Below are 94,312 nucleotides of genomic sequence, written 5' to 3' on the forward strand. Positions count from 1 at the left end.
GCGGCGGGTTGGACGCCTACACCGTCGACGAATTCGTCGAGGGACTGCAAATCGTCGTCGAGGAATGCGATTCCCTGGATATCAAACTGCTCGTGCGGGAAACGGCCCGCCGCCGGCGGCTACCGCTGATCATGGAGACCAGCGACCGCGGCCTGCTCGATGTGGAACGCTTCGACCTCGAACCGGACCGCCCGCCTTTCCACGGCCTGCTCGGTGATGTCGCGGCCGACCAGCTGCGCGACCTGTCCACCCGGGACAAGGCTCCCTACGTCGTGGGTTTGCTCGGCGCACACGACCTGTCCGCCCGGATGGCGGGGAGTCTGGTCGAGGTGGGCGAGACCTTGAACAGCTGGCCGCAACTGGGCGGCGATGTAGTACTCGGCGCGGCCAGTGTCGCGACTGCGGTGCGCCGGATCGGGCTGGGCAGGCCGCTACGGTCGGGCCGCGTCCGGCTCGATATCGACCAGGCCCTCGACACCCTCTCCGATCCGGACCTCGATATCGACGGCCCCAGCGCCGATACCGAGGTGGACCCGGTGCCCGCCACACCGCTGGAGCGGATCCTCGATTGCGCGCAGCGGGCACCGTCGGGCGGAAATATCCAGCCGTGGACACTGCATACCGTGGGGCGTGAAATCCACATCACGCTCGACCCGAGGCATACCACTGCCCTGGACATCGGGTACCGCGGCAGCGCCGTCGCGGTGGGCGCAGCGCTGTACAACGCTCGGGTCGCAGCGGCCGCCTGCGATCGGCTCGGCCCCTACGAGCTCATCGAAGCCGTGGATCCCCCGCTCACCGCGATTCTCCATCCGGAAACCGGCACCGACCCGGTGCTGGCCGCGGATTACCCGGAGGCGCTGACCCGGGAGACCAACCGCCGGATCGGCCACGGCGGCCGGATCCCGGAGTCCGTCCTGGCCGGGCTCACCGCCGCGGCCGCCGCCGAGGGCGCACAGCTGCGGACCGCCGTCGATTCTGCGGCCCTGCGCGCAATGGCCGAGGTGCTGGCCGAATCGGACCGGGTCCGCTACCTGACCCCGCAGCTGCACACCGAAATGTTCGCCGAGATGCGCCGGCCCGGGGACGACCTCACCGACGGTATCGACACCCGGTCGCTGGAGCTGGCACCCGACGAACGAGCCGCTTTGCAGATCGGGCGGCGCGCCGATGTGATGGCCCAATTGCACAGCTGGTCGGCCGGTGCCGCACTCGGTGATTATGCCCGCGACCGGGTACGTTCCAGCTCTGCCGTCGTCGCGGTCACCTTCCGCCCGGAACCGGGCGTCCGGGGCGGCGGATTGGCCGGTTACGCCGGCGCCGGAGCGGCGGTCCAGCGTGTCTGGATCCAGGCGCAGCGGTCGGGCCTGGCGGTGCAGCCGATGTCACCGGTGTTCTTGTTTTCGCAAACCCGTACCGAACTGGATGCACTTTCTCCGGCGTACGCGGATAGACTGTCCACACTTCAGGGTCGTTTCCTGGAAATACTGGAAGTGCCGGAACAAGAAAGCGTGGCGCTGGTACTACGCCTGAGTTATGCGGCAGCTGCCAGCGTGCGGAGCAAGCGTCGCCCGGTACCGGGCGACGAGCTCCGCGGTTAGTGTGATCGGAGATCAGGTGCCTCGGCGGACACTCGACTCGCTGGTGACAGAAGTCGCCGCGGAGCTGATGGGCGTCGATTCGGCGACCATGGTGTCGGCGACCGAACAGGTGCTGGCCATGCTGATCGACTACTTCGATGTGGACTTCAGCTATCTGCGCCACAACGATCCCAAGACCCGGTCCACGGTGCTGGTCGCCGAATGGCCGCCGCGTCAGGACGTACCCGACCCCGATCCACTCAAGGTCGTCTATTTCGACCAGGCCGATTCGGTGTTCCGGTCGCTCGAGCACGCCACCGAACCCTTCCTGGTCCCGGCCAGTGCCGCCGACTATCAGCAGACCATCCACTCCGCGTCCGGGCTCGGCGATATCAGCTCCGCGGCCGTCCCGCTGGTTTCCCGGGGGAAATCCACCGGGCCTGCTCGGTTTCGTCAAGGTCGGCGACCGGGACTGGAGCAACCGCGAACTCAATGTGCTCAAGGCGATCGCCACCCTGTTCGCCCAGCTGCAGGCGCGGGTGGAGGCCGAGGAACAGCTCCGGTTCATCGCCCTGCACGACGATCTGACCGGGCTGTCGAACCGGCGTGCGCTACTCGAGCATATGGAACAACGGTTGCGGGCCGGAAGTCCCGGGCCCGTCGCGGCCTTCTTCCTCGACCTGGACCGGCTCAAGGCTCTCAACGATTTCCTCGGCCACACCGCCGGTGACAAGTTCATCCGCACCCTGTCGGAGCGGCTCCAGGACAATCTCGACCCCAACGATATGATCGCCCGCCTCGGCGGCGACGAATTCGTCATCGTGCCCGCCAAACCCATGGACACCGTCGCCGCCGAACACGAGGCGACCCGGATCCGGGAACTCATCAGCCGCCGGGTGACCGTCGGCGGTGAATCGGTGAGCCGCGGCGCCAGCGTCGGCGTAGCCGTCGGTATCCCGGGCGAGACCACCGTCGCCGATGTCCTGCGACGCGCCGATCACGCGCTGCTGTCCGCCAAATCCGGCGGCGGCAACGGGGTCGCCCTGTTCACCGACGCGATGCGCGCCCAGTTCGAGCTCCAGGACGATGTGGAACTCAATCTGCGCAGCGCCGTCTCCGACGGATCGCTGATCCTGCACTACCAGCCCGAAGTCGATCTGCGCACCGGCCGCATCGTCGCGATGGAGGCGCTGGTCCGCTGGCTGCATCCCACCCGCGGCCTGCTGCCGCCCGGTGCGTTCGTCACCGTCGCCGAGGCCACCAACCTGGCCGGTGAGCTCGGCCGCTGGGTTATCCGCACGGCCTGCGCGCAGTTCGCGCGCTGGCGCCGCCAGGGATTGGCGACCAATATGGTCATGCGGATCAACGTGTCCCCCGTACAGCTGGTGAGCTTGGACTTCGTCGAACGTATCGAGGACATCCTGCGTCATTTCGGGATCGACGGCAGCTCCATCTGCCTGGAGATCACCGAGCACGTGGTGGTGCAGGATCTGGCCCGCACCCAGGTGACGCTGCGCGGGCTCAAACGGATGGGTGTACAGATCGCCATCGACGATTTCGGCACCGGTTACTCCTCGCTCTCCCATCTGAAAGCGCTCCCTGTGGACGCGGTGAAAATCGACCGCGGATTCGTCCAGCGGCTCGGCGCCAGCACCGACGACCTCGCCATCGTGAAGTCGATCATCGGCCTGGCCGGGTCGTTCGGGCTCGGCGTGGTGGGCGAGGGTGTGGAAACGCCGGTCGCCGCCCGCACCCTGGTCGGCCTGGGCTGTTACCGGGCCCAGGGCTTCCTCATCGCCCGGCCGCTGCCCGCCGACGAGGTCGGTGAACATCTCAGCGTGGGCCGGATCCCGCTCAACCTCGATCTCCCGCGCTCCGGCCGCGGCCAGCCCGACCGCTAGCCTGCCCGGAGCAAATAACACCGGGTGTTAACCGGCTGTTCGACGGCCCGGTTCCGGCGGGCACCCGTGCCCGGCCACGATCGGCGGCGTGCGCATCGTGCAACTGGCCAACTTCTACGGACCACGTTCCGGAGGTTTGCGTACCGCACTGCACCACCTGGGCGACGGGTATGTAGCCGCCGGACACGAAGTAATACTGATCGTCCCCGGACCATGCCGCGCCGAGGAGATCCTGCCGGGCGGGGTCCTGCGCGTCACGCTGCCCGCACTACCCATCCCGTGGACCGGTGGCTACCGCGCCGCCGACCCGCGACGGGTGGCCGATACCCTCACCGGCCTGCGCCCCGACGCCCTGGAGGTTTCCGACCGGCTGACATTGCGCGGGTTCGGACGCTGGGCTCGGCGCCGCGGGGTGGCGGGAGTGATGATTTCGCATGAACGGCTCGACCGGTTGCTGGGCCAGATCATGCCGCAGCGGTATGCCCGCCGCCTCGCCGATATCGCCAACCGGCAGACGGCCGATCAGTACGACATGGTTGTCTGCACCACCGAGTTCGCCCGCGCCGAATTCCGGCGGATCGGCGCACCCAATGTCGAAATGGTGCCGCTGGGAGTCGATCTGGACCTGTTCAATCCGCACCGTCACGATCACGGCCTGCGGGCCGACCTCGCCGTGCCCGGTCATCCCCTGCTGGTGCACTGCGGGCGGCTGTCGGTGGAGAAACGGGTGGACCGCAGTATCGAGGCAGTGGCCGAATTGCACCGCCACGGAGTGGAAGCACGCCTGGTGGTCGCCGGTGACGGGCCACGGCGGGAAGCGCTGGAACGCCGGGCCCGCTCGATGCCGGTGCCGGCCGGAGGCGTACCCGCGGTTCATTTCACCGGTTTCATCACCGATCGCGCCGAAGTCGCCAGATTGCTGGCCACCGCGGATATCTCGCTCGCCCCCGGACCGCACGAAACCTTCGGGCTCGCCGCACTGGAGGCGCTCGCCGCGGGCACCCCGGTGGTGGCCAGCCGGTCCTCCGCTCTCGCCGATATCGTGACCGCCGATTGCGGCGCCGTGGCCGCCGACGAGCCGGCCGCATTCGCCCGGGCGGTCACCGATGTGCTCGCGCGACCGGCCGCCCAGCGGCGGGACGCGGCCCGGCAGCGGGCCGAACAGTTCACCTGGCCGGCAGCCGTATCGGGAATGCTGTCGGTACTGGACCGCTGACCGGCCGATTCATCGGTCGGCCGAGTGACTCGGCGCGGCACCCGTATTCCGTATCGCGGCGCCCGGTGCGCACAGGCCGGGCGCCGCGATAGATCACACCCGCGCAGGCAACCGCCGGCGGCCGCCGACGATATCGCCGATCAATTCGGTGTAGCCGTCGATCAATTCGGCCAGGCGGTGCCAGCGTTTACGCGCGTGCTGATCGCGCGCCCCGTCGGTTTCGATCACCTCGTTGGCAGATACCCAGCCCCAGGCCAAGCGGTCGATCACGGCGCCCAGGGTCTCGATGTGGATCATCCCCTCGCGCGGTAGTGATCCGCGTTCGCGAATCCAGTCGTCGATATCCTCCACCAGCTCGCGGCGGCGGTTGTCCACCTCGGCCACCAGCAGCGAGTCCCGCATGGTGGCCCGGCGCGCATGCAACGCCGCCAGCGCATGCGCCGAGCTCAGTAGATCGTGATCTGCGAATTCGGTCCCCTGGAAGCTGCACAACAGCTGTGTCGCCGTGGGCAGTCCGCCCCTCGGGGGGATTACCTGCCGCCCCGTTCGAACGTCACCCGGCACCATCACACTCTGTTCAAACATGATCGGCTCTCGATTCGGTCGTACCGCACATCGGATAGGTTTTGTTCAGTCGGTGACAATAGTTGATACACATCACTGCGCGCCGGAGAAACGCACTATTGCATTCGCTCTTTTGAGCAGAAGGCGCTCCCGACCGCACCCCGGCCGTCGAATGTCCTGCGCGCACAATTCGTTCAGGCGGTATAAACAGCTCGGCGACAACTGCAGATCGCGACCCCTTGCCATGACTGGCAAGAGAGGTTGGTTGCGCCAGCGCCCGAACTGCGAAAATGTACGACCCGAGTGTGATCCTGACGGCCCTACGACTCTTTCCGGATCGAGGTTCGCATACCGGCCGGCAGGACAGAGGTCCGCTGATGTGGGAGTGTGCCGTGATCGGGTCCGGGAGTCTGGAACTTGCGGAGCTGGCCGATCGGATCGTCGCGGGGCTGCGTGAGCTGGTGCCGGACGGGCGGCGCCGACTACAGGCCGCGTTCGCGCTGACCGTTGTCGCCGAATCGGCGCTGTTTCTCGCTGATGACGGGGACCCCCCGGTCCGCTATCAGGTGTCGGACGCGGTGTGGGAGTTGGTGCGTCGTCATCGGGCCCTGTCTGCTGCCGTAGAGGACGGGCCGTGGTGGCGGTTGCTGGTGCATGTCGATGACCGTGGGGCCGAGGTCGTCACCGATCGGGGCGCGGAGCCGTTTCCCGGTGAGCAATTGTTCGCGCCGCAGGCGTATCTGGCGGATCTGGAACGGTATCCGCGTAGGCGGCTACCTCTGTGGCTGGCTGCCTATATCGGACGCGGTGTACCCCAATCGAGATCACCACGCGCGGCCGCGGAGGGTATGCGCGCGGATCGGAGGGCGGGCGTACAGGCGGTGCCGGTAACCGGCGAGTTGCCGGATCTGGCGGTGGTGTGGGCACGGTGGGCGGTGCTGGCCGCGGTCTTCGTGGCGGCCGGGTCGGCACGAGGTCCACGGATCGGCCCGTCGGTGGCCATCTTCGAAAGTTCGGGACACAGCGGTTCGACCTTGACGCTGCTACCCGGCGACCGGGCCGTGCTGTCGGGAGGTGTCCGGGATGCGCCGGTCTTGGAAGCCGCCTACAACGGGCACGGCGCGATGCCGCGATTATTTGCCGGAGCACCCGATTGGGTGACCGACCCGGTACTCAACCCACGCGTGATGACCGGCATGCTGTCGTTTTGTTACTGGTGGGATCAAGGACAGTGGTACCGCGGCGAATCCGCTCCGATGGCGGAATGCGCGCCTGCCTTGCCCGCCGTGTGGACAGCCGATGCAGTGACGAAAGTGGTGGCGGGCGTGCTGGACGGCCCCTCGCCGGATGCCGCTGAACCGCTGGTGTCGGCCGCGCAGGCCGCGGCGGTGACCCGAGCGGCGATAGTGCAGGTTGTCGGTGAGGACGCCGAGGTCGATATCGACGGCGCCCTGTTCCAGTTCGTGCTCGCCGATCTGGTCGCCGGTGACATCGTGGGGCTCCGGGAGAAGGAGGCACTGAACCTCGTCCGTGATTACGTCCGCAGCCGGGGTTACGACACGACCGGGTTCCCGCTCTCGACATTGCGAGCCGAGCGGATCAGCGTGGGCTGGATGGTGCGATCACCGGTGCCGGACGGTGAGATCGCCCTCGACCGGGCGGTCTTCTATATCGCAGACGATGGTGTCGTGGAACGGTCGAGTTCGTCGGTACCGCTGTCGGCGTTCATCACCGATTTCGAACACCGATTCCGGCTGCGGACCAGCGGACCGATGTCCGCTACCCGAGGTGGCAGATGAGCGGCGAACTGCGACTGGACCTGGATGCCCTGCGTGAGCGTGGCGCACGGCTGGCCGATATCGCCGACCGGGTACAGCAGACACACGCCGCGCTGCAGTACAGCTTGCAGCAGGCGGAAGGCAGCTTCGGCGACGACTATATGGGGCGTACCTTCGCCGAGCAGTTCACGCCGCGCGCCGAACAAGTAGTTTCCACCGTGCAGGCCATGGCGGAAGGAATGCGCAGCAACGCGGCCGGAATCATGAGCACTGCGAACGAATTCGGTGCGCAGGATAACGACGCCGCCGCGCGAGTGGCCGGGGCGGCGCCGGGCCCGGGCCCGGCCGCCCCAGCCTGGGCGCCCCCGCAGGATGCGGCCGGTCGGCAATCGCCGGTCGACGGACCCCGGCCGACCCCATCCGATCCGGCCGCGGTGGCGCCGGAGCAGAATTCACCGGTGTATCCGGCCGGCGGGCCACAGAGCACCGGCCAACTCCCGGCCGGTGGAAACAACCGGCCCGCTAGCGCACCGGCATCTGACGGATCCTCGGGGCGAGCCGCTGCGGATAACGGCCCACGGTCCCAGTCGCCGTGGAGTCGTTCCCCGAACGGATCCGGTCCGGCGAGCAACGATGCGCCCGGTGCCCCCGGCCGCCGGCGGCCCGGGCCGCCGGTGCCGCAGCCGTCCTCCCCGGTCTCGCCCCCGCCGGTATCAGCACCGTCGCGTAATACGCCCCCTACGCCGGGAGCACCGGCACGCAGCCCGGTCGCGGGACCCGCGGGACGGGCCGGGGCACCGTGGACCGAGACGCCGCCCCGCACGCCCGGCCAACCCGGGATGCCGGGCTCCCCCGGAAACGCTGGAAGGCCCGCAAACACCGGGCCGGGTCCGCAGCAAGGTCCGCCGCCACGACCGAACACACCGGCCGGTGACAACGGCCGCGACCGTGATCGGCAGGGCGGCCGCGGGCGGTCGGCAGCCGATCCGGAAATCCAACGACTGGCACGCGCATTGGCCGAGCGGCACGGCGTCGAGGTGACAGGTTTCGATGACCCCGATCTCCAGCTCGCGCCGGTACAGGAGTTCGTGATCGCGGTGGACCGGGTCCTCACCGACTATCCGATGATCGCGCTGGAGATCGTCGCGGTGGCCGAGCTCGAGGACGAGTTCGCAACGGTGCGGTGGGCCGGGGCGCCGCCGGACAGCGAGGGCGGGGCCCGGTCGATAACGCTCGACCGGCACGCCGCACAACAGCTGCCGGAACCGGCCCCACCATCCCAGTCCCCCGCACTCCCGGAGGACACCGCCGCCGATACCGAGGAATCAGGTGACACGGCACAGCCGGGTATCTACGCGGCCACCTTGCGAGCATTCGGCCGGGCTTTCGACGCTGCCGGTGGTGGTGTCGCAGCCCGGCAGGCGCAACGAGTTCTGATATCGGAATACCTGAACGCCCAGCCGCGCCCCCGCCCTGCGCTGTCCGAACTCGTGCGCGGTTACCGGGAGTGGCGCGAGGACCTGTCCGGCAATGCCGCGAAACCAGGCGGATTCGATGTGGAGGAGGCGCTCGGCATCGCGTTCGCCGAAGTGGTTCAGCACGGCGAGCAGGCAGGTATGCAGGCACGACTGCTGTATGCGGTACTGGTCGCCGCGGCAATCCGGCAGGAGTAGGTCGAGGCGATGGACGGCTCGCTGCTCAGCCCGGTCGTACAGCTGCGCAATGCCTTCGAAGTTCTGCCCGGGTTCCTGCGTACTCCGATCGAGATGGTGGTGTTCGGCGGGGAGCTTCCCGGCGCCGATATATCCGGGATGCGGCGCATGGCGGCCGAGCTTCGTGCCCACAGCCTGGAAATGGAGGACCATTCGGCCGATATCGACAGCTTGCTGACGCACGAGGATTCGCTGGGCGAGACGGCCGAACAACTGCGTGAAACGTTGGGGTCCTACCGGGAGGGCGCGGCCAAGCTCGGCAACGATGTGAACGCCTTGGCCGATCAGGCACAGGCGGCGGCCAACGACGCGGAGAAGTGGCTGTGCGTGATGTTCACGTTCGGCATCCACCTGGCGTGGAAGGTCTACGGTTTGGTGGCCGCCGCCACGGCGGCGGGGCCGGCCGGTCAGGTCGCGGCCGCGCCGGCGGTCGAATCCACGCTGATCCAGGGACGCGCCGAGGTCGCCGTGATGCGCGCGAACCTACAGCGGGCCATTCAGGCGGGTGGCGCCAGGGCGGCCGCCCAGCTGAGCGGTATGGGGCCGGCACAGTTCGCCAAGTGGATGGGCACGGCGATCGCGCTGCCCGTGGGCGTCGAAGTGGGTGTGCAGGCGCTACAGGTCGCCACCGGGGACAGAACGTCCGAGATCATCGGGGAGGACGGTTCCAACCCCACGGGTATCGATCTGAAGTCGATCGAGGTCGCCGCCGTGTCCGGCCTCGGCGGTGCGGTCGGCGGCATGCTCGGGGGCCGGTTCGCTTCGACGATGTTCCCCCAGATCGCGACCAGTCGTGTGGCCATGGGTTTGGTGCATGGTACGGCGGGGGCGATCGGGGGCATGGGTGCGGCGTTCTCGGTTGCTGGTTGGCCGCAGCATTACACGGAGGTGCTGGGACCACTTCTCAACGGCGCATTCTCGGGGGGCGTATATGCCCAAAACGCCGGTCCGCCGGCGATCGACGGCGGCGCACCGTTCACCCCGCCGGATGCGATCCCGGCAGGGCACGACGCGAATGCCGCGGCGCCTCGGCAACCGATCGAAGTGTCGGCGGAATCGAAACGGGCGTGGGCGTCCGCACAGCAGACATGGAAACCGGCTGCGGAGCCCGCAGGTGAGCGTGGCGGGACTCCCGCCGAGGTCGCAGGGACGGCAGCGGCCGCGCCACCACAATCGCGGAGCGGGCAACAGGCATCGGCTCCGGCCGACGCCGCCGGTGGTCGAACACCTGCAGCGACCGGTGGTCGAGCGACCGAGGGAGCCGCTGGTAGAGCGCCCGAGGGAACAGGCGGTCGGGCGTCGGGGTCGCAGGCCGCCGCCGGTGCCGTCTCGCCCGACGCCGCCGCGGCTCGGCCGCGTTCGGAGGCACCCGCTCCGGTCGATCGGCCGCAGGCGGACAAGCCGGGCGCTGCGGGGAGAGAGCCCGCGCCGCGGCCGGTCGTGGCGGCGGGCGAAACCTCGCCGCCGCCGAAGATCCCGGCGGATGCACGACCGGACGGCGGGGTTCCCCAAGGGGCAGGTGCTCTGGCCGGAGAACACGCCGCGGTCCGGGATGGCCCCGGCAACGAGGCATCAGCACGGCCCCATCCGGCCGGAGAACACGCCGCGGTCCCGGATGGCCCCGGCAACGAGGCATCGGCACGCCCTCATCCGGCCGACGAGGGCGATGCGGGGTCGCCGGACGCCCGCGCCGAACGCGGAGCGTCGGGTGGCGAGGAGAATGCGACCGCGCAGCGGGATACGACCGCCGAACAGTCCGGCCAGGAAAGACCTGAGAGCTCGACCCGGACCGAGACGGATGGCACCGACACAACTACTGCGGGCGAACACTCGTTGTCCGTGCGCGGCGAGCAGAGTCTTCGCGACGCCGATCATGACAGTCTCGCCGAAGCCGCCGGTCTGCCACGCAGCGACCGCGATCGGGCGGTCGATCTGCTGATCGACTTCAACCAGGCATCGGCCGAGCACGTCCCGGAAAGTCAACGCCTGTCCAATCTTCCGGACGACGTACTGAAGGCCGGACTACACAGTGGCGATGAACACCAGTCGATGCTGGCGACAGTGGAGCTCATCCGGCGCGGCACGATCAGTGACGCGGTGCCGGGCGGCATGGTGCTGCGGGTCGAGCAGGCGGAAGCCGTCTACGCGATGAAATCGCGTCCGGTGGAAATGAAACCCGGCGAGGGCAAATCGCTGGTATTCATGGCCACCGCAATACAACGTGCGGTGCACGAGGGCTCGGTTCTGCTCGTGACCACGACCGACGGGCTGGCCAATCGCGAAGTCGTCACGTATGAGAAGTTGCTGACCGACTTCACGAACAAGAAGGTGATGTCCGACTTCGGGATCGACGTGTTCCGAGCCGATCAAGAGAACGGCTTCGGACCGATCAAGGAGGGCCGGCCGGCGATCGTGGTCGCCACCGGCGAAACGGTCGGGCACTTGTGCAATGCCGGCGTCAAGCCACCGCGGCATGTGCTGATCGACGAGATGGACGGCATCATCGACCGCGGCGAACGGCAGTTCCTCCGGTCCGAAGGTCCCGAGCAGGCGGCTCCGGAGGAAACGGCCCGGCAGGTGTTCGGCGCGGACGAATTCCTCAGCAAGGCGCTGGCGGACGGGACGCTGTCGCACGAAGATTTCGGTCTCCGGCGAATCGCCGAAGAAATCGGCGTGCAGGCCGACGGCACACCGGAGCTCATGTACTGGTACGACGGTCAGCCCGAGCTCACGGCCGCAGGACGGGCAAAGGTCGAGGCGCTGCCGGACGGCCAGAACTGGCTGGAGGGAATGGGCGCCTCCCGGCTGGAGACGGCGGCCAACGCCGAATTCCTCGTCCGTAGAGGCGTCCATTACGAAATGGACGCGGGCAAGATCGTCATCATCGATCAGGCCGAGCACGGGCTGCAACGGAACCCGAAGACCTCGAGCGAATCCCGGTGGAGCGCGGAACCGGGTAAAGCGAGCCTCGCGCAGGCAATCGAGGCGAAAGAGATCCGCGCGGCCGTCGCCCGAGGGGAGAACGCCGAGGAGCATCGGATCGTTGTGCGCGCGGATGCGGATTCCGCCAAACGCATCGATTCGGTCGAGATCTACCGTGTCGGAGAAGGATCCTTTTTCGATGAAGTGACCGGTGCGTCCGGCACGCTCACCGACCTGAACCCGGTGCTGCAGAAGATCTACGGCCTGGAGCCGGCGCACGAGGTCGGACGGTCACAGACGCATCGGCTGGTGGAGGGCCAACACGATGTGGCCGAAAGTACCCATGCCAAGCTGCGCACGATCGCCGAATATGCGAACGAGATGCGCGATGGGGGTGCGGGACGATTCCAGGAGATCCTGTGTCACCGCAACGACCTGGTTCAGCGGCAGGTGGAGGCGCTGGTGCGGGCGGGGGTGCCGCGCGAGGCGATCGAGGCGGTCGACGCCAAGCGGATCGCAGGCTGGGGTGCGGACTGGGAATCCCAGTTACAGCGAGTTTTCGACGAGGCCGGTGAGCAGGGCAAGATCCTGGTGATCAACCGGCAGGGCCAGCGCGGTGTCGATATCTCGGTATCGGATGACGTGAAAGCCATGGGCGGCATGCATGTCTGGATGACCGAGGCGCCGGAGCAGTCCTACATCCACGAGCAGGCCAAGAACCGCACGGCACGTAACGGCCAGCTCGGCAGCGCGCAGGTGGTGATGTCGCCCCAGGACGCGCTGATTCGCAATGCCATGCATCTGAGCGGGGTGCGTGAGGCGGTGATCCAATACGACCAGGCCGTATCCGCGCACGCCGCCGATCCCACCCCCCGGACCCACGACGCGATGGTCGATGCACGCCAGTCCGTCCGCGAGCTGGTGCCCGAATTGCAAGAGCGGGCGCTCCGGCACTCCACCGCGGATTTCATCCGGCACCATGCCTTCTCGACCGCCATGCCCACCGTGACCCTCGCCGAGGCCGACACCGGGCAGTATCGCCGTGATGACGAGGTCGACTTCGTACGACCGGATGGGCCGGCGGACCGGACCGCACGCCTGGCCGGGTTGCTGGGTATCCCGGCTCCCGCCGTGGCGGACCAGATCACCGCACTGGAACGCGCCGGTGTCGACGACCCGATGCGCGAGTTGCTCCACCGGGCCGGTCTCACGCCGGCAGCGGCCGAGGCAATAAAACAGCATGTCGACGAGACCGCCCCCGCGGCGGCGCGGGACCGGGCAACGTCCAACGACGAAGACGCATTCATCCATCTGGGCCAGTTACGCGGCCGGCTCGCCGAACAACTCGGCATACCGATCGCGAATATCGACGGCGCCGAAGGTATGCGCACACTCGATCCCTTGCTCACCGAGGCGCGGGACGCTCTCGCCGCAACTCTGGGATATCCCCCCGCCGGAATCACGCCCTCCATCGCACGCGATATCCTCGGCGAAGCGCTAGGCGATCACCTGCCCGCCGCGAACACCGCAGAACCCGATACACGTCACGATACTGATTCGGGCGCAACGGATTCCGGGCCGGTGGGACACGATCGCCAGGATGCCGCTGCTCCGAAGTCCGACACGCAGAACAACGACGTCGACCACGGGACGGCCGACGATATCGTTGCTGCCGCGTCACAATATTTGGCCCTCTCGGCCCTGCTCGATTCGGTCGTGCAGTTCCATCGCCGCAGTCCCAACAGTTGTGTCAACAATGCCGTGACGGGAATGCGAGTTCTGTGTCCCGACAACATCGGCCGCTTCCCGTTGCCGCCGACCCGCCTCGAGGGATACGGCCGCAAAGCGGTGCGCGATATATTCGGCGCCGGGTTGGAGAAGACCGGATCGCTGGACGAAGTAGCCGAATCGCTGAAGTCCCGGCCCGGCGGAATCTCCGTCTTGGTCTACAAATGGAAAGACACCAGGACCAACGGCACCAGCACCGAGGCCGACGACCATATGGTGCTGCTGGTCAACGACAGCACCTCGGTCGACGAACCGAACCTGGTCGTTGTCGATCTGGCGGCGTCGCGCGATGGCAACACCGAAAACGACTACGGTCCTAAGGATCTGCGCAACCGCCGCACCTTGCTGAACAGGGCCGTCGGATTCGACGATTGGCGCCGCGAGCAGGAAGCATTCATCAACCGGATACCCGCGGACAAGCGTCGGTTCGAGACCATCGAGTTCGATCGGGACGGCAACCTCGTCTCCGGATCGCGCGCGGAAGCCCCCGAGACCGAGACGCTGCCACCGCCCCAGCAAACCCACCTCCCCTCCGACACGGTGGACGATAACGATCGGGACGGCAACCACGCCCCCCGCTCGCCCGCGGAAGCCCCCGACGCCGAGACGCTGCCACGGCAACAGCGACCCCACGTCTCCACAGACCAGGTGGACGATGTCGAATCGGCGTTCGTGGGGCTGCCGGGCTTCGGCGAAGCGGTACCGATTCGACCGGGTGCCGCCGGGGAGGTACCGAACGATACGCGCCGTGACGAACACAGTCCGGTCGGCAGTCGACCCCACGACGGCCCCGACCACATCGCGAACACCCTTGGGCCCACCGGCAATACCCTCCCTACGGTGATCCAGCTGGTCCAGGATCGCGCCCGGCTGAACCACTTGCGTACGCGCCGGGACGACCTGCAAGCACAGCTGCGCCGGCTTGCGGGTGCGGATGTCGAACCGTTCGGCAGACGGCCGGTGGAAGTGCTCTACCTGAAACTGCGCGAAGAGCTGCGGGCAGGTGCGGGGCCGGTGGCGGACAAGCAGCGCGTCGTCGAGCTGATCGAGCAGTACCGGGAGCTCGACGGGCTGGTCGTGGCCGCCGACGAAAGCCTTCGGGTGGCAGGAGTTCGGACCTACAGCGGCGACTCGACCGAGGCGATGCCGTTCTATCGGCCCTGGCAGGGAACCACCGAGGAATTCGACGCGCTCTCCGATGCAGAAAAACATGCTGTCGCCAAGGCCGAACTATCCGAGGGAACCCTGGATTTCGGCGATTCCGCCACGGGCGCGGAATACGCTCGGACCCACCTCGCAACCATCGCAGCCGAGCATGCCGAGTCGATCGAGTGGGCGAAGCAGGACGCCAACGGCACCTCGTTGTTCGGATACTCGGCGGTCAACCGATATGTGGCGACGCCCTATGAAGAGAAGACGACCGACGATCCGGCCCGGCCGCATGTGCCCCACCTGGATGCCGCCATCCTGAGCAACCGGACAACCGCCGATTCCTGGGTCGTCGCCGAGACCGTACTGGACTCGGCCGACAACGCGGATCCGGCGTCCATGCGCGGCCAACTGTGTGATGCTCCGGGCTACCTGTGCGGCGAAATGGGCAGCGCACCATCGGCCCGATTGCAGGATTCCGATGTCGTACACCTGCGGGTACCCGCCGGCACTCCCCTGCTCGGCACCGAATCCGTCACCCGGACGTCGGAAGTCGTACTCATGCGGGGGACTCGATACGTCATCACGCGATCATTCGCCGATGAGGACGGCTTGGTCCATGCGTACGGGTACGTCCTGGCCGACGAGTGGGGCCCGATCCCGGGATCTGCGGAAGACCGAACCCGTGCCGCGCCGTACAGCATCGGCAGTAGGCCGTCGCACAGCGCAGCCGATCCGTCGTCGCCGAACGGCGCGAATGCGTTGAACCGTGCGCGGGGCGAGTGGATCACCGCGCGACGTGACGACAAAGGCCGGCGCGACAGCAGGACTATGACCGCGGCCGACCTGGCCAGAGCTGTGGGTGTCAATCGCAGCACCATGAGCCGGATCGAACAGGGAAGCACACGGCCGCGGCCCGGACTCTTCGTGAAGATCGGCCGGGCGCTGGGTGTGCCCAGATCAGAATTCCTGGTTGCGGCGCGCAATTTGTACCCGGACGCCGACTTCGACCTGACACCGACCGCATACCCTCTCGACGCGCCGGGGCGTTGGCTCTCGGCGATGCTCAACGACCGGGATATGTCGTGGGAGGAGCTGGCGGAGGCCAGCGGGATCAGCGCGAAATATCTGAGCTCGATCGGTAAGGGCGAGACTGTTCCGGGGGCCGCTGTTTTCCGGACACTGGGTGAGGCATTGCACCTCGGAAGCGAAGCCATCGGTCCGGCAGCCGACCACTTCTTCCCGGGAACGACAGCCGATCTCGCCCCAACTGCATACGCTCCAGAGGAACGCGGGCTTTGGCTCCGAGCGCACCGCGCCGACCGTGGTATATCGGTCGAAGATCTGGCACAGGACGCAGGGATCGACACCGAATATCTACGATCGGTCGAACGGGCGGAGCGCCACCTCGGGGTAGTCGATTTCCTGTCGTTGTGTAAGGCGCTGGGCCTCGGCCGCCAAGCCATCGACGCGGCCGCCGACCGGTTCTTCCCCGGGGTGCGGGTCGGCCTCGACCCGACTGCGTACACGCGCGAGGAGCGCGGCCGTTGGCTCCGAGCAGTCCGTTACGACCTCGGCATGTCACCCGAGGCGGTGGCGGCGGCCGCGGGGATCAGCACCATCCACCTTCGCTCGATCGAACTAGGCGAGCGAGCGCCCGGAGTAGTTGTCTTCCTTCGGATATGCGATGCACTGGGTATCGAGCCCGGCGTGACAGGTCGCGCTGCCGGACAGTTCTACCCGGAGGCGAGGTTCGAACAGGACTGGGCCGCCTACACTTCCGCGGAGCAAGGACTCTGGCTCAGGGCGCTGAGGTATCACCATCGTCTGCAACGGTCCGATGTGGCAGGCCGTGCGGGCCTGACGGAGAAATATATTGGCCAGATCGAACGCGGGGAACGCATACCGAGCCGACACACTTTCCGACTCCTCGGCCAGGAACTCGGAATCAGCCCGATCGACCTGGCTGCCGCCGAGGACCACTTCTTCGCTTCGGCGCTCACGGATGTTCCGGGCCTGCGGTTCGATGACCTCACCGCCGGTAACGAGGCGCAGGCCGACCTGGTGGAACGACAGATCGTCGAGTTGCTGGAGGGTTGGTCGGATCCGGCATACGTGCGGGAGATCGCTGCGGCCGTCGGTGCGTCGATTCGGTGGGGGCAGGGGCATCTATCTCTCCGGGCCGAGTTCGATGCCGATGCGGTGCACGTTGATCTCGTCGACATCACCGCGGATAACAGCTATGTGCGGGTCGAGTGGCGGCTGGGGCGCACTCCGGGTCCGGTGGAGCGGGCCGCCGAGCCACCGGTCGAAAGGTCTTCGGAGGAGCTCGATCTCGACCGTCTGATGGAGATGTTCGGCGACTCCGGTTCCGAAGAGCCACCGCCGTACCAGCGGGAGGTTCGTCGGATTCGCAATGCCGTCGAGGCACGGCTACTGGAATACGATGGGGACATCTCCGGCGACATGGTCGACAGCATCATGCGAGCGGTGAGCGAACTGGTCACCAACGCGAAGAAGCACCTCTACAGCAATGCCTCGTCGGCCGGCCTGGCCCCGGAGGAAGTCCTCGATCTGACGATTCGGGGTGCCGGAGACGACCGGCAGGTGCACGTCGTGGTCGCCAATGAGATCGCCTCGGGCGTCGCCACGAAACTGCCCAAATGGACACCCGACGAACAAGATGTGGACCGGGAAGGCGGTCGCGGCACGCAGCTCGTGGTCGCCGAGAGTACGGTCGCGGTCCGCCGCATCATCGGCGGCGGCCTTCACCGACCGGACGAAGGACACACTCGACCCGGACGAGGCGATTGCGGTCGGATTCGCCGATGGCGAGATCAATGGTCCCGTCGTCGGCAGCCCGCAATGGGTGATCCACCACTTCGTCACCACCCTGAGCCCGCCCGAAATCACTCCTGACTTGGTGGTAAATCTTCCCACCGCTGACGGCGCCATCGGCAGCCGACCGGCGCGGAGCAGCGGGATCTCGGAACACGATGTCGCGATACTGCGTGAGCTCGCGCTGGGCAGCACTCCAGCTGATAACCCTGCTGCGAAGCCGGCTCGAGCCGGTCACCGGATCGCGTACGGTGCCGGCGCCGCCGCCCCCAACGCGGAAGACGCACTGGACAGTCCCTTCCGGCTACGCGCCGGACGCCGCAACCCCGCCCCATGGGACCCCCTCCACATGGACGGCGGCGGCGCCCACCGTGGCAGACCCGACGACTCCGAACCACACGCGAACAGTGAAGTGGACAGCGAGCCCGAGAACCTGGCCATCGGTCGCGGGAGTCTCCGAAAGTTGATCACCCCCTCGGTGCCCGAGGGCTTTCGGCGCGTCGGTCACTTCTTCCTGCCGAACCGTTCCACCGACGACGGTCCGGCAGATACCGGCACTCCCCGCGCCGAGACCGAAACCAGCGGATCGCTGATGCGGCTGTACCGCACGGACCGAGAATTCCGGAACCTGGCGACCGGTGGGCTGGTATCGAGTATCGGGGGTTCGAGCGCCGAGACCGCACTGATGTTGATGCTGATGGATATCGACCCGGGCACCGCGGCGCTGGTCTCCACCCTTTCCGCCGTACCGCAAATTGCGCTGGCTCCCTTCGCCGGCTACTTGGCCGATACCCGCCGACCCACTCGGATCATGCGACGGGCCACTTTGGCGGCGGCGCTCACCTCGGTCGGTGCGGCTTTCGCAACTGGGTTCGATGTGCCCCAGATGGTTCCGATTCTCATCGGTACAACGATGTTGGGGACCGCCGCCAGCACCCTTTACTCTCCAGCCCAATCCCGGGTAACGAAGGAGGTCGTCGGCACCGATGAGCACATACAACGGGGATACTCACAGTACAAAACATTCGAGCTCAATCTCAGTCGAACGATCGGGCAGAGCCTCGCGGCAGTGATGCCACCGTGGCTTTCCCTCGGGCTGGACGCGGCGGCCTCGAGCGCCAACCTGGCCGGGTTGCGGCACGTTCGCGAATTGCCTCCAGAGATACCAACCGAGTCGCCATCCGTTCGAGAACGCCTGCGGGCGATGTTCGTCGACGGTTTCACCGCATTGAATCAGGATGCGGTACTGCGCAACTACACGTGGAACCTCGTGACCACCAATGGGTATCTGGGCGCGCAACACTTCTATTACCTCCATTTGCTCACTCAGGCCGATCTCTCCCCGGCACTGACCGCCACGGCAGTACTCATGCCTGCGGCCGGTGGGATGATCGGAAACTTCTTACCCAAGAACTGGTTGAGCAAAGTCGACATCCACAAGCTCCTCGCGGCCAGATACGTTGGTTTGACCGCTATGGCGGCCAGCGCACTGACAGCCGCCGCTACCGACCAGGTGTTCGTCGCCGGCGCCGGCTACCTTGCGGGTTGGGCGGTTCTAGGAGCCGCAGGTGTTCAGACCAACGCCTACTTCACCATCAACGTCCCGAGCGACCGATTCGGGCGCGCGATTTCGTTCATCAATGTCGCACGGCTCACTGCCTACTCGGCGTTCGGTTTGGTCGGCGGGGTACTCATCGCCAACCAGGGGTCTGTGAACACTGCCGCCGCAATGACCGCGGGGATGGGAGTGATCACAACCGCGTCGATCGCGCGGCGCTTCGAAATCCAACGCCGAATGGCCAATTGGCTATCACCGCTACAGGATATCGACGGCAAGCCGGCCCCGATCCACCGAGAAGCCCCGATCCACCCGAGCAACGAGCACATCGCGCCACCGCCGGCGATAGCACAGGTTCGTTCGCTCGATGGTGAGCCGGTGGTCGAACTGGCCGGTCGACCGCCCCTTCCCGACGGCGTCTACACGCTGAAGCTCGCCTCCGAAGACCCTGACGTGACAGCCCCGCCGTCACAGCCTGCCGGGAAACCCGTGACCCACGGTCCCACCGGCGTCCGCAACGCCCCTCTGAACGAGGAAACCCGGCTGCGGCGCGCTGCTCGCGCGAACATTCGCGGGCACGGCTCCGGCGTCGATGTCCCCACCACGGAAGACGCACTGGACAGCCCATTCCGGCTACGCTCCGGGCGCCGCAACCCCGCCCCATGGGACCCCCTCCACATGGACGGCGGCGGCGCCGCCCGTGGCCGACCCGACGACTCCGATCCGGGCGATGCGCCCGAAATGCCCGGCAGCAAAAGATCTTCCGAAGCCAACAGTGTCCTACACCGTGCTCAGGGCAACGACAAAGCGGCATTCGAGCAGCTGCGTAAGGAGTACGGGCGCGCATTGTTCGCGAAAGTGCTCTCGGATCTCGGAGTTCCGGCAACCGCTGTCACGCCCGAGCTACGTCCGTTGGTGCGGGTAGCGCAGGGACTCAACCGTTTGGCGTTCGATATCGCGGACCAGTACCGCTGGCGGGTCCAGGATGCCGCCCCGCTCGAATGGTTGCACGGCATCGCGCGCAATCTGGTGACCGGCTGGTTCGAAATGAATGCTACGCAACGCAGCCACGCTGCCGAGGCCCTTGCTGCGGCGCAGCACGGAGGCCGCCTTACGGTGGTGCAGCGCGGTGCACTCGATCGGTTGAACAAGGCCGGTCGGCACGACTTGGAGGCCGAGAGGAAGCACCCCAGCGGTATCGACACGACCGCTCCTGCCGGCAGCGGGGTGACCAACCGCCAGTTCATGGTGCTCCAGCTGATCGCCGCAGGTATGACAGACGGCCGAATCGGCACAGAACTCGAGCTTTCGCCGGGTACCGTCGGGATTTACCGCAACGAGCTACGCCGCAGGTTCGGCGCGCGCACCGCGTCCGAACTGGTGTATCTCGCGCTCAGCGCCGGAGTGCTCGCCAGTACAGTCCCGGTCGGCGACCGATCGGCTGCGACCGCGATGATCGAGCCGACCAGCCGTGAGCTTCAGTTGATGATCCGGATCGCGAACGGCGACACCAGCAACGATATCGCGCAGGACCTCGACATCACCTCGCAGGCAGTGGACCAGCAGGTGACCGCTCTCCGCCGCCGATTGGGGGTCCGCAATCGGCCCGCGACCGTGCTCGCCGCCGTGCGCGCCGGACATCTCGAACTCGCCCCTCAGGACGCCCTGGGTAGCGCCGACCCCCACCTGAGCCCCCGCGAGATCGATCTAGTCACCCGGGTCGCGAACGGTGAGACCACCAACGACATCGCGCGGGCGCTCCGGACGTCGCCATCCGTGGTGGACGAGTATCTGACGCGAATCGGCGGCAAGTTGCGGGTGCACAACCGGGCGGCGATGGTGGCGGTCGCGCTGCGCAGCGGCATGCTCCCCGATATCCACCCGATACCCCGGGAGATTGCCGATGTCACGTCCGCAGAGGTCGACCTGCTCGACCGAGTCGCGAACGGCCAAACGAACACCGACATCGCGAAGGACCGCAAAACGACGTACGGCAGCGTGGATGTGGCTCTCGCCGGCATTCGGCAGAAGCTGGGCGCACGCAACCGGCAGGAGAGCGTGGCGCTCGCCCTTCGCACCGGCATCCTGCCCGGAATGCCGACCGCACCGCCAGCGGCCGGCGATCATGACAACACCGCCAAGCCGTCCGAGGGCTCCCTCACCGCGCCAACGAACCAGCCCAGTACTACATTCCCATCGTCGTCCCCCGACGACCCCACCGATCCCGGCGGAATCGGTGCCAGGCCACAGTCCGAGCGGCCGTCCTCCCAGCCCCTTTGGGCCTCCGCACTACAGAAACTCGGCCCGCACGCGAGGCCCGAATGGCTCACCGTGCCGGACGCACGCCCGCCGGAGGCCGACCTCGGGACCTGGTGGAACGTCCAGCTGACCCCGGCCGAGCGGTCGGCGATGGTCCACGAATTTCCGGATGCAGTGCTGGCCATGGATGTCGAACTTTCCCCGGAGACAGTCGAGGCCGCCACCGAGCAGCAGGGTCGGCTCTCCAACCTTCAGCCCGTCGACGCCTATCGTCATCTGGGCGGCACCGCAGGTGTGCGGATGTCGCGAGAGGTGGCCGCGGCGCTGCGGGAGACCGCGCGCCGGCACGGCCAGAAGGCCTCTGGCAAGTACAAGGATGTCTATCTGTTCGGCGACTTCGCGGTTCTGAACTACCGGACACACAATGATCTGGTGGTCGACTTCGTGCTCTGGCCGCAGGAGCACCGCACGTTGCAGGCGATTGCCCAGGCGATACCGGAGGGGCTCGAATCTCCGTTCCAGCAGGTGTTGTATGCCGAGCTGGACGAACAGGGCCGTCCGGCATTCGAGATTCAGCGCCGCATCCATGGTCAGCCCGTGCACACTCTTGCCGACCGTAGCGTGGGCGAGGCGCTTGTTGCCATTCACCGCCTACTCCGCCAGGTCCCGGTACCCCAGGAGTTGCTGCCGCTTCCCGAGGATTACCCCGAGGATTCGGTCGGCTTCTTCCAGATGCTGAGGGACTATTACGAGCAGCGCTATCGACATCTCCGGACAATCCCCTTGTATCGTGCGATATTCGACAGATTGAGGTTCCCCGAGCAACTGACAGGGGGATTGGACGTATTTGTTCCCGCTATCAGATCTCAACAGTTCCAGCTTCAGCACGGAGATCTGACCAAGGGCAATCTCATCCGAACCCCCCTCGGAGCTATCAAAATCGTCGACCCAGGCCTCATGGTCTACGGCCCCTCCGATTACGACGCCGCAATCATTTGGCAGCGCGACCCGGGTGGCGTCGACCATATGGAGAACGCGCCCCTTCATCTCCGGCCGTGGATCGCCCTACTCGAGGCAGTCCGCATGCTCAATGACGTGGTCGGTCTCGTGGACGAGGTGAACAGTGCTGTTCCCGACAGTGGCCGGACATACTCCGCTGCTTGGAATGTCCTTACCGTTCTCGGCCCCGTCCAGTTCAACTGGTACGGCCGCGTACACACCATGGCGACATTGACTGAACTCATCGAGCTCGCAACCGATGCCAGGGAGTCAGTCGTGCGCCAGAGCGACCAGATCGGCAGCAAACCGGCAGGTAAGCCGACTTCCGACGACGAGGCACAGCGAGCACGCCCGGCCGGTCGTTCGGCGACAGAGGCCTCGTATGTACCGCAAATCAGCGGACTCGCCGCGGAATTGCGTAGCTTCGGAACGAGCTTCGCCTACATCGACGACCTGCTGCGTATCGCCGAGGGCGAACAGCACGGAAGCGACTGGATCGACAGCCCCGACTACTACGATTGGCAGTTGAGCTGGCTGCGGGAACGCAGCCCCCTCCTCAGCATGCTTTCCGCGTTCTCGGCGGCGGCGTTGGAGGCGGAAGAAACCGTAGGCCTGCCCAATACCGGTCCGGGACCGCTGCTCATCGAGCAGTCCCGCCCCCTGACACCGGACGAAATGCTGCGCGTCTACAAGTACCGGACGATGCCGGCCGATACGCCGGAACAACCCAGCGGCCCCGATATCGCGCGACGTTCCAGCGCCGTCGGCCACGTCCAGCGTGAGCTCTCGCTGGACGAGCTTGCGCAGTACAACTACCTTGCGCTGCTCGCAGCGCGACCGATACTCCAAGTGGATCGCGACCTGACCCGGCAATTCTTGACCCCGGCCGAGTTCGAGCATCTCGAGCCGATCCCGCGCAATGGGGTGTACGGGGCGAACTACCCGGGCTGCCGAGCGCTGTCCCGGGATCAGCCTGCCTACTTCCGGGCGCGGTTCGCCGGTGACAGCCTGCTACCCGAAATCGCGTGCCGGGCGGTATACGACCGCTTCCTGAATCATTGGATCGAACCGTATCAACTTCGTCACGCCACACAACTGCGCGACGCGTTCCGGGACACCTCCTCGGCTCCGGAAGATCACGTCGCCCGCTGGTTCACCTCCGTAACCGTGGAGGCACTGGCCGCGCCGCCCGATGCCGCGCCCGATATCCTCGACCGCGCCCTGCGCACTCACCTGCGCCGCCGCGCCGGCATATCCGCGCCGGCAGACGACACGCTGTGGCACTTCGTGTCCACGGTTTCTGAGTTGCTCGCCGGCACCTACGACTTCGGACACTATCTGCAGCAACGCAACTACCCGGAGACCGAGGGGTACGCACGGACGGTGCGCGAGGTCGTCCTGGACCGGTATTCGCCGGCGGCAATCGCCCGAGTTCCATTCATCGCGAACGTCATCGGGGCCGCCCCCGCGCCCCAGCGGGAAACCACACAGCCACCGGGCGCACCGGAATCAGCGGGCTCAGCGCGGAAAAGCCCGAACCAGCCCACTACGGCATTCCCCTTGTCGTCCCCCGACGACCCCACCGGTCCCGCCATCGGCGCAAGGCCGTCACACTCTGCGTGGTCCCGCATCAGGCAGCGGCTGGCGGATGTTCAGAGTACGGGCATACCCTCGCAGGCAGAACCCACAGCCGGCCCGTCGACCGCGAAGCCCCGCCCCATCGCCGAGCTGGCCGAATATTTCGGCGCGGATGCCACTGAGCAGACATTGGTCCAGACGGTGAACCCCGACGATGTGACCGGTGCGTCCACCGCGCACGCGGAGAAGGTGGCGCAGTGGTGGGAGTCGCTGGGCAACGGGGCTCCGCAGCGGTCCGGGCTACCGCAGTTGCAGCGCGACCTCGACCTTTCTGATCTGCAGTTCGAGGTATTCCAAGCCCATCCGTGGTATGTCGGCAATGCCGACGGCATTCCCTACACGGTGCGCGACAGAGCTAATCGGCTCGCAATCGAACAGCGGATCGAACAGTTCTTGGAGCGACGCCCAGGCATATACCGGCGTTTCCGCACCACCCTCACTGCGGCCGAACGGTCCGAACTGGCGAATCTGCTTCGCCTTCGACGCCAGCTGCCGCTGGTCGAGGCGACGGCCGCGGGACTGACCGGCAAACCGAAGGTTCAGCTGGTGGCGTTCGACCCGGCCGTGCACGGCGAGAACGGCCGCGTGATCATCGCCATCGGCGATCTGGACAACGCCGAGATCGTGAACATGATGGCCAATGGTTTCGGCTCGACCACGGCGACGCTGTACAACCGTTCCGGGTATGCCATGAGCCTCAACGAAATCGCCGCACTGCGTAGCGACGGCTCGGCGGTGGCGACGGTGGGCCATATCGGCTATCACTGCCCCACCGACGCCTCGGTCGCGGTTTCGCACAAGGCTGCGGAGGGTGGTGACATCCTGGCCTGTGATACCACCGCTATCCATGCGACTCGCGCGTATTACGCCAGCCGTCCCGGTCACGCACCGATGCCGCGGTTGTTCAACGCGGTCGGGCACAGTTACGGATCCACCACCACCTGCTACGCGGGGCAGGGCCGGCGCCTGGCCGGGATTATCGACCAGGTGATTCTCACCGGCTCCCCAGGAACCGGCTGGGTCCTCGAACACGCCGATGATTTCGGTGTACCGGTGTGGGTCCTGGGCGATCCGGACGATCCCGTCGCCCAGCTGGGAAGGCGTGCGCCCCAGTCGGACCAGAGCAAGTTCGGAGTCGGTCTGGGGTTGGCGCCGACCTCACCGGAGTTCGGCGCGACGGTGCTGACCACCGAGGTCCCGGCCGGTCGCAAGTTCACGATGGTCTCGGATCGGCTCGACCGCAACGTATTCAAACCGCATGCCTCCTACTACCTCTGGCGTGATTGGCCGGACCGCGTACCCACCAGTGGTCTGAACAATATCGGCTGGGTACTCGTCGGACGTGGCGACCGCGCAGAGGTCCGCGAACCGCATGGGGCGGACCGCCCCGGATGGATACGGGCACGTGCCACCGGGCGGCTCGGATCGAACGATCCCGCCGACAATACGGGCGGGCCACCGCAGTCGCCTGTCCATCCGGATTCCGACGGCACCATCGGCAGCGCGCCGGCCAACGTCCCGCTGGACCCATTCGACGCCGCACAGGTGGTGGCACTGGTCTCGAGCAGTTCGTCGGCCCCGGTGCAGTGGCAGCCGGTAGCCCAGGTGCACGATGACGAGTTGCTGGCCGCGGCCGCCGATACCGATATCGACCTCGCCGCGATCCGGCAGGCATGGGAAGTTATCGCAGACGACTATCCGCGTTCGGGGTGGCGCACCGGCGGCGGACTGCTGTTCCGGGGCGGCGCACGACCTCACACCGATGTGTTGGCAGAGGGATTCGTTCCGCGGCAGCAGCACGAAGGCAGAGTCGTCTACACAACGGTCCGTGTGGACAGGGCTGCCGACTACGGCGAATCGGTGAAGACGGACGACCGAACGTCCCGGGTGTCGGCCGTCCACCAGATTTTCGTCATTGATGCGCCCGGTGGGTTCGGTGTGGTCGACGAGCTCGACAGCGTCGTCGCGGTGCATTGGCCGGGTGGACTCCGAAGCGAGCGGATCGTGGGTTGCTTCGAGATTCCCGCCGACATATGGCAGCGGGATTTCGAAGCCCTCGCCGACGAACTGCGACAGTACTGGCGCCCCAATCCGAGATATCAGCCATATGACGGCCCGATTGTCACCGAGGTGAGGCCGACCGCCGCAGCCCTGGAGGACGAGACCGCACGCGCCGACCCGTCGGATCGCGGCAGGCAAGGCGACAGCCCCATCGGATCTCGACCCGGCCACGATCCGGCGGATCGAGAGGTCGAAACCCAGCGGTTGATCGACGGTGTCGAGACGGCCCACCGGATGCTGACAGCCTCCGACGATCCAGACCCGGTGGCCGAATCGATCTCCCACGCGACGGATTCTCTCCTGCATCCACGAGCCGGGGAACTCCCGGTGGCACCGCCCAGAACGTACGCCTATGTCGAGGAGACCATCGACTATCGGCACGTTCATTTCGACAACCGAGGTGTGCTCCGCGATCCCGACGAGTCCAGATATAACACCGGCCCGGGCGGCGACTACTTCTTGGTCTACCCCGACGAAATAATCACGGCGCCGTACCCGACCTCACACGAGAAGCTGCACAGCACTTTTCCGCAGAACAAACCGACCGACCGAACATCCGCGAATCCGCACGGTGTCCACGGCAACGAGAAATATCCGATTGCATTCGGGCACTGGTGGATGGATGAGGACCGACGACGCGTCGAATTCGGAAGCGGGGTGTTCTCTCGTCCGGAGACAAATGCCATGCACAGTGCCATCGGACGGGTCGTGCTCGGATTCGACGATATCGAATTCACCGACACGATAAACGACCCGCTCTGGCGGCGGAACAAACCGCCCGGTGTGCCCACCGTCGGTGAACTGATCACCCGCGGGGGACGGGCGACCAGCCGGGCGACGCCCGGTGCGGAAGATATGTTCCGAGGTGGTATCGAAGATTTCTGGGTCGATTTCGTGCGCAAAGAATCGGAAACCGATCAGCTGATCCTCACGTTTCGGGTGAACGTAGTATTCGGTGAGTCCAGAGAGCTCACCCTCGTACTGCGGCACGGCAGTGGTGGCGACACAGCGCAATACACCCGGGATACAAGGCCCGGCGAAAACCCGGACCCGATAGATTCGGCCGTCGACAAGTTCCATGCAGAGGTGGTCGCACCCTGGCTTGCCCAATCGGGCACCACCCTGCTGTCCGCCCCCGAAACACACCTGGATCCGGACCCCGGGCCCGGCGCTGTCCGGCCGGCTCACGGCACCGGTCGACCGAATACCACCACCCGGCCCGACCCGCGTACCGAAACACCGGGCCCTGTAGGTGTCACGCGAACTCCGGATCGGCCGATGGGATCCGCCGACCGGATGCCGACAGCCGACCCCGCCTCGATGCCGTCATACGCCCGAAAATGCCTGGTACAGACTGTGCGTACCACCTGGGGGGTCGGCTACGACGACGCTACTGTGCCGGACCGGCAAGCCACCGCATGGGCAGACCTGGAAGACGGCCTCCGGACCCGGTTCGCCCGGATTCCTGCCGCCGCGCTGAGCACCGCTGCCACCGACGACTCCCCCATCGCGCGAACGCTGAACATACTCGAAAATCCGGACAGCGGGATCGATACCGTGGTCTTCGTCATAGATGACGGTGAAAGGGCCCACAGCTGGATGGCGACATCCGTCGAGGGGGTCGTCGTCATCTTCGATACCGATCTTCCCGATCCGGATATCGCACCCGAAAACCTTTCCGGCGAACGTGGTACCGAGAAGCGCGCGCCCCGGGTCCGCACCCGCGAGCTGTGGGAGCGGGAGATATCGCAATCTCATCGCGAAATCCGCGACGTCTTCGCGGCCGGTTTCACCGCAGATGCCGATGGACGTCTGCAGCTCATTCCGCAACAAGACACCGAAGGGCCCACCCAGGATCAGTACCTGCACGAGATCCACGGCCTTCTCGGTCGTCGCCCGAAACATCAATGGCCGGGTTCCGCCGAGGATCTGCCGAACCTCGAGCTGCTGGCCGACGGAATCGCACGCAACAGGTGGCTGGTCGGCAAGCTCAACACTGCCCTCGGCGTGAATTTCCGTTGGTCAACCGAGTTCCGGGCATATATCGACTCGCTGCCGGTAACAGCGCACAGCGAGAACGCAGTACAGACCGAGCGGTGGTTGGCGAACCTGACAGAGACCGAGAGCGGGATCCGTCGCCTGGTGGGCGGCGCCGCGCGCCGGACCATCGACGGTGAGGTGGTCGGGTGGGACCACGGTCTCCGGCTGAACACAGCGTCCGGAAAGGAGGCCGAGAAGCGCATCCGGTGTCTTCGGGCGGGCCGCGATCTTCGGCTGGCGAGATTCACACCACGGTCCGTGGCCTGGCTCGACGACTACCGTGACCTGGGACAGCATCCGAACCCGTCATTGGCATACGCGACCGAATGGATGTGCGGGGCGAATCTGGGCGGTATCGAAGCGCAGTTCGGCACCATCACCAGGGCCCGTGCTTCGTGGACCGATCTGGCACCGGTGACCGAGCTCTGGCACGATCTCGACCGGTATGTAGAACCGGACCCACAGCGGGCCCTGCATCCGATGACAGACACCGTATTCAGCTGGTCGTGGCGATACAATCGCGTCTTCTGGACATCGGGTCCCACGGTTCAGCTTCGTACGGCAGATCTACCCGCCGGTGAGATCATCCGCGGTCGTTGGATCCACAAGGAACAGTATGTTCTGGTCGTCGACGAGAAGGCCGGCCGGGACCAGATCCGGGCCGAACTCGAGAAGCATATGCGCTCGTTGATCGGTGAGGGCTATGTGCCCCGGCAGGCTCCGCCCGGAAATATTGTGCGTGGCAAACTACTCACCGCCGGGATGGAGAACGCCGGATACGTTGCGGGTGCGGGATTGGCGGCAGGCCTCGATATCGGATTCCTACCGTGGCCACTGGCCGGCATGATGGCGGGCAGTGTACTGCGCCAGGGCGGCGGGATGATCACCGAATACGCGGCCATCAACAAAAAAATTCGACAGGCAATGCTGGCCGAACTCTACGAGGCCTCGACTGCCGGTGGAATTGCACCGCCCGGGCGAAAGGTGATCGAGAATCAATTTCGGACCGCCGAGATGCTCGGGGTGGTCGCGAAATCCCTCGGCCGCACACCGGCGCAGTACCCTGCGCCCGAGGAGATGATACAGCTGTCGGAGCAGCAGGCCGCAGAACTCCTGCACCGAGCCGACAGTCTCATGCGTGCGTTCAGGCGTGGGGTGGAGGAAGGTACGTGGCAGCTTCTGGCCTCGAAGAATACTGGGGCAAACATGTGGTTGAAATTCCATTTGCGACCGTTGCGCGGAACCTCTTTGCCGGAAGAGAACGGCGCATATTGCTTCCCACTGGTGGGCAATCAATTCATAAAGCAGTCGACTGCATACTATCGGTTTGCCGTGGGCGACAAGACGCCGAGGACTTATATCGACTTCCGGAACACCGGCAGGCTCGACGAGTTCCACCTCACAATGGTCCTGTGGCCCAATCTGTACTACGCCACGGATGAGGAGTTGGCAGCGGTATTCTTCGAAAATTTCTCCCGTTCGCTGTCCACTGTCGGTAGTGCGTATGCCGATCTCCCCGGGGTGGGAGCGCGGATAAAGGAGCCGGCGGTCATCAACGGCGCCCTCTACGCACCGATCACCATCGGCCTGGCGAGTGTGCTGGGTGTCGCACCGCTGGCAGCCGCCATGATCTTGGGACGAGCCGGCGGTGAATTCGGTGCAATTCCCGCCGATGTATGGGCCGAATTGGCAAGTCTGCACCACCAGAAGAACGCCTTCTACGATATGCAGAAGCGGCTGGGCTTCGAAACCTCCACCGGCATGGGACCACACCTCAGCCGAAGATCCCTGGAACTGAACAGTTCTCAGCGTGCCCAACAGCAAGAAATCTTGGGACGGCTCGGGCTCCCTACGGACGCCGACGCACCGAACCGCCTCATTCCCGGCGAAAACATCCTCACCGCCGTGAGTCGAATCGTCCACGAATGGGCAGAACACCACGACGCGATCGACGATATGCGGGTCGAAGTCCTCCGCGAGACGGGGCTGACCACGGTAGCCGGTGTCGAAGCGAAGAAGATAGCGGACGGCGACGACGACGCGCGGCTGGCCACCCTCCGCACAACCTTGGATGACGGGCGCCGGCTGGTTCTGTATGCCGCGTTTTCTGTCAACTCCGATAAGAGTTACGAATTCCCGCTGGTGTCCTTCCGCGACGCCGACTACCACCGCGGGATGTCATCGGACCGGGGTATTCGGTGGGAACAGCACCGGGAACGCCTCATCGAAATTCGGCTGCCGGCACAGTGGCGACACCATCTGCCGGAGAACGACGAGACGAAACTGCGCCGTACTCTGGACGATCTACTCGCCCGCGAGCGGATGATGCACGGGATGCCGGTGGGAGAGCTGATCAAACGAGGCCTGGCGCGGGCCCTCGGGGGCGATGTTGTTCCGGGCCTGCTCGCGTTGTTCGCCGAGGATCCCGCAGTAGCCGTCCGCGAACTCACGAACGCGGGAATCACCGTGACCAAAGAAGGTCTCGGCGCGATCCTCAACGCGGTAGAGGAGCAGCGCATCCTGAACAACCGCGTGAGCGCCTTTCCCCCGGGGGCGACCGCCCGGACGCTCACCGACGATTGGGAACGTTCACTCCTGCAAACCTACGACAGCATTCGTGCGACCGCGGCACGACTGCAACAGACCGCCGAGGCGTACCCGGACAATCCGGCACTCCAGGAACTGGCCGCGACGTGGGCCGACCGGGCCGCCACGATAGAGCGGCAACCGTGGCACCAGGTGGACGACGTTGTGTCGGAGATCGAACAAGCAGCCGAGGAAGACGATTATGCGGAGTCGGTGATCCGGCTCGGCGCCTCCAATGTCATCGAGGTGATCACTGCTCGCCCTGGGGAACTACCGCCCCGTCGCGAAATCGTGGAGATACTGCCGAACCTCCCTGGCTCCGGCACCTATCTGAAACCGAACCCCGACCAGTACGCCGATGCGTCGAGCTACCTCCTGTACGACCCGGCCGATCCCGAGTCACTACGCCCGATACTCACTGCCTGGTTCGCGCAATGGCACGGTTCTCCATTCAGTGAGATGCTCGTTCGTTCCCGCGGCTCGGATGTAGCGGTATCCGAGGGCAGCGCGATGGCGAACCGGGCCGCGGCCAGCCGTAGCGAGGACGGATCCGGTATCGGAGATATGCCGTACGTGGCGGCCGGTGCAATCAACGGTCTCGGCCAGGCCTGGGTGGACCGCCAGTTCGCCGACAAGGAAACCCAGACCGACCGTCGCTATCAAGCGCTGATGCACCGTGACATAGTCACGCCCCCCAAACCGCTCGAACTGCTGATGCATCGGTTCAGATGGGAGAAGGAAAGGATATTCCTGGAAATTGTCACCGCCCTTGCCACCGCTGCCGATTCGACCGGCGGTACCGGGTTCGACGATATGATTCCCATAATCGACGGCCTCCGACGCGCGCTGGACGGCACCACCGAGGATCCCACCGAGCGGAGAAAGCCACGCGCGCCGCGCGGAATCGTACGAGAGGGCACGGCGGACCCCTCCCTGCAGCCGCGACCGGACAACTTTCCGGGTCGCGCGGCCTGGCAGCAGGAGATACTCGGCTTCGCCGGTCACAGCGTGGAAAAGCTGGCCGCGCAGCTGGAAGTACCGGTCGAGGAGGCACGCACAATACTCGAGGATGCGATGTCGCGGACCCGCCTGCTCACCGAACAGGAAGTGGACGAGGCCGAAATACCGTTGGCCGAGAATCAGCAGGACCGGCGCAGGCCCCATCTGGGACGCCCGCTCATCGACTGGTCGACGACAACGATCTGGATGGCACCGCAGCGGACCGACATCATGGCCACAGCGTGGCTGCGGCAGGTACTGCGCCTACGACTCGGGTCGCCGGTGGACGAGCTGACGCAGACCGAAGCCACTGCTACAGACGTGGCAATTCGGCGTGAGCAGGGCATCACCGACCAGCTGCGGCCGTGCCTTGCCCACATCATCGAGCTGTTCGGTGACGAAGTATCGCAGGCTCTGCGCGCCGATCTCGAGGCGTCCTCCGGACCGGAGACCGAGGAGCGAATTCGGGCACGGCTGGACGAACTGGCGGATTACGCTGCCTCGTTCGAGCTGGACACAACGGCGGGCCGACCGCCGTTGGAGCTGGATCTGTGGACTACCGAACGAGACTAGCGACGCGGATCTCAGCAGCCGACCGCGGACACGCCGAGTACCCCTGACCGCATCGACACCAGGCCCGAGAAATCTCGAGGACCAAGCCTGAACTAGCCACTGAGCTCGGAAACCGAACGGAAGCGTGAGCACCGCCTCTACGTGCGATCAATGCGGACCCTGGTTCGAGACCACTCTCGAACCGAATGGTGGAGCTAGGGAGAATCGAACTCCCGACCTTCTCGATGCGAACGAGACGCGCTACCAACTGCGCTATAGCCCCATACGGCTCCGTGAACCGCGCTGTGCCACTCTAGCAAACCAGGTGACATTACACCGAATCGAGGTGCTGACCTGCGATTACTCAGAGCCGGGGGCAGACCGGACAGTACTATCCGATCCCGTTCACGCCCCCGCAGCGCGGCGGATATCGCCGCCGCTGGCACGGTGACGCACCGTCCGGGCGATGGTGGCGTCATAGGCGTCCAGATGCTCGAAGGCGGGGTCTTCGTCGTCCGGTTCGAGCAGATGTGAGCGACGCCGCAGGGCGCGGGCGGTATCGCGGTCCATACCGGGCCGGGCGGCCGCCGAGGCGTCGAACTCCTCGGTCTCGTCCGGCTCACCGTCGAGGTCCCGGGCGCGGTCGGCCAGCCGGGCGCTCCGGCGGCGCCGGATCTCCTGTTCTATCCGCACCTGCTTACGCAGGTATCCGAGATAGGTGACCAACGACAGCAGCGCGCCGCCGCATCCCCACCAGAAAAGCGGGCCGATGGCCACGGCGAGACCGCCGCAGAGCACCGCGCCGAGGATGAGGGCGACCACGGCGCGCTGCCGGAAGGTGTAGCGGGCGGCGCGCGCAATGGCGTCGGCTTCGGGGTCGTAGCCGCCCCGTCCGCGCCGGGACGGGACGAAATCTCCCTCGTCACCGGGGTCTTCGGGTGCGGGCGTACGCCGGGTGCCGGCGCGGACCGGCGGAATCCGGGCGGGCGCGGTATCCATCACGTCTCCGCCGAACGGTTCGGTTTCCGCGGCGGTATCGCCGGTGGGCTCCGCTTCCCCGTCGTCTTCGGAGTCCGGGTGATCCTCGGATTCCTCCGGGGTTTCGATATCGTCGACGATATCGGCCGGCTCGTCGCCGGGGTCGGCATGCGATAGTTTCTCGTCAGCCTCGGTGACGGTCTCCTCGGCTGTTGTGGTCATGCGATCCTCCGGATCGTTGCCGTGGTGACGCTTTCGATAGGGCCGGCCGGACCGCTTCTTGCGGACATACCCACTTCTCTTGCGCCGTTTGGAATCTCCACGATGCAGTACCCGCGTAGCCAGCGCGGTATCCGTTGTCCGGCGGATTCGCGGATGCCGGTCGGCCAGGATAGGGAACAGGACGAAGACCCACACCACGACCAGGCCGATCCACAGGATCGAGTTCGCCATCGTCGTCAGCACCTCCGTCCGCACGGTCAACGTCGCAGCCCACGCCATGACCGGTGCGTCCCGACGCCGGAGTTCTTCCCCGCGGGCACGTCTCGCAGATCGTGGTACGAGCTTCCCGCCGATGGCGCGAGGCGCACCACCGACGTCCGTAGGTTAATTCCGAGTAGGGGTACAGCACGGCAGGCGCGCCGTGCACATACGCCACATGAGTCACATTTCCACCAGCGCGAGACCGAGCAGGCCCGTTCCCGGAGCCGGTTCAGCGCAGCGTCAACCGCCCTTCCCGGGCCAGCCGGTCGACCACCCTGCCGGACAATTCTTCCGCCGTCATGGCAACCAGCAGATGATCGCGCCAGGCGCCGTCCACATCGAGATACCTGCGCAGCAAACCTTCTTCGCGGAAGCCGACATTGCGCAGCACGGCCTGACTGGCCAGATTCTCCGGGCGCACCGTGGCCTCGACCCGATGCAACCCGACCGGGCCGAAACAGTGATCGAGCCCCAATGCCAGGGCCGCGGTCGCCACCCCCCGGCCACCCAGGTCCCGGGTGACCCAGTACCCGATCCACGCCGAACGCAGTGCGCCGCGCACGATATTGCCGACCGTGAGCTGGCCACCGAACGCGCCGTCCACCTCGATCACCAGCGGGATCATCGCCCCGCGCCGGGCCTCGGCCTTCAGACTCGACCACAACGGCGGCCAGTTCGACGGATGATTACGCGCTTCCCAGGCGCCCCGTCCCGTCGGCTCCCACGGTTCCAGATGGTCGTGATCCCGTAACCGGATCCGGCTCCACGCCGCGGCATCCCGTAACCGCACCGGCCGGAGGGTGACCGCACCGGCCCCCACCCGCACCGGACCCAGATGCGCGGGCCACCCGGGATGCTGTGTAGCCCGGAATACGTTCATGGACTCCACTTCTAGCCGCGCTGTGCCAGGAACGCGACTCGAACCTTGTCACCGGTGCGAATTTCGGTGTCGTCGGGCTCGACCACGATCAAACTGTTGGCCTCCGACATCGCGGCCAGCAGATGCGACGAGCCCCCCGCAATATTGCCCAGTGGCTGCACCAGGTACTCACCGGTGGCCTCGTCGCGCATCAGCTGGGCCCGCAGATAGCCTTTGCGGCCGGCCATCGACTGGATCGGGGTGATCGTGCGGGCCCGCACGATCCGGCGCATCGGCTGCCGCCGCCCCAGCGCGATCCGGATCAGCGGCCGCACCATGACCTCGAAAACCACCAGGGCGCCCACCGGATTCGACGGCAGCAGGAAGGTCGGCACCTCGTCGCGGCCGAGCCGGCCGAATCCCTGAACAGAGCCCGGGTGCATCGCTACCCGCGCGATCTCCAGCTCGCCGAGACCTTCCAGCGCCTCACACACCTGGTCCGAGGCCCAGCCGCCGACCGCACCCGCGATCACCACCACCTCGGCACGCACCAGCTGGCCCTCGACCACATCGCGCAGCCGGCGTGGGTCGGCGTCGACGATCCCGACCCGGTTCACATCCGCGCCCGCATCCCGTGCGGCCGCGGCCAGCGCATAGGAGTTCACGTCGTACACCTGCCCGGGCGCGGGCAGCCGGTCGATATCGACCAGTTCTTCCCCGATGGAGATCACCGAGAGCCGCGGCCGCGGATGCACCAGCACCTTGTCCTGTCCCACCGCGGCCAGCAGCCCGACCTGGGCGGGCCCGATGATCGTGCCCGCCCGCACGGCCACATCGCCGGGTTGCACATCGTCACCGGCGCGGCGCACGTAATCGCCGGACCGCACCGGCTCGTACACCTTGAGCCGCCCCCGGCCGCCGTCGGTGAAATCCAGCGGTAGTACGGCGTCCGCGAGGGTGGGCAGCGGCGCTCCGGTGGCCACCCGGACCGTCTGCCGCGGCTGCAGCCGGATGGGCTGGCGCGAACCGGCGAGTACCTCACCGACCACGGGCAGGGTCAGATCGACCAGTTCCCCGTCCTCGTCACGGATATCGGCGCCGGCGGATGCCACATCCACACTGCGCACGGCGTATCCGTCGATCGCGGCCTGGTCGAACCCCGGCAGCGGCCGCTCGGTCACCACATCCTCGGCGCACAGCAGCCCCTGGGCCTCGGATATCGCGACCCGCACCGGTCGCGGCGCGACGGCCGCGGCCGTCACTTTGATCTGCTGATCCTCGACAGAGCGCATCCAGCCCTTCCCGATGTCCTCGCCGGCGCAGGCGATCTCATTCGTCCACGGTGAGTTGCGGGTCCCAGTCCGGACTCAGCCGGTGCTGGAGCCACTCGCGTAGCGCCGGACCGTATTCGTCACGCTCCAGCGCGAAATCCACCGCAGCACGAAGATAGCCGCCCGGGTTACCCAGGTCGTGGCGCGACCCACGGTGGACAACCACATGTACCGGATGTCCTTCGTCGATCAGCAGCGAAATCGCGTCGGTGAGTTGTAGTTCCCCACCGGCGCCCGGGCCGATCCGGCGCAATGCGCCGAAGATCGCACGGTCGAGCAGATAACGGCCGGCGGCGGTGTAGGTCGACGGGGCCTCGTCCAGGCTCGGCTTCTCGACCATGCCCTTGACCCGCATCACGTTCGGGTTGACGGCGTCGGGCACCGGCGCCACATCGAAAACGCCGTACGCGCTGACCTGATCCTTCGGGACATCGATAGCGCACAGGACGGATCCACCGCGTTTACGCCGGACCCGGTTCATCACATCCAGCACCCCGCACGGCAGGACCAGATCGTCGGGCAACAGCACCGCGATGGTCTCCTCATCGGGGTCCAGCACCGCTTCGGCCTGGGCCACCGCATGGCCGAGCCCGAGCGGTTCCTCCTGCACGACGGAGGTGACATCGAGCAGCCCCGGCGCCTTGCGCACCTTCTCCAGCAGCTGGAACTTCCCGCGCTCGGCAAGGGTGCTCTCCAGCACCAGATCCTGCACGAAATGCGCGGTGACCCCGTCCTTACCGGGCGAGGTCACGATAACCAGCCGCTCGGCACCGGATCCGGCCGCCTCACTGGCCACCAGTTCGATGCCCGGGGTGTCGACCACCGGCAGCAATTCCTTGGGAACGGTTTTGGTGGCGGGGAGGAATCGTGTCCCCAGCCCGGCCGCAGGTACGACGGCCGTCCGGAATTCCGGTTTCGACGGGTGTGCTTCCCCGCTCCCCTGCACTGCGGCCTCTGCTGTCATATACACACCCTATCCACGGTGCTCCCCGTTCAAACGGCTGTCTATCTCGGCGCGCCTCCCGCACCCGGGTTTCGGCCGCTCGGCCTGTACGTTCAGCCCCGCAGCAGACGAGCAGGGGTCCGAATCGCGTGGACCGGTCCACGCTCGACCTGACGTGGCCGGCTGCGCCGAATCCTGATGGACCGGTGCCACTGCCGGACGTAATCGGCCGGCGCGGGACCGGGCGCATAGGGTTGTCGCCGTGCGGATGCCCGAGGAGATCGACAAGCAGGCCTGGCGGGCGACGATCCGCGCGAGGCGCCTGCAGGTCCCGGACTCGGTACGCGCCGCAGAGTCCGCCGCGCTCACAGCGGCGGCAGGCCGGCTGGGAACTGCCGACTGGGTATGCGCCTATGTTCCGGTCCGCGGGGAGCCCGGATCGGTGGCGATCGCCGAGGCGCTGCGGGCGGCCGGGAGCCGGGTACTACTGCCGGTGACCCGCGAAGCCGGTGCGCTGTACTGGGGCGAATTCACCGGCACGGACGCCCTGCGCCCCGCACGCTACGGCCTCCTCGAACCGGACGGCCCCGTGCTGCCACCCGAAGCGGTCGCCACTGCCGAGCTGATCCTGGTTCCCGCCCTGGCGGTGGACCGGCGCGGCGTACGACTGGGACAGGGCGCCGGATACTACGACCGGACGCTCGGCCTGGCCGACCCCGCCGCCCGCCTGACGGTCGTGGTCCGCGACGACGAAGTAGTAGAGCACCTCCCCGAAGAACCCCACGACATCCGCATCCCCTGGGCCCTCACCCCGACCGCCGGCCCCATCCCTCTGAGCACCCACCCCTGACCACCTCTCAGGACTCCCACGGGCGGGGCCCGCCCCTGGTCTGGACTGACGGAGCGGGGGAGCGAAGCGGAGGAGCGGAGGAGGGAAGACCAGGGGTTAATAGGGCCCCGCCCTCGAGACGCGGAGCGTCTCCAAAATTGTCTCCAAAATTACAGCCCCCACCCTCTTCGGATTGTCTTCCCCAGATCAGACGTCCACCCCGTGACCAGGGAGTCGAGTCAACCGACACCAGGAGTCACCCCGAGAGTTGACCAGGCATCGATCCGCGCATCCGCGCTATCCGAGGCGACGCCGACGACACATAGGGTGAAGACCAGGCTCACCGAGCCCCCGACCCGGCCGCTCACCTTGCCACCGAGACCCTCAGCACACCCGCGTACCTGCGGGAATCAATCCGCGATTGGCACTGTTGGCACTGTGGCCTGTAGAGTGCTAATTCTCGAATACCGCGGAGGACCCAGTGCCAACCTATTCATACGCGTGCACCCAGTGCGACAACCGGTTCGATATCGTCCAGTCGTTCACCGATGATGCACTCACGGTGTGCTCGGAGTGCTCCGGAGCGCTGCGCAAGCTGTTCAACTCGGTGGGCATCGTCTTCAAGGGCAGTGGCTTCTACCGGACCGATAGCCGCAGCGGGGCATCGTCGGCCAGCGAACCGGCGAAATCGGACAGTTCGAGCTCGTCCGGCTCCTCGGATTCCGGCTCCGGCTCCGGCTCGAGCTCCTCCGGTTCCTCCGGCACCTCCTCGGCACCGGCCGCCGCCGCCAGCTGAGCGATAACCCGGCACCGAGATCGGTGCCCGCGCGCTGATTCATCCACAGCCCGCATGTTGTCCACAATCAATCCACGGCCGAGCCGAGGCGGGGTTTCCGCCCATACGCTCGGCCTATGAGTCGTCTACGCCGCCCCTCCGCACCCCGCACCCGCAGCCGGCTCGGGTCCGGGGAAACCTGGCGGGACGCGTTCGACAACCGGCCGCCATGGGCGGATGCGGTGCTGTTGCGGCGGATCCTCGCCGGTCTGTGCGCCGTGGCGGCCGCGATACTTTTCCTCCGCGAGGATCCCGAACGCGCCCGTATCTCCGTGGTGGTGGCCGCCCGTGACCTCGCTCCCGGCCATCTGCTGGCGCCCGCGGATCTCCGGCTCGCACAGCTGCCGCCCGGCGTGGCGCCCGACGGCGCGGAGACCGATCCGACCGCGTTGACCGGCGCGGTCCTCACCGCTGCCCTCCGTCCCGGCGAGGTCCTCACCGATGTCCGGATCGTCGGTCCACGCCTGGCCGAGGTGGCGACCGGATCTCGGGATGCCCGCATCGTGCCCATCCGGCTCGCCGATTCCGCCATCACCGAAATCCTGCGCGCCGGCGACCGAGTGGATGTTGTCGCCGTGGACAGCACGGATCCGGCGCTGGCCGCGACACTGGCCGAGAACGCCGCGGTGGTGCTTGTTCCGCAACCCGCTGCCGAACCGGGCGCGGGCCGGGCCGAGCCGGTGGTGCTGGTGGCCCTCGATGCGCGGCGCGCGGCCGCCGTCGCCGCGGCCTCGCTGAACAGCGCGCTCACGGTGATCTTCCATTGACACCCGAAAAGGGCCCGCCGCGCAGTTGCGCGAGGGGCCCTCCGGGTAGCCGATCCCGCCGGTGCGGGGCTTTTCGGCCGGGAAACGAGGCGTTGCCTGTCAGCCGAGGCTGAACGGCTGGCCCCACAGCGTCACGACGGACATGACGTTATCGGTCTCGACCTTGACCTTGACGAAGGACCGCGCCTGCGCGTAACCGCCGCAGCCGTTCAGGCCGATGGTGGAATCGGACCAGGTGACCGAACCGCTGTTGCCATCGAAGCTGTTGTTGGTGGAGTGATCCTCGTTGCCGTAGTCGTCCGGCTTTTCGATATCGAGGACGTAGAAGGCGTCGGCCTGACCGGGGCCGAGCGTCAGGTTGCCGCCGACCTCACCCGAGGGGCTGACATTGCCCTCGGAATCGACTTCGGCATCGGCGCCGCCTTCGGCACCGCCGCCGTCGATGTTGACCTGGCAGCCCACGACGTAGCCGGGGTAGATCTTGCCGCCCACGTCCTCGCCGCCACCGGAGATCTCGACCTGCGCGCTACCGGAGGCCCACGCGTTGCGGTGCACCGGGGTGGAACCCATGGACGGGCTGATAGTGGCGGACTCCCCGACCATGCGGACCGTCACCACGGTGCCGTCGGAGAGGGTTTTGACGATTTCGCCGCCGGGCAGCGGAATGAAGGTATCGGCATGGGCGGCGCCGGTGGAGAACAGACCCAGTGCGACCGAGGCGGCCGCACCGACGCCGGCGAGGCGCGCCAGATTCTTACGGTTGAACATGTGTGGATGCCCCTCTGGGGTTGAATTCGCTACAGCGAGAGTTGTGGTGGGTGAACCGGTGCCGGTGTCAGCCGATGCTGAACGGCTGCCCGTAGAGGGTGGTCTTGGAGTAGTGGTCACCGATGATCTCGACCACGGTGTAGGCGCGGGCCTGCGCGTAACCGGCGCAACCCTGGATCTCCATCTCCACGTCCTGGTATTCGACGGAGTAGACACCGGGCTTCTCGATGTCCTTGTAGTCGATCTGGACGAACTTCACCTCACCCGGGCCCAGCTCCACGCTGGTCGAGCCGCCGAGGCTGCCGCCGTCCAGGGTGAGACCGAGGGATCCGCCCAGGCCGATTGCGTCTTCACCGATGCTGACCTGGCAGCCGACGATATAGCCGGTGTTGAGCTGCGAGGCGCCGTGGGTGGAGGAGTTGTTGGTGCCGTCCGCATTGGTCGGGCCGTTGTTCGGGCCGGCTTCGCCCTCGGGCGTGACCGAGACGTCGGCGGCGGCGTTGCCCGAGACCCATACGGTCCGGCCCGCACCGTTGGCGGCCATCGACGGCGAGACGAGTGCGCTCTCGTGAGTGCGGGTGATCTTGACACCGGGGCCCAGTTTCTCACCGTCCGGCAGCGGAACGAAGGTGTCCGCGTTGGCGGCACCGGTAGAGAACAGACCCATGGCCACAGCGGCGACAGCGCCCACGCCCAGGGCGCGCGCGCCGTGGCGCAGACCGGTGGTGCGGTTCTTGCTCATATTTCCCCTCATCAAGGTTTTACAGCGACACCCGACTTCGCAGCGATCGACGCCGGGGCGGCCCGAGAACAGGCTCCATAGAGCTTGGGTTACGGCTGTAGCCACTAGATGAACCCGAAACCACACAGCCGGTGAACACTCGGCTACTGCGCCACCGATTCGGTGTGGCATCCGGATGATTCGCAGGTAACCAGAAGGTGACGGGCGCTGGGGAAACCGCCCGGCAACAGATAACCGGCCTGCCGGACACGAGACAGACCCGCCGCTGCTGCGACGGGCCTGTTTCCGTGCCGGTACTACCGTTCGATCGGTTGTCAGCCGAGGCTGAACGGCTGACCCCAGAGGGTCACGTAGCTGATCACGTTCTCGGTTTCCACCTCGACGCTGATGAACGACCGTGCCTGGGCGTAGCCGCCGCAACCGTTGAGGCCGATGGTCTGGTCGGACCAGGTCACCGAACCGGTGTTGCCGCCGAAACTGTTGTTGGTGGAGTGATCCTCGCTGCCGTAGTCGTCCGGCTTCTCGATATCGAGGACGTAGAACGATTTCGCCTGGCCGGGGCCGACGGTCAGGTTGGCGCCGGTTTCGGCGCTGGGGCTGACATTTCCTTCCGTATCCATATCGGCGGCGGCGCCACCCTCGGCACCGCCGCCCGCGATGTTGACCTGGCAACCGACGACATAACCGGGGTAGATCTTGCCGCCGATATCTTCGCCACCGGCGACTTCGACCTGCGCACTACCGGAGACCCAGGCGTTGCGATGCACCGGGGTAGCACCCATCGACGGACTGATGGTGGCCGACTCGCCGACCATGCGCACGGTCACCACCGTGCCGTCGGACAGCGTTTTGACGAGTTCACCGCCGGGCAGCGGCACGAACGTATCGGCATTGGCCGCTCCGGTCGAGAACAGACCCAGGGCGAGAGTGGCAGCGGCGCCGACACCGGCCAAACGCGCCAGTTTCTTTCGGTTGATCATGGTTGGACCCTTCGAGGGGAAAGCTCGCGAATCGACGCGAGACGAGGTTCGTTTCGATGCGACGGGACGGACCGGACGGTTCAGCCGATGCTGAACGGCTGGCCGTACAGGGTCGTCTTCGAGTAGTGGTCGCCGATGATCTCGACCACCGTGTACGACCGCGCCTGCGCGTAACCCGCGCAACCCTGGATCTCGATTTCGGCGTCCTGGTACTCGACGGAGTACTTGCCGGGCTTGGTGATGTCCTTGTAGTCGATCTGGACGAACTTCACCTCGCCCGGGCCCACCTCCACCCCGACCGAACCGCCGACGTTTCCGCCGTCGAGACTCAAACCGAGAGATCCGCCCAGACCGATCGCCTCGTCGCCGATGCTGACCTGGCAGCCGACGATATAACCGGTGTTGAGCTGTGAAGCCCCGTGGGTGGACGAATTATTGGTGCCGTCTGCGCCGGTCGGTCCGTTGTTCGGACCCGGTTCACCTTCGGGGGTCACCGTGACATCGGCGATCGCGTTACCGGAAACCCACACGACCCGGCCCGCGCCGTTGGCCGCCATGGAGGGCGAAATAACGGCATGCTCACCGGTGCGGGAGATGGTGACACCCGGGCCGGCTTTCTGGCCGTCCGGTAGCGGTACGAAGGTATCGGCGTTGGCAGCGCCCACCGACAGAAGGCCCACGGCGACAGCGGCCGCGGCACCGATACCCGCGATCCTGGCGCCACTACGTACACCGTCGGTGCGGTTCTCGCTCATATTTCCCCTCATCATTCGGACAAACAGCAGGCCTTCGAGCTCGGACACACCGCTCTCCGGCTCCGACCAGTGTTTCGCTCGTTTGTTACCTACAGGTGACCCGTTGTTATTTCGGTGCAACGCCCAAAACAGACAATGCACACGAAAGCGACCGGCTGACCCCGTATTGCAAGCCCGCCGGACCGCCTTTGCGGCGGTCGACGCACCGAGATTAAGCGGTCGATAACAGATTGGACAAAGCTTCTTTTCGCTATACGTTGATGTGATCCATTTCACATCCACGTATAGCGACGCGCGCACGGGCAGGTCACTGCCCGTAGCAGAAATGCCGCCCCACCACGCCGAAACGATAAAAATCCGTAAACAGATCGACCCGCCGGCATATGGAAGAAAGAAAAGACGCGCGCCACCCGGACACGCGTCGTCAAAATCCTCTCGAGCCCAGTTCTGGACAATTGGCTCGAAACCCCACCCCGTTACTCCCTCGAGATAGCGAAATCATATCGAACTGGAACGGAAATCGTTGAGCGCCAAGTCTTCTGCGACTCAGCCCGCGTCCCCGTGATGCGGCGGAACCTGCGAGCGCAGCCAGTCGTCGCCGTCACGGTCCATTGACGAACCGTCGTCCCATTCATCGCGCGTGGTACTCGGGAGCACCTCACCGAAAACCCGGTCCACACGTGCGAGGCCCCCTGCCCGGCGTCGTGCCCGGCGGGGGACCTCGGGGCTCTCACCCTCACTCATACCGCATGCCCGGCTCACTCCAGTAGACCGGAGAGCTCGCCGATGACGCGACTCGCCAGCGGCCCCAGAGTGGCCATACCGTCGCGGACAGCGGCCCGCGTGCCCGGCAGGTTCACCACCAGGGTGCTACCCGAGATACCGGCCAGGCCGCGGGAGAGACCGGCGTCCAGCGATCCCGCCACCCGGCCGGAGGCGCGCAGCGCCTCGCTGATCCCGGGCAGGTCCCGGTCGAGAACCTCGGCCGTCGCCTCGGGCGTGACATCACGCGGCGACATCCCGGTACCACCGACCGAGATCACGATATCCACACCGCCGATCACCGCGGTGTTCAAGGCGTTCCGGATCGCCACCTCGTCCGCCTCCACCGAAACGGACGCATCGACCAGGAACCCCGCCTCGGTCAGCAGTTCGGTGACCAACGGCCCCAGCGAATCCTCGCCGCCGTGTGCCGTTCGATCGTCGACGACCACCACCAGTGCGCGCCCCGCCACAGGAGCATCGATTTCCATACCGCTCACCGTAGCGCCGATATCGGTCGCGGCGTGGCCGCCCCCGCTCACCAACTGCATCACCGTGCTCCTTCCACCGCGGCGGCGGCGAGGGTCACCTCGACCGTCTCCGAACCACCGCCCTGCCGATCCGTGTACGTCACTTGCACTTTGTCCCCGGGCTGCTTCGAGCGCACTGCCGCCACCAGCGCATCCCCGGAATCGATCGTGCGGTCGTCGAGCCTGGTCACGATCGATCCCGCCGGAATTCCGGCCTGTGCCGCCGGGCCGTTCGGGGTGACCTCGAGAACCCGCGCTCCGTGAATGGATTCGTCACGTTGCACGGTCATCCCGATCTGAGCGTACGTGGCGTGGCCGGTCTCGATCAGCTCATCGGCGACCCGCCGCGCCTGATCCACCGGAATCGCGAACCCGAGCCCGATCGAACCGCTCTGCTGACCGGCCGCACCCGAAGAGCCCAGGCTGGCGATCGCGGTGTTGATACCGATCAACCGGCCCTGCCCGTCGACCAGTGCGCCACCCGAGTTACCGGGGTTGATCGCGGCATCGGTCTGGATGGCGTCGATCACCGGATTCGGCACGGTGGGGTCGCCACCACCTTCACCGGTGGTGGAGACGGGACGGTTGAGCGCCGAAACGATCCCGGTGGTGACGGTGCCGGCCAAGCCGAGCGGCGAGCCGATGGCCACCACCGGCTGTCCGACCTGCAGACCGGCCGAACTGCCCAATTCGACCGGTTTCAGATCCGTTTTCCCGCGCGCCTGGATCACCGCCAGATCCGATACCGGATCGGCACCGACCAAGGTCGCCGGGGCGGTACTGCCGTCGGCGAAGGTCACCCGCATATCGCCCCCGGCGCCGCCACCGGCCGCAACATGGTTGTTGGTCAGGATCAGCCCGTCCGAGGACAACACCACACCGGAGCCCTCGCCCTGCCCGCGATTACTCGCCACCTCGATCATCACAACGGAAGGAGTGACCTCCTGCGCGACCGCCTGTACCGAACCCGCCGGCGCATTCGCGGCATCCTTGATCTCGGGCACCGGCGCATCGAGCGCATTGGTCGCTACCGGCCGGCTACCGGAATCGGTGACCAGGGCACCGACCACACCGCCGACACCACCGCTGACCAATGCGAGCGCGAGCCCACCGGCCACCAGACCGGTACGCAGCGATCCCTTCCGGGGCGCGGGTGGCGGGCCGGCGTAGAACTGCCCGGTATCACCGGGGGGCGGCCCCCCGGGGGGCGGCGGTCCGCCGTACGGATGACCCATCGTCGGATAGGCGGCCGTATCGCCGGGTCGTGGCCCCGGCAACGGCTGCCCACCCGGATAGGGGGCGCCGCCGGCCTGCCCCGGCGGCGCGGGGACGCCGGGGTCATGAGCCGCACCCGGCTGGGGATGCGAAGTCGAGGGCGGCACCGGTCCTTCTTCCGGCCGGTCCGGCCGATTGGTGAAATCCTCGGTCATAGTCTCTCTATTCTGCTCATATTCCCTGTCCAGGGTGCCGAACACGACTGAGAACGATCTGAGAGTGCAGTGTGTTTTTTGCGGCGCCTTCGGCGCCGCGGGTTTTGGCCCCCCTTGGTCCCTGCTTTCCGCACTCGACACTCGCGGCTGCGCCGCATCGCATCGAGCACGGAAAGCAGGGACGGGCCAAAACCTCACAGGGCCTCGCTGAACTCGGCTGCGCCGTTGGTTGCGTTGGGTTTGTTCGTGGGCCGAAACCTTTCAGGGCTTCGCAAGACTCGGTTGTGCCGTTGGTTGCGTTGAGGTGCGGGGCGTGCTCCAGGGTGAGCCAGGGATCCGGTTCTGTCGAAGACAGGCAGGTCACTGGCTCTGACCGGGTAATACGATCCGGATCATCGCGCCGCCGCCCTCGGAGGTGTCGATGGCGATCGTGCCGCCGTGTTTGGTGACGACCTGCTTCACAATGGCCAGGCCGAGTCCCGAGCCGGGCATGGAACGAGACGCCGTTGTCCGGTAGAAGCGCTCGAAGACCAGTTCGCGTTCGGCGGGGGGTATCCCCGGACCGGTATCGGCGACCGACAGTTCGAGCAGTCCGCGTCCCGTTTCGGCCATCCGCACCCGGACCAGTTCACCGGGCGGGCTCCATTTCGCCGCATTGTCGAGCACATTGAGAATCGCCCGTTCCAGGGCGGCTTCGTGGCCGTAGACGAACCAGGGCCGCAGTTCGGCGTCGAAGGCCACGGCACTGCGGCGACGGACCCGTTCCAGGGCACGTTCGGTGACCTCACCGAGATCGACCCGCTCGTACACCGTTTCCGGTGCGTCCTCGCGGGCCAGGTCCACCAGATCGCCCACCAGATTCGACAGTTCCTCGATCTGCGCCACCACATCCGAGCGCAGTTCGGCCATATCCTCCTCGGGTATTGCCGGGGCGTCGGGGCGGCTCGAGGCGATCAGCAATTCCGTATTGGTGCGCAACGAGGTCAGCGGAGTCCGCAGTTCGTGGCCGGCGTCGGCTACCAGCCGGCGCTGCCGGTCCCGGGATTCGGCGAGCGCCCGCAGCATGGTGTTGAAACTCTCGGTCAACCGCGCGAGTTCGTCGTCACCGGTGACCGGGATGGGGGTCAGGTCATCGGTGCGGGCGATTCGCTCGGTCGCGGCAGTGAGACGCGCGATCGGCCGCAACCCGGTGCGACCGACGGTGGTACCGGCACCGGCCGCGAGCACGACCCCGCAGGCGCCGACGGCGAACAGCAGCCAGGCCAGCCGGTCCAGTACCTCGCGGGTGGGTTCGAGCCGCTGCGAGATGACCAGGGTGACCCCGGAGTCCATCCGCTCGGCGAGCACCCGCTGACTGTTGTAGGTGCGCAGCGACGATTCCCGTTTGCCCTGTGCCACCGCGACCTCTTCGGTGCCGATGGGCGGTGTGGTGGGCTGCGGCGGCAGGTAGACGGGGAAGGTCCCCGGTTTCTCCGCCTCCGACGGTGGAATCGGGTAGATGAGCGCGACGCCGATATCGTTGGAGAACAATGTGGCCAGGCCGAGCGACTGGAACGCCATATCGTCGATATCGCCGCTGATCATGGTGGCCGCGCGGGCGTGCAGCTGAGCGTCGACCTGGCCGTAGAGCTCCCGGGCGACCATGGCGTAGGCCGCGATGGAGGTGATCGCCACGAAGATCGCCACCAGCGAAGCCGCCAGCAGCGTGACCCGCCACCGCAGTGAAACGGTACGTGTCAACGGGGTCGGCGGGCGCATGGGCGGGGGCTCGTCCGGCCAGGGCCGGCCGAGCGTCGCCACCGTATGTTTCTTGGCCGCCGAGCGGGGGGTTCGTGCCATATCCCGGGCTTACGGAGGCGTTTCGCGCAGCACGTAGCCGACGCCGCGCACGGTGTGAATGAGCCGGGGTTCCCCGTCGGCCTCGGTTTTCCGGCGCAGATAGCCGATATAGACCTCCAGCGCGTTACCGGAGGTCGGGAAGTCGTAACCCCATACCTCCTCGAGGATCCGGCCCCGGGTCAGTACCCGGCGCGGATTGGCCATCAGCATTTCCAGCAGTGAGAACTCGGTGCGGGTCAGCGAAATGGACCGGTCTGCGCGCGCGACCTCCCGGGTGACCGGGTCCAGGGAGAGATCGGCGAACCGCATGGTTTCCGAGATCTCTCCGGGGTCGGGTGTGCGGCGTCGCAGCAGCGCCCGCAGCCGGGCGAGCAGTTCTTCGAGCGCGAACGGTTTGGGCAGATAGTCGTCGGCGCCGGCGTCGAGACCGGCGACCCGTTCGGATACCGAATCGCGGGCGGTGAGTACCAGTATCGGCAGGTCGTCGCCGGTGCTGCGCAGCCGGCGGCATACTTCCAGGCCGTCCAGTCTGGGCATCATGACGTCGAGCACCAGGGCGTCGGGCCGATCGGCGGTCGCCTTCTCCAGGGCGTCGATGCCGTCCACCGCCAGATCGACCGTGTAGCCGTTGAAGGTCAGTGAACGGCGCAGCGATTCCCGCACCGCACGATCGTCGTCGACCACCAGAATGCGCATTGCACCAGTTTGACCGCAGCGACTGAGAGGCTACTGAGAGGCCCCGGCCGACTCGCGAGCCGCGGCGCCGACCTGGGAATTCATCGATCGACAGACCGGCCATTACCGATCTGTGATATGTAACGAAACCCGTTCGTCATCCGCTTTATTCGCGGCATAACCGGCTGAACGTCCCGATTGCCCAGGACTAACATGCACGGTATGTTCCGAGCGGGAAAAACTAGACCTCTGGTCGGGTTCGGTGTGACATTCAACCATAACTGAAACGGCCACGCACCAAATGAGGTCGATCGTGATGCGGAGGCGACAGAGGCGGATGGAAACCCCGCGACCGTGGCAATTCAGCCTGTCCAACTGGTCGGTCACCCGCAAGGTCGGTATCGTCCTGGTGTTGCCGGTCGTCCTGGCAACCCTGTTCGCCGTACTACGAATCAACAACGAGCTGCGCACCCTGGAACAGCTCGAAGCCGCGACCGAACAGTCCCGTGTCATCCAGCCGGTCGTCGATTACAACGCCGCGGCCGAAAACCTGGCGGTGACGGCCACCGCGCGAGGGTCCGATACCGAGTCCCGGACCACGGCAGCACTCTCCCGGTTCGATTCGGCCCACCAGGTCCTCGAACGCGCGATGGACAGCAACGCCATCTCACCGGCGGTCTCCCGCGAACTCTCCTCGGCGCTCACGCTCGGCTCCACCATGCGCAGCGGTATCGGCAACGGCTCGCCCGCCATGCTCGGCGACCAGGCCGACGAGATCTCGGTACGGGTCGGTAACGCACTGGCACAGTCGCCCACCGTCGACAATCTCTCCGTCCAGCGCTACTTCCTGCAGCTGAGCGCCGTCCAGGCGGCGCGGCGCTCGCTCACCGCCCAGCGCCTGGTGATCAGTTCGCCCAGCGCCGTGGACAATCCGGCTCTCCGTGCCCGCGTCCTCACCTCTGGTGGCGCGGAACTGACCATGATCCAGCAGTACGGCCAGTTCCTGCCGGATACGGCCGGCGGTATCCGGCCGTTGCTGGACGCGGTCCAGACCCGGCTGGCCATCTTCAGCCAGGGCACCCAGGGCGCGCTGAACGATCCGGCCGCGCGCGATTCACTGGACGCCAGCCTGCAGGGCTATGACGCCACGACCGAACAGCTGTCCGCGACCATCACCGGCGCGCTGCACCACGCCACCATCTCCGCCCAGAACATCGCGCTACGCGAAACCGCGCTGCTGATCGGGGCTCTACTGGGCGGCTTGACCCTGGCGCTGGCCGTGGCCCGGACCCTGGTCATACCGGTACGCCGGTTGCGCCGCGACGCGCTGGAGGTGGCCCATGTCCGGCTGCCCGAGGAACTCGAACAGGTGCGCGGCGGCGCCGAGACCCCGGAGATCGAACCGGTCGGCGTCCAGGGCACCGAGGAGATCGGCCAGCTCGCCCGCGCGGTCGACGAAATGCACCAGCAGGCACTCAACCTCGCCGCCGACCAGTCCCGCCTGCGGGTGCAGATCGGCAATATGTTCGAAACTCTGTCCCGGCGCAGTCAATCACTGGTCGAACAGCAGCTGGGGATCATCGAGGAACTCGAACACGACGAGGAGAATCCCGGCCGGCTGCAGAGCCTGTTCCGGCTCGACCACCTGGCCACCCGGATGCGGCGTAACGGTGACAACCTGTTGGTGCTGGCCGGCACCGCGTTGCGCCGCGGTCAGCTCGACCCCGTCCCGCTCTCGGATATGCTGTGGAGTGCGGTATCTCAGGTCGAGGACTATCAGCGGGTCGAGATCGGACATGTCCCCGACGGGGTCGTGGCCGGTGAGCCGGCTGTCGATATCGAACATCTGCTCGCGGAGGTCATCGATAACGCGCTGCGCTACTCACCACCCAATACGCCGGTGGCAGTGACGGTTTCGCGCGCGGTGGACGGCGGATACCTGATCGAGGTCACCGACCGTGGCCTGGGAATGGCCACCGAAGACCTGCATGCGGCCAACGCCCGGCTGGCCTCCGGTGGTGAGATCAATGTCGAAACCGCGCGCCGGATGGGCTTGTTCGTCGTCGGCCGGCTGGCCAAACGCCATCAGATCACGGTCGGGCTGCGCCGTACCTCGACCATGGCCCAGCAACCGGGGATCACCGCCAGCCTGCATCTACCGGGCCTGCTGGTCTCGCCGGACACCGGCAACTCCACCACCCTCACGGCGGATTTCTCTCTCGGCACCCCACCCCAGCTGCCACCGCAGCCGCCGCAGCTGCACTCCTCCCCCGCACTGCCGGCGCAGCCACAGCCACGACAGTTGATGCCGGTACCCAGCCTGCCGCAGAGCGAGTCCTGGCCGGTACGGACGGATCCGGCACCGCAGCCGGCACCGGTGCCCACCGCCTCGGGTCTCGGCACGACCGCCTCCGGACTGCCCCAGCGGCGGCCGGCCGCTGATCTCCCGCCGATGACCGGCGCGGGCAACGGCCGGTCCGGCGCGAACGGCACGCGGGATACGTTCTCGGCGTTCGACCCCGTCGAGGAGCCGGAACCCGATGAGTCCCCCACCGGGTTGTGGTCGGAAACTTATAAGACCCAATCGTTCCCGGCCCCGGTCGAATCCACGTACACCGGGCCGGGACAGGTGGACGACGCTCCGGTATCGATCACCTCCCGCTCGGGCTTGCCGATCCGCCGCCCGGGGATGGAACGCGAGGATCCGTTCGGCCGCGCCGAACAACGCCTCGACGAAGCAGCCACCGGCCCGGCCACCTCCACCCGGCTACAGCCCGTCGGCGCCGCCACTCCCACCCCGATCTACCAGCGCATGGTGTCGGAGTGGCTGGTGGAGCCGGCCTCCACACAGGACGAGCCACGCCAGGACTGGACGTCGCCGGCTGATGCCGGCTGGCTGGCCGCCGAGGATGCGGCGCGCCCCAGTTCGGATTCCACCACCGCGAACGGGCTCCCGATCCGCCGGCCGGGCGCACAGCTCGTGCCCGGCGGGCTCGCCCCCGTCGAAGACGAGGCCCCGCGGAACCCGGAGGAGATCCGGAGCAATCTGACCAGACATCTGAGCGGCGTCCGCACTGGGCGGGCCGACGCACAGCACAATGACGGAGGGCTTGCATGACCACCTCGAACGGCAGCACCGACACAGACGAGAACTTGAACTGGCTGGTCGCCAGATTCACCCGGGATGTCCCGGGTGTCTCCCACGCCGTCCTGGTCTCCGCGGACGGGCTGCTGCAAGCGGTCAGCCCGCACCTGCCCGCCGACCGGGCCGAACAGCTGGCCGCGGTCACCGCCGGTCTGGCAAGCCTTTCCACCGGTGCCGCCCAGCTGTTCGACGGCGGCAAGGTGATGCAGTCGATCGTGGAGATGCAGCGCGGATACCTGCTGGTGATGAGTGTCGGCAACGGGTCCCATATCGCCGTGCTGGCCAACAAACAGCACGATATCGGCCGGATCGGCTACGAAATGGCACTGCTTGTGGACCGCGTCGGCTCGGTGGTCAGCGCAACCGCCCGATCAACCGTCTGAGCACCATGTCCCAATTCGGCCAACCGACCCCCAACTTCAATACCGGCGGGCCCGACTACGGGCCCGGCGCACATAATTTCGGGCCGGGAGCCCAGCAGAGTGATCCCGCATCCGCGCAGTTCAACACCGGTGCCTACCGTTTCCGCCCCGAGCCGGCGCCGAGTACCCCGCGCCGAGCCGGACGGGTCCGGCCGTATGCCCTGACCTCGGGCCGCACCCAGCCGGCGGTAGATCTGCCGATGGAGGCGGTTATCGAAACCATCTCCTATCATGCACAATTCGATTGGCCGTCCGGTGATATCCGGGCCGAAATCCTTCGGCTCGGTACCCACCAGCTGTCGGTCGCCGAAATCGCCGCCCATCTCGATCGCCCGCTCGGTATGGTCCGCGTCGTCATCGGTGACCTCGTCGTGGACGGCAACCTGCGAGTGCATTCGACTTTGACCGAGCAGGCGAGCTACGACGAGCGCCGGTCGCTGATGGAGAGGACATTGCGTGGACTCCGAGCCCTATAACAAGGCCGAGGGGGGTGCCGCGGCGGGATCCGATACCCGCGTCGCGTCGACCAAGATCGTGGTCGCGGGCGGCTTCGGCGCGGGAAAGACCACCTTTGTCGGCGCGGTATCGGAGATCGTGCCGCTGCGCACCGAGGCCATGGTCACCAGTTTCTCCGACGGCGTCGACAATCTGGACGACACCCCGGACAAACAGACCACCACCGTCGCCATGGACTTCGGGCGGATCATCCTGCCCGGCAATCTGACGCTGTACCTGTTCGGTACCCCGGGCCAGCGCCGGTTCTGGTTCATGTGGGACGACCTGATCCGCGGCGCGATCGGCGCGGTCGTCCTGATCGATACCCGCCGGCTGGAAGACAGTTTCGCCGCGGTCGATTTCTTCGAGGCGCGGAATCTGCCGTTCCTCATCGCGGTGAACCGTTTCCCGAACGCACCACGGTTCGCCATGGCCGAACTGCGGGAGGCACTGTCGGTCCGGGAGGGGGTGCCGATCGTCGATATCGATGCCCGCGATGCCAAAGAGGTCCGCCAAGCGCTGGCGGCCGTCACCGAATACGCGATCAATCGGCTGAAGGCACAGGAGTACGAGGGAGTCGCCCGGCATGGTTGACCTGCTGGCCGCGGAGACGGTCGCGACCGTCGAGCTGTTCACCATGGGCTACTGGCTCACTCTGCTGACCGCACTGGTCTCCGCCGTCGGCATGTTCGTCGGATTGGCGTGCGCGATCAACGGCCGCCGTTCGGTGCGGTTCCGGCCGATCTGGATCGCCGCCGCCGCCGTCTCGATCGGCGGGGTCGGGGTATGGCTGGCCAGCACCGTATCCCTGCTGGGTGTCTCCGTTCCGGGTACGGTCCTGCGCTACGACATCTCCGACCTCACACTTTCACTCGTCTTCGCCATCGCCGCGGTCTTCACCGGATTGCTGCTCGCAGGTCGCGAATTCGATGTGAAACGGATGGGGAGCGCAGCCGGGGCCATCGGCGTCGGCTTCGGGATAATGCTGTGGTTGCAGTTGTCCTCGGCCGCTATCCAGGGCTCGGTATCGGTGACCGTCTGGCTGTACGTGATCGCAGTGGTGATCGCGGTACTCGCCTCGTCGCTGTGTGTATGGCTGTTCCAGCGGTTCCGTTTCCCGGCAGCCCGGGTGGGGTCGATCGTGATGTTCGCGGCCGGTGTGGCGGTGTTCTACTTCACCGGTATCGCGAGCCTGGAATTCCGGCCGGATCCCGAGGCGCAGCCGGCCCAGGGCATGGAATTGTTCGGTTACGCCTTCCCGATGCTGGTCATCGGACTGCTGTCGCTGGCCGTGCCGATCACCGCGGTTCTGGTGGCGCCCGAGCGCCGCGACGAACAACCCGCCCCGGCCAGGAAGGGCCCCGGGAACTCGGCCACCACATCGGATGACGGTCCGGCGGGTGGTAATTCGGCCGATGGCACCGGATCCGACGCACCCGGGCGCGAACTCCGGCCGTCCGCGGCAGCAGCGCTCGCGCAACGCGCACGGCCGCTGCCCGAGCCCGCGCGCTGATCGCCCGGTGGAGACAGAACTCGTGGCCGGGGAGCAGGACACACTGCTGCGGGAGTTGTGGGCGCAGATGCGCGCGCTCCGCGCGGAGGTGTCGGACCTGCGGGTCGAAATCAGCGAATTGGAAGCCACCGTCGCCGATCTCGTGGACGGGGCGGACGAGGCCGATCGGATACAGCTGCCGTGGCCGGTTTCGCTGCTCCTACTGCCGGCCGCGCTGACGCTGGCGCTGATCCGGCAGGTGGACGAGCTGGCACGTGCCCTGACGACGGAATGTGATCCGGCACGAAAAGAACTGCCGGAAACTGTGCGCGAGACCCCTTGAAGTGGCGATGAGCGGGTCTCCCATTTCTGGGAGACCCGCCCTCACGCACGAGGACAATAGGAGCCGGCCCCGAAATCAGCACCTCCGGCAAGTTTTTCCGCTGTTCGCCGTGTCCCGGTCCGTAATCGCGGTGTCCAGCAGTCCATCGGTCGGCTATCGTCCAGCAAGCGGAAATACCAGGTCGAGCACATTTCACCGCTAGCCGGTCGATTGCCCGGACCCCGATTTTCGGCCTGGAAACGAGCCGGATAGACCTGCCGCGGAGGCGGATTCATATCTAGGGGGCATGACAGATCAGCGGCGTTTCCACTCGTCCGGATCGATCAGACCCCGCCGCACCGCCGCAACCAACCGGCGCGGTACGCGATACACGGCGCCACCCACCGTCACCGGAACCAGATCCGGCGGCGTGGCCTTCCAATTCGCCCGCCGGCTACGCGTATTCGACCGCGACATCCGCCGCTTGGGGACCGCCATATCAGCTCTCCTTCCGGGCGCGCGCGCCGCGCTTGCCGTACTTGCGCTCGAATTTCTCCACCCGGCCCTGGGTGTCCAGCAGACGGTTCGCACCGGTCCAGAAGGGATGCGAATCCGCGGTGACATCGACGACCAGCAGCGGATATGTGTTGCCGTCCGACCAGGTGATCGACCGGTCCGCGCCGGCCGTCGACCGGGTGAGGAACTGTTTGCCGGTACTCGCGTCCTCGAAGACGACCGGCCGGTAGTCGGGGTGGATTCCCGGTTTCATCATTTCTCCTTCCGGGCACGTTCGCCCGTTTCGGTTCCCCGCGCCTCGCCGGCGGTGGCAGGGTCGGGTTCATCCGTCGCGCAGGGGTCGGTATGCCATTCCCCGAACGGATCCGGCCACCGGGCCACCAACTGCGGGGCCCGTTCGACCTGCAGCAGTTCGGTGTCGTCCACCAGCGCCCAATGCAGCGCCTCCCGGATCTCGTTCGGATCGGCGTCGTGCACCAGGATGACCAGCGAGATATCCCGGTCGCCGAATCGCTCGTCCCAGCGCATCCCGGCCATGGCCAGTCGTTCCGGATCGGCGGCGGCGCGCTCGTCGGCCGACATGGCCGCCAGCCACCGGCCCGCTCCACCGATCCGGAGGCCACCACCTGCCGATTCCAGCCACACCACCTCATCCGGTTGAGTGGCCAGCCAGATCCGGCCGCGGGCGGTCACCACGCCGTCGAAGAGCATGTCCAAGGCACCGTGCAACCGTTCCGGATGGAACGGCCGGCGCGCGGCGAACTCCACCAGTTCCACCCCGTTGTCCGCCCCGAGCGGTGGCCGGCCGCGCAGCAGCGGCGCATGCGCGTCGAAGATCCGGCCGCGGCGGGATTCCGGGGGCACGAGGCTCAGCAGTGCGTCCATCGCGGCGGGCGTGATCGCGGCGGCCGATTCGGGCCAGAGCACCGGCGCCGTGGGGGCCAACCGGGAAAGTACGGCGCCCGACCGGGCGCGCTCCAGCGGGTCCACATCCGCACCGCCCACCACCACGAGCGCGTCGGCGAAGTCGACCTGCCCGACGGCGAGCTGCGCGACCGTCCGGTCGTCGTCGGCCCAGGCCCAGCCGAGCTCTTCGAGCGTCGCGTCCCCCGTGGCCGCGGCAGTCCACATACGGACGTCGATCGCGGTCACCACTGCGGCCACACGCACATCGCGCGCCGCCGGCCCGTCCACTCGGCCGACGATTCCCGTGACCGGTATTTCGGCGATCCCTTCGCAGACCGCCTCGGCCTCGAAGGCGGGATCCAGTGCGAGCACGATGCGGTGCACCGAGGCGCGCGCAGCCAATGTGCACAGCAGCGGCAGCAGATCCGCCTTCAGCGTGCACGACACACAGCCGTGGGCGAGCTCGTGTACGGATTCGGAGGTCTTTCCGGCGGAGTGCACGGTTCGGCGGACTATCCCCTGCCGGAGTTCGGTGAGATCGTGCCGGACGATCACGGTGCCGTCGGCCGCGCCGAGGGCACCGGCGACCAGACCGGCGGTTTCGGCCGGATCGCCGTGCAGACCGGCGACCACAACGACCGGAGTACGGCGATCGCGGTGGCCTGCGGATGCTTTTGCGGAAATGGACACCACGACCCTTTCGGCAATGATTTTCATTTAGGACCGAACACACGCTACAGTGTCGACTCGCCGTTGTCGAAAACGATTGTCATCATCATCGCTCCGACGGCGGTCGTCATCGTTCTCCGTCGAAGGGAGCCGCTATGTCGGCCCACTGCCAGGTCACCGGCCGCAAACCCGGGTTCGGCAAATCCGTCTCGCATTCCCACAAACGCACCAACCGCCGCTGGGACCCCAATATCCAGCGCAAGACCTACTACCTGCCCAGTGCGGGCCGCCGGATCACCCTGAACGTCTCGGCGAAGGGCATCAAGACGATCGACCGCGACGGTATCGAGGCCGTGGTGGCGCGCCTGCGCGCCCGCGGCGAACGGATCTGAGGAGACCACGATGGCATCCAAATCCAACGAGCTCCGGCCGCTGGTCAAGCTGCGTTCCACCGCCGGCACCGGATACACCTACGTCACCCGCAAGAACCGCCGCAACGATCCCGACCGGATGATCCTGAAGAAATACGACCCGGTAATCCGCAAACACGTCGACTTCCGCGAGGAACGGTAATGGCCAAGAAATCCAAGATTGCCCGAAACGCCCAGCGCCGCGAGGTCGTGGTGCGGTACGCCGAACGCCGGGCCGAGCTCAAAGAACTCATCCGCAAACCCACCACCCCGGACGACGAACGCCTGGCCGCACAGGCCGCCCTGCGCCGCCTGCCGCGCAACGCCAGTCCGGTACGATTGCGCAATCGGGACACCGCCGACGGTCGACCGCGCGGTTACCTCCGGAAGTTCGGCCTCTCGCGGGTGCGCGTACGCGAGATGGCCCATCGGGGCGAACTACCCGGTGTGCACAAATCGAGCTGGTAAACCCACTGATCTCGTGAGTTAGGAGCCGGTCATATGGCAATCAGACGAGGCCCGTCGAAGAAGGCACGCGCCGAGCAGGCCCGCCGGCCGAAAAAGAATCCGCTCATCGCCGCGGGGATCGAAACCGTCGACTACAAGGACGTGAACCTGCTACGCACGTTCATCTCCGATCGCGGCAAGATCCGCAGCCGCCGGGTCACCGGCCTGACCCCGCAGCAGCAGCGGCAGGTCGCGGTGGCGGTGAAGAACGCCCGCGAAATGGCGCTGCTTCCCTTCACCAACCGCTGATCGCATACCTAACGCTGCGATGCCCGGTACCGCACAGCGGTACCGGGCATTCAACTGTCTGGGCACCGTAGCTCTCCGGTCACCTGCCCGCAGCCACCGGCACCGGCCCCGCAGCCCCGGCCACCGGCCCGCGACGCCGGGCCCCGGCCGCTAGAGTCGTCCGCATGATCTCAGCGCGCGGGTTCCTGGCGATTCTCACCATCTGCACCGCGCTGTCGGTCACGGCCTGCGGAGGCAGCGACGACACCGGCGCGGAGCCGGGTCTGTCCCCCGGACCGTCGGCGACCACCACCTCGGAAAAACCACCCAGCACACCGACCGAGGACCCCACCGCCGACCCCGGGCAGATGTTCACCGCCGACCCGTCCATCGTCGGCGCCCACCCCATCACCTTCACTTCTTGGACCCGCGTCGCCGAGGACCGGATCGCCGTGCATTTCGAATCCGGGGTCCCTGAGTGCTACGGCGTGGATGCCTCGGTCACCGAAACCGAAACCACGGTCACCGTAGAACTCCGCAGCGGCACCCGCGCCGACGCCACCGACAAGATGTGCGTGATGATGGCGGTCTTCGGCACACTGGAGATCCAGTTGGACGCTCCGCTCGGCGAACGCCGGGTACTCAGCGCGGTCTGAGCCGGTGGTCCGCTATCCGGCCCCTCCCTGTCACCGCACCCGCTGATGACCAGAGTTCTAGGGGCACAGCAAATCTCGGCTATCCGTTCGGAACGGGTTTCCCTAACGTACTGCGAGTAGGATCTCCGAACCGCCCCGGCGGTCGACGACAGGAAACAACAGAATGAAGCGTGTACTGGTCTCCGGCGTATTCGCGGCCGCGCTGACGCTCGGCTCGATCACCGGCGTAGCAGCAGCGGCTCCCGGTCTCCCCCTCGAACCGGCCGCCCCGGCCGTACCCGCTCCGCAGCCGGTGAACGACACCTCCAGTGGCTCGGGCTTCATGCACGAACCCAGCGGCTCCGCATTGTCCGGCCCGGTCTCCTCCGGATCCGCCGAAGTTCTGAGCCTCATGTTCAACCTCGTCGGCACCTTCTCCGCCGACCCATGCGGCCCGGGTTGCCAACCGCTGTAGCGCCGAGAAAGCCGCGGCGCCGATTCCAGTGAGGCCTGACAGGATTTCGGCCGTGCCCCGAACGCAACCAACGGCGCAGCCGAGTCCAGCGAGGCCCTGAAAGGTTTCGGCCCGTCCCTGCTGTCCGTGCTCGATGCGACGCGGCGCAGCCGCGAGCATCGAGTGCGGACAGCAGGGACCAAAGGGGGCCGAAACCCGCGGCGCCGAAGGCGCCGCAAAAGACACAGCTCAGTGGGCGAAGTGGCGGGCGCCGGTGAAGTACATCGTGACCCCGGCCGCTCGGGCCACATCCACGGTCTCTTGGTCCCGGACCGAACCGCCGGGTTGCACGATCGCCCGCACACCCGCCTGGATCAGCGTCTCGGGGCCGTCCGGGAACGGGAAGTACGCATCCGAGGCGGCCACCGAGCCCTTGGCCCGATCACCGGCCCGCTGGACCGCGAGACCGACCGCGTCGACCCGGTTGACCTGTCCCATCCCCACACCGACCGAGGCGCCGTCGTGGGCGAGCAGAATCGCGTTCGATTTCACCGCCCGGCAGGCGCGCCACGCGAATGCCAGATCGGCGAGGGTTTCCGCGTCCGCCGGATCGCCGGCCGCCAGCGTCCAGCCGGCGGGATCGTCACCGGCCGCGTCGAGGACATCGCGCTGCTGGAGCAGGGCGCCACCGCTGATCGGGCGCAGTTCCGCACCCGCACGCCGTGGCGGCTCGGAGATCAGGATGCGCACGTTCTTCTTGCGCTGCAATACCTCCACCGCACCGTCGGCGTAGGACGGCGCCACGATCACCTCGGTGAAGATCTCCGCGACCTGCTGCGCCATCTCGACGGTGACTTCGCGGTTCGCCGCGATCACACCACCGTAGGCGCTCACCGGATCGCAGGCATGCGCCTTGCGATGCGCCGCGGCGATATCGGCACCCACCGCGATACCGCAGGGATTGGCGTGTTTGATGATCGCGACCGCGGGCTCGGCGTGGTCGTACGCGGCGCGCCAGGCGGCGTCGGCGTCGACATAGTTGTTGTACGACATCTCCTTGCCGTGCAACTGCTGTGCCTGCGCCAGACCCCGATCGCCGGAACCGCCGGTGTACAGCGCGGCCGCCTGATGCGGGTTCTCGCCGTACCGCAGCACTGCCGAACGCTGCCAGCTCCCGCCGATCCACGCCGGGAACTCGGTATCGCCGGAGGAACTGTCGGTCAGCGTCTCCGCCATCCAGGTCGCCACGGCCACGTCGTAACTCGCGGTGTGCTGGAAGGCCTTGGCGGCCAGCGCGGTACGTTCGGCGAGGGTGAATCCGCCCTCGGCCACCGCCTTGCGTACCCGGTCGTAGTCACCGCTGTCGACGACCACAGCGACCGACGGATGGTTCTTCGCCGCGGCGCGCACCATCGACGGGCCACCGATATCGATCTGCTCGACGCATTCGTCCGGGGTGGCGCCGCCGGCCACCGTCTCGCTGAACGGGTAGAGGTTCACGACCACCAGCTGGAACGCCTCGACCCCGAGTTCGGTGAGCTGCGCGAGATGCTCGGGTTTACGGGTATCGGCGAGGATGCCCGCATGCACGCGCGGGTGCAGGGTTTTGACCCGGCCGTCCAGGGTTTCCGGGAAACCGGTCAGCTCCTCGACCTTCGTCACCGGCACACCGGCGTCGGCGATCCGGGCGGCCGTCGAACCGGTGGACACCAGTTCGACTCCCGCCGCGTGCAACGCGGTCGCCAGCTCCCCGAGCCCGGTCTTGTCGTAGACGCTCACCAGCGCCCGGCGGATGGTCTTGCGTTCACTCACCGGAGAACTCGCTCATCTGGGATCACTGCCTTTCGTCCATCGGAGACAATTCCGCGGGTGGCGACGGCGGCGACAATGTCCACCAGCAACCGTCGCTCCACGATTTTGATGCGCTCGTGCAGGGTGGGCTCGTCGTCATCGGGGTGCACCGGTACTGCTTCCTGCGCCAGGATCGGTCCGGTGTCCACCCCGGCGTCCACCAGATGCACCGTGCTACCGGTCACCCGGACACCGTAGGCGAGTGCGTCGCGCACGCCGTGCGCACCCGGGAACGCGGGCAACAGCGCGGGGTGGGTATTGATGATGCGGCCACCGAACCGGTCCAGGAATGTGGGGCCGAGCAGTTTCATGAAACCGGCACAGACCACCAGGTCGGGCGCGTATCCGGCGACCGAATCGGTGAGCGCGCGATCCCAGGCGGCACGGTCGGGGTAATCGCCGACCGGGATACGCACCACGGGGATACCGGCGGCCGCGGCATGCTCGGCGGCGGCGCATTCCCGGTCTACACCCACGGCCCGGATCTGCGCCGGATATGCGGTATCTGCGGCCGCTTCGATCAGCGCGCGCAGTAGCGAGCCGGTTCCCGAGGCGAGTACGACCAGGCCGGCCGGGAGGGAATCGGTGGGTTCCGGGGCGGTCAGGGCTCTACTCCTGGAGTTCGAAGGGGCGGTGGGCGGGCGCCACCCGGTGGCATGACCGGGCCCGCGGGCACGGATAGAGCCTAGTAGACGCGATTCGCGGCGGATCCGGCGGCGGTCGGCTGACCGATGCCGCAGCCGGCGCCCCGGCTAGCGCCGGTCGCTGGTTTCGTCGTCGGCCGGGCCGGGTTCGACCACTTCGGCGTCCACGATTTCGGTCTCCGATTCCACCGAATCCGACAGTGGCCGCGATCCGGGCTCGGCCGGCTCCCCGTCCACGACCTCGACATCCAGCGGTGGTTGCGGGCCGACCGGCTCGTCGCGGGGCTGCTCCAGCAGATCCGCATAGCGGTCGGCGGAGGTGGCGGTATCCGCGGGCAGTTCGGGCAGCTTCCCGGCCGGCAAGGCGGCGATATGCTCCGGATAGCCGGGGAAATACTCGTCGCGATCGTCCTCGTCGGCGTCCGCGGGATCGAACAACGCGTCGGGATGGCGCAGCAGAGGGGTCGGGAACGAGACCAGGAAGGTCCGTGCGTAGAGCAAACCGGCGTACCCGGGAATGGAGAGCCAGGCGAAGACCGCGATCGCGAAGATCGGCAACTCGACACCCAGGCGGCCGAAATTCCCCAGTTCCCCCCCGGCCAGTGCGGCCAGTGCGGTGAGCGCTGCGCTTCCCATACCCGCCGCGGCGAACAACGCCCACGGCGCGGCCGGCCGGTCATAACTCACCCGGGCGGATTCCACCCCGGCGTACACGCCGATCGCCGCCGGTACGAGCAGCAGAACGGCCCACCAGAGTGCCGCCGGACCGGTCGGCACGGCCGCGAGCACGGGAACCGCCGGTACGGGACCGCCGACCACCGTGAACACCCCGACGGAGGCGTCACCGAACTGCACCCCCGGGCCGACGAGTACACCCACTCCGGCGATCACCGCGTTGGGGAAATACACCAGCGAGAGCAACGTCAGGCCGAGCACATCCACGAAGTTCTCGGCGCCACCGTAGGTATCGCCGACCTGCGACCAGTTCAGCACGAGTCCGGCCACGATCATGACGGCCGACGCGACCAGCAATCGCAGGGCCGCCCGCCCGGCCACATAGGCCGCGGCGATCGCGTCGTAGGGCAGGCGGTCGAAAATCCGCTCCCGGCAACGGAACACGATCCCGGCACCCACGGCGAGCAGATGCAGAACGAGCACCCAGGCGAAGGCGGCCAGCGGGTTGGGGCGTTGCAGGGCAATGGATCCCGACGCGTCTTCGGTGACCGCCAGGCAGACGGCGGTGATGAGTAGCGGCCCACCGGCCCCGGCCCCGAGCAGCCAGCCGATTTCGGCACGTGTGGGATCGGAGCCGGTGGCGGCCACGGCTTCCCGGGCAGCGGCCCACATCACCAGCGCGGTGGCCAGCACGGGCAGCAGGCCCAAGGTGGTGGTGCCGATGGTCAGCGGCACCTGATGTACCGCGAGCCAGCCCGCGGCGACGGCACCGCTGAGACCGGTGAGATCGCTGCCTGCGGTGAGCAGTGTCGCGAGTATCGCGACCACGATGACGGCCAGGGCGAAGGCCGCGGGCCGGAATGCGACGTAGAGCAACACCCGAGCGCGGTCGGGTGGTAGAGCGAGCGAACCCGGTTCACCGGCCGAAGACGCCGAGACCCGGCGCCCGCCCCGGAACGGCCGGTTCGACGAGGTACGCGGGGCACTCATGGATTTCAGAGTGGCAGCTGCCCCGGCGCGGGCGCTTCAGGCGCGCCGCGCCGGGGACCGCCGAGGATCACTTCTGGTCGTCGGACTGGCGGAACGCGCGGGTGGCGTCACCGGCCGGGTCGGAGCCCTGTTCACCGCCGAACGGCTGGGCCGGCTGGGCCGGCTGCCCCGGCTGGCCCGGCTGCTGCGGCTGACCGTAACCCGCCTGCGGCTGCTGCGGCTGCCCGTACGGCGACTGCTGCTGCTGACCGCCGGCGTACGGCGACTGCTGCTGACCGTACTGCTGCTGAGCCTGCTGCGGCTGCTGCTGACCGTAGGCCTGCTGCTGACCGTAACCCTGCTGCTGGCCCGGCTGGGCGTAGCCCGGCTGCTGCTGCTGGCCGCTGCTGTACTGCTGCTGACCGTAGCCCGGCTGCTGGCCGTAGCCCTGCTGACCCTGGTACTGCTGCTGGCCGTAGCCCTGCTGCTGCTGACCGGCCGGAAAACCGGACGGCGCGGACGGGCGGGCGGCCGGCGGGGACAGGATGCCCGCATCGAACAGCACCACGGCAATCGCCAGACCGGCCTGGACCAGCGCGAGAACCAGGATCAGGTACAGCCCGATCTCGGCCTTGGCGCCCTCGGGCAGCGTGAACAGCTGGAAGAGGATGGTGAGGAAGGTACCGGTCGCGATGGCCGCGGAAACCCCGACCCAGTTCTGCTTCGGCAGCAGCGAAAGACCTGCGAGCAGACCCGCGATCAGCAGCAAGCCGCCGATCGAGGCTTCCTGGTACTCCCAGAGATTCAGGCTGGTATCGGCCGACGAGGGCAGGTCCATATCGGTATCCGCGCCCACATAGGCGAGGAAGCCCAGCAGGAAGGCGAGCACGCCCACGGCAGCTGCACCGATGGTCAGGAAGAACGGCAGGCCTTTCCCGCCGGCCTCAGCGGCATTCGCACCACCGGCCGCCTGTGGCTGGCCGGGATTGGGCGGTACGGAGGGCGGAACGGGTGCGTTGTACCCGGAGCCCCCGGTCGGGTATGACATGTCGTCGTCTCCTAGGTCGAGTCATACGTACTTGACAGCTGAATTCCCTTTGACGCTACTGCACACACGCAAACAGGTCATCACCGAACAACCCAGCTGTGGACAACCCCGGGACCACACGGACGGTATCGCCGCAGCGCAGCCCGGAAAGCAGAAGGCCGCCCGCGTATGCGGACGGCCTCCCGAGTTCTACCGGACCACCGGATCAAGCGCTGACGGCAGCCTTCTCCAGGATCTCGCGCGCCAGGGCGGCGGTTTCGGACGGCGTCTTGCCGACCTTCACACCCGCGGCTTCCAGCGCATCCTTCTTCGCCTGGGCGGTACCCGAGGAACCGGACACGATGGCGCCCGCGTGACCCATGGTCTTGCCCTCGGGCGCGGTGAACCCGGCGACGTAACCGACGACCGGCTTGGTGACGTTGGCCTGGATGTAGGCCGCGGCCCGCTCTTCGGCGTCGCCACCGATCTCGCCGATCATCACGATCAGCTCGGTCTCCGGATCCTTCTCGAACGCCTCGATCGCGTCGATATGGGTGGTGCCGATCACCGGGTCGCCACCGATACCGATGGAGGTGGAGAAGCCGAAATCGCGCAGCTCGTACATCATCTGGTACGTCAGGGTGCCGGACTTGGAGACCAGTCCGATCGGGCCCTTGCCGGTGATGTTGGCCGGGGTGATGCCGACCAGCGCTTCACCGGGGGTGATGATGCCGGGGCAGTTCGGGCCGATGATCCGGGTCTTGGCACCCTTCTCGACGTTGTAGGCCCACGCGTAGGCGGTGTCCTGCACCGGGATGCCCTCGGTGATGACCACGAGCAGCGGGATCTCCGCGTCGATGGCCTCGATGATGGCGTCCTTGGAGAACTTCGGCGGCACGAAGGCGATGGACACATCGGCGCCGGTCTTCTCCATGGCCTCGGCCACGGTGGCGAACACAGGCAGCTCGACCGCGTTGCCGTCGGAGTCGGTGTGCGCGACGGTGGTGCCCGCCTTACGCGCGTTCACACCGCCGACGACCTGGGTACCCGCCTTCAGCATCAGGGCGGTGTGCTTGGTGCCCTCGCCGCCGGTGATGCCCTGGACGATGACCTTCGAGTCCTTGTTGAGGAAGATTGACATAGTTCTGTTTGTCCTTTACTGGGCGAGCCCTAGTAGGTCGACTCAGCGGGCCGCGAGTTCGGCGGCCTTGTCGGCGCCTTCGTCCATGGTCTGCGCCAGCGTCACCAGCGGGTGCGCGGCTTCGGCGAGGATCTTGCGACCCTCCTCCACCCGGTTACCGTCCAGGCGGACCACCAGCGGTTTGTTCGCCTCGTCACCCAGGATCTCCAGCGCCTTCACGATGCCGTTGGCGACCGCGTCACACGCCGTGATACCACCGAAGACGTTGACGAAAACGCTCTTCACCTGGGAATCGTTCAGGATCACGTCCAGGCCGTTGGCCATCACCTCGGCGGAGGCGCCGCCACCGATATCCAGGAAGTTGGCCGGCTTCACGCCGCTGTGCTTCTCGCCCGCATAGGCGACGACGTCCAGAGTGGACATGACCAGGCCGGCGCCGTTGCCGATGATGCCGACCGCACCGTCGAGCTTGACGTAGTTGAGGTCGTTCTCCTTGGCCTTGAGCTCCAGCGGATCGGTCGCGTCCTTGTCCGCGAACTCCGCGTGGTCGGCGTGCCGGAATTCGGCGTTCTCGTCCAGCGTCACCTTGCCGTCGAGCGCCAGGATCTCGTCCTGCGGGGTGCGCACCAGCGGGTTGACCTCCACCAGGGTCGCGTCCTCGGCGACGAAGACCTCCCACAGCTTCTGAATGGTCACCGCCGCGGCGTCCAGCACCTCGGCGGGCAGGTGGCCCTGCTCGGCGATGGAGCGGGCGAACGCGAGATCGACACCCTTGACTGCGTCGACCGGCACCTTGGCCAGCCGGTCGGGCTTGGTGGCGGCGACCTCTTCGATCTCCATACCGCCCTCGACCGAGCACATGGCCAGGTAGGTGCGGTTGGTGCGATCGAGCAGGAAGGAGATGTAGTACTCCTCGGCGATATCCTTCGCCTCGGCCACCAGGATCTTCTTGGTGATATGCCCCTTGATGTCCAGGCCGAGGATGTTGTTCGCGTGGGTCAGCGCGTCCTCGGGAGTGGCCGCGTACTTCACGCCACCGGCCTTACCGCGGCCACCGACCTTCACCTGGGATTTGATCATCACCGGCTTGCCGATTTCCGCGGCGATCGCGCGGGCGTCCTCGGCAGTGTCGGTCACGCGGCCTTCCGACGAAGGCACCCCGTGCTTTACGAAGAGCTCCTTCGCCTGATATTCGAAGAGATCCATGTATTCACCGTCTCGTCTGCGTTGCTATGACAACGTCTTTGTTGGCGGCCCGACGTCGGTAGCGGGTCGTTCGGACTCTAACCACTCATAAGGACGGCCGATCGGGCACGTTCATCCTAAGTGGCACAGGTCACGGGCGCGGGCGCGGGGAGGTCAAACCCGCAGGCCATGGCTACCGGCGAGTAGCTTTTCGGCGGATTCCCAGGCGGCGCCGGGATGCGACGGGCGGATTCCGGGCGGCCGGATTCCGGGATCACTGCGCGACGTTTTCGTTGGTGAGCTATCACAACGTTGAAACGTGATCAATGTCACAGTAACGTTTGGAATCGTCCTACCGCTTGCCGCGTCGCAATCGTTTCGTTACCGTCGAACCGATCGATGTCACAGCCCGATCACGAGCGTCGCCAGGCGTGGTTGCTTGCGCATCCGGTTGTCGCGCGAGTAGAGATCTCCGTGATGTTGCTCCCGTGAGCAGGTTTAGAGAGGACGGCAGCTTGACGCAGCACACCGCTCCGCAGTCGCAGAGCCGTTCGGTGACAGCCTTCCCACCGCGTTCTGCCCCGGCCGGACGTATCCCCTGTACAACTCTTCGGATGGCCGATCGGATGCGGATCCGCTGATGAACCACCACGGCACCCTGGATGCCCAGCACAACGGCCACCGGCGCCGGCCCCGGAGCAACAGTGCACCGGCCGCCGAAGCCCCCCAGCCGTTCAACGCTTTCGGCACCCCCGGCGACAGCCGGGCACGCAGGCGTCCGCTGAACACCGCCGCGGCCTCCGCCGCCGCCGATTCCCAGCGCGGTGATTCCCAGCGCAGCGCCGCCGACGATTTCTGGTCGACCAACCAGAGCTGGGCCGAATCCGGCGACGCCCACACCGGCCGGGGCTCATCCGAGCCGCAGCCCACCATGTGGTCCGAACCCCAACCGGCTACATGGTCCGGTCCGCAAACGGCCGGGTGGTCCGAGCCGCAGGCCGCTGCCTGGCCCGAGCCGCAGAACACCACGTGGTCCGAGCCGGAACCGGCCCGTCAGGAACACCAGCCCACCTGGTCGGCGCCGCAGGCCGGACCGTGGCCGGAGCCGCAGACCACCGCCTGGTCGGGTCGCGACTGGCAGGGGGAAGACGGCTGGAACCGCAGCGATAAACCCGCCTGGCACAGCGATCCGAACTGGAACAGCCACCAGAGCTGGGGCGAGGCGCAGACCTGGGCCGACGAGCCCGCCGCCGGCAGCACCGCCGACGCCGCGCCGCACAACCGGCCCGGCACGATCGCCGAGGCGCTGGCGAACGGGCCCGCGAAGCCCGAAACCGACGACGAATCGCGATCGGCCCGCTCCCGCGGTGCCCACCGGGTCGCTGCCCCGCCGGCCGCGCTCAAGGGCCGGGCCGCCGTGGTTGCGGTCGCGGCCGGCGCTGTTGTCGCGGCCGGGCAGTGTGCCACCGCCGCGCCCGGCGAACAGCAGAAAGCGGAACAGGCTACCGATTACGAGGCGGCGGGCTCGGTACACGAAATCGCCGCCCAGTCGATGGCCACCGAAGGTCCGGCTGTCGATCCGCATTCACCACAGATGCTCACCGGAGGGGCACCGCTGGACACCAGCCGCTTCGGCGAGATGCTGGCCAACGGCGCGGAGTTCGCGAAGGATCTGGCCGCGGCCGAGGAGGCCAAATACCGGCCGCTGTTCGCCCATTTCACCGCCGCCGGATCCTTCACTTCCGGTTTCGGTGCCCGCTGGGGTGTGCAGCATCTGGGCGTGGATATCGCCGCACCGATCGGGACCCCGATCTATGCGGTCGCCGACGGCGAGATCATCGACGCCGGGCCGGCAGCGGGCTTCGGTATGTGGGTCCGGGTGCTACACGCCGACGGAACCATCACCGTCTACGGCCATGTCGATACCACCACGGTATCGGTGGGCGAGTACGTTCTCGCGGGCGACCAGATCGCCACGATGGGCAATCGTGGTTTCTCCACCGGCCCCCACGTCCATTTCGAGGTGTGGCTCAACGGGAGCGATAAGATCGACCCGATTCCCTGGCTCGCCACCCGCGGTATCAGCCTCACCGGCAACAGCGACTGAGCGGCCTTCCTCGCGACGATCCCCCCGTTCACCCCGGGGGATCTCACCGGCACTACGGTCAGGGCGCCGCGACGATCGCCAGCCCGATCAGGATGATCACCTTGGCCACCTCCGTACCGATGTACCAGTAGTGCGCTGTCGAGCGCGGCAGCTCCTCTCCCGCCAGCACCCGGTCGGACCGTCGCGACAGCGGTGGCCGCACGACCGCTACCTGGACCAGCAGAATCCCCACGGCGAGACCCAGCCATACCCAGACGCCGCCCGGCGGGCCGAGCACCACCGCGGCCGCCAGCAGCACCACCGCCAGCACCGATTCGACCGTGTTCAGCGCCCGGAAAACGATCCGGCCGATCCCCAGGCCGAGGGCCGTGGTCACGCCGGGTGCGCGGAATTTCAGTGGCGTCTCCAGGAACGAGATCGCCAGCACCATGCCGAGCCAGAGCATCGGCAGGAACCACATCAGATGCTGCGCAACAGACTTCATGACCGAAACCTACCGCGCATCACCGGGTGTTCCGCTAGAGCTTCGTCAGGGTCTGGCTGAACTTCGGAATCAGCCGGATCTTGCCGCTACTGCCGAAATCGATCGTCACACTGGCCATATCCCCGACCCCGTCGGCCGCGACGACCCGGCCCAGCCCGTACTTGTCGTCGCTGACCCTGTCACCGACCGCCAGCACCAGCCCGACATTGTTGCGGGCGACCCGCGCAGACCGGCCCTCACGCAGGCCGGGGCGTGTTTCCCGGCCGCGGGGCCAGCCGCCGGTCCAATCGTCGCCGGTGGATTCCGTATCCCGGCGGCGGCCGTACTGGCCGGGCGCGGACGACCGTTTCGGCTCCAGCCGCTGCCAGTCGATGAGATGGTCCGGAACCTCCTGCAGGAACCGGGACTCCGGATTGAACACCGGTTGCCCCCAGGCCGAACGGACCACGGCGCGGGTGAGGTACAGGCGGCGGCGGGCGCGGGTGATACCGACGTAGGCCAGCCGTCGTTCCTCGGCCAGTTCGGCGGGATCGCCGAGGGCCCGCAGATGCGGGAACTGCCCGTCCTCCCAGCCGGTGACGAAAACCACCGGGAACTCCAGGCCCTTGGCGGTGTGCAGGGTCATCATGGTCACCATGCCCGACCCTTCGTCGGGAATCTGGTCGGCATCGGCCACCAGTGAGACCCGCTCCAGGAACGCGGCCAGCGAACCCGGTTCGGGCTCCCCCTCCCCCGCTTCCGGTACGAATCCCTCGGCGCGGGCGGCTTCCACGGCGTTACGGGCCTCCGAACTGAATTCGCGGGCCACGCTGACCAGTTCGTTGAGGTTGTCCAGGCGTGCGCCGTCCTGCGGATCGTCCGAGGATTCCAGTTCCGCCCGGTAGCCGGTGCGGTCCAGAACGGCTTCGACCACCGCCCCGACATCCGGAAAATCGAGTTCGTCCATTTCCCCCGCGGCCCGGATCTGCTCGAGCAGCGCGACGAAACCGGCAATGGCATTGCGCGCACGGGTATTCAGCAACGCCACCTCACCGGCGGCGGCATCACGCAGGGCCTCCGCGAAACCGATACCGCGCTGTTCGGCGTGTACGGCGACACAGGCCTCGGCGCGGTCACCGATCCCGCGGCGCGGGGTGTTGAGAATCCGGCGCAAGCTCACCGCATCGTCGGGGTTCTCGAGTACCCGCAGGTAGGCGACGATATCGCGCACTTCCTTGCGCTCGTAGAACCGCACCCCGCCGACCACCTTGTACGGCAGCCCCATCCGGATGAAGATCTCCTCCAGCGCGCGGGAGTTGTTGTTGGTCCGGTAGAACACGGCGATATCGGAGTACCCGGCCTCGCCCGCGTCCACCAGCCGGTCGATCTCCCGGGCGACGAACGCGGCCTCGTCGTGTTCGTTGTCGGCGACGTACCCGGTGATCAGCTCGCCTTCACCGGCATCGGTCCACAACCGCTTGTCGCGCCGGTTGGTGTTGCGGGCGATCACGGCGTTGGCGGCGGTCAGGATGTTCTGCGTGGAGCGGTAGTTCTGCTCCAGCAGGATGGTCTCGGCATCGGGGAAATCGCGTTCGAATTCCTCGATATTGCGGATGGTGGCGCCGCGGAACGCGTAGATGGACTGGTCGGCGTCACCGACAACGCAGAGTTCACTGGGCGGTACCGACCGCGCAGACGTGGACTCGGTGTCGACGGCGGCCGCCGCGCCGGCCTCGGTATCGGCGGCTTCGGTCGCCGCCGCCGGATCCGCCGCGCCGTGGCCGACCAGTTCCCGGACCAGTACATATTGTGCGTGGTTGGTGTCCTGGTATTCGTCGACCAGTACATGCCGGAAACGCCGGCGGTAGTACTCGGCGATCTCCGGGTGTTTCTGCAGCAGGCCGACGGTCTCACCGATGAGATCGTCGAAATCCAGCGCGTTCGCGGCCCGTAGCCGCCGCTGGTACTCGGTGTAGACGCGGGCGACGATCCGCGGCAGTTCGGCATCCTCGAATTCGGCGTCCGTACTCGCCTGCTCCGGACCGATCAGCTCGTTCTTCAGGTTCGAGATGGCGGTGGCCAGCATGCGCGCCGAGAATTTCTTGGGATCCAGCTCCAGGTCCCGGCCGATCATGGTGAGCAGCCGGCGCGAATCGTCGGCGTCGTAGATCGAGAAATTCGAGTTCATCCCCGGCAGCAGCGCCGATTGGGTGCGCAGGATCCGCACACAACTGGAGTGGAAGGTCGACACCCACATGCTCGCGGCCCGCGGACCGACCAGCTCGATAACGCGCTCCCGCATCTCCGCCGCGGCCTTGTTGGTGAACGTGATGGCCAGCACCTGGCCGGGGGTGACCCCACGCTCGGCCAGCAGGTACGCGATCCGGCGGGTGAGCACCGCGGTCTTACCCGACCCCGCCCCGGCCACGATCAACAGCGGCCCTCCGCTGTGCAGTACGGCCGCACGCTGCTGCGGATTGAGGCCTTCCAGCAGTTCCGCGGAGCGCCGCTGCGCCGTCTCGGTACGCTGCTGGGCCTGCTCGGCCTGTACCCGCCGCTGCAGCGCCGCCAGCCCGCCCTGTGCCCCGCCGCTCGCCGGGGTGCCGGTCACCGGCGGACGCGGCGGGACGCCCGCCGTTTCCAGCCCGGGTAGCGTCGGCGCGTCCGGACCGTGCTCGTCCGCGCCGGAACCCGAGCGACCGGCGGCCGAGCGCTGAGGGCGGGAATGCGAATCCGAACGAGTTGCAGCCGTGGTGTCCATCGGTTGTTCACGCTACCGCTACGCCCCGACTCGATCGAACACTCGGACGAAAACGCAGGCCGCTCCCGGCGCCGGGCACGCAATCTTGACTTTGCAAGCCCTCCGGGGCGTGGCAAACTGGCAGCATGGTTTGCCCTTTTGTGAAACAACCGCTCCGGCTGTGTGCACAGCGGGACCACAGCCCGGGCACCTGAGGCCGGAAGGGGCAGGTAGGGGGTAACGGGACTACCAGACCCATCGGGTCTGTTTCACGGTGAAGGAACTCTGGACCGGTAACGCGAAGCGGTGCGGCGGCGATCCAGGTTCTGACACGAGGAGATGAATGATGAGCACACCCGCCACGGCGACCGGGTCGGATTCGACAACCGGCACGGAATCGGAGCTCCCTCGGACCGAAGCCGAGATCGAGAAGCTTCGTAAGGAAATCGACCAGCTCGATGCGGAGATCCTGGCGGCGATCAAACGCCGGACCGAGGTCTCCCGCGTTATCGGCCGCACCCGGATGGCCTCCGGCGGTACCCGGCTGGTGCACAGCCGGGAGATGAAGGTGCTGGAACGCTTCAGCGAGCTGGGCCAGGAGGGGCATACGCTGGCGATGCTGCTGTTGCGGCTGGGTCGCGGCCGGCTCGGCCGGTAGGCCCACCGAAACCACACGCGGCGGCCCGCAGACCGCCGCACTGCCGCGAACCGCCCCGGGTGTAGACGCCCCGGGGCGGTCGTATATCGCGGCTCAGGTCATCGCGATGTACTTCGTGGACAAATATTCCTCGATCCCCTCGGTTCCGCCCTCCCGGCCGAAGCCGGAGGCCTTCACACCACCGAAGGGCGCGGCGGGGTCCGAGATGACGCCACGATTGACTCCCACCATGCCGCTCTCCAGGCCTTCCGCGACCCGCAGCGCCCGGTCGAGATCCCGCGTGTAGATATAGCTGACCAGCCCGTATTCGGTGTCGTTGGCGGCGGCCAGCCCCTCGTCTTCGGTATCGAAGGCGATGATCGGGGCGACCGGGCCGAACACCTCCTCGCGCAGGATCCGGGCGCCGTCGGGGATATCGGTGAGGATGGTCGCCGGGTAGAACCAGCCCGGGCCGCCCGGTGCCTTACCGCCCAGGCGCACGGTCGCACCGGCGGATACCGCGTCGTCGACCAGCTCGGATACCGTGCTGAGCTGCTCGGAGTTGATCAGTGGGCCCAGGGTGGTGTCCGGGTCGGTACCGGGTCCCATCCGGACCTGCTCGTTCATGGCCGCGGCGAATTTATCGGTGAACTCGGCCAGCACCCCACGCTGCACATGGAACCGGTTCGCCGCCGTACAGGCCTCCCCGCCGTTGCGCAGTTTCGCCAGCATGGCCCCCTGGACAGCGGCGTCGATATCGGCATCGTCGAACACCACGAACGGTGCGTTCCCGCCGAGCTCCATCGAGGTGCGCAGCAGACCGCGCGCGGATTTCTCGACCAGCGTCCGGCCGACCTCGGTGGATCCGGTGAAGGTGAGTTTGCGCAGCCGGGGATCCTCCAGCAGCGGCTGGGTCACCGCACCGGAGCGCCGGGAGGTGATCACCGACAGCACACCCTCGGGCAGCCCCGCCTCGGCGCAGAGTTTCGCCAGCAACAGCATTGTGAGCGGGGTGGCCGACGCCGGTTTCACGATCATGGTGCAGCCCGCGGCGAGGGCCGGGCCGATCTTGCGGGTCCCCATGGCGAGCGGGAAATTCCACGGCGTGATGGCCAGGCACGGCCCCACCGGCTGTTTGTGCACGAGGATCCGGCCGGTCCCCGACGGGGCATGCAGATAGCGGCCGTTGATCCGCGCCGCCTCCTCGCTGAACCAGCGGAAGAACTCGGCGCCGTAACGCACCTCGTTGCGGCTCTCCGGCAGAGCCTTGCCCATCTCCAGTGTCATCAGCAACGCGAAATCCTCCGCCTGCGCGGTGATTCGCTCGAACACCGCCCGCAGGATCTCGCCCCGCTCCCGCGCCGGAGTCGCCGCCCAGTCCGCCTGGGCCGCCGCGGCGGCATCCAGCGCACGCACGGCGTCCTCGGGGGTGGCGTCCGCGACCTCGGCGATCACTTCCCCGTTCGCGGGATTGTGCACTGCGAACGTGCCGCCACCGGTGGCATCGACGGGGCCGCCGATCCACAGCTGCTTCGGTACAGAATCGAGTACGTCGGTTTCTGAGGCCATACGCCTCAGCCTAGGTCGCATCCGGCCGAATATCCCTGGCTCGCGAAGACAGTTTCCTGGCGGCGCCTCCGACGCGTCACCGGCAGAGCTTGTACGCTCGGCTGGTGTGAGCGTCGACATCACCGCATCGGCGGCATGGCGGAAATTGCAGGATCATCACGAGGCGATCGCCGCCCTCCGGCTCAGGGATCTGTTCGCCGACGATCCGGCGCGTGGCCGTGACCTGAGAGTGACCGCCGGTGATCTGCTGATCGATTACAGCAAACACCGGATCACCCGGGAAACATTGCGCCTGCTGGTCGAATTGGCGGACGAGGCCGGGGTGGCGGCGCAGCGGGACCGGATGCTGCAGGGCCGCCATATCAACACCTCCGAGGATCGCGCGGTCGGGCATACGGCGTTGCGGCTACCGCCGGGCAGTTCGGTGACGATCGACGGCGAAGACGCCGGTGCCGCGGTCCACGAGGTGCTCGACCGGATGCGCGCTTTCGCCGACGCCGTCCGTTCCGGACAGTGGCGCGGCGCCACCGGGCAACGGATCCACACCGTGGTCAATATCGGTATCGGCGGTTCGGATCTCGGTCCGGTGATGGTGCATCAGGCACTGCGGCACTATGTGGACGCCGGGATCGACGCCCGTTTCGTATCCAATGTCGATCCGGCCGATCTGGTAGCGAAACTGGCCGGTCTGGACCCGGCCACCACCCTGTTCATCGTCGCCTCGAAAACCTTCTCCACCCTGGAGACCCTGACCAACGCGACGGCCGCCCGCCGCTGGCTGACCGGCGCGCTGGGGGTGGACGCGGTGGCGAAACACTTCGTGGCGGTTTCCACGAACGCCGAGCGGGTGGCCGAATTCGGGATCGATACGGCCAATATGTTCGGCTTCTGGGATTGGGTCGGCGGCCGGTACTCGGTGGATTCGGCCATCGGGCTGTCGGTGATGGTCACGGTGGGCCCGGATCGGTTCGCCGAGTTCCTGGCCGGTATGCACACCATGGACCGCCATTTCGCGACAGCGCCGCCGGAAACCAACGCGCCGATGCTGCTGGCGTTGCTGGGCGTGTGGTACTCGAATTTCTTCGGCGCCCAATCCCGTGCGGTACTCCCGTATTCGAACGATCTGGCCCGGTTCCCGGCCTATCTACAGCAGCTCACCATGGAGTCGAACGGTAAATCGGTGCGCGCCGACGGCACCCCGGTGACGACCTCCACCGGTGAGATCTTCTGGGGCGAACCGGGCACCAACGGCCAGCACGCGTTCTATCAGCTGCTGCACCAGGGGACCCGGCTCATTCCCGCCGATTTCATCGGATTCGCCCGGCCGACCGACGATCTGCCCACCCGCGACGGCACCGGCAGTATGCACGACATCCTGATGAGCAACCTGTTCGCGCAGACCAAGGTGCTCGCTTTCGGGAAAACCGCCGAGGAGATCGCCGCGGAGGGCACGCCCCAGGAACTGGTGCCGCACAAGGTGATGCCCGGGAACCGCCCGAGCACAACGATCCTGGCACCGCAATTGACACCCGCGGTACTCGGGCAACTGATCGCACTCTACGAACACCAGGTGTTCGTAGCAGGGGTTGTCTGGGGTATCGACAGTTTCGACCAGTGGGGTGTGGAACTCGGTAAGCAGCAGGCGCTCGAGCTGGCGCCGTTGCTCACCTCGGCCGAAGCCCCCGCGCCCCAGGGCGATTCCTCGACGGACATCCTGATCCGCTGGTACCGCGACAACCGCTGACCTTCGCTCGCAGCGGCGAACGCCTTTACGCCGTCGTCCCGCCATGATCGTCCGTCACCACGGGACCATCGGCAGGCCGATACGCCACGCGGTATCCGCGGCGAGCCGGTGGAGCTCGGTGGCATCCGGTACCCGCGCGGGATCGAGACTTGCCAGCGTCAGCAGATAGTCGTCGCGGAACCGGCACAGGTAACCGGACAACCGGGTCCGCGGGCGGCGCGCGTAGGTCAGCCCCGGATGGATGGCGCGGGCGGCGACACCGGTGCAGTCGTGCGGGCCGAGGGCGTGCAGCGGCGCCGGTATCGGGCCGATATTCGAGCACAGGATGTCGCGTTCCCCGGCACCCCGGGACAGCAGATACGCCACCCGATCCGGGACGAGATGCAGGAATTCCTCCGGTAGGCCGCCGGGGCTCGAGATCCGGCGTTCGTAAGCGGCGCGGCTCTTCGCGCGGATCGCGCCGGGATCGTCACCGGGGGCAACGACGATCTCGGTCATCGCGAGATCGTTGTCGATCCGGGGTTCGTCGCGGGTGTCCACCGGCAGGCTCGCCACGATCCCCCGTTCGGGAAAACCGCTGGTCCACAGCAGGTTCGCCACTAACCAGATGAACAAGCTGTTCGGTGTACCGCCGCTTACCGCGGCTACCCGATCCCATTCCCGGGCGGGACAGCGCAGCACGAGCGCCGGCACCGGCAGGTCGGCGTGCGCGACGGCGGGACCGACAGGATCGCTGGAATCTGATTCGGACGCGCGATCACCGCCTCGGGATTCGCGGGATTCGCCGGATTCGCGGACGGTGGCGCGGTTGCCTGTCTCGCCGGGGCTGCTGACCACGACAGACCCCGCCCTGTATCCGGCCGAGTCGGCAGGGGACCCTGACGGCGCGTTTCTCGCCGGATCCGAAGCGGTGCACAACTCTGCGGGTCCGTTTTCCCTGTCTGACCGGTTTCCACCGGGCATCCCTGCCGGCATTTCATGCCGCCGCCAGAGTCGAACACGCTCCGCGGTCAGCGCTCGACGGAGTGCGGTCCGCGCGGCACGGACGGTACCGGCAAGGACCGTGGCGCAGGTTTCGGCGGCATCGACCCAGTCCGACTCCGGATCGCCGCCCGGTTGCGCACTGCCGCCGGTGCGGTTGTCGCGGCCCGGCGCGGGTTCGCAGCCCGGCCCGGATTCGCGCTCTGGCCCGTTTTCGGCCGGCACTCCGAGCGCCTGCTCAACAGCGATAACCAGTCCCCGGGCGTCGGCGAGAACGTGTGAACAGGTGAGGGCGACGACCGTGCCACCGTCGGTGAGCGGCGCCGCCGACAGGCGCCAGCCGGGACCGCGCCATGGATCCAAGGCTGCACCCTGTCCGTCTGCCCACGGCAAGATGTCATCCACCCGGACTGGTGCCGACGCCATATCGAGCGGGTGGGCGCGAGTACTGGTCTGCCAGCGGTCCCGGGCGCCGGGAATTCGGGACCGAACGACCCGGCGGCCGAGCGGGCCCACGCGCAGGGCGTCGTGCAACCGGTCGAGCCGGGCGCGATCCACCGGGTCCGCCGTCCGCCACAGCCCCTGGAGCGCTATGGGCGTACCCATACCCTGATGGGTCCGCAGAAAGATACCGTCGATAACGCTCAGCCGGCGCATCAGCTCAGGCTAGCCATCCGCGCCGGCGGCGTTCAGTCCGGCGGAAGCTCGCGGGCGAAGAAGTCGACGGCGTAGTCGACCCCGCCTCGCTGGGGTACATCGTGACCGGCCTCGAGGATTCGGAGCTGGTGCTGGGTTCCGTTCATCAGGAACTGGCCGGTGAGGGCGAGGGTGAACGGTAGCGGGACGACGGTGTCGTAGGCGCCGTGGACGATCAGGATCGGGTCCCGGTAGCCGCTGACCGGCACGCTCATATAGTCGCGCATCACCGGCGCGAATTCGGGGTCGTTGAGCGGTCGCTGCAACATGGCGCCGATCTCCGCATCGGCCAGCATTTCGGCGGTACCGGAATTGCACGCGGTGCCGAGTTCACCGACGAAATCCTGCCCGGCCGGGGTCAGGTAGTCGTCGATATCCACGCCGGCACCGGCCATACCGGCCAGCACCATGGTGACGGCGCGCCCCGGGAAGCCCGGCATCTCGGGCTGGTCGGGACGGGAGCGGAGGAAAACGGTCTCCATATTGCTGACCGGTGCCAGGGCCACGGTGCCGTGGAAATCGAGTTCGGGCGCGTACTCCGCGGCGTACCGGCCGGTGCCGAGCGCGGCGTGACCACCCTGCGAGAATCCCGCGACCCCCCAATCGGCGGAGAGTTCGGCGAAGGCGCTGCGGGTGGCGCGTACCGCGTCGATGGTGGCAGTGGCGGCGGTGGCGGTCTGCAGGTACGGGTGCGGGCCCGAGGAGCCCGGGCTCAAACCGATGTAGTCGGGTGCGACCACTGCGTAGCCCTCGTCGTTGAACCGGCGCACCACCGGACCCGTCTCCTGCTCCAGTTCGGGGGAACCGGTCAGCCCGCACTGCTGGCCCACACCGGAGGTGCCGTGATCCCAGGCGATGACCCGCCGGCCACCCTCCGGAACGGGACCGTCCGGGATCCGCACGACGGCTTCCGCGGCGACGAGTCGCCCGCCGGGGCCCGTGGTGACGTAACCGATGCGATGAACCTCGTCGAGTCCGCCCCATTCGCGGTCGAGCGGTTCGGCCGAGAGCAGGAGTCCGGGGTGCCAGGCCGAATCCGCATGGGCGACGACCGGCAGTCCGGCGCACAACGCCGCGACCAACGTCAGAACCCCCACGATTGTCCGGACTACGCGCACCAGCCCTCTCCTCTATCTCACGGCGGCCCAGTACATGATCGCAGCAATCGGGACATCCCGCGTATACGGTGGCGTATTCGCGCCGGTAGCCCGGGCGTGTCCCTGCGTCAGCGGACAGGCGGTGCGATCTGCCAGTGTTTTTCCAGGGCACCGGCGATATCGGGTAACACGGTTACGGGAATCCTCTTGTGCCGCAAGATATTCCGGATTTCGGTGATCTGCTCCCGTTTCCGCAGGTCATAGGCGCCGGATACCGGTCCGGACACCGGCGGAATGGAAAGCAGAATCAGCTCGCTGTGCAATTCCTCACCCCCGGTCAGATCCAGCGCGAGCGACCATCGCGACCGTTCGTCCAGACCGAACCGCCCGGCGACCACCCGGTCCCATTCGATACTGGTCACCGACCACGGCGTACGCCGGTGAATCGCGTCTTCGGTCAGCACGACGGCATCCCGCTTGAACAGGGCGAACAGGGCCGCCACAGCGAGCAGCGCCCCGAGCACCAGCCCGGTGAAGACGCGGCCGGCCCCGAACAGCAGCACCGTCGGCACAGTCACGGCCACCATGACCGCCGTCGCAGCCAGACCGTAACCCAGCACCCGCCCGGTGGGCACCACACCCGCGTGCACCCTGTGCATACCGACTCCACTCACCCGAGAACACGTGTTGCCGGCCACACGGTACCGGATCGCCAGCCCCGGAGCGGGGGGTCGCGGCACCCACTCAGTGCAGGGCTACGGCGGCCTCGGCGGAGTAGACCTGGAAAGTCATGCTCTGCTGGAAATACAGCTGGACGGTGTCGGCATCATGGCAGAGGTAGCCGATGGACAGGTCCTGACCGAGGGTGAGGTCGAAATCCCCGCCTCGGGTGGTGAGCACGAAGGCCCCGTCGATAGCGGGCGCCCAGATGATCTCCCCGTCGGGTACGAGGCGTTCCAAATGGGTGCGCAGCGGATGGCCGTGGTTGGAAGTCTCGCTGACCTTGGTGTAGAGGTCGGCGCTGAGCAGTACCGAATACGGCCCGTCGACCCCGGCCAGCCGCAACTGGCTCACTGCCAGGGCGATCACCTCGGGCACCCCGAACACATCGTCGGGTAGTGCGATCGCCCGGTTCGACGAGGCCGCCCGGATACCGGTGATCCCGGCGGCGGCGTAGCCCTCGAAAACGGCCCGGTCCTCGGCGAAGGCGATCTTGCGGGCGGCGTCCTTGACCGGGTCCAGGTCGGTGTCCTGGGCGCCACGCTCGACATTGTCGAGTTCCTCCCGCGACAGCGTGAACGGCACCCGCAACTCCACCAGCGGCGCGACCACCCGCTGCCGCGCCACGACCCCGTCGTTCGGGGCGGCGATGGACGTGGTGTGGCCGAGACCGCGCGCCGAATAGTCGGTGCCGTGCGGTCCGGACAGGTCCACCACCCGGCGGCCGGCGTTATGCCGTTTGAACGTCCGCGCGGACTCCTCTTCGATAACGGCCCAGGCCGCGTCCGTGATCGGCGCGAGCTCACGATGCAGGTTGTTCATACGTTGCTGCTCCTTTTCAATGTGCCGATACCGAGTGAACCGTCCGCGCTCGGCGCCGGACCCGGCTGTACCGCCGTTTTCCCGACCGGTTCCGCCGCGGTATCCGCCGCCGGCGGCGCGGGCAGATCGTCGAAGAAATCCTGCGGCGGAACGAAGAACAGGGTGCCGGTGACGGCGGTGGAGAAATCCAGGATTCGGTCGTGGGTGGCCTCGTCGGTGCCGAGGAACATCCGCTCCAGCATGATCTCGGTGGTCCGGGGCGTCGCCGAATAGCCGACGAAATAGGTGCCGAATTCGCCCTCGCGGATACTCCCGAAGGGCATATTCGCGCGCAGGATCTCCCGCTCGGTACCGTCGGGCTCGATCACCTGGTTCACCGCGATATGCGAATCCGCGGGTTTATCCGCCTCGTCGAGTTCGAAATCCTCGAGTTTGGTCCGGCCGATGACCCGCTCCTGCTCCTGCACCGGCAGGGCCCGCCAGGCCGGCAGATCGTGCAGATACTTCTGCACGATCACATAGCTGCCGCCGGTGAAGTCCGGATCGCCGGCCCCGATCAGCGCGGCCGCACCGGCGGCCGAATCGGGTAGCGCACCCTCGGGGTTCTCGGTGCCGTCGACGAATCCCAGCAGATCGCGCTGTTCGAAATACCGGAAGCCGACGGTTTCGTCGACGATCGTGCCCACCCCGGCCAACCGGTCGCCGATGGCCATCGCCAATTCGAAACAGGCGTCGTGCGCCTGGGCGCGGATATGGAACAGCAGATCGCCCGGGGTCGCGGGGGCGTGGTGCAGCGGGCCGTCGTATCCGGGGAATTCGTGCAGTTCGGCCGGGCGGGGGCCGCCGAAGAGCCGGTCCCATGCCGCCGACCCGATACCGGTGATGCATCCCAGCCCGGCACCCGGGAGCCGGAAACCGATCGCGCGCCGCAGACCCGGCAGCTCGGCCAGCAGATCCCGCGCCACCGCCTCACCACCGGGTTCGATGGTGGCAACGAGGAAATGCGCGGCCGGGGTGAGTGGTTCGAGTATCGGCTGCGGCTGCCCCATAGGCGATCACATTACCGGCGGGCCGCCCCGGCCCCGCATATTCCCGGTGGCTACTTGGCCACAGTCAGCAGAAAGGCCACATCGTCGATCGCCAGCACACTGTGCCGGGCCTTGGGCACCACCAGCAGATCGCCGGACGACCCTTTCCACTCGTTGTCCCCACTGTTCAGAGTGAGGGTGCCGGAGAGAACCTGCAGGGTGGCCTCACCCTGATTGTCGTGCTCGGCCAGACTCTGCCCGGCGCACAATCCGACAACCGTCTGGCGTAACGAATTGGCATGCCCGCCGTAGATGGTCTGGGAACTGCGGCCACTGGTGGTGGTCGCGGCGATCTTGAGCTGCTGCCGGGCCACCGCTGTCAGCGATTTCTTGTCCATGAACCGCCTTTCGCCTCCACGTACCCGCGACCGGGCTGATGATCGCGGGGTCGTATCGCCGAGTATGCCCGACCCGGACGCGGCATTCCCGCGTTTCTCCGAGCTGTGCTCCTTTTGCGGCCGGGCGACACACTTCCGGCCCCGGCCCGCAATGTGCTCGGCATGCCGGGTCGCCCGGGTAACGCGCTCCGGACATCCGACGGCGCCATCCAGCAGCACGCTGGGGCGGCCCCGCCGGTCAGCGGGTGAAGCGGCGGATGCGGTAGCGCAGGCCGCCGGACGATTCCAGCCAATCCTGCGCATCGGCGGAATGCCATTCGGGCCCGAGCTCGGGGGCGAAGGCATCCCCGTGCACCTCGGTATCCACCTCGGTGATCAGGAGTTCGGTCGCATACGGCAGCGCGGCGCGGTAGACCTCGCCGCCGCCCATCACCCAGGTGGTCGCGGGGGCGGCCAGGTCGAGGGCTGCCGGAACGGAACCGGCGGTTTCGGCCCCCTCGGCCGACCAAGCCGCCTGCCGGGTCACCACGATATTGCGGCGTCCGGGCAGCGGCCGGAAACGCTCCGGGAGCGATTCCCAGGTCCGCCGGCCCATCACCACGGGATGACCGGTGGTCGTCTGCCGGAAGAGCGCCATATCTTCGGGCACCCGCCACGGGATGGTGTTGTCCACCCCGATCACTCCGTCGGGCGTCTGCGCCCAGATCATGCCGATAACGCGACCCGGTGCGGTCATACCGCCACCGGAGCCTTGATCGCCGGGTGATGCCGGTAGTCCAGTATCCGCACGTCCTCGTACCGGTAGTCGAACAGCGACGCGGCCCGGGCGAGGTCGAGCTCCGGAAATGGGTAGGGGCTGCGGGTCAGCTGTTCGGCGACCTGTTCGCGGTGATTGTCGTAGATATGGCAGTCACCGCCGGTCCAGATGAAATCGCCGGGTTCGAGCCCGCTCTGCTGGGCCACCATCACCGTGAGCAGGGCGTAGCTCGCGATATTGAACGGCACCCCGAGGAACAGGTCGGCGCTGCGCTGGTACAGCTGGCAGGACAACCGGCCGTCGGCGACATAGAACTGGAACAGGGCATGGCAGGGTGCCAGCGCCATCCGGTCGAGTTCGGCCACGTTCCAGGCCGAAACGAGCATGCGCCGGGAGTCCGGATCGGTCCGCAGGGTGTGCAGTACCTGCGCGATCTGGTCGATATGGCGGCCGTCGGGCGCCGGCCAGGACCGCCACTGCACGCCGTAGACCGGCCCCAGCTCACCGTCGGCGCCCGCCCATTCGTCCCAGATGCTGACCCCGTGCTCCTGCAGCCACTGCACATTGGAATCCCCGCGCAGGAACCACAGCAGCTCGTACACGATCGATTTGAGATGGACTTTTTTGGTGGTGATCAGCGGGAAACCGGCGGAGAGGTCGTATCGGAGCTGATGCCCGAACACGCTGCGGGTCCCGGTTCCGGTGCGGTCCGCCTTGGCGGTACCGGTATCCAGTACCCGCCGCAGGAGGTCCTCGTATTGGGTATCGGGAACGCGGTCCGCGTTTCGGGTGCTCGCCGCGCTCGCACCGGGATCGCCGGCCACACCCGCCGTACTATTCGTTGCGCTCGCCACGGGCCGAGCTTAACTCCCCGCACGCGCGCCGCCGCGCAACGGCCCGCAGCGCACACCACGGAGACGGTCCCAGGTCAGCGCACACAGTGCGCGGGCACAGATCCGGATGATCGATGACTGCCCCGGGCCGCAAACCCGCAATCGAACCGGCGAAAGCGCGACCGGCGCCCGGTCACGCCGAGCCCTGTGCCGCCACCGGCGACGAGTGGCGACCCCCGCGTCGGCGCAGCGGTGCACCGCTGGGGCGCAGCAATCTGCTGCGGCCTGCGGTTCGTGCGGTGGTCCGCGGCCGCAGCGCTCCGGCCGGCCGCCAGGAGTACGAGCGTCCCGTTCGGATGCCGCCCCCTCCGGCCTGCCAAGCTGACCCCATGCGGAAGCTGTATGTGATCGGTATCGGTGCCGGTGACCCCGATCAGGTGACGATGCAGGCCGTCAAGGCCCTGCGGGAGGTCGACGTCTTCTTCGTCATGGGCAAGGGTGCCGAGAAACAGCAGCTCGTGGATGTGCGCACCGCGATCCTCGACGAGCATGCCGGTCGGCCCTACCGGATCGTCGAGATACCCGACCCGCCGCGCGACCGCGCACCGTCCGATTACAACGCGACCGTGCTCGACTGGCACGAACGCCGTTCGCTACTGCTGGAGGAGGCGTTCGCCGGCACCGAGGGGGTGGGGGCGATCCTGGTGTGGGGGGATCCGGCGCTCTACGACAGCACCCTGCGGATGGTGGAGCGGGTCCTGGCCCGCGGCACACTGGCCTTCGACTACACCGTGATCCCCGGCGTGACCAGCGTGCATGCCCTCGCGGCCCGGCATCGGATCGTCCTGCACCGGATCGGCGAACCGGTGCACATCACCACCGGGCGCCGGTTGCGCGACGAGGGCATGGGCGGCGGGGCGACGGTAGTCATGCTCGACGCCGACTGTGCGTTCACCTCAGTCCCCGGCGACACCTACATCTGGTGGGGCGCCTACCTCGGAATGCCGGACGAAACGCTGTGCCACGGCCGGGTCGGCGAGATCGGCGCGGAAATCGTGCGCCGGCGCGCGGAGTTGCGGGCACGCAAAGGCTGGATCATGGATATCTATCTGCTGCGCCCGGTTGAATGAGCTGGTAATCGGCCTGCGGGTCGTAGCATGGCTCCCATGACCGAACAGGACATACTCGGGCGGATCAAGGAACTGGTCGACCACGAGCACGACCTGCGGTCGCGGGCCTCACGCGGGGAGCTCGATCCCGATGTGGAGCGGCGCCGGCTGGCAGAGGTGGAGGTCATGCTCGATCAGTGCTGGGATCTGCTCCGGCAGCGACGGGCCCGTATCGATCGCGACGAATCCCCCGACGAGGCTGCGCCACGACCACCGGGACAGGTCGAGGGATACCTGCAGTAGGCCGCCGCGATGACCGGAATAGACTCGGCGGCAACGGAATACGATGTCATCGTCGTTGGTGGCGGCCCGGCCGGTGAGAATGCCGCCGCCTATGCGATCGCGGGCAGCGACCGCACCGCGGCCATTGTGGAACGCGAACGGGTCGGCGGGGAATGCTCGTACTGGGCCTGTATCCCCAGTAAGGCGCTGCTGCGCCCGGGTCATGTACTGAGTTCCGCGCGCGGCCTGCCCGGGGTCGAAGCCCGCGGCCCCGATGTGGGCGCGGTACTACGCCGGCGCGACGAATTCGTCCACGCCCGCGACGGCGGCCACGACGATTCGGGCCAGCTCGACTGGGCCGCGCAACAGGGCATCGACGTGATCCGCGGCGCCGGCCGGCTCGCAGGCGAACGCAGGGTCCGGATCGGCGAACACGAACTGCACGCCCGCCTGGCCGTGGTGCTCGCGACCGGCAGCCGGGCGTCCGTACCCGATATCCCCGGCCTACGCGAGGCCCTGCCCTGGACCTCACGTGATGTGACCAACCTGCGCGAGATCCCGAAACGAGTGGTGGTGATCGGTGGCGGCGTGGTGGCCTGCGAGGCGGCGACCTGGTTATCGGCGCTCGGCGCCGAAGTGACCGTCCTGGTGCGCGGAAACCGGCTGCTCACCGGTGTCGAACAGTTCGCCGGGGAACGGGTGGCCGAGGCGCTCACGGCCCGCGGCGTGAATATCGCGTTCGGGACCGGCCCGCAGCGGGTCCGGCGCCCGGCGGCGGCGGACCACGGGGAAGGCAGGATCCACGGCGGACCGGTCACGGTGCACGCCGAGGGGCCCGGCGGTGAGACCACCGTGCTCGCCGACGAAATCGTCGTGGCCACCGGCCGTACCCCGAACGGCGACGATATCGGCCTCGACACGGTCGGGCTGGAGCCGGGACATGTCGAGGTGGACGATCAACTGACCGTCACCGGAGTACCCGGTGACTGGCTGTATGCCGTCGGCGATATCAACCACCGTGCCGCACTCACTCATATGGGCAAGTACCAGGCGCGCGTATGCGGCGATGTGATCGCGGCCCGGGCCGCGGGCCGGCCGCTGACGGATCCCCGATACCGCGCCAGCGCGGACAGATATGCTGTCACCCAGGTTGTTTTCACCGATCCCGAAGTCGCCGCTGTGGGGCTCACCGCCGATGCCGCCCGCCGTGCGGGGCACGATATCCGCACGGTGGAACTGGATATCGAGGTCGCGGGTTCGGCGCTGACCCGCGACGACTACAGCGGCCACGCCGCGCTGGTTGTCGACAACACCACCGACACTCTGCTCGGTGCCACCTTCGTGGGTCCCGATATCGGGGAACAGTTACATGCCGCCACGATCGCGGTCGCCGGGCGGGTTCCGTTGGAGGCGCTGTGGCACGCGGTGCCGGCGTTCCCCGCGGTGAGCGAATTCTGGTTACGACTGTTGGAGACCGACCGGTCGTCGTTACCATCGGCCACATGAGCGAGTCAGTCCCGGAGCCGGCAGCGGAGCGTATCGGCGGAGGGCCTTCGCCGATATCCGGCGGGCACGTCACCGAACAGGTCACCACTGCGGACGGTATCGTCCGAGGTGGGCGGGGTCGCCGCGTCCGGTACTGGCGATCGCTGCCCTACGCCGCGCCACCCGTCGGCGACCTGCGGTTCCGCGCTCCGCAACCGGTACAGCCGTGGACCGATATCCGCGATGCCACCTATTTCCGGGCGGCGGGGATCCAGCCCAGCTTCGGTGTCCGGATCGGTCCGCGCAAGTTGCAGGAGATGAGCGAGGATTCACTGACACTCAATGTCGTGGCTCCCGTTTCTGCCGCTGTCCGGCCGCGGCCGGTGATGGTGTTCATCCACGGCGGCGGCAACCTGTTCGGCACCTCCGCGCTGCGCCTCTACGGCGGGGTGCAGCTGGCGGCCGACGGCGATGTGGTCGTGGTGTCGATCAACTACCGGCTCGGCGCGTTCGGGTACGCCGATTTCTCCGAATTCTCCACGCCCGGCAGCCCGTACGAATCGAACCTGGGCCTGCGCGATCAGATCGCCGCGCTGCGCTGGGTGCAGACCAATATCGCCGAATTCGGCGGGGATCCCGGCAATGTGACGATCTTCGGTGAATCGGCCGGAGCCCACGCCGTTCTCAGTCTGATGGCCACTCCGTCCGCCGCCGGCCTGTTCCACCGCGGTATCGCCCAGAGCGCGCCCGCGGATTGGGGTTTGACGACGGCCGAGGCGAGTGAATTCGCCCACCGGGTCCTGGCCGAACTCCGGATGGCCCCGGCGGATGCGAACCGGCTGCTGCGCGAAGTGGATCCGCACGATATCCGGCGCGCGTTCAACCGGGCATCCAATGCGTCCATGGCCGAATGCCCGGGCTTCTTCCCCGCCGCGCCGGTGGCCGATGGGGATCTTCTGCCGCGCACTCCGATCGATGCGTTCGCCGAGGGATATACCCATCGGGTTCCGCTGATCATCGGCACCTGCCGTAACGAGGGTGCCCTGTTCAACCGGTTCACCGATTCCCTGCCCACCCGGCCCGAGCGGCTGAAGCGTGCGCTCTCGGTCGCCGGTCCGGACCGCTATCCCCAGGTGTTCTACACCTATCCCGGTTTCCCCGGGGAGGCGGCGGCCATCCGTGCGGGCGGCGACTACTTCTTCTGGCGGCCCTCGCTGGAGGTGATGGAGGGACACAGCCGGCACAGTCCTACCTACGCCTACCGCTACGATTTCGCGCCCCGGCTGCTGCAGCTGTACAAACTGGGCGCGACCCACGCAACCGATCTGCTGCCCACCTTCGGTGCCGTCTACGAACCGTGGAGCCGGGCATTGACCATCGGCGGCAGTCGGCGCGGCCTGCTGGCGGTGACCCGCCAGATCCAGGACAACTGGTTGAACTTCGCGCGCACGGGCGAGCCGCTGCCGGTGTGGCCGCGCTACACCGAAGCGGAACGCAGCACGCTGATCATCGACGATCCCGGCCGGGTGGACAACGATCCCGACAGCTTGCAGCGCAAGCTGTGGGCGGGAGTGCGGGCGCCCCAACTGGTGCCGGCGGGCAGCGTTACCCCGGCAACTTCGGCCGGCGGCCGCGCCGCAACACCCGGCGCCGCCGCAGCAACCACCGGCGGTGCCACCGAGAGTGAGGCAGGTGGCGACGGCACGCTGCTGGGGAAGATCACCTCGGAGAACGCGGCGGGAACCCCGACCGAAGTTGCGGCCACAGTTGCGGAGAAGCTCGCCGACAGCGTCGAGCCGCCCACCACCGGCGAAACCGGGCGCCGCACCGCCGGAACCGACAGCGACGCGAAAACCCCCACCGAGACCGGCTCGGAAAGCGGGTCGGACGATGGCGCGGACCCGGTCCTGGAATCCGGGCGAGCGGCGTCGCCGGCCACTTCGGACCGGAACTCCGCCGACTGACCGGTCGATACTGTCACCGGTTGTGCTCGTACAGGTCTCGGTTCGGGCCTACTTCAGCAGCCGCGACATCCGGCGATCGGCGAGGATCTTCCCACCGGTCTGGCAGGTCGGACAGTACTGGAACGACCGGTCCGTGAACGCGACCTCACGGACCGTATCCCCGCATACCGGGCAGGGCATACCGGTGCGGCCGTGCACCCGCATACCCGAACGTTTCTCCCCCTTGAGCCGCGCGGCGTCCTGCCCCACCGACCGGGCGACCGCATCCGTGAGCACCGAGCGCAGGGCGTCGTAGAGCGCGGACAGCTTGGCGGCCGGCATGGTCTTCGCGGTGGCGAACGGGGAGATCCGGGCGGTGTGCAGTATTTCGTCGGAGTAGGCGTTGCCGATCCCGGCGAGCACGGTCTGATCGACCAGCACATTCTTGATCCGGCCCGAGACCGCCCCGAGGATGGCGGCGAACTCCGGTTCGGTGACGGCGAGCGCGTCCGGCCCGAGCCGGGCGATACCGGGCACCTCCGCCGGATCGTGCACGATATAGACCGCCAGCCGTTTTCTGGTCCCGGCCTCGGTGAGGTCGAAGGCGGGTGTGGCCCCCTCCGGGGTGAAGAAATGCACCCGCAACGCCAGTGGCCCGCGGCCGGGTTTCGGCGGGCTCGCGCTCGGGTTGTCGGTCCAGCGCAACCATCCCGCCCGGGACAGATGGGTGATCAGCCACAATCCGCCGCAATCCATGCCGAGGAACTTCCCCCAGCGCGCGGCTCCCGTGACGTCGCGCCCGGACAGCGCCGTCACCGGCGGGTCGAAGGTTTTGATGGCGCTGTACGCCGCCACATCGATCCGCCCCACCACCGCACCGACCGCATGTTCCCGCAGGAACTGCGCCAGCGCCTCCACTTCCGGTAGTTCGGGCACGCGACCAGGCTACCGGGGGGCGCTGACATTCGCGGCGTCCAAACGCCGGGTGATGCCGGTACTCGTCACCGTGATCAGAGTGCCGACCACCACCAGGTCGAACGCCATCTGCACCGTGGTGGCGATCCGGGCTGCCTGGCCCGCGGCATGGATATCGCCGAAACCGACAGTTCCCAGGGTGGCGACGGTGTAGTAGAGCGCATCGCTGCGGGTGCGCAGTTCGGTGAACTGGCCGGGATCACGCATTTCGAGCACGTAGTAGAAGAGCGCGAAGAACAACACCACCAGACAGACCAGATACAGCAGACCGTCGACCCGATGGGCGGTATCGCGGCTCGCCGCCAGGAACTGCCCGATCCGGCGGTAGGCGAGCCATGCCAGCCCCGCCACACCGACGACGAACGCGACCAGGGTGACCACCCGCGTCGGCCAGTAGCCGGGGAAATCGAATCCCACCGGAACGAAGTAGTAGAACAACAGACCACACATCACGGTGCCCGCGTTACGCCACAGATGCGCCGAGCCACTGATCCGTCGAGATGCCATGCGGTCATGATCGGCCGGATCTGCGTAATCACCCGGCGGCACGCCGAAACAACAGGTCACCCGGCCGGGTGATATCGCGTCGGTCGATCACTGTGCGCAGAACGTGGAATCAGATCACCGCCGACCCTGTACCGACGGATCTCCAGCCGTCCTCGGGTCGGCCGGTGCCGCCACCGGCGGCACAGATATCGAGCGCAGGACTGTGGTTGTCTGTCGAGCGTGCTGTCGAAATTCGTCCGGGTGGGCGTGGACTCGCTCCCATGGCTCGCGACCGCCGCCGGGGCTGCCGGGGTGATATTGCATTTCAGCCCTTTATCGGCTCGCTTACCTGTTCTGGCGGCATCGGTTGCGCCGTACCTCATGTGCTTGTCGATTCTCGGGGTGATGGCGTTTCTGGGGTTGCGACGCTGGAGTGGTGCAGGGGTCGCGCTCGTCGTCGTGGCGGTGGCCGTGTGGACCCAGGTTCCGTTGTATTACGGTCGCGCCGGCGACGAGGGCGGCCGGCTGGTCCGGGTGATGCAGGCCAATCTCCTGTTCGACGGTGCGGACCCGCGGGCTTTCGTCGACCAAGTGCGGAAGCGCGATATCGAGTTGCTCACCGTCAACGAACTCACCCCGGCGGCGATCGGCACGCTCGGCGGGGCGGGTCTCGACCGGTTGCTGCCCTATCGGTACCTCTCGCCCGCCCGGACCGCGGCCGGGACCGGGATCTGGAGCCGTTACCCGCTCTCGGACACCGTCGAATACGACGGATACGTGCTGAACCAACTCTCGGCGACCGCCGCGATCCCGGACGCGGGGCCGGTTTCGATATTCGCCTTCCACCCGGTTCCCCCGGTATACGACATCGACGTCTGGGCGGACGAATTATCCCGTCTGGATACGATTCTGGAGAATGTTCCCGCGGAACGCCCGGCGATCGTCGGCGGCGATTTCAACGCGACATACGATCACGCCCAATTCCGGGCCATGCTGTCCGGACGTTTCGACAGTGCCGTCGTCCAGGCGGGTGCCGGTCATCTGGTCACCTATCCCACCGATAAACGGTGGCCGCCGCTGGTGGGGATCGACCACATACTCATCGCCGGGGGGCATGCGGTCGCGGTCGAAACCCTCGATATGCCCGGCGCGGACCATCGCGCCCTGACCGCATCGATCCGCCTGGATCGCACCTCACACTGAACGGTCGCGGACGATCTGCCGCCCGGTCCAGTCAGGGAAGTAGGTCCGCCGGGGCGAGGGTGATCTCGAACGGGCCGTGCAGCGCCGCGGTATCGCCCGCGCAGACCCGGTGGGTCTGTTCGTAGACCTGCTCGGACCCGAGCGTGTGGGCGAACAGGACCGGAAGCTCCTCCCCCGGTAGCCGGCCCTTGAACGGGTCGATCTCGAAACGCCAGTAGTGCGGGATTCCGGCGGCGGCATAAACCACCGGTTTTGTCATCCGATCCGCGAGTGTGGTGGACCCGGAAACCACCTCGACGGCCAGCCGCACCTGTTCCACAGGTATTCCCCGCGCATCCCAGGAAATCGGCCCCGCGGCCACTATCAGGTCCGGGATGGGCTCATCGTCTCCGATCAAGACGCCGACACCTTCCAGGACTACACAGTCCACTGGTACAGCACCGTCGAGAATCCGGCCCAGCCGCTGGATGAGCCACTGGTGCCGGGGTTTGGGCGCCGCATTCGAGACGAGCTGGCCATTCAACACCTCGTATCGCAATCCGTCTTCCGGCATCCGATCGAGATCGGCCGAGGTCCACCGGTCGAGTCCCGGGGCAGGCATAGCCATCGGACCACCTCCAGCTCGATTCGCCGACCGCCTACTTCCGCGGTCGCTGCCAGAATTTTAGCTTCCGTTGACCGCCATCCAACGGGATGAAGTCCCGCGGCAGCCGAGACCGCGCCCGCGACCGCCTGCCCGGGTATTACCCGGGCAGGCGGCACAGTCGGCCGCCTGCCCGGTAATGCATCCCCGCGCTCGGAACGTGCGCGGGGATGCGTGGTTCAGTCCTCTCCGGACGTGATACCGAGCCGGGCCAGCAGGTGCGGGGCGATGACGCCGAGAGCTTCGGCGGTCGTCATCTCCTCGTGTGTCGCCGGGACCGCGTATTCGGCGACCTCACCCGAGACGTACGGCCACCAGTCGCCTGCCCGGGGGCCTTCCTGCTGCGCACCGGGGGTGGGTACGTCGGCGCGGAAGAAGTCGACGACGCCGCGGAAGATGCCGGGGTCGTGGCCGGCGATCAATTCCGCGGAGCGGGCCGCGGTCCGGTACACCGTGCGGAGCCGGTCCACCGGGAGCCGCAGCAGCTCCGGGGGGATCAGTTCGTGCAGGCGGGCCAGTTCCGCGTCGCCGAGTTCGCCGACGCTGCGGTCGGTGTCCTCGGTGATGATGCCCTGCTCCAGCAGAGCGGCGCGCAGGATCGTCTCGAAAACGCCCGGGTCGACACCGGGATGACTGTCCAGCATCGCCAGCATTTCGACGTGTTCACCGGCCGCCTGCAATGCGGTGGCGACCGCGTGGGCCAGGACGCCGCCCAGCGACCAGCCAAGGAGACGGTACGGGCCGCTGGGCTGGATGCGCCGGATCTCGGCCAGGTAGCGGTCGGCGATCTCGGTCAACGAGGCCGGGTCGTAGCCGGCATCGGAGTACGCCGGCGACTGGAGACCGTAGATCGGCTGATCCGCCGGCAACAGCCGGGCGAGCCCGGTGAAGCTCCAGGCCAGTCCGTCCCTGGCGTGGATGGCGAAAATCGGGGTCGCGGAACCGGTTTCCCGGATGGGCAGGACCACCTGTAGCGCCGCTTCGGCCAGCGCATCGGCTCCGGCGGGTTCGGCGAGCCGGGCGGCGAGGCCGCCGACGGTCGCGTCGGTGAACAACCACTGCACGCTGATATCGATACCGGTCTCGGCGCCGAGCCGGGCCGCGACCTTGGTCGCGAGCAGCGAGTTACCGCCGAGCGCGAAGAACGAATCGTCCACTCCGACCCGTTCCACGCCCAAGACCTCGGCGAAGACCGCGGCAACCGTATGCTCCAGCGGGCTGCGCGGAGCGCGGAAATCGGCCTCGCCGGCGAACACCGGTTCGGGCAGGGCCCGGCGGTCCAGCTTGCCGGCCGGAGTCAGCGGGATCGCGTCGAGCACCATGATCGACGACGGCACCATATGCGAGGGCAACCGCTGCCCGGCGTAGTCGCGCAATTCGGCCGCGTCGATCGAACGCCCCGGTACGGCAACCACATACGAGACGAGAGACACTGCGCCGGCCATACTTTCGTGGCCGAGGGTGACCGCGAAATCCACCGTGTTGTGCGCCGTGAGCGCGGCATCGATCTCGCCGAGCTCGATACGGAAACCACGCACCTTCACCTGGAAATCGTTACGACCCACATACTCCACCGCCGGATCACCCGCGGCATCGCGACGCCAGCGAACTACGTCACCCGTGCGATACAGCCGGGATCCGGGCTCACCGTACGGGTCCGCGACAAAACGCTCGGCGGTCAAACCCGGCCGCGCGTGATAACCACGCGCCAGCTGGATACCACCGACATACAGCTCCCCGGCCACACCTTCGGGCACCGGATTCAACCGGTCGTCGAGAACCAGCGCCCGCATACCGCGCACCGGGCCACCGATGGTGACCGGATCACCCGGGAGCAACCGGCCACTGATATTGGTCGCGATGGTCGCTTCGGTCGGGCCGTAGGCATTGTGGAACCGGCGCTGAACGCCCTCGGGCGCGGTGGACCACTTGGCCACCAGATCTGCCGATACTGCTTCACCACCAGCGATGATGACCTGCATCCCTGCGAGGTCCGCGGGGTCCAGCGAGGCCAGTACCGACGGCGTGATGAGGCCGACCGTCACACCCTCACGGGAGATCAGCTCACCCAGTTCCGCGCCACCGTAGGTACCGGTCGGCACCACAACCAGCGCACCCGCCGAACCGACAGCCAGCAGCAGTTCCAGGATCGAGGCGTCGAACGACGGCGACGCGAACGCGAGCGCCCGCGACGCCGGAGTCAGCCGGTACCGCTCGACCTGCTCGGCACTGAAGTTGGCCAGGCCGGCGTGCGACACCACCACGCCCTTGGGCAGGCCCGTCGAACCGGAGGTGTAGATGACGTAGGCGGTGTTCGCCGGAGTCACCGGCCGTACTCGTTCCGCGTCGGTGATCGGGGTGGCGGAGTACCCGTAGATCTCGAATTCGTCGAGTACCAGCCATTCCACCGTATCCGGCAGGTCGGCCCGCGCCGAGGAGACCGTGATACCCACGGACGCACCGGAATCGGTGAGCATATGGGTGATCCGGTCTTCCGGATACGTCGGGTCGATCGGCAGGAATGCCGCACCGGACTTGGTCACGGCCCATTCGGCGAGCACCGAATCCGCCGACCGCGGCACCGCCACGGCCACCACATCCTCGGCACCGAGGCCGAGCACGATCAGCGCCCGCGCCAAGCGGTTCGAGCGCTCGTCGAACTCCTCGTAGGAGTACCGGCGACCCTCGAACACCACAGCCGGCGCCGACGGATCGACCGCCACCGCGGCCGCCAGCAACTCCGGCAAGGTCCGCGCCGGCTCCGCAGGCCCGCCCGACCGCGAACCCAGTTCCGCACGCTCGGTGGGGCTGAGCAACTGCGCATCCCCCACCGGCCGCCCCGGCGCGTCGACCAGGTGGTCGATCACCCTCAGCAGCCGCGCTGCCGTGGTTTCGACGGTTGCATCGTCGAAATGACTGGTCAGGTATCTCAGCACGATATGGACCGTGCTGTCGGCCGTCACCTCGAGGGTCAACGGATAGTGGGTCTCGCCGCGTGTCCCCACACCGGTGATGGACATGCCGTCGATACCGGCCTCAGCAGCGGTGGCCGCATCGGTGGGATAGGACTCGAAGACGAACAAGTTGTCGAACTGCACCGTGGCCCCGGCAGCCCGCTGGATATCGGTCAGACCGAGGTAATGATGGTCCAGTAGGGCGGCTTGTTCGCGCTGCAGTGCGGTGAGCAGATCGCTGGTGGTCGCCCGGTGATCGATCTGCACTCGCACCGGCAGGGTGTTGATGAACAGGCCGACCATGGACTCGACCCCCGGAAGTTCGGCCGGGCGGCCGGATACCGTGGCGCCGAATACCACATCGTCGCGGCCGGTGATCCAGCCGACCAGCACACCCCAGGCAGCCTGCAACAGGGTGTTCATCGTGATTCCGAGATCGGCGGTGCGCGCAGCGATTTGCCTGGTACGGTCCGCGTCGATCTCGACGACGACGGTGTCCACCTCGTAGGTTTCGGCCTCGACCGGTTCGCGGGCCAGCAGCGCAGGCTCGGTGAATCCTTCCAATGCGTCGTGCCACGCTTGGGCAGACGCTTCGCGATCACGTTCGGCCAGCCAGGACAGGAAGTTCCGGTACGAAACCACCCGCGGCAGCGCGGTGGTATCGCCGCGCACCGCATACAGTGCCAGCAGTTCCCGCATCAGCAGCGGCATGGACCAGCCGTCGAGCAGGATGTGATGGGTGGTGATCACCAACCGCCAGTCGTCCTCGGCCATCCGTACGAGGTGGAAGCGGATCAGTGGCGGGGCCGACATATCGAAATGCTCGGCCTCGTCCATGGCCAGCAGCCGTTCCAGTGCACCGGCACGTTCGGGTTCCGGAAGGTCACGCAGGTCGATTTCACGCCACGGCACCGGCACCGAGTCGAGCACGACCTGTACCCACTCGCCGGTGGAATCCGCGACGAACGCGGTCCGCAGGTTCGGGTACTGGCCGATCATGGCCTCTGCGGCGCGCCGCAGACGCGCCGGGTCCACAGCTCCGGCCAGGCCGACCCAGTTCTGCAGCGTATAGACGTCACGCCCAGCGCCCACGAACTGGGCGTGGAACAGCAGGCCGGCCTGCAGCGGCGACAGCGGCCACACTTCCGACAGTGCCGGGTAGTTGCCCTCCCACCGTTCGATATCACTCTGGGAAACCCGGACGAGTGGCATATCGGACGGAGTGAAACCACCCGCGTCCGGTCGGCGGACATGGTCGGCGAGCGCGGTGAGCGCGGCCACCCACAGGTCGGCGAATTCCC

Annotated in this window: 67 protein-coding genes, 1 tRNA gene and 1 pseudogene (1 of these 69 only partly in view); 30 read left to right on the forward strand and 39 right to left on the reverse strand. The window is 67.2% G+C overall.

The window, feature by feature from the left end:
* The 3 genes and pseudogenes from ON22_RS22220 to ON22_RS22230 all read left to right on the forward strand — a co-directional run.
* Window positions 1-1,601, forward strand: the 3' portion of a protein-coding gene (locus ON22_RS22220) for an Rv1355c family protein (RefSeq protein ID WP_051157940.1). 544 nt of this gene lie to the left of the window's left edge; only the last 1,601 of its 2,145 coding nucleotides appear in the window; its start codon lies beyond the left edge, outside the window; it ends in the stop codon at window positions 1,599-1,601.
* A 67-nt stretch (window positions 1,602-1,668) separates the two neighbouring features.
* Window positions 1,669-3,481, forward strand: a pseudogene (locus ON22_RS22225) (bifunctional diguanylate cyclase/phosphodiesterase).
* 88 nt (window positions 3,482-3,569) lie between these two features.
* Window positions 3,570-4,697 (forward strand): glycosyltransferase, encoded by a 1,128-nt coding sequence (locus ON22_RS22230; protein WP_033243498.1) that lies wholly within the window; start codon window positions 3,570-3,572, stop codon window positions 4,695-4,697.
* A gap of 93 nt (window positions 4,698-4,790) precedes the next feature.
* On the opposite strand, the gene ON22_RS22235 is transcribed toward ON22_RS22230, so the two are convergent.
* Window positions 4,791-5,282 carry a DUF4254 domain-containing protein gene (locus ON22_RS22235; RefSeq protein ID WP_231508507.1) on the reverse strand — a complete coding sequence of 164 codons (492 nt, stop codon included), beginning with the start codon at window positions 5,280-5,282 and terminating at the stop codon, window positions 4,791-4,793.
* 371 nt (window positions 5,283-5,653) lie between these two features.
* Between ON22_RS22235 and ON22_RS34845 the strand changes: the two genes are divergently transcribed.
* From ON22_RS34845 to ON22_RS22255, 4 genes are all read left to right on the forward strand, one after another.
* Entirely contained in the window at window positions 5,654-7,060 is a 1,407-nt protein-coding gene (locus ON22_RS34845; RefSeq protein WP_063820640.1) for a hypothetical protein, read from the forward strand.
* Window positions 7,057-8,712, forward strand: a complete 1,656-nt coding sequence (locus tag ON22_RS22245) for a hypothetical protein (protein WP_033243499.1) — start codon at window positions 7,057-7,059, stop codon at window positions 8,710-8,712. Before ON22_RS34845 ends, ON22_RS22245 begins: the two co-directional genes overlap by 4 nt.
* A 9-nt stretch (window positions 8,713-8,721) precedes the next feature.
* Window positions 8,722-17,529, forward strand: a complete 8,808-nt coding sequence (locus ON22_RS22250) for a helix-turn-helix domain-containing protein (protein WP_043740470.1) — start codon at window positions 8,722-8,724, stop codon at window positions 17,527-17,529.
* A gap of 511 nt (window positions 17,530-18,040) precedes the next feature.
* A complete protein-coding gene (locus ON22_RS22255) occupies window positions 18,041-32,161 on the forward strand; it encodes an MFS transporter (RefSeq protein WP_373280887.1) in 14,121 nt (4,706 codons plus the stop codon).
* A 186-nt stretch (window positions 32,162-32,347) separates the two neighbouring features.
* Here ON22_RS22255 and ON22_RS22260 read toward each other — a convergent pair.
* The 5 genes from ON22_RS22260 to ON22_RS22280 all read right to left on the reverse strand — a co-directional run bounded on the left by ON22_RS22260 (window position 32,348) and on the right by ON22_RS22280 (window position 36,755).
* Window positions 32,348-32,423, reverse strand: a tRNA-Ala gene (locus tag ON22_RS22260).
* Between the two features lie 122 nt (window positions 32,424-32,545).
* Window positions 32,546-33,619, reverse strand: coding sequence for a divisome protein SepX/GlpR (sepX, locus tag ON22_RS22265; RefSeq protein WP_051157941.1), 1,074 nt, complete (start codon window positions 33,617-33,619; stop codon window positions 32,546-32,548).
* A gap of 211 nt (window positions 33,620-33,830) precedes the next feature.
* On the reverse strand, window positions 33,831-34,481 hold the full coding sequence (locus tag ON22_RS22270; protein WP_033243731.1) for a GNAT family N-acetyltransferase: 651 nt from the start codon (window positions 34,479-34,481) through the stop codon (window positions 33,831-33,833).
* A gap of 11 nt (window positions 34,482-34,492) precedes the next feature.
* Window positions 34,493-35,752 (reverse strand): molybdotransferase-like divisome protein Glp, encoded by a 1,260-nt coding sequence (gene glp / locus ON22_RS22275; protein WP_033243501.1) that lies wholly within the window; start codon window positions 35,750-35,752, stop codon window positions 34,493-34,495.
* A gap of 37 nt (window positions 35,753-35,789) precedes the next feature.
* Window positions 35,790-36,755 carry a UTP--glucose-1-phosphate uridylyltransferase gene (locus ON22_RS22280; protein WP_051157942.1) on the reverse strand — a complete coding sequence of 322 codons (966 nt, stop codon included), beginning with the start codon at window positions 36,753-36,755 and terminating at the stop codon, window positions 35,790-35,792.
* A 247-nt stretch (window positions 36,756-37,002) separates the two neighbouring features.
* On the opposite strand from ON22_RS22280, the gene ON22_RS22285 reads away from it, so the two are divergent.
* The 3 genes from ON22_RS22285 (at window position 37,003) to ON22_RS22295 (ending at window position 39,165) form a co-directional block, all read left to right on the forward strand.
* Window positions 37,003-37,584 (forward strand): 5-formyltetrahydrofolate cyclo-ligase, encoded by a 582-nt coding sequence (locus tag ON22_RS22285; protein WP_033243733.1) that lies wholly within the window; start codon window positions 37,003-37,005, stop codon window positions 37,582-37,584.
* 460 nt (window positions 37,585-38,044) lie between these two features.
* Window positions 38,045-38,359, forward strand: coding sequence for an FmdB family zinc ribbon protein (locus tag ON22_RS35900; RefSeq protein WP_081595756.1), 315 nt, complete (start codon window positions 38,045-38,047; stop codon window positions 38,357-38,359).
* A 116-nt stretch (window positions 38,360-38,475) separates the two neighbouring features.
* Entirely contained in the window at window positions 38,476-39,165 is a 690-nt protein-coding gene (locus ON22_RS22295) for an SAF domain-containing protein (RefSeq protein WP_033243503.1), read from the forward strand.
* 99 nt (window positions 39,166-39,264) lie between these two features.
* On the opposite strand, the gene ON22_RS22300 is transcribed toward ON22_RS22295, so the two are convergent.
* The 9 genes from ON22_RS22300 to ON22_RS22340 form a co-directional block, all read right to left on the reverse strand.
* Complete coding sequence (locus ON22_RS22300) at window positions 39,265-39,933, reverse strand: MspA family porin (protein ID WP_033243504.1); 669 nt, start codon at window positions 39,931-39,933, stop codon at window positions 39,265-39,267.
* 67 nt (window positions 39,934-40,000) lie between these two features.
* Window positions 40,001-40,675 (reverse strand): MspA family porin, encoded by a 675-nt coding sequence (locus ON22_RS22305; RefSeq protein ID WP_033243505.1) that lies wholly within the window; start codon window positions 40,673-40,675, stop codon window positions 40,001-40,003.
* 314 nt (window positions 40,676-40,989) lie between these two features.
* Complete coding sequence (locus tag ON22_RS22310) at window positions 40,990-41,655, reverse strand: MspA family porin (protein WP_033243506.1); 666 nt, start codon at window positions 41,653-41,655, stop codon at window positions 40,990-40,992.
* An 80-nt stretch (window positions 41,656-41,735) separates the two neighbouring features.
* Window positions 41,736-42,410, reverse strand: a complete 675-nt coding sequence (locus ON22_RS22315) for an MspA family porin (protein WP_033243507.1) — start codon at window positions 42,408-42,410, stop codon at window positions 41,736-41,738.
* Window positions 42,411-42,956: 546 nt separating this feature from the next.
* Window positions 42,957-43,154, reverse strand: coding sequence for a hypothetical protein (locus tag ON22_RS22320; RefSeq protein WP_033243508.1), 198 nt, complete (start codon window positions 43,152-43,154; stop codon window positions 42,957-42,959).
* Between the two features lie 14 nt (window positions 43,155-43,168).
* Window positions 43,169-43,723 carry a MogA/MoaB family molybdenum cofactor biosynthesis protein gene (locus ON22_RS22325; protein WP_033243509.1) on the reverse strand — a complete coding sequence of 185 codons (555 nt, stop codon included), beginning with the start codon at window positions 43,721-43,723 and terminating at the stop codon, window positions 43,169-43,171.
* On the reverse strand, window positions 43,723-45,132 hold the full coding sequence (locus ON22_RS22330; protein ID WP_081595757.1) for a S1C family serine protease: 1,410 nt from the start codon (window positions 45,130-45,132) through the stop codon (window positions 43,723-43,725). The genes ON22_RS22325 and ON22_RS22330 overlap by 1 nt, the downstream gene beginning before the upstream one ends.
* Window positions 45,133-45,492: 360 nt before the next feature.
* Complete coding sequence (locus ON22_RS22335; protein WP_051157943.1) at window positions 45,493-46,971, reverse strand: HAMP domain-containing sensor histidine kinase; 1,479 nt, start codon at window positions 46,969-46,971, stop codon at window positions 45,493-45,495.
* A gap of 9 nt (window positions 46,972-46,980) precedes the next feature.
* Window positions 46,981-47,667 carry a response regulator transcription factor gene (locus ON22_RS22340; protein WP_033243510.1) on the reverse strand — a complete coding sequence of 229 codons (687 nt, stop codon included), beginning with the start codon at window positions 47,665-47,667 and terminating at the stop codon, window positions 46,981-46,983.
* A 316-nt stretch (window positions 47,668-47,983) separates the two neighbouring features.
* On the opposite strand from ON22_RS22340, the gene ON22_RS22345 reads away from it, so the two are divergent.
* The 6 genes from ON22_RS22345 to ON22_RS22370 all read left to right on the forward strand — a co-directional run bounded on the left by ON22_RS22345 (window position 47,984) and on the right by ON22_RS22370 (window position 53,543).
* Window positions 47,984-50,764 carry a sensor histidine kinase gene (locus ON22_RS22345; RefSeq protein WP_033243511.1) on the forward strand — a complete coding sequence of 927 codons (2,781 nt, stop codon included), beginning with the start codon at window positions 47,984-47,986 and terminating at the stop codon, window positions 50,762-50,764.
* Entirely contained in the window at window positions 50,761-51,174 is a 414-nt protein-coding gene (locus ON22_RS22350) for a roadblock/LC7 domain-containing protein (protein WP_033243512.1), read from the forward strand. Before ON22_RS22345 ends, ON22_RS22350 begins: the two co-directional genes overlap by 4 nt.
* Window positions 51,175-51,374: 200 nt before the next feature.
* Window positions 51,375-51,689 carry a DUF742 domain-containing protein gene (locus tag ON22_RS22355; RefSeq protein ID WP_051157956.1) on the forward strand — a complete coding sequence of 105 codons (315 nt, stop codon included), beginning with the start codon at window positions 51,375-51,377 and terminating at the stop codon, window positions 51,687-51,689.
* The gene (locus ON22_RS22360) at window positions 51,670-52,302 is read left to right on the forward strand and encodes a GTP-binding protein (protein WP_051157944.1); all 633 of its coding nucleotides are present in this window, start codon (window positions 51,670-51,672) and stop codon (window positions 52,300-52,302) included. The genes ON22_RS22355 and ON22_RS22360 overlap by 20 nt, the downstream gene beginning before the upstream one ends.
* Window positions 52,295-53,221, forward strand: coding sequence for an MHYT domain-containing protein (locus ON22_RS22365; RefSeq protein ID WP_063820634.1), 927 nt, complete (start codon window positions 52,295-52,297; stop codon window positions 53,219-53,221). The genes ON22_RS22360 and ON22_RS22365 overlap by 8 nt, the downstream gene beginning before the upstream one ends.
* Before the next feature lie 7 nt (window positions 53,222-53,228).
* Window positions 53,229-53,543, forward strand: a complete 315-nt coding sequence (locus ON22_RS22370; RefSeq protein ID WP_033243513.1) for a hypothetical protein — start codon at window positions 53,229-53,231, stop codon at window positions 53,541-53,543.
* 294 nt (window positions 53,544-53,837) lie between these two features.
* Here the strand turns inward: ON22_RS22370 and rpmF are convergent, their stop codons facing one another.
* From rpmF to mrf, 3 genes are read right to left on the reverse strand one after another with little or no spacing between them, the layout of a single operon-like run.
* Complete coding sequence (rpmF, locus tag ON22_RS22375; RefSeq protein ID WP_033243514.1) at window positions 53,838-54,020, reverse strand: 50S ribosomal protein L32; 183 nt, start codon at window positions 54,018-54,020, stop codon at window positions 53,838-53,840.
* A gap of 1 nt (window position 54,021) precedes the next feature.
* On the reverse strand, window positions 54,022-54,291 hold the full coding sequence (locus tag ON22_RS22380; RefSeq protein WP_033243515.1) for a type B 50S ribosomal protein L31: 270 nt from the start codon (window positions 54,289-54,291) through the stop codon (window positions 54,022-54,024).
* The gene (gene mrf, locus ON22_RS22385) at window positions 54,291-55,661 is read right to left on the reverse strand and encodes a ribosome hibernation factor-recruiting GTPase MRF (protein WP_081595758.1); all 1,371 of its coding nucleotides are present in this window, start codon (window positions 55,659-55,661) and stop codon (window positions 54,291-54,293) included. The genes ON22_RS22380 and mrf overlap by 1 nt, the downstream gene beginning before the upstream one ends.
* A 107-nt stretch (window positions 55,662-55,768) precedes the next feature.
* Between mrf and rpmB the strand changes: the two genes are divergently transcribed.
* The 6 genes from rpmB to ON22_RS22415 all read left to right on the forward strand — a co-directional run bounded on the left by rpmB (window position 55,769) and on the right by ON22_RS22415 (window position 57,868).
* A complete protein-coding gene (gene rpmB, locus ON22_RS22390; RefSeq protein ID WP_033243516.1) occupies window positions 55,769-56,005 on the forward strand; it encodes a 50S ribosomal protein L28 in 237 nt (78 codons plus the stop codon).
* Between the two features lie 10 nt (window positions 56,006-56,015).
* Entirely contained in the window at window positions 56,016-56,186 is a 171-nt protein-coding gene (gene rpmG / locus ON22_RS22395; RefSeq protein WP_033243517.1) for a 50S ribosomal protein L33, read from the forward strand.
* Entirely contained in the window at window positions 56,186-56,491 is a 306-nt protein-coding gene (rpsN, locus tag ON22_RS22400) for a 30S ribosomal protein S14 (protein WP_033243518.1), read from the forward strand. The genes rpmG and rpsN overlap by 1 nt, the downstream gene beginning before the upstream one ends.
* A 33-nt stretch (window positions 56,492-56,524) precedes the next feature.
* Window positions 56,525-56,779 carry a 30S ribosomal protein S18 gene (rpsR, locus tag ON22_RS22405; protein ID WP_033243519.1) on the forward strand — a complete coding sequence of 85 codons (255 nt, stop codon included), beginning with the start codon at window positions 56,525-56,527 and terminating at the stop codon, window positions 56,777-56,779.
* Window positions 56,780-56,943: 164 nt separating this feature from the next.
* Window positions 56,944-57,414, forward strand: a complete 471-nt coding sequence (locus tag ON22_RS22410) for a hypothetical protein (protein WP_033243520.1) — start codon at window positions 56,944-56,946, stop codon at window positions 57,412-57,414.
* Window positions 57,415-57,577: 163 nt separating this feature from the next.
* Window positions 57,578-57,868, forward strand: coding sequence for a hypothetical protein (locus ON22_RS22415; RefSeq protein ID WP_033243521.1), 291 nt, complete (start codon window positions 57,578-57,580; stop codon window positions 57,866-57,868).
* 228 nt (window positions 57,869-58,096) lie between these two features.
* On the opposite strand, the gene purH is transcribed toward ON22_RS22415, so the two are convergent.
* The 6 genes from purH to sucC all read right to left on the reverse strand — a co-directional run bounded on the left by purH (window position 58,097) and on the right by sucC (window position 65,360).
* The gene (purH, locus tag ON22_RS22420) at window positions 58,097-59,659 is read right to left on the reverse strand and encodes a bifunctional phosphoribosylaminoimidazolecarboxamide formyltransferase/IMP cyclohydrolase (protein WP_033243522.1); all 1,563 of its coding nucleotides are present in this window, start codon (window positions 59,657-59,659) and stop codon (window positions 58,097-58,099) included.
* Window positions 59,656-60,303 carry a phosphoribosylglycinamide formyltransferase gene (purN, locus tag ON22_RS22425; protein WP_033243523.1) on the reverse strand — a complete coding sequence of 216 codons (648 nt, stop codon included), beginning with the start codon at window positions 60,301-60,303 and terminating at the stop codon, window positions 59,656-59,658. The genes purH and purN overlap by 4 nt, the downstream gene beginning before the upstream one ends.
* A gap of 147 nt (window positions 60,304-60,450) precedes the next feature.
* A complete protein-coding gene (locus ON22_RS22430; protein WP_051157945.1) occupies window positions 60,451-62,007 on the reverse strand; it encodes a cell division protein PerM in 1,557 nt (518 codons plus the stop codon).
* Window positions 62,008-62,074: 67 nt separating this feature from the next.
* A complete protein-coding gene (locus ON22_RS22435; RefSeq protein ID WP_033243524.1) occupies window positions 62,075-63,034 on the reverse strand; it encodes a DUF5336 domain-containing protein in 960 nt (319 codons plus the stop codon).
* A gap of 205 nt (window positions 63,035-63,239) precedes the next feature.
* Window positions 63,240-64,154, reverse strand: coding sequence for a succinate--CoA ligase subunit alpha (sucD, locus tag ON22_RS22440; RefSeq protein WP_033243525.1), 915 nt, complete (start codon window positions 64,152-64,154; stop codon window positions 63,240-63,242).
* 42 nt (window positions 64,155-64,196) lie between these two features.
* The gene (sucC, locus tag ON22_RS22445) at window positions 64,197-65,360 is read right to left on the reverse strand and encodes an ADP-forming succinate--CoA ligase subunit beta (RefSeq protein ID WP_033243526.1); all 1,164 of its coding nucleotides are present in this window, start codon (window positions 65,358-65,360) and stop codon (window positions 64,197-64,199) included.
* Between the two features lie 619 nt (window positions 65,361-65,979).
* Here sucC and ON22_RS38590 point away from each other — a divergent pair.
* Window positions 65,980-67,446, forward strand: a complete 1,467-nt coding sequence (locus tag ON22_RS38590; protein WP_051157946.1) for a peptidoglycan DD-metalloendopeptidase family protein — start codon at window positions 65,980-65,982, stop codon at window positions 67,444-67,446.
* A 58-nt stretch (window positions 67,447-67,504) separates the two neighbouring features.
* Here ON22_RS38590 and ON22_RS22455 read toward each other — a convergent pair whose 3' ends face one another.
* Both ON22_RS22455 and pcrA read right to left on the reverse strand, forming a co-directional pair.
* The gene (locus ON22_RS22455; RefSeq protein WP_033243527.1) at window positions 67,505-67,930 is read right to left on the reverse strand and encodes a hypothetical protein; all 426 of its coding nucleotides are present in this window, start codon (window positions 67,928-67,930) and stop codon (window positions 67,505-67,507) included.
* 34 nt (window positions 67,931-67,964) lie between these two features.
* Window positions 67,965-70,670 carry a DNA helicase PcrA gene (pcrA, locus tag ON22_RS22460; protein WP_231508508.1) on the reverse strand — a complete coding sequence of 902 codons (2,706 nt, stop codon included), beginning with the start codon at window positions 70,668-70,670 and terminating at the stop codon, window positions 67,965-67,967.
* A 325-nt stretch (window positions 70,671-70,995) separates the two neighbouring features.
* Here pcrA and ON22_RS22465 point away from each other — a divergent pair, with 325 nt between their 5' ends.
* Window positions 70,996-71,307, forward strand: coding sequence for a chorismate mutase (locus ON22_RS22465; RefSeq protein WP_033243743.1), 312 nt, complete (start codon window positions 70,996-70,998; stop codon window positions 71,305-71,307).
* Between the two features lie 93 nt (window positions 71,308-71,400).
* Here ON22_RS22465 and ON22_RS22470 read toward each other — a convergent pair whose 3' ends face one another.
* Window positions 71,401-72,855, reverse strand: a complete 1,455-nt coding sequence (locus ON22_RS22470) for an NAD-dependent succinate-semialdehyde dehydrogenase (protein ID WP_033243528.1) — start codon at window positions 72,853-72,855, stop codon at window positions 71,401-71,403.
* 106 nt (window positions 72,856-72,961) lie between these two features.
* Between ON22_RS22470 and pgi the strand changes: the two genes are divergently transcribed.
* Window positions 72,962-74,599: a glucose-6-phosphate isomerase gene (pgi, locus tag ON22_RS22475; protein WP_033243529.1), complete on the forward strand. Its 1,638-nt coding sequence runs from the start codon at window positions 72,962-72,964 to the stop codon at window positions 74,597-74,599.
* A 54-nt stretch (window positions 74,600-74,653) separates the two neighbouring features.
* Here the strand turns inward: pgi and ON22_RS22480 are convergent, their stop codons facing one another.
* From ON22_RS22480 to ON22_RS22515, 8 genes are all read right to left on the reverse strand, one after another.
* Complete coding sequence (locus tag ON22_RS22480; protein ID WP_033243530.1) at window positions 74,654-76,237, reverse strand: hypothetical protein; 1,584 nt, start codon at window positions 76,235-76,237, stop codon at window positions 74,654-74,656.
* A gap of 32 nt (window positions 76,238-76,269) precedes the next feature.
* Window positions 76,270-77,394: a lipase family protein gene (locus ON22_RS22485; RefSeq protein ID WP_231508509.1), complete on the reverse strand. Its 1,125-nt coding sequence runs from the start codon at window positions 77,392-77,394 to the stop codon at window positions 76,270-76,272.
* 107 nt (window positions 77,395-77,501) lie between these two features.
* Complete coding sequence (locus ON22_RS22490; RefSeq protein WP_033243745.1) at window positions 77,502-78,032, reverse strand: hypothetical protein; 531 nt, start codon at window positions 78,030-78,032, stop codon at window positions 77,502-77,504.
* A gap of 85 nt (window positions 78,033-78,117) precedes the next feature.
* Window positions 78,118-78,915 (reverse strand): family 1 encapsulin nanocompartment shell protein, encoded by a 798-nt coding sequence (locus ON22_RS22495; RefSeq protein ID WP_033243531.1) that lies wholly within the window; start codon window positions 78,913-78,915, stop codon window positions 78,118-78,120.
* Entirely contained in the window at window positions 78,912-79,964 is a 1,053-nt protein-coding gene (locus ON22_RS22500) for a Dyp-type peroxidase (protein ID WP_033243532.1), read from the reverse strand. The genes ON22_RS22495 and ON22_RS22500 overlap by 4 nt, the downstream gene beginning before the upstream one ends.
* 50 nt (window positions 79,965-80,014) lie before the next feature.
* A complete protein-coding gene (locus ON22_RS22505; protein WP_033243533.1) occupies window positions 80,015-80,341 on the reverse strand; it encodes a cupin domain-containing protein in 327 nt (108 codons plus the stop codon).
* 238 nt (window positions 80,342-80,579) lie between these two features.
* Window positions 80,580-81,077 (reverse strand): dihydrofolate reductase, encoded by a 498-nt coding sequence (locus ON22_RS22510; protein WP_033243534.1) that lies wholly within the window; start codon window positions 81,075-81,077, stop codon window positions 80,580-80,582.
* Window positions 81,074-81,922, reverse strand: a complete 849-nt coding sequence (locus tag ON22_RS22515) for a thymidylate synthase (RefSeq protein WP_051157947.1) — start codon at window positions 81,920-81,922, stop codon at window positions 81,074-81,076. Before ON22_RS22515 ends, ON22_RS22510 begins: the two co-directional genes overlap by 4 nt.
* Window positions 81,923-82,320: 398 nt before the next feature.
* Between ON22_RS22515 and cobF the strand changes: the two genes are divergently transcribed.
* Genes cobF through ON22_RS22535 form a run of 4 tightly spaced genes read left to right on the forward strand, consistent with a single transcriptional unit; the run spans window position 82,321 to window position 86,771 of the window.
* Window positions 82,321-83,061 (forward strand): precorrin-6A synthase (deacetylating), encoded by a 741-nt coding sequence (gene cobF / locus ON22_RS22520; RefSeq protein ID WP_033243535.1) that lies wholly within the window; start codon window positions 82,321-82,323, stop codon window positions 83,059-83,061.
* A gap of 36 nt (window positions 83,062-83,097) precedes the next feature.
* Window positions 83,098-83,343 (forward strand): DUF2630 family protein, encoded by a 246-nt coding sequence (locus tag ON22_RS22525; protein ID WP_033243536.1) that lies wholly within the window; start codon window positions 83,098-83,100, stop codon window positions 83,341-83,343.
* A 9-nt stretch (window positions 83,344-83,352) separates the two neighbouring features.
* Window positions 83,353-84,828, forward strand: coding sequence for a dihydrolipoyl dehydrogenase family protein (locus tag ON22_RS22530; RefSeq protein ID WP_033243537.1), 1,476 nt, complete (start codon window positions 83,353-83,355; stop codon window positions 84,826-84,828).
* A complete protein-coding gene (locus tag ON22_RS22535) occupies window positions 84,825-86,771 on the forward strand; it encodes a carboxylesterase/lipase family protein (protein WP_063820635.1) in 1,947 nt (648 codons plus the stop codon). Before ON22_RS22530 ends, ON22_RS22535 begins: the two co-directional genes overlap by 4 nt.
* 48 nt (window positions 86,772-86,819) lie before the next feature.
* On the opposite strand, the gene ON22_RS22540 is transcribed toward ON22_RS22535, so the two are convergent.
* Window positions 86,820-87,686 carry an Fpg/Nei family DNA glycosylase gene (locus ON22_RS22540; protein ID WP_033243538.1) on the reverse strand — a complete coding sequence of 289 codons (867 nt, stop codon included), beginning with the start codon at window positions 87,684-87,686 and terminating at the stop codon, window positions 86,820-86,822.
* A gap of 9 nt (window positions 87,687-87,695) precedes the next feature.
* Window positions 87,696-88,232, reverse strand: a complete 537-nt coding sequence (locus ON22_RS22545; protein WP_033243748.1) for a potassium channel family protein — start codon at window positions 88,230-88,232, stop codon at window positions 87,696-87,698.
* A gap of 384 nt (window positions 88,233-88,616) precedes the next feature.
* On the opposite strand from ON22_RS22545, the gene ON22_RS22550 reads away from it, so the two are divergent.
* Window positions 88,617-89,414 (forward strand): endonuclease/exonuclease/phosphatase family protein, encoded by a 798-nt coding sequence (locus ON22_RS22550; protein WP_255218547.1) that lies wholly within the window; start codon window positions 88,617-88,619, stop codon window positions 89,412-89,414.
* Between the two features lie 31 nt (window positions 89,415-89,445).
* On the opposite strand, the gene ON22_RS22555 is transcribed toward ON22_RS22550, so the two are convergent.
* Window positions 89,446-90,021, reverse strand: coding sequence for a Uma2 family endonuclease (locus ON22_RS22555; RefSeq protein WP_033243540.1), 576 nt, complete (start codon window positions 90,019-90,021; stop codon window positions 89,446-89,448).
* 215 nt (window positions 90,022-90,236) lie between these two features.
* A partial coding sequence (locus ON22_RS22560; protein WP_043740477.1) for a non-ribosomal peptide synthetase occupies window positions 90,237-94,312 on the reverse strand: 4,076 nt, incomplete at its 5' end.

Source organism: Nocardia carnea NBRC 14403, assembly GCF_000308515.1.
GTDB lineage: Bacteria > Actinomycetota > Actinomycetes > Mycobacteriales > Mycobacteriaceae > Nocardia > Nocardia carnea.

Bases quoted from the DNA above. Each gene is read 5' to 3' on its own strand.
- ON22_RS22235 (WP_231508507.1), bottom strand. From the start codon at position 5,282: ATGTTTGAACAGAGTGTGATGGTGCCGGGTGACGTTCGAACGGGGCGG.
- ON22_RS22245 (WP_033243499.1), top strand. From the start codon at position 7,057: ATGAGCGGCGAACTGCGACTGGACCTGGATGCCCTGCGTGAGCGTGGC.
- ON22_RS22250 (WP_043740470.1), top strand. From the start codon at position 8,722: ATGGACGGCTCGCTGCTCAGCCCGGTCGTACAGCTGCGCAATGCCTTC.
- ON22_RS22255 (WP_373280887.1), top strand. From the start codon at position 18,041: ATGCGGCTGTACCGCACGGACCGAGAATTCCGGAACCTGGCGACCGGT.
- sepX (WP_051157941.1), bottom strand. From the start codon at position 33,619: ATGGCGTGGGCTGCGACGTTGACCGTGCGGACGGAGGTGCTGACGACG.
- ON22_RS22270 (WP_033243731.1), bottom strand. From the start codon at position 34,481: ATGAACGTATTCCGGGCTACACAGCATCCCGGGTGGCCCGCGCATCTG.
- glp (WP_033243501.1), bottom strand. From the start codon at position 35,752: ATGCGCTCTGTCGAGGATCAGCAGATCAAAGTGACGGCCGCGGCCGTC.
- ON22_RS22280 (WP_051157942.1), bottom strand. From the start codon at position 36,755: ATGACAGCAGAGGCCGCAGTGCAGGGGAGCGGGGAAGCACACCCGTCG.
- ON22_RS22285 (WP_033243733.1), top strand. From the start codon at position 37,003: ATGCCCGAGGAGATCGACAAGCAGGCCTGGCGGGCGACGATCCGCGCG.
- ON22_RS22295 (WP_033243503.1), top strand. From the start codon at position 38,476: ATGAGTCGTCTACGCCGCCCCTCCGCACCCCGCACCCGCAGCCGGCTC.
- ON22_RS22300 (WP_033243504.1), bottom strand. From the start codon at position 39,933: ATGTTCAACCGTAAGAATCTGGCGCGCCTCGCCGGCGTCGGTGCGGCC.
- ON22_RS22305 (WP_033243505.1), bottom strand. From the start codon at position 40,675: ATGAGCAAGAACCGCACCACCGGTCTGCGCCACGGCGCGCGCGCCCTG.
- ON22_RS22310 (WP_033243506.1), bottom strand. From the start codon at position 41,655: ATGATCAACCGAAAGAAACTGGCGCGTTTGGCCGGTGTCGGCGCCGCT.
- ON22_RS22315 (WP_033243507.1), bottom strand. From the start codon at position 42,410: ATGAGCGAGAACCGCACCGACGGTGTACGTAGTGGCGCCAGGATCGCG.
- ON22_RS22320 (WP_033243508.1), bottom strand. From the start codon at position 43,154: ATGAGTGAGGGTGAGAGCCCCGAGGTCCCCCGCCGGGCACGACGCCGG.
- ON22_RS22325 (WP_033243509.1), bottom strand. From the start codon at position 43,723: ATGCAGTTGGTGAGCGGGGGCGGCCACGCCGCGACCGATATCGGCGCT.
- ON22_RS22330 (WP_081595757.1), bottom strand. From the start codon at position 45,132: ATGACCGAGGATTTCACCAATCGGCCGGACCGGCCGGAAGAAGGACCG.
- ON22_RS22335 (WP_051157943.1), bottom strand. From the start codon at position 46,971: ATGGCACGAACCCCCCGCTCGGCGGCCAAGAAACATACGGTGGCGACG.
- ON22_RS22340 (WP_033243510.1), bottom strand. From the start codon at position 47,667: ATGCGCATTCTGGTGGTCGACGACGATCGTGCGGTGCGGGAATCGCTG.
- ON22_RS22345 (WP_033243511.1), top strand. From the start codon at position 47,984: ATGGAAACCCCGCGACCGTGGCAATTCAGCCTGTCCAACTGGTCGGTC.
- ON22_RS22350 (WP_033243512.1), top strand. From the start codon at position 50,761: ATGACCACCTCGAACGGCAGCACCGACACAGACGAGAACTTGAACTGG.
- ON22_RS22365 (WP_063820634.1), top strand. From the start codon at position 52,295: ATGGTTGACCTGCTGGCCGCGGAGACGGTCGCGACCGTCGAGCTGTTC.
- rpmF (WP_033243514.1), bottom strand. From the start codon at position 54,020: ATGGCGGTCCCCAAGCGGCGGATGTCGCGGTCGAATACGCGTAGCCGG.
- ON22_RS22380 (WP_033243515.1), bottom strand. From the start codon at position 54,291: ATGAAACCGGGAATCCACCCCGACTACCGGCCGGTCGTCTTCGAGGAC.
- mrf (WP_081595758.1), bottom strand. From the start codon at position 55,661: ATGAAAATCATTGCCGAAAGGGTCGTGGTGTCCATTTCCGCAAAAGCA.
- rpmB (WP_033243516.1), top strand. From the start codon at position 55,769: ATGTCGGCCCACTGCCAGGTCACCGGCCGCAAACCCGGGTTCGGCAAA.
- rpmG (WP_033243517.1), top strand. From the start codon at position 56,016: ATGGCATCCAAATCCAACGAGCTCCGGCCGCTGGTCAAGCTGCGTTCC.
- rpsN (WP_033243518.1), top strand. From the start codon at position 56,186: ATGGCCAAGAAATCCAAGATTGCCCGAAACGCCCAGCGCCGCGAGGTC.
- rpsR (WP_033243519.1), top strand. From the start codon at position 56,525: ATGGCAATCAGACGAGGCCCGTCGAAGAAGGCACGCGCCGAGCAGGCC.
- ON22_RS22410 (WP_033243520.1), top strand. From the start codon at position 56,944: ATGATCTCAGCGCGCGGGTTCCTGGCGATTCTCACCATCTGCACCGCG.
- ON22_RS22415 (WP_033243521.1), top strand. From the start codon at position 57,578: ATGAAGCGTGTACTGGTCTCCGGCGTATTCGCGGCCGCGCTGACGCTC.
- ON22_RS22430 (WP_051157945.1), bottom strand. From the start codon at position 62,007: ATGAGTGCCCCGCGTACCTCGTCGAACCGGCCGTTCCGGGGCGGGCGC.
- ON22_RS22435 (WP_033243524.1), bottom strand. From the start codon at position 63,034: ATGTCATACCCGACCGGGGGCTCCGGGTACAACGCACCCGTTCCGCCC.
- sucD (WP_033243525.1), bottom strand. From the start codon at position 64,154: ATGTCAATCTTCCTCAACAAGGACTCGAAGGTCATCGTCCAGGGCATC.
- sucC (WP_033243526.1), bottom strand. From the start codon at position 65,360: ATGGATCTCTTCGAATATCAGGCGAAGGAGCTCTTCGTAAAGCACGGG.
- ON22_RS38590 (WP_051157946.1), top strand. From the start codon at position 65,980: ATGAACCACCACGGCACCCTGGATGCCCAGCACAACGGCCACCGGCGC.
- ON22_RS22455 (WP_033243527.1), bottom strand. From the start codon at position 67,930: ATGAAGTCTGTTGCGCAGCATCTGATGTGGTTCCTGCCGATGCTCTGG.
- pcrA (WP_231508508.1), bottom strand. From the start codon at position 70,670: ATGGACACCACGGCTGCAACTCGTTCGGATTCGCATTCCCGCCCTCAG.
- ON22_RS22465 (WP_033243743.1), top strand. From the start codon at position 70,996: ATGAGCACACCCGCCACGGCGACCGGGTCGGATTCGACAACCGGCACG.
- ON22_RS22470 (WP_033243528.1), bottom strand. From the start codon at position 72,855: ATGGCCTCAGAAACCGACGTACTCGATTCTGTACCGAAGCAGCTGTGG.
- ON22_RS22480 (WP_033243530.1), bottom strand. From the start codon at position 76,237: ATGCGCCGGCTGAGCGTTATCGACGGTATCTTTCTGCGGACCCATCAG.
- ON22_RS22490 (WP_033243745.1), bottom strand. From the start codon at position 78,032: ATGCACAGGGTGCACGCGGGTGTGGTGCCCACCGGGCGGGTGCTGGGT.
- ON22_RS22495 (WP_033243531.1), bottom strand. From the start codon at position 78,915: ATGAACAACCTGCATCGTGAGCTCGCGCCGATCACGGACGCGGCCTGG.
- ON22_RS22500 (WP_033243532.1), bottom strand. From the start codon at position 79,964: ATGGGGCAGCCGCAGCCGATACTCGAACCACTCACCCCGGCCGCGCAT.
- ON22_RS22505 (WP_033243533.1), bottom strand. From the start codon at position 80,341: ATGGACAAGAAATCGCTGACAGCGGTGGCCCGGCAGCAGCTCAAGATC.
- ON22_RS22510 (WP_033243534.1), bottom strand. From the start codon at position 81,077: ATGACCGCACCGGGTCGCGTTATCGGCATGATCTGGGCGCAGACGCCC.
- cobF (WP_033243535.1), top strand. From the start codon at position 82,321: ATGCGGAAGCTGTATGTGATCGGTATCGGTGCCGGTGACCCCGATCAG.
- ON22_RS22525 (WP_033243536.1), top strand. From the start codon at position 83,098: ATGACCGAACAGGACATACTCGGGCGGATCAAGGAACTGGTCGACCAC.
- ON22_RS22530 (WP_033243537.1), top strand. From the start codon at position 83,353: ATGACCGGAATAGACTCGGCGGCAACGGAATACGATGTCATCGTCGTT.
- ON22_RS22535 (WP_063820635.1), top strand. From the start codon at position 84,825: ATGAGCGAGTCAGTCCCGGAGCCGGCAGCGGAGCGTATCGGCGGAGGG.
- ON22_RS22545 (WP_033243748.1), bottom strand. From the start codon at position 88,232: ATGGCATCTCGACGGATCAGTGGCTCGGCGCATCTGTGGCGTAACGCG.
- ON22_RS22550 (WP_255218547.1), top strand. From the start codon at position 88,617: ATGGCGTTTCTGGGGTTGCGACGCTGGAGTGGTGCAGGGGTCGCGCTC.
- ON22_RS22555 (WP_033243540.1), bottom strand. From the start codon at position 90,021: ATGGCTATGCCTGCCCCGGGACTCGACCGGTGGACCTCGGCCGATCTC.